Here is a 115,343-nt window from a genome sequence, read left to right as displayed (position 1 = left end):
GCTCGCCGCGCCGGCGGCGGGGTTCGCGCGAAGGTCGTCGTTGGCGTCGCCGGCGTCGATGACTGCGTTGACCGCCAGCAACGTCGCCACGACGATCGTCGCGAGCGCGACCGTTTTGCGGAGCGCGCCCCGCGCAGCCCTTTGCGCTCGCGAGTGACGCTCCGCCTCAGCAGATGGTGGACACGAGCCCGCCATTTCGCACATCGCGTCGCACCGCGCGGCGCGACGTGAGCGCCACGATTCTACGCAGGTTCTGATTCTCATCGCCGCGCTCATCGTCAGGCCCAATGCGCCGGCACCCACACGCGCCCGACCCAATGGCCCGGCACCCAGACCACAGCCCGCGGCGCGACATACACGGGACGCGGCGCGACGTAGACGGCCGGCGGCGGGGGCGGCGCCACGACCACCATCGGCGGCGGAACATAGGCCGGCGGAGGCGTCACCACGACGGTCTTCGGCGGCACGTACACGACCGGCGGCGGGACGACGACCGGCGGAGGCGGCGCCACGACCACCACCGGCTTCGGCGCAACGACCACGGTCGTACCGGTCGCCGTCGTGGTCCCGCCCGCGACCACCACGCCGCCTGTTACCACCGTACCGCTCGAGGTCACCGTGTGGCCTTGCGTGCCGGTCACGCTCGTCGAAGTCGTCACGACGCCGGGCGCGACCCGCGTCGCGGTGCCTGAGTGATAGACGTTGTTGTTGTCCGGACCCGTCACCGTGCCCGAGCGCGCGCAGGTCGACCCCGCGCAATTCGTCGACGCAGAATGATTGACCGTATTGCCGTTCGACCCGCTGATCGAGCCCGACGACGAATACTGGCCCGGCGCGGTGCGCGTCACGTCGCCGGACGTCGTCGCCGTTTTGCCGTCGGGACCGGTCAGCGTGCCGCTATGCGAGCAGGAGCCGCCCGCGCAACTGGTGTCGCCCGAGTGCTGCACCGAGTTGCCGTAGCGGCCCGTCGCGGTACCCGAGTTCGAGAACTGGCCGGGCGCCGTGCGCGTGACCGTGCCAGTGTTGCTTGCGACGCCGCCATAGGGGCCGGCCACGCTGCCCGCATGCGAGCAGCTACCGCCGCCGCACGAGCCGTAGTGCGCGCCGTTATAGACGCCGCGCGACGTGTACGCGGTGCCGTGACCCGACCACGCGAACGCCGATGCGCTGCCGAGCGCGAGCACGGCGGCGGCCGCGCCGAGCACCACCTTGCGCAGCGCGCCTCGCGCCATGCTGGCGCAGACCCTCTCGGAACCTGCGAATGAACGATTTTTCACGGTATGTCCTTGCTGGATTCGGGCCACTTGCGTCACTGCCGCGTGGCGACGAACGGACTATAGAAGGACACTCCGCGGAAATCATCACGGAACATATGTCGCGCTGTTTCACCGCGACGCGGGCCCGCCAGGCAAGGTTTTGCGGGCATTCGGCGGGAGCCGTGACATATTTCGACATAGTTTGCGAAACAGATGCGGCCGCCGGAATCGACTGCGGCCCCGCCGCTCACTGCCCGACCGGCGTCACCTGCACCGCGGCGGCCGACACGAACGCCGCATGCACGGTGTCGCCGACCTTCACGTCGCTCAAATCGACGTCGGGCGCGGCTTCGAAGGTCTGGGTCTGATACGCGCCGCGCAGCGTCACGAGGCGCTGCTTGCGATCGATCTTCAGCACGGTCGCGAGCACCTCGGTCTGCCGCGCCGACTCGTACCCGCCCGACGCCGGCGCATAGCTCCGCCGGTCGACCCGCTCGCGAATCCCCTTGCCCGCGCTGCTTGCCTTCTCGACCTTGGTGAGCAACGCATTCTTGTACAGCACGTCGACGCGATCGCCGATCTTCAGCTGATCGAAACCGGCAACCTGCTGGCTGACGAGCACGATCGCGACGTCGCCATGCGGACCCTTCAATGTCAGCGAACGGTTGCCCGCATCGATGGCGACGATCTCCGCCGTCATATGCACCGGCTGCGCCGCGCTGAGCATCGCTTGCGCGGTGCTCGCCATGTCGCCCTGCGCTCGCGCCGGCGGGGCCGCGGCCACCACCGCGATGACCAATGCTGCAGCTATCGTCGCTATTTTCATCCGCGTTCTCCTCCTGCAAGGTATCGATACGGCTTGACGGTCGGTCATGCGCGTCGAGCGCAATCGCTTCGTGCTACGCAGCATTCGTGCCCGGCGTCATGAACTCTGCGCCTACAGGACAACCACGGCCAACAGTATGACGCGAACGATTTGCCGACGTATGCATCGGCATGGCCGCCGAGCCATCAGAAACGCCATCTCGGCACCGTGCTATCCTATATACCCATAGGGGGTATATGTATGGCACATCTGAGCACACACAAAGACGGCTTATTGAAGCGCGTTCGTCGCATCGCGGGCCAGGTTCAGGCTATCGAGCGTTCACTGGAGTCGGACGCCGATTGCGAAAAAGTCCTGCACCTGGTGGCCGCGACCCGCGGCGCAATGAACGGCCTGCTCGACGAGATCGTCGAGGCGCACGCGCGCGAACATGTCGCGCATCCGGACCTGACGGCCAGCCAGCGCAAGAAGGGAGTTGATGCATTGATCGGCGCAATCCGCCGCTATTCGAAGTAAGTTTGTATGACTGACCAACTGATCCGCAAACACGAGCACTCGTTTCTCGGCAGCTCGCACGACGACAACGCGCGCCGGACCCACTTCGTCGTCGCGCTCACCGTTGTCATGATGATCGGCGAAATCGCGGCCGGTTACGTGACCGGCTCGATGGCGCTGCTCGCCGATGGCTTCCACATGGCGACGCATGCCGGCGCGCTCGGCATTGCCGCGCTCGCGTATGCGTTCGCGAGACGCAACTCGGCAAACCGCGCGTTCAGTTTCGGAACGGGAAAAGTGGGCGAGCTTGCCGGCTTCGCTTCGGCGCTGATTCTCGCGCTGGTGTCGCTTGGCATCGGCATCGAATCGGCGATCCGCCTCGTTCATCCCACCGGTGTCGCGTTCGGGCAGGCCGCGGTGATTGCGGCGATCGGGCTGGTCGTGAACATCGTCAGCGCGCTGCTGTTGTCGGGCGGCCATGCGCACCATGGGCATCACGATCATCACCATCATCACGACCATGCGCATGGGTCCGACAACAATCTGCGCTCGGCCTATGTGCACGTGCTCGCCGATGCGCTGACCTCGGTGCTGGCGATCGTGGCCATGCTGGCCGGCCGCTATCTCGGGTGGGTCTGGACGGACCCGCTGATGGGCATCGTCGGATCGATCGTCATCGCGCGCTGGGCATGGACGCTGATGCACGACACGGCCGGCGTGCTGCTCGACAGAACCGACGAGCACGTGGCCGGCGAAATCCGCGAAATCCTGGATTCGCACGGCGATGCCGAGATCGCCGACCTGCACGTCTGGCAGATCGGCCCGGAGGCGCGAGCGGCGATCGTCAGCGTGCGCACGCATGGCGGCGTTACGGCCGAGACGATTCGCGCGCGGCTCGCGCCGGTGCATGAGGTCATGCATCTGACCGTCGAAGCGGCGTCATAGCGCCTGCGCCCGGCGCAACAAGGCGCGATCAAAACAAAGGGCCGGCGTGTCTCGACGCCGGCCCTTCCGCTTTTTACTATTCAGCTTGCGCGGAGACCCGCCTAGCGCGGGGACCGAAGCTGGCGCTAAACCAGCTCACGCATCACACGCGCTCGATCGCGATCGCGATGCCTTGGCCGACGCCGATACACATCGTGCACAGCGCGAAGCGGCCCTGGGTGCGTTGCAGCTGATACGTCGCGGTCGTCACCAGACGCGCGCCGCTCATGCCGAGCGGGTGGCCGAGCGCAATCGCGCCGCCGTTCGGGTTCACGCGGGGATCGTCGTCGGCGACGCCGAGGGCGCGCAGCACCGCGATACCTTGCGAGGCGAACGCTTCGTTCAGTTCGATCACGTCGAACTGGTCGATCTTCATGCCCAGACGCGCGAGCAGCTTCTGCGTGGCGGGTGCCGGGCCGATGCCCATCACGCGCGGCTCGACGCCGGCGGTGGCCACACCGAGCACGCGGGCGCGCGGCGTGAGGCCGAAGCGCTTCGCGGTCTCTTCATTGGCAAGCAGCAACGCCGCCGCGCCGTCGTTCACGCCCGATGCATTACCGGCCGTAACCGTGCCGTCCGGACGCACGACGCCCTTCAGCTTCGCGAGCGTTTCGAGGCTCGTTTCGCGCGGATGCTCGTCCTGCATGACCGTGATCGGATCGCCCTTCTTCTGCGCGATCGTCACGCCGACGATCTCCTGCGCGAGCGTGCCGTCGCGTTGCGCGCGCGCCGCCTTCTGCTGGCTGCGCAGCGCGAATGCGTCCTGGTCGGCGCGGCTGATGTTGTAGTCGGTCGCGACGTTTTCGCCGGTTTCCGGCATCGAGTCGACGCCGTACAGCTTCTTCATCAGCGGATTCACGAAACGCCAGCCGATCGTCGTGTCGTAGACCTCGTTCTGACGCGAGAACGCGCTGGTCGCCTTGGGCATCACGAACGGCGCGCGGCTCATGCTTTCGACGCCACCGGCAATCATCAGCGCGGCCTCGCCCGACTTGATCGCGCGCGCGGCGATGCCGACCGCATCCATGCCCGAGCCGCACAGACGGTTGACCGTCGAGCCCGGCACGTCCTTCGGCAGACCCGCGAGCAGCAGCGACATGCGCGCGACGTTGCGGTTGTCGTCACCGGCCTGGTTGGCGCAGCCGTAGATGAGGTCGTCGATCGCGGTCCAGTCGACGTTCTTGTTGCGCTCCATCAGCGCCTTGAGCGGCACCGCGCCCAGGTCGTCGGCGCGCACCGACGACAGCGAACCCGCATAGCGGCCAATGGGGGTGCGAATCGCGTCGCACAGGAATGCTTCGGTCATGGGATGTCTCCAGTTGAGATGCTGCGTGCGCTGCGCCTCGGCCGGCTTCGCACCGATGAGGCCGGTTCGATGCGCCGAGGCATCGGCCCTGGGCGCCAACGGCCGCGGACGGCCAGCTGCAAAATGGCGGCGGCGTAGCGCGCCGACACGTCGAAGCAGCTTAGCGCAGGATCGTGAACGATGGGCTTGGGATTGACGACCGATACGGCTGCCGCCCCTTCTTCACCCTACCTCATGTTCTATATACGAACACAAGGTCATATATCGAACAAAACAGCCTCGATAATAGGCGGGGGCGCGAAAGCATGTCAAGCACGGCCGCAGCCGTGCCAAGCGACACCAGGGAATACGCGGAGAGGGCGATCTTCAGCGAACTTCGATTCCTTCATCGGCGATGTAGCCGCGAATCACGTCCGCGAAACTGCGCTCGGTCGCGAGCCCGAGCCGTTCGGCGCGCGACGTATCCCACGCGCCGGGCCAGCTCCCGACGATCTTCTCGATGCGCTCGTCGGGCTGCCGCACAATGCGGTTCGCGACCGCCTCGCCTGCGACCTCGCGCAGTGCCGCGATCATCTCGTCGACGCTGACCGACAAGCCAGGCAGGTTCAGCACGCGTTGCTTGCCAAGCGCGGCGCCATCGAGTTCGAGGCCGGCGATAAGACCCTCGATCGCCTTGCGCGGCGACAGCAACCACAGCCGCGTCGAACCGGCGACCGGACACACGGCCTCCTCGCCATTGAGCGGCTCGCGGACGATGCCGCTCGCGAACGACGACGCCGCCGCATTCGGCCGCCCCGGCCGCACGCTGATGGTCGGCAGCCGCAGCACGCGGCCGTCGACAAAACCGCGCCGCGAATAATCGTTGAGCAGCAGCTCCGCGATCGCCTTCTGCGCGCCGTACGACGACTGCGGATTGAGCGCGGTGTCGTCCTGCACGACCGCAGGCAGATCGCCACCGTAGACCGCGACCGAACTGGTGAACACGACGCGCGGTTGGTGCCCGCGCTGCCGGCAGATTTCGAGCAGCAGCCGCGACGCATCGAGATTGATGCGCATGCCGAGATCGAAGTCCGCCTCGGCCTGGCCGCTGACGATCGCAGCGAGGTGAAAGATCGCCGAGGTTCGATCGTCGATCACGCGTTCGAGTACGCTGCGCTCCGCGATATCGCCGACTTCGGTGCGCACGCGCGCATCGCCGAAATCGTGTGCGCGCACGACGTCGAGCAACACGAGCCCGGTAATCGCTTGCGATGCGCCGTGCGCATCTTTCAGCGCGCCGCGCGCGAGCAGCTCGCGCGCGAGACGCTGGCCGAGAAAACCGGCACCGCCGGTGATCAGTACTTTCATGGTTACGTGTGCGTCAGTGGTTGTCGGAAAGAGTCAACGCCCCGCATCGAGATAAGGCTTCAGCCAGCCAAGCCCCGCCGAGGTCCCCGCGCGCGGCCGGTATTCGCAGCCGATGTAGCCGTCGTAGCCGAGCGCATCGATCAGATCGAACAGGTACGGGTAGTTCAGCTCACCGATGTCGGGCTCGTGCCGCTCGGGCACACCCGCAACCTGGATGTGACCGATGCCGGCCATATCGCGTTTGAGCTTCATCGCGAGATCGCCCTCGACGATCTGGCAGTGATAGCAATCGAACTGCACCTTCAGGTTCGGCGCGCCGACTTCGGCGCAGATCGCTTGCGCGTCGTCCTGTCGATTGAGGAAATAGCCGGGCATGTCGCGCGTATTGATCGGCTCGATGACGACCGTGATCTGTTCGGCTTGCGCGGTCCGGGCGGCATAGGCGAGGTTGTTCAGGTACACGTCGCGTTGTGTTTTGCGCTGCGTTTCGCCCGCTTGATCGCCGGCGATCAACCCCGCCATCACATGCAGCTTGCGATTGCCGAGCACGCGCGCGTACTCGAGTGCCGTGTCGATGCTGCGGCGGAACTCGTCCTCACGGCCCGGCAACGACGCAAGGCCGCGCTCGCCGCCGCTCCAGTCGCCGGGTGGCGCATTGAACAGCGCCTGCGTGAGGCCATGCGCGTCGAGCCGCGCCTTCAGCTCGCCCGGGCGGAACTCGTAGGGAAACAGGAATTCGACCGCGTTGAAGCCGTCGCGCGCGGCGGCGGCGAAGCGATCGAGAAACGCGTGCTCGTTGTACATCATCGACAGATTGGCGGCGAAGCGAGGCATGGCGGCAGCTCCTTCAAGACAGTGCGATACGGTGCGCGGCGTTCATCGGCAATGCGCGCTGCTACCAGCGCGCGCCGAACGCGGCACGGAGTTCTTCGATCGCGGCGGCGTCGAGCGGCGCGGGCCGCGGATTCGTCATCAGCCACAGGCGCGCGGTCTCCTCGAGTTCTTCGAGCGCATACGACGCGTGCGCGACCGAGCGCTCCCACACTACCGGCCCCAGACGTTCGAGCAACACCGCGCGCACTCGATCGGCCAGCGCGGCGATCTGCGCGGCCACTCGGGGATCACCCGGGCGTTCGTAGCGAATCAGCGGTACGTGGCCCACTTTCATCACGTAGTACGGTGTGATCGGCGGCAGCACGTCCGCTTCGCTCCATACGCCCGCGAGCGTCAACGCGACCAGATGCGTCGAATGGGTATGGACGATGCCGCGCGCCTCGCCGTTGCGCGCATAGATACCGCGATGCAGCGCCAGCGTTTTCGACGGCTTGCCGCCCGACACCGCGTGGCCGTTTGCATCGACCTTCGCGATGTCGGCGGGATCGAGGCGGCCGAGGCACGCGTCGGTCGGGGTGATCAGCCAGCCGTCGTCGAGCCGCGCGCTGATGTTGCCGGCGCTGCCGACCGTATAGCCGCGCTGATACAGGCTCGCGCCGACCGCGCAGATTTCCTCGCGAACGCGCGCTTCGGCGCAGGTGTGAAGTGCCGGTGCGTCGCTCATTGCGCGGCTCCGTCGAGATGGCGCAGGGCCTTGTCGAAGAAGTCGGTGGTGCCGAAATTGCCGGATTTCAGCGCGAGTGCGAGCGGCTCGGCGCCGGTCGTCGCCGTGGCCGGCACGCCCGGATCGATCTGTGCGCCGATGCGCAGCATGCGCACGTCGAGCGCCTGCACGACGGCGCCCGAAGTCTCGCCGCCCGCGACGACGAACTTGCGCACTCCCCGTTCGCGCAGACCGCGCGCAATCGCCGCCAACGTCTTCTCGACCAGATGCCCGGCCTCGTTGACGCCGAGTTCGCGCTGCACGGCCTGCACTTCGTCGGGCGATGCGGTCGCATAGACCAGCACCGGTTCCGCGTGCACGAAGCGCTGTTGTGCGAACGCTAGCGCCTCGCCGACGACGTCCTCGCCGCGCGCCGCCGCGAGCGGATCGATGCGGAACGCGGGCCGTGTCGCGCACCAGGCGGCGACCTGCGCGTTGGTCGCCGTCGACGCACTGCCCGCGAGCACCGCCGACAAACCTTCTATACGCGGCAATTGCGCGGCATGGGTTTGCTCGCCGAGCAGACCCGCGCGCCGGAAGTTGGCGGGCAAACCAAGCGCGACGCCGGAGCCGCCGGTGATCAGCGCGAGATCCGCGCAGGCCGCGCCGAGCGTGTGCAGATCGGCGTCGGACACCGCATCGGCAATCGCGATGCGCACGCCGTCGGCGCGCAACGCGGCGAATGCGGCACGCACGGCCGCATCGCCTTGCGCGAGCTGGTCGTAACGCACGAGCCCGACCTTCGATTGCGTTTGCCGCCGCAGCACGCGCACGAGGTTCGCGTCGCGCATGGGCGTCAGCGGATGGTTTTCCATGCCCGACTCGTTGAGCAGCGCATCGCCGACGAACAGATGACCGCGAAAAATCGTGCGGCCGTTCTCGGGAAACGCGGGACACGCGATCGTGAACGACGCGCGCTCAGCGAACTCGGTGGACAGCGCATTCAGCAACGCATCGGTCACCGGGCCGATGTTGCCCGCATCGGTCGAATCGAAGGTCGAGCAGTACTTGAAGAAGAATTGCCGGCACCCTTGCGCGCGCAGCCAGGCGAGCGCGGCCAGCGATTGCGCGACCGCGTCGGCGGCCGGGATCGTGCGCGACTTCAGCGCGACGACGAGCGCGTCGGCGCCAAGCGCTGCGTTGGAGGTGGGCACGCCGATCGTCTGCACCGTGCGCATGCCCCCGCGCACGAGCATGTTGGCGAGATCGGTGGCGCCGGTGAAGTCGTCGGCGATGCAGCCGAGCAGCGCGGGTTTCGTTTGAGCCGTCATGACCTCTCCCTCGCCTATTGCTTCGTCGGCAATTCGATGCCTGGGAAAATCTTCACGACCGCCGAGTCGTCTTCGCCACCGTGGCCCGCCGTCGACGCCATCATGAACATCTGATGCGCTGCCGCCGACAGCGGCAGCGGAAACTTCGTGCGACGCGCGGTATCGAGCACGAGGCCGAGGTCCTTGACGAAAATATCGACCGCCGACAGCGGCGTGTAGTCGCCCGCGAGAATATGCGGCACGCGGTTCTCGAACATCCACGAATTGCCCGCGCTATGCGTGATCACGTCGTACAGCGCGTCCGGGTCGACACCTTCGCGCAGGCCGAGCGCCATTGCCTCGGCGGCCACCGCGATATGCACGCCGGCCAGCAGTTGGTTGATGATCTTCACTTTCGAGCCTGCGCCATGCGTGGCGCCAAGCCGATACACGTTGCCGGCGATCGCGGCGAGCACGTCTTCGCACGCGGCATAAGCGGCCGCGGGACCGGACGTCATCATCGTCATCTCGCCCGACGCCGCGCGCGCCGCGCCGCCCGACACCGGCGCATCGAGCATCTGCAGACCGGCCGCCTCGACGCGCTGGCCGAGATCGCTCGCGAACTCCGGCGCGACCGTGGCACTCGCGATCACGACGCCGCCCGGCTTCATGGCCGCGAGCGCGCCGTGCTCACCGAACAGCACGGCCTCGGTTTGCGCCGCATTCACGACCAGCGTGATCACGACCTCGCACTGCGCGCCGAGCTCCGCGGGCGTCGCACAGCCGATGCCCCCTTCATCGACGAACGCCTGCAGCGCGTCGCGCCGCAAATCGCACGCGTGGACCCTGAAGCCCGCGCGCAACAGCGAGCGCGCGACGCCGAGCCCCATGGCCCCCAAGCCAATGACACCGACATTTCTCGACATGCATGACCTCTATGGATGGATGCCGCATTCGTGGGTTCGCGCGCGTCGGAATCACCGCGCGCCTTCAGCGCGTCAGACGATGCCCGCCTCGGCAAGCCGCCGCGCCGCGTTGTACAGATGCGTCTGCGCGGCGTTGCGCGCCGCCATCGGATCGCCGGCGCGAATCGCCGCGGCGATCGCCGCGTGCTCCTCGCGCACCTGCCGCGAGAAGTCCTCGCGCAGCGCCTCGTTGCGGCGCGTGACGAGCGTGCCCGCTTCGAGGTACTGATTGAGGAACGTCAACGTCTTCAGGAAATACGGATTGCCCGTAGCCGCCGCGATCGCGCGATGAAACGCGACGTCTTCGGCGACGCCGTCTTCGCCATTGCCGACCGCGCGCTCGATGCGCGCGAGCGCGGCGTCGATCGCGGCCATCTCGGCATCGCTGCGGCGCATCGCGGCTTCCGACGCGACCTCCGCCTCGATCGCGCGACGCAGCGCGAGGATCTGCACGACCGAGCCCGGCTCCACGGCTTGCGCGTAGTCGATTCGCAGCGGGCGGATCGCGCCGTGCCCGGCGACGAACACGCCACTGCCCTGGCGCGGCTCGACCACCCCCTCGTTCTTCAGCCGCGACAGCGCCTCGCGAATCACCGTGCGGCTTACGCCGAACTGTTGCGCGAGCACGGCTTCGGTCGGCAGCCTGGCGCCGCGCGCAAAGGTGCCCTTGTCGATCTGCTTCAGCAGTTGCTGCGCGACGGTGTCGCTCAAAGCGCGCGCGGGAATCTTGTCGAACATGGCGGATCGGTTGGACCGGGTGTCTCGAACTAGTCAGGTTATCGGGTCATCATACAAATTTGGAGTGGGGAATCGCATCCACGCAAACCCTGGGGTTTTTGCACGAATCGGCGTTATTTGGCGAAATAGAAGGCTTAAGCTATCGTCTCGCCTTTGCGCCGCAACGCAAAACGCGTCGCTGTATCGAAACGAACGCGCGTCGCGCGTCCTTCGCGCGCACTCTTCCGAACCCACGATCAAGGTCCATGAGCAAAGCCCTGCCGCCGTCTTCCGTCGCGCCCGCCAACGCCGAACCGGCCCCGGAGAAACCGGGCGACTCGTACGTGCAGTCGTTCGCGCGCGGCCTCGCGGTCATCCGCGCGTTCGACGCGACGCGGCCTGAACAGACGCTCACCGACGTCGCCGCGGCGACTGGCCTCACGCGCGCCGGCGCGCGCCGGATCCTGCTGACGCTGCAAACACTCGGCTATGTGGAAGCCGAGGGACGCCTGTTTCGTCTGACGCCGAAGATTCTCGACCTCGGCTTCGCGTATCTGACCTCGATGCCGTTCTGGAATCTCGCCGAACCGGTGATGGAAAGCCTGTCGGCGCAGGTGCACGAAAGCTGCTCCGCGGCCGTGCTCGATCGCACCGAGATCGTCTACGTGCTGCGCGTGCCGACTCACAAGATCATGACGATCAACCTGTCGATCGGCAGCCGCCTGCCCGCGTACTGCACGTCAATGGGCCGCGTGCTGCTTGCCTCGCTCGACGACGAGACGCTCGACGCGACGCTGAACTCGACGCCGCTCTACGCGCACACGCCGCGCACCGTCACCGACAAGCAAGAGTTGAAGAAGCTGATCGAGCAGGTGCGTCGCCAGGGGTGGGCGATCGTCGATCAGGAGCTCGAAGGCGGCTTGATTTCGCTGTCCGCGCCGATTCGCAATCGCCAGGGCCGCGTGATCGCCGCGATGAACATCAGCGGCAACGCACAGCGCAATTCGGCCAAACAGATGGTGAAGGCGTTCCTGGAACCGCTGCAGCGAGCCGCGCAGACAGTCTCGGAGATGGTCGCGCGGCGCGGCTAATGAACGCTTCGTGGCTCTGGCCGCGCGGTGATGAGCAGCCGGGCGCGCACGCCTCGTGCGCGCCGCGTCGTTTGCATCAAGCGCTCACTGCGCGAGATAGCGCTCCACCAACCGTGCCCAGAACGCCGCGCCGATCGGCAGACTGCGGTCGTTGAAGTCGTAGTGCGGGTTGTGCACCATGCAGCCGTCCTCGCCGACGCCATTGCCGATGCGCAGGAACGTGCCCGGCCGCTTCTGCAGCATGAATGCGAAGTCCTCGCTACCCATCAGGATGTCGGTCTGCTCGACCACCTTGTCGTCGCCCACCAGTTCGCGCGCGACCTGCACCGCGAAATCCGTTTCGGCATCCGTATTGATGACGACCGGATAGCCTTCGATGTACTCGACGTGCGCTTTGCCGCCATAGCTCGCGGCCTGCGACTCGGCCAACTCAGTGATGCGCTTCTTCAGCAACGCGCGCACCTCGGGGCTGAACGAGCGCACGCTGAGTTCGAGCCGCGCGCTGCCGGAAATCACGTTGTTCGCGGTGCCCGCGTGCATCGAGCCGACCGTCACCACGGCGGGCTGCGACGGATCGACGTTGCGCGCGACGATCGTTTGTAGCGCCATCACGATGCTCGCGGCGACCACGACCGGATCGACGGTCAGATGCGGACGCGCCGCATGGCCGCCGACGCCTTCGATCGTGATGATCGCCTTGTCGCCCGCCGACATGAACGGTCCCTTGCGGAACAGCAACACGCCCGGCTCGGCTCCCGGATGGTTGTGCAGGCCGAACACGGCGTCGCACGGGAAGCGCTCGAACAGGCCGTCGTCGATCATCTTCAGCGCACCGCTGTCGATGCCGCTTTCCTCGGCCGGCTGGAAATACAAATGCACGGTGCCCGAGAAATTGCGCGTCGCCGCGAGACGTTGCGCGGCGCCGAGCAGGATCGTGGTGTGACCGTCGTGGCCGCACGCGTGCATCTTGCCGTGGGTGCCGCTCGCGTACGGCAGGCCGGTCTGTTCGATGATCGGCAACGCGTCCATGTCCGCGCGAATGCCGATGCTGCGCTTGCCGTCACGCTCTTTCAGCGTGCCGACCACGCCGGTCTTGCCGACCCCGCGCGTGACCTGCCAGCCCCACTGTTCGAGTTTTTCCGCGACGAGCGCCGCGGTCTGCACTTCCTCGTACGCGAGTTCCGGATGGTGGTGAATCTGATGGCGAATCTCGCGCAGGCTCGCGGCGGCGGGTTCCAGATCGGACACTTCGGTCAAACGCGGGGTCTCGTTCATAGTTTGTATCGCTCCAGTGAGTAGCCTCGCACTATAGCCACGCTGTTTTGTTCGAATAAGATGCTATTTTTTTCACCCTGATTAACAGCCCTTATATACGGGGTTACCCTTATGAAGCTGCAGCAGTTGCAGGCCTTCGTCGCCGCCGCGCATCACCGCAGTCTGCGCGCCGCCGCGCGTGAGCTTGGCGTCACGCAGCCGGCCGTCACGCATACGATTCGCGAGCTGGAAAGCGCGCTCAACGCCGAGCTGATGGTGCGCAGCGTGCGCGGCATCGAGCTGACCGCGTGCGGGCTCGCGCTGTTGCCGCGCGCCGAGCAGTTGCTCGGCGACATGCGCCGCACGGTCGAGGCCGTCGAGCAGGTCAAGGGCGAACTGGCCGGCAAGGTCAGCGTCGGCACGATGCCATCGCTCGCGCTGACGGTACTGCCGCATGCGGTGTCGAGCTTTCGCGAGCGGATGCCGCTCGTGAGTCTGCATCTGGAGGAAGTGACGGTGCCCGACGCGCTCGCGCGTCTGCGCAACGGCGCGCTCGATCTCGCGGCGATCCATCACGTTCTGGCATTGGATAACGATCTGGTGCAGGTGCCGCTGTACTCGACGCAGTTCGTCGTCACGATGCGCGCCGGCCATCCGCTCGCGAACGTCACGCGTCTGTCCGAGCTGCTCGACGCCGAGTGGATCGTCACGGTCGGTGCCGACCACTTCCCGCACAGCGTGATGATGGCGATGTTCAGCGCGCACGGCTTGCCGGTACCGAAGCGCTTGCTGCGCGCGCCGTCGTCGTTTGCAGTCACGCTCGGGCTCGTGTCGCAAACCGACGTGATCAGTTGCTTCACGCGGCCGCTTGCGCAGAGGGTCGCGCCGCTCGGCATTCGCGTCGCACAGATCGAAGACGCGCTGCCGAACTACGATCTGAGCATCATCTCGCGACGCGATCTGCTGCCGACGCCGGCCGTGCAGCAGTTCGTCGCATGTTTGCGGCAGGTGACGCGGGAGCGGATAGGAGCCGTGCAGTAAGGCCGCGTGCTTGCGCTACGCGCTCACCTGCTCCTTGAGCACCGTGATCAATGCGTGCCCCGCTTCTTCGAGCGCGCCGGAGTTGTCGATCGTCGTGCAGCGCACGCCGGCCGGCAACGCAAACGGCGCGCGCCGCGCGAGCCGCGCCGCGACCTGCTCCGACGATTCGCGCGCCCGCGCGCCGAGCCGTGCTTCGAGAATATGCGGCGCGGCGCTCACGTGCACCACTTCCGCGCGTGGGTAGCGCGCGAGCGCATGCTGCAGGTACTGCCGCGAGCCGTTGACGACCACCGTGCAGCCGCGCGCGAGCCACGCATCGAGTTCGATGCCGATGCCATAGCGCAGCGAATGGCTCGACCATTCGAGCGCGAACAGGCCAAGCACCGAGCGCGCGGCGAACTCCTCGACGCTTAGTGCAACATGCACCTCGCCGTTGCCGCTCGGCCGCGTGATGTAACGATGCGCGAATACGAGCGGCTCGCCGGCGAGCCGCATGCGCGCGAACTGCAGCAGCGAATCCTTGCCCGCGCCCGACGGCCCCATCACATAGATCAAACGCCCAGTCATTGGCTGCTCACCTCGTCTTGCTGCTTGTTCGTGCGATCGCCAGGTTGCGCGCCGTGGCGGAACGGCAGCGGCTGCCAGAGCACGAACGGCTCGCCCGGCGCCGGCTCGACGAACAGCGCGGCCTGATCCACAGCGAGCGGCCCGAGCGCGGGCGTGCGCTCCCGCCACCATGCGATCAGCGTCGCGCGCTCGTCGGCATCGGCGAGCGAACTGGACAACGTCATATGAAAACGGAACTCGTCGAACACGTACGGATAGCCCCATTGCAACAGCAACGCACGTTGGCGTTCACTGAGCGGCGCGGCGAGCCGTCGCTCGAGATCGGCCGCCGACGGCCGCGCGCACAGCCTGTCGAGCGACTGCAGCGCGTTCGACGCGAGTTCGCGAATGCGCGTCTCGCCATCTGCATCGGCCGGTCGCAACGCGACGAAGTCGCCCAGCGTGGCCGCTTCTACCGGCAACGTGAACGGCCGCTGCGCGAGCGCCCAGGCTCGCGCGGCCGCGAGCACGTCGGGCTGCGTGACGCCGGCGCCGAGCCGGAACGGAGCGACCAGCGTGCCATGCCAGCCATAGCGGCGCGGCGCGTCGGTCAATGCGGCGAGCGGGCGCGTCAGGCCTGGCGGCTGCGGCTGCGCGCGGCGCTCGCCGTTTTGCGCATCGCGGCCGAGCCATGTCGAGCCGGCCTGCCACCACGCCGATTCAACCGACGGCGCGTAGTACAGCGCAAAGCGCGCTCCGGCACTCCATGCGGGGCCGCTCACAGGTCATGCTCCACGAGCAGTTGCACGCGATCGGCCGCGAAATGCGTGAAGCCGTATTTGACCGGCGTGCCCTGCAGATCGACGTCGACGTTCTCGACCCACAGCACCGGCTGCTGACGATTGATGTTGAGCCGCCGCGCGACTTCCGGCTCGGGCAGCACGCTGCCGATGCGGCTCCACTTGCGCAGATAATCGTCCACGCCGAATTCGGCCAGCGCTTTCGTCGTGCCGCCGAGGCGTTGCACGACCTCCGGCAAATCCGGAAAACGCGCGGCCGGATACCAGCTGCGCGCGTATGTGAGCGGTACGCCGTCCGACTCGTTCAGCGATTCGATGCGATAGACCGCCGCGCCCGCGCGCAGACCCAACGCCTTCGCGACACTGGGCTCGGCCTTCACGCGCGCGGCCGACAGCATCGTGCCCGCGGGCGAGTGGTGTTGTTGACGCAGGTTTTCGGTGAAACGCGTACGGCGGCCGATCGAATAGTCGATCGCACCGGGCTGCACGAACGTGCCACGCCCCTGCTCGACGCTGACGAGGCCGAGCGCGGCGAGGCCGAGCATCGCGCGGCGCACCGTGTGACGGTTGACGTCGAAGCGCTTCGCCAACTCACCCTCGCTCGGCAGCCGCCCTTCTTCGCCGAACCCGCTTGCCGTGATCTCTGCGGCGAGAATCTGTTCGATCTGTCTCCAGACGGCCACGCCCGCGCCGCGTTCGAGCGTCGTGGCCGGCGCCGCGCTGTCGTTCGATGTCATGGTGCTGTCATTCCCTTCGGTTCAAATGATCGCCATGACGTGCATTGTAGTGCGCGGGCCGTGATGAAAATATGAACGTCCGCCGCGCACAACAGTCCAGACAAGTATGCTTATAAACGTCTAGACGTTTAGATGAATAGATGCTTCAATGCCCACTCGCTGGATCGACAGGAAATCCGATGAGCCCGAGTTCCGTTCCGCCCCGTCCATCTTCTTCGCCGTTGCCGGCCGTGTCTTCGGCGGCGCGGCGCGCCTGGATGGCCGTGCTGGCGCGCACGCCGCGCGCCGACCTCGAAGCCGCGCTGCAGCGCGCGCTGCAAGGCCGCCCCACCCCCGCCTACGACTGGCTGCGCCCCCCTGAAATCGGCCTCGCGATGGTGCGCGGGCGCATCGGCGGCAGCGGCGATCCGTTCAATCTCGGCGAAGCCACGGTTACGCGCGCCACGCTGCGTCTGCATGCCAGCGGCGACGCCGAAGCCACCGTCGGCGTCGCCTGTCATCTGGGACGCGACCGCCGTCGCGCCGAACTTGCCGCGCTCGCCGATGCCTTGCTGCAGATGCCCGAGCATCACGACAGCCTGCATCGTCGATTGATCGAGCCATTCGCCGCGCAACAGCAGGCCCGGGGCGCGCAACAGCAACAGGACGTCGCGGCGACGCGCGTCGAATTCTTCACGATGGTGCGAGGCGACTGATGGAACGTTCACCGATTGCGTTGTCCACGCTGACGCCGGGTTTCGCGGACCCGGTCCACGATACCCAGGCCGTGTTTCGCACGCTGCTCGACGCGTTGTCGCGGCCCGGCACGATCGGCGTGATCCGCGACGTGCTGCCCGAGTTGCGCAACACGCCGGTCGAACCCGCCGCGTTTGCCGCACTGCTGACGCTCTGCGACTACGCGACGCCGGTGTGGCTCGCGCAGCCTGATCCCGCGCTCGCGTCGGCGTTGCGTTTTCATACCGGCGCGCCGCTCGTCGATGCGCCCGGCAATGCCGCATTCGTGTATGTGCACGATGCCGACGCGTTGCCATCGCTCGAAAGCTTCGCGCCCGGCAGCGCCGAGTCACCGGAACAATCGGCCACGTTGCTGATCCGCGTCGACGCGCTGACGGGCGGCGCAGCGGTCACGCTGAGCGGCCCCGGCATTCTGGATGCCGAAACGATTTCGCCGGTCGGTCTTCCCGCGCGGTTCTGGCAAGAACGCGCAATGCTCGCGCCGCTGTTTCCGTGCGGCATCGACTGTTATCTGGTTTGCGGCCCGCGCGTGATCGGCCTGCCGCGCACAACCGAAGCGAAGGTGAACTGATGTACGTTGCCGTCAAAGGTGGAGAACGCGCGATCGAAGCGTCGTGGCGCCTGCTCGACAAAGCGCGCCGCGGCGATACGCGGATCGCCGAGCTGAGCGTCGCGCAGATTCGCGAGCAGTTGCGGCTCGCGGTCGCACGCGTGATGACCGAAGGCTCGGTCTACGACGAGGAGCTTGCGGCGCTCGCCATCAAGCAGGCGGCCGGCGATCTGGTCGAGGCGATTTTCCTGCTGCGCGCGTATCGCACCACGTTGCCGCGCTTCGGCTATACGCGCGCCATCGATACCGAAACGATGCAGGTCGAGCGGCGCATCTCGGCGACGTTCAAGGACCTGCCCGGCGGCCAGTTGCTCGGCGCGACCTATGACTACACGCAGCGTCTGCTCGATTTCGCGTTGCTCGCCGATGGTGATGACGCGCGGCAGGACGTGACGCGCTGCAACGCGCCCGTTCCGCAAGAACCGCCAGCGCCAGAATCGATGCCGCGAGTCGTGTCGCTGCTCGACAAGGAAGGCCTGATCGAACAGGAGCGCCCGACACCCGACGGCGCGGAACCCGGCGACCTGTCGCGTGAACCGCTCGCGTTTCCGGCGAGCCGCGCGACGCGTCTGCAAAATCTCGCGCGTGGCGACGAAGGCTTTCTGCTCGCGATGGGCTATGCGACGCAACGCGGCTACGCGCACTCGCATCCGTTCGCGGGCGAGATCCGCTTCGGCACGATCGCGGTCGAGATGGACCTCGACGAACTCGGCGAAGCGGTCGACATCGGCGATATCGACATCACCGAATGCCAGATGATCAACCAGTTCGCGGGCAGCGGCACGGTGCCGCCGACCTTCACGCAGGGCTACGGCCTCGCGTTCGGCCACTCGGAGCGCAAGGCGATGGCGATGGCGCTCGTCGATCGCGCGTTGCGTGCCGAAGAACTCGGCGAGACGCTCGCGTCACCGACGCAGGACATCGAATTCATGCTGTCGCATAGCGACAACGTCGAGGCGTCGGGCTTCGTGCAGCACCTGAAGCTGCCGCATTACGTCGACTTCCAGGCGGAGCTGGAACTGGTGCGGCGTTTGCGCGCGCAGCATCACAGCAACGATGAAACAAGCCGCGCCACCGACAAGGAGCAGGCAGCATGAACGCGCCCGACACCGCTGTTGCCAATACCTCATACGACACCGCCGCGCACGGCTACAACTTTGCGTATCTCGACGAGCAGACCAAGCGCATGCTGCGCCGCGCGCTGCTGAAGGCAGTCGCCGTGCCGGGCTACCAGGTGCCGTTCGCGTCGCGCGAAATGCCGCTGCCGTACGGCTGGGGCACCGGCGGCATCCAGGTGACGGCCGCGATCATCGGCAGGACGGACACGCTGAAGGTCATCGATCAGGGCTCCGACGAAACCACCAACGCCGTCAACATCCGCCGCTTCTTCGCGCGCACCACGGGGGTGGCGACCACGCGGCACACGAGCGAAGCGACGATCATCCAGACGCGGCACCGGATTCCCGAAACGCCGCTGACCGAGCGGCAGATCCTCGTCTATCAGGTGCCGATGCCCGAGCCGCTGTACCGGCTCGAGCCGCGCGTCGCCGAATGCAAGAAGCTGCATGCGCTCGCCGATTACGGGCTGATCAGCGTGAAACTGTACGAGGACATCGTGCATCACGGCAGCATCGCGACCACGTACGACTACCCGGTGGTCGTCAATCATCGCTATCTGAGCTCGCCGTCGCCGATCCCGAAGTTCGACAATCCGAAGATGCATATGAACGCCGCGCTGCAACTGTTCGGCGCGGGCCGCGAGCGCCGCATTCACGCGATTCCGCCTTATACGCCGGTGCGCAGCCTCGACTTCGACGATCATCCGTTCGAAGTGCAGAAGTGGCAGCACGCGTGTGCGCTGTGCGGATCGAAGGAAAGCTTTCTCGACGAGATGATCGTCGACGATGCGGGCACGCGCATGTTCGTGTGCTCGGACAGCGACTACTGTCACGGGCGGCGCGGCGATGGCGATAGCGACGGCGACGGCGCTATCGAAGCGCAAGCGCCGCTGCCCCACGCCACGCGCGAAGGAGAATCCGCATGACGCCGCTTCTGAGCGCACGCGCGCTCACCAAACAATATGGCGGCCGCAACGGTTGCCGCAACGTGAGTTTCGATCTGTATCCGGGCGAAGTGCTGTGCATCGTCGGTGAATCGGGTTCGGGCAAGACCACGCTGCTCAACACGCTGGCGCTGAAGACCGAGGCCGATAGCGGCTCGCTGCACTACACCGCGTCGCATGGCGACTCGCTCGATCTGCGCGCGCTGTCCGAGCCGCGCCGCCGTCTGCTGACGCGCACCGAGTGGGGCTTCGTGCAGCAGAATCCGCGCGATGGCCTGCGCAGCGGCGTATCGGCCGGCGCCAACATCGGCGAGCCGTTGATGGCGGTCGGCGCGCGCCACTACGGCGAGATTCGCCGCACAGCCACGCAATGGATGGAGCACGTCGAGCTCGACCCCACTCGCATCGACGAATTTCCCGCCGCGTTTTCGGGCGGTATGCAGCAACGTCTGCAGATCGCGCGCAATCTCGTCACCGGTCCGCGTCTGGTGTTCATGGACGAACCGACCGCCGGTCTCGACGTGTCCGTGCAGGCGCGTCTGCTCGATTTGCTGCGCACGCTGAGCTCGACGCTGCATCTGTCGGTGCTGATCGTCACGCACGATATCGGCGTCGCGCGTCTGCTCGCGCATCGGCTGATGGTGATGCAGGCGGGCGAAGTCGTCGAGGCGGGTCTGACCGATCAGGTGCTCGACGATCCGCAGCACCCGTATACGCAAACGCTGGTTTCCTCGGTTCTGCCGGTTTGAGGCTCACGATGCAATCCACTGAGGTAGTCACTGAGGTAGTCAATGAAGCAGGCAGCGATGCACGCCACGGCGAGCGCGCTTTCGCCGACAACGCGGCGCTGATGCTGCGCGCCATCGGCATCGGCAAGACTTTCACGCTGCACGGCCAGGGCGGTGTGCGGATCGACGCGCTCGCGAACGTGTCGCTCGAGGTCGAGCGCGGTGAATGTGTGGTGCTGGTCGGGCCGTCGGGTGCGGGCAAGAGCACGCTGCTGCGCTGTCTGTACGGCAACTATCTGGCGAGCAGCGGCTCGATTGCGATTCGCGACACCAGCGATCACGGCCGGCCCATTGCAATCACCCGTGCCGAACCGCGTGACGTGCTGCGGCTGCGCCGTCGCGTGGTCGGCTATGTGAGCCAGTTTTTGCGCGTGATCCCGCGCGTGCCGACGCTCGCGCTGGTCGCCGAGCCGCTGGTCTTGCACGGCGTCGCCGAACCCGAAGCCAGCGCGCGCGCCGCTGAATTGCTCGCGCGGCTGAACGTGCCCGAGCGTTTGTGGTCCCTCGCGCCCGCGACGTTTTCGGGCGGCGAGCAGCAACGCGTGAACATCGCGCGAGGTTTGATCGCCGAACATCCGCTGTTGCTGCTCGACGAACCGACCGCTTCGCTCGATGCGGAAAACCGCGACGTTGTGGCCGATCTGATCGTCGAGGCGCGCGAGCGCGGCGCGGCGATCGTTGGTATCTTTCACGACGAAGAGACCCGCAACAAGGTCGCGACGCGCCGCCTGGAACTGCGGCCGCCGCTGCGGCACTAAATTGACACCAGTCCCGACTGACTACGGAGCAAGTCGATGTTGATCAGCAACGCTCGCATCGTGACGCGAGACGAAGAATTCATTGGCACCGTGCGCGTGGAAGACGGCGTGATTCGCGACGTCGAACGCGGCGCAGGTTTGGCGCGCGACGCCGAAGACTGGGACGGCGATTATCTGCTGCCCGGTCTGATCGAACTGCATACGGACAACCTCGAGAAGCACCTCGTGCCGCGTCCCGGCGTCGAATGGAATACCGACGCGGCCTTCGTGATTCACGACGCGCAGGTCGCCGCAGCCGGCATCACGACGGTATTCGACGCGCTCGCCATCGGCTCGCGCTCGAGCGTGGGGCTGCGTAACCGCGATGTGCAAACGCAATGCGCCGATTCGCTGCTGCGGCTGTCCACGCGTCGACTACTGCGCGCCGAGCACTTTCTGCATCTGCGCTGCGAGATCGCGACCGCCGACGTGCTCGAGGTATTCGATTCGCTGTGCGCGCATCCGCTGCTGCGGCTCGCGTCGGTGATGGACCATACGCCGGGCCAGCGCCAATGGCACGACCGCGAGCAATGGCGCCGCTTCCAGGAGCGCAACGGCAAGATGAGCGACGAGCGTGTCGCGAGCACGCTCGCCGAACTCGCGGTCGAACAGGAGCGTTACGCGGACGAGCACCGCCGCGAGATCGTCGCGCGTTGCCGGCGGCTCGGCATTCCGGTTGCGAGCCACGACGACACGCTGATCGAGCACGTCGAACAGGCGAAGGCCGAGGGCATCGTGCTCGCCGAATTCCCGACCACGCGCATCGCCGCGCAAGCCGCGCGCGAGCATGGCATCGCGACGATCATGGGCGCGCCGAACATCGTGCGCGGTGGCTCGCATTCGGGCAACGTGTCGGCGCTGGAACTCGCGCGCGCGGACCTGCTCGACATTCTGTCGTCGGATTACGTGCCGTCGAGCTTGCTGACCGCGGTGTTCGATCTCGTCGAAAAAGCGGGCTGGTCGCTGCCGCGCGCGATGGCAACGGTCTCGGCCGAGCCGGCGCGCACCGCCGGTCTCACGGACCGCGGCGCGATCGAGCCGGGCCTGCTCGCGGACTTCGTGCGCGTGACGATGCTCGACAAGCTGCCGGTGCCGCGCGCGACTTATCGCGCAGGGGTGCGGATCGTTTGAGTGGGCTGGTTGAGCGCGCCTGCGTCTCAGGTCGACAACGGCACACGCTCCGGCTCATTCGCGGCGCGATCGCGGCGTGGCAATAGAAAACCCTCAGCGGCGCGGGTAAAACCGCGTCACGCGGTGGGCTCCGCCTCGCGCCCCTCGGTCGCATCGCGCGCGGCGTGCGCCTGGGCGAGCTGGGCCTGGGCAGCCCTCGCCTGCCCAGCCTGTTCGTCGAGCCGCATGGCGAGCAGATCCTGATAGCGCAGATACGCGCAACGGCCACCCGATTTCGCCGCATACATCGCGGCATCGGCGTTCAGCAGCAGTTCCTCGGCATTGCCGCTGTCGTGCGGGAACTCGCTGATGCCGATGCTCGCGCCGACCGTCATGCTATTGCCGTCGACGGTCAGCGTTTCGTTCAGCGCGTCCATGATGCGCTCGGCGATTTCTGGCGTGACCTCGGCCGCGCGCTGCCCTTCGATCAGCACGATGAATTCGTCGCCGCCCAGCCGCGCGACCACGTCCCCGGCATACAGCACGTCCTTCAGACGGCGTGCGACCGCGACCAGCACCTTGTCGCCGACCGAGTGACCGAACTGATCGTTGATCTGCTTGAAGCGGTCGAGGTCGACGAACAGCACGGCGAGGCCTTCGCGGCGGAAGCTTGCCTCCTCGATCGCGTTCTCGAGCTTCTGCATGAACAGCATGCGGTTCGGCAAGCCGGTCAGCACGTCGTGCGAGGCCAGATGCGCGAGCTCGCTCTGCTTGCTGTGCAGCGTATCCATCTGCGCGCGGATTTCGCAACGCAAACGCTCGAAGCAGCGCGCGAGCACGCCGATTTCGTCGGTGCGTTTGAGCGGCAAGGTGTGCATCGCGTGGTCGGCGAACAGGTGCGTCGCCGCATACGCGAGCAGATGCAGCGGCTTGGTCAGCGCTCGCGCGAACAGGATCGCCAGCAGTACCGACAATGCGCTGAACACCAGCACCATGCGAATGATCCGCGTGCCGAGCTGATTGGCGCCGGTCAGCACGTCCTCGAGCGGCTTCGCGAGACCGAGCACGATAAAGCGGTTGCCCTCGGAACCGCCGAACGGCCGCCGCACGAACGCGAGCACACGGCCGGCCGCCTCGCCGGGTCTCGCGAGACCGTTGATGAGCACCTCGCTTTGGCGTTGCTCGAACAGCTGCTTCGTGGCCGGGAAGCTGTCCTGCATCAGCACGCGACGGCCGCGGTCGAAACCGAAGGTTTTCGACGCGTCGGGATGGATCAGGAAGTCGCCCCACTCGTTCGCCAGATAGACCTGATAGTCGCTCGGCAGATCGCTCTGCAAACGCCGCAGCATGCCGGCCAGATCGACATCGATTACGACGACGCCGACCACCGTGCCGCGCGCATCCGCGATCGGCGTGCCGAGACGCAGCGTCGGCTTGCCTTCTGCCGCATGCGTGCCGGATTCGTGATTGACCGAAATCGGCGACGTGTAGATGCGGCCCGGCGAAAACGCGAGCGTTTCGAATACGTAGGGAAACTGAGCTTTTTCCTGCAAATCGTCACCCTCTACGCGCACGAGGCCGTCGCTGTCGCGATCGAAACGGATCAGTTCGAGACCGTGATGCTGCCGCGTGATCAGCCGCACCTGCAGATACTCCGGGTGGTGCAGCATGAAGCTCGAATACACCTGCGCGAGCCGCTCGCGGCCGAGGTTCGGGCCGATACCGTCGTCGGTCTGCGCGACGCTCACCGACGACGGCATCGTCGCGAGCACGAGCGCATCCGCTGCGACGTCGTCGATCGATACCGCGATGCGCTGGCCGAGCAGCTCCGTCGACGTCTGCAGGCTGTGCTCCGCTTCGTTGACCAGCATCGTGCGATTCGCGCGATACGCGTAATAGCCGGTCGCGCCCGACGCCAGCACGCCGATGCACGCGAGCAGCACGGATAGCTTGAAGGTCAGGCCGCGATGCAGCATCAGAAGCGCTCCGAACGGTCGCCCGACACGATGCGCGTCCACAGTTGCTCGCGGCGCTCGATATCTTCCACCGGACTGATCCAGACGATGTGCGCGTTGGCGCTGCCTTCGGCCGGCTCGGTCAGCGTGTTCGCGAGCCCCTGGCGCTGTGTCAGCAACGCGCTCACGCTCGGCTCGAGCATGTAGTTGATCCACTCGAGCGCGAGCGGCTGGTCGCTCGCCGCGCGCGTCATCGACCAGCAATCGAGCCACGCGAGCGCGCCTTCGTCCGGAATCACGTAGCCGACGTCGGCGCCCGCACTCCGCAGCAACTGCACCTGCTGCGTGCCGTAGTTGCCGAACATCAACGCGACCTTGTGCTGGATGAAGAACGCGGTCGCCTCCTCGGGCAGCGTGTAGTAGGTCAGCAGGTTGCGGCGCAGATCGACGAGCTTGTGCGCGATCGTGCGCATCTGCGCGGGGTCGAGTTGAAACGGATGCGGATAGCCGAGCGCAAGCGCGGTGAACGAGAAGTTGTGCTGCGCGCTATTGAAGTCGAGCACCTTGCCACGATAGCGCGGGTTCCACAGTTCGAGCATCGAATGCGGCGCAACCGGAATCTGCTTGCGATCGTAGATGAGTCCCATCGACGAATACGTGAACGGAATCGCGTATACCTTGCCCGCCGAGGTCAGGCCGTCGATCGAGCCGAGCGCCTGGAAACGTGGCAACTGCTTCTTCGTATTCGGCAGACTCGCGAGATCGAGCGGCGCGAGCAGATTCGCCTGCGTATAGCGGCGGATTTCGGCGGTGTTGGCGGCGAGTACGTCGAACGGCGGCGCGCCCTTGCTGTGCATCTGCGCCCACAGCGCCTCATCGGAATCGACGAGCGTGACCTCGACCTTCGCGCCGTAGCGCGCTTCGAACGCCTTCACGACGTCCGGGTCCGCATAGCCGGGCCATGCGAGAACGTGCAGCACTTTCTCTGCGGCCGCTGCGGGCGTCGCCGCGCCGAAACCCGCGCACAGCAATGCGCCTATCAGAACGCGCGACACGCGGGGTAAAACCCCGGAAAAAACGTCGCACGAAAATCCGGATGAGCCAATCGATGAAAATCCCGATGTAACGCTCGACAAAAAACCGTCAAAAAACCGGCGCTGCAATAATGCCGCGCGAGCCCGCACGCCGGCGCTCGCGATTCGTCGCTTGAAAGTCTGTTTACAACAGCCTGTTTGATCCGCCGTGAACAACATCGTGTGCATGCATAACACCGTTGAGCAGAAAGGCCATGTGAGCGAGCGCAAACGCGCGGAATTTGAATCTTGACGGCTGTCCGACGACCTGCGCCCGAGCGATCCCCGCCTCCGCGGGCGGCCGGCGTCCAACGCGGGGAGCATCGATGATAGCGCCAAAGCCTTTGTTTTTGCACCGGTTCGAAATGGCCGGGCAAAAATATCGGTGTTGGTAATAACGTGCAAGGCAATAGCCTCGAGGCCGTTCTTAATTAACGGCAAATTCAGCCGCGAGCTTTAACGATCCGTCCACGTTTCAAACTCGCGTTTCAAACCGGTTTTCGGCGAACTCGCGAGAAAACCGACGTAACTCCCAGTCGATTACGCTCGCCGGCCCCTCTATTACCGCTCGTGCATTGCATCCGCGTTACGCAAACCCTACCAACGGTGTACGATCCGGTCACACCGGCTGGGGCGCAAGCGTTGCTCTAGAGGGCCTCCTCCCGCGCCATCCGGTGTTTTACTAGCTTCCCAATATTTTTGAACTGATAAGCTTGGCGCGCGTTGCAGGCCACCCCGGCTTGCATCCTGACCAGAAGCCCGTTTGCGAGACGCGCCGGGCGTCCCAAGGCGGCACAACCGCCGAGGGCGTAATTGAACTACACCGAGGAGTAAAAACAGTGAAAAAACTGCTAGCGGCTTTGACGGTTGCTCTGCTTGCCACCGTCTCGATTGGCGCACACGCTAAAGATTGGTCGACGATCCGTTTCGGTGTTGATGCCAGCTATCCCCCGTTCGAGTCGAAAGGCGCGGACGGCAAGCTCGTTGGCTTCGATATCGACCTCGGCAACGAAATCTGCAAGCGCGTCGGTGCGAAGTGCGTGTGGGTGGAAAACGACTTCGACGGCATGATCCCGGCACTGAAGGCGAAGAAGTTCGACGGCGTGCTGTCGTCGATGTCGATGACGCCGCAACGCGCCGAACAGATCGCTTTCTCGTCGAAGCTGTTCAACACGCCGACGCGCCTCGTCGCGAAGCAGGGCTCGGGCATCCTGCCGACCGCTGAATCGCTGAAGGGCAAGACGGTGGGCGTCGAACAGGGCACCATCCAGGAAACCTACGCGAAGACCTACTGGGAACCGGCGGGCGCGAAAGTCGTGGCGTATCAGAACCAGGACCAGGTCTACGCCGACCTGATCTCGGGCCGTCTGGACGCAGCGCTGCAAGACGCGGTGCAGGCTGACCAGGGCTTCCTGAAGACGCCGCGCGGCAAGGGCTTCGCGTTCGTCGGCAAGGACCTCGACGATCCGAAGATCCTCGGCAATGGCGCCGGCATCGGCATGCGCAAGGAAGACACCGATCTGAAGGTGAAGGTCGACAAGGCGATCGCCGACATGATCAAGGACGGCACCTACAAGAAGATCGAGAAGAAGTACTTCGACTTCGACGTGTACGGCAGCTAAATCGCCCACGCGCGCCGTACGGCGCGCCGGCAGCTTGTCCGAAACGGGCTCCGCGACGCGGAGCCCGTTTTGTTTTTGCGGCTCCACATCTAGCCGCATCAAGCCACATCGTGTGGCATATCGGCTAAGATCGTGCGAGACGCGGCCCCCCGTGAGACAGGTTGCCGCGGTCCGCGCATGCGGACCACGCGCGCTGCCGGCGCGCATCTTTCCCCTTGCAATCAACCACCTAGCGCGGCTGCTCCGAACGGGCCGCGAAGCCAAAACCATGCAAACCCAGACCCATCCGCTGATTGCCCCGTCGCTTGGCACCGCCCGTGCACTGACGAGTTTCCACTACGGTCCCGGCGGCGGCCAGAAAATCTATATCCAGTCGTCCCTGCATGCGGACGAACTGCCCGGGATGCTGGTGTCGTGGTCGCTGCGCCGCAAGCTGGCCGCGCTCGAAGCCGCGGGCAAGCTGCGTGGCGAAGTCGTGGTCGTGCCGGTGCCGAATCCGATCGGCCTTAATCAGCATCTGCTCGGCCAGATGCTCGGCCGCTTCGAAACCGGCAGCGCGCAGAACTTCAACCGCAACTTCTATGACCTCGCGGAACTCGTGCAGCCGTTCATCGAATCGCGTCTGACCAGCGACATCGACGCGAACCGCGCCGCCATCCGCACGGCGATGCGCGAAGCGCTCGACGCGCAGCAGCCGACCACCGAACTCGGCTCGCAACGCCTCGCGCTGCAAAAGCTCTCGTACGACGCCGACGTCGTGCTCGATCTGCATTGCGACTGGGAAGCCGCGATGCACCTGTACACCAATCCGGACCTGTGGCCCGAAGTCGAGCCGCTCGCGCGCTACCTGGACGCGAAGGCGTCGCTGCTCGCGCTGAACTCGGTCGGCAATCCGTTCGACGAGATCCACAGCTTCTGCTGGTCGGATCTGCGCGGCCGTTTCGGCGAGCGCTTCCCGATCCCGAACGGCGGCATCTCGGTCACGATCGAGCTGCGCGGCCAGCGCGATGTGTCGTACGAACTCGCGGAAAAAGACGCGCAGGCGATCATCGAGTATCTGACCTTGCGCGGCGTGGTCGACGGCGAGCCGGCGCCGATGCCGCCGCTCGAATTCGCCGCGACGCCGCTCGCGGGCGCCGAGCCGCTCGTCGCGCCGATCAGCGGCGTGCTCGTCTATCGCTGCGAGGTCGGCACGTGGGTGGACGTGGGCCAGCAAATCGCGGACATCGTCGATCCGTTGACGGACCGCGTCGTCACGATCAAAAACACCGTGGCCGGCGTGCTGTACGCGCGGCATCTGGCGCGTTTCGCGACGGCCGGCCTCGAATTCGCGCGCATCGCCGGCCAGACGCCGTTCCGCAGCGGCTCGTTGCTGAGCAACTGACGCCAGAGCCGCTGCGACCGTCGCTGCTGTCGCGGCCGGCCATGTAACTGAATTTTCACGCATCAACTGAAATAACCGATCGCCCGCCGCCAGGCGGGCGATTCGCTGCCACGCGTCCAGCCTCACTCTAGGGTCGACCGACCCGCCCCGCCACCGATACACCTGCCTCCGGTGCACACGCAAAGTGTCGCGCCGACACGACACCGTGAAAAGAATTTTTCAGTGTCACATACCTTACTCTGCGTTCCCTTAAATTGCCGGCCATCGCACGACGTTGCCGCAGAGCAGCGCGTCGCGATCGCCAAAATTTGCTAACTCGGAGAAGTATTTTGAACAAGAAAATCCTGACCGCCGCTACGTTTGCCGTCTTCGCCTCCGCCGCTCACGCACAAAGCAGCGTCACGCTGTACGGCCTGATCGATGCCGGTATCAGCTACGTGAACAACTCGAAAACGGCCACCGGCCACAGCAGCCTGACCAAGTACGACGACGGCGTCGCGAACGGCAGCCGCTGGGGCCTGCGTGGCACGGAAGACCTCGGTAACGGCCTGAAGGCGCTGTTCGTGTTGGAAAACGGCTTCAACAGCGGGAACGGCACCGCCGGCCAGGGCGGCGCGATGTTCGGGCGCCAGGCGTACGTCGGCGTGTCGCAGAACAACGTCGGCTCGCTGACGTTCGGTCGCCAGTACTCGTTCTCGACCGACTACCTCGGCTCCAACTACGCGACCGGCGGCCAGACCGTCGCGGGCAACTACGCTTACCACATCAACGACGTCGACCAGCTCACGTCGAGCCGTATCAACAACTCGGTCAAGTTCAGCAGCGCGAACTTCTCCGGCCTGACCTTCGGCGCGATGTACGGCTTCTCGAACACGGCAGGCGGCTTTGCCGGCACGCCGGGTACGGGCACGTCCACTGCCCCGGTGGCAGGTTCGTCGCGCGCTTACAGCTTCGGCGCGAACTACGCGAACGGCCCGTTCGGTATCGGCGCGGCGTACACGGACATCCGTTATCCGGGCCAGGCATCGCCGGCCTTCTCGACTTCGCTGGCTAACGTCAGCTTCCCGACGATCGGCAACGGCCAGATCCAGGATCTGCGCACGGTCGGCGTTGGCGGCCGCTACGCATTCGGCCCGGCGACGCTGTGGGCCCTGTACACGAACACGCGCCTCGCACCGATCTCGGGTGGGTCGACCACGTTCGCCGCCTACGAAGCAGGCGCGAAGTACGCGGTCACGCCGGCTATCACGGCAGGCGCGGGCTACACGTACATGCACCTGAGCGGCACGAACGTCGGTCACTGGAACCAGGTGGACCTGAGCGGCGACTACGCGCTGTCGAAGCGCACGGACGTGTACGTGCTGGGCATCTATCAGATCGCGTCGGGCCGCAACGGCACGCAGGATCTGCAGGCACAGATCGGTTCGAGCACGAGCTACTTCAGCACGTCGGGCGTCGGCGCCGACAACCAGCTGGCGTTCCGTGTCGGTCTGCGTCACAAGTTCTAAGCGGACGGTTCGCGGTAGGGAACATCTGTGTTGATGGAAAGCGCCCTACGGGGCGCTTTTTCTTTTGCGGCGCGAAATCAGTCGAGCAACGCCGGATCGAACGCGAGGCCTTCGAGACTGCATGCGATATCGAATAGCTGGGTCAGCTCAATTCCGCTTTGCCGTTTCGGCAACGATATCTGCCAAATATTGTAATTGTCTATAAATATCGTCCACCCCAACATCGGGTCACACGCTTCGATCTCGCGCCCGCGCCGCTCACGCGACACTGCCGGCGCGCCTCCCAATGCCGCCAGAGGATTTCGTCATGAGCATGGACTCCGTCACCACCGCCGACGCGCTCGCGCGGCACACTTCGCGCTCGAGCGTATCGCGGCTGATTCTCGCGACCTCGATCGGCAACGCACTGGAGTTCTACGATCTGGTCGTGTACGGCTACTTCGCGGCCGTGCTGTCGCGCACGTTTTTTCCGGTGCACGACCGCACCGTATCGCTGCTGCTCACGCTCGGCACCTTCGCGCTGTCGTATCTCGCGCGACCGATCGGCGCGCTCGCGCTCGGCTCGTTCAGCGATCGCAAAGGCCGCAAGGCATCGTTGACGCTATCGATTGCGATGATGACGCTCGGCACCAGCATGATCGCGTTGATGCCGTCGTATGCGGCGATCGGCGTGCTCGCGCCGATCGGCGTATTCGCGTCGCGGCTGTTGCAGGGATTCTCGGCGGGCGGCGAGTTCGGCAGTTCGACCGCGTTTCTGATCGAACATGCGCCGGAGCGCAAAGGCTTCATGGCGAGCTGGCAGTTCTCGAGCCAGGGCGCGAGCACGGTGCTGGCGTCGCTGTTCGGCGCGGTGTTGACGAGCACGCTGACGACCACGCAACTCGAAGGCTGGGGCTGGCGCATTCCGTTCCTGTTCGGCATGCTGATCGGTCCGGTCGGACTCTACATTCGCCGCCGCATCGACGAAACGCCGGAGTTCGAGCGCGCGGAAAAATCCGCCGCGCCGGTGCGAGAACTGCTCGCGACGCAAAAGGAACGGGTGCTCGTGTCGATCGGCGTGCTCGTGCTGACCACCACGGCCAACTACATGCTGCTCTACATGCCGACCTACGCGGCGCGGCAGCTCGGACTCGCACCGTCGTCGGGCTTCATCGCGACGCTCGCGGCCGGTCTGATCATGATGATGCTCACGCCGCTCGTCGGTCATCTGTCCGACAAGGTAGGCCGCGTGCGCATCATGCTCGGCGCCGGCGTGCTGTTCTTCGCGACCGTGTATCCCGCCTTCGTGCTGATGAACGCGCGCCCGTCGCTCGGCTCGTTGCTTGCCGCGGTCACGTGGGTCGCGTTGCTGAAGGCGACCTACTTCGCGCCGATTCCGGCCTTGATGTCCGAGTTGTTCCCGACCCGCACGCGCACGACCGGCATGGCGTTCGGCTACAACATCGGCACCACCGTGTTCGGGGGCTTCACGCCGCTCGCCGTTGCCGCGCTGATCGCGGCGACCGGCAATAATCTCGCGCCCGGACTCTATCTGATGCTCGCGGCCGTGCTCAGCCTTTTCACCGTGATGTGGGCACGCGTGCGACTGCACGCACGCTGAGTCTCTGCCTCGCGGGCTTCGTTGAACCGACAGGAACTTATCCATGCAAGACCGTTTGCAGCAAGCCGTGCAGTTCGCGGTGAATCATGAATCGCTTTGGGACCGCCATGTGGGTGGCGCATGGGGTGTGCACGTCAACGACCCGCCGCCGTGGAACAGGCTGCTCGGTCCCGTGCATGATCGCGGGCCGGTGTCGGGCGCGATCGCCGTCGACGGCCGCGTGCTGACGAGCTGGGGCGAACCGGATCGCGCCGACCTGACCTTCAGTGTCGCGAAGATGTACCTCGCGCTGCTGGCCGGCGTCGCTCACGATCGCGGCCTGTTGCCCGAGCTCGACGAACCGGTGCGCGTGCGCGTACCCGACATCGGCTTCGACGACGAACACAACGCGCCGATCAGCTGGGCGCATCTACTGCAGCAAACGAGCGAATGGCGCGGCACGTACTTCGGTTTGTCGGATCAGGCGGATCACTACCGTGCGGTCAATTTCGCCGCGCCGCCCGATGGCAAAAAAGGCGATCTGCGTCCGCCGCAACGGCCGGGCACGTACTGGGAATACAACGACGTCCGCATCAACCAGTTTTCGCTCGCGCTGCTGCATCTGTTCCGTCAGCCGCTGCCCGAGGTGTTTCGCGAAGCGATCATGCGGCCTTCGGGCGCGAGCGAAAACTGGCAATGGGTCGGCTACGACAATGCGTGGGTCGAAATCGACGGGCGACGCATGCAGTCGGTGCCGGGCGGCACGCACTGGGGCGGCGGCATGTCGGTCAGCGCGAACGATCAGTTGAAGGTCGCACAGATGCTGCTCAACGACGGCGTAGCGAACGGCCAGCGCGTGCTGTCGTCCGAATGGATCGCGCGCATGCGCACGCCGTGCGCGATCGCGCCGTTCTATGGCTACCTCGTGTGGCTCAACACCGGGCGCAAGGTGTTCCCGAACGTGCCGGAGTCGAGCTATTTCGGTGTCGGCGCAGGCAGTTCGTTCACGTGGGTCGAACCGGAGCGGCGCATGACCGTGGTCGTGCGCTGGCTGAATCCGGCCGCGGCGAACGAGTTCTTCGGACTCGTGCTCGACGCGGTCGACAACCTCGGCCAATAGCCATTAGCGGCGCACCTTCCAAGGCAGCTGCGCCGCGAAAGCCAACGACAGGTCATAAAAAAATGCGGGCGATGCACGAATGCATCGCCCGCACGGTCATGGGCCGAGCCGTTGCCGTTGCAACGGCGCGTCAGTGCGAATGCCGCGGCACCGCGGAACCTCGACACCCCACGAGGAAGTCGAGGTCGCAACCCTCATCGGCCTGCAGCACGTGATCGATATACAGGCGCCGGTAGCCGCCACCTTCCGGCGGCTGGGGCGGCACATGCTGCGCGAGACGGCGCTCGAGTTCCGCGTCGCTGACATCGAGGTGCAGCGTGCCCGCGTCGCAATCGAGCTCGATCCAGTCGCCGTCCTGCACCGCGGCGAGCGGGCCGCCGGCCGCCGCTTCCGGCGTCACGTGCAGCACCACGGTGCCGTAGGCGGTGCCGCTCATGCGCGCATCGGAAATGCGCACCATGTCCTTCACGCCCTGCCTCAGCAGCTTCGGCGGCAGGCCCATGTTGCCGACTTCGGCCATGCCCGGATAACCCTTCGGCCCGCAGTTCTTCATCACCAGCACCGAATTCGCGTCGACGTCGAGTGTCTCGTCGACGATGCGCGCCTTGTAGTGCTCCAGGTTCTCGAACACAACCGCGCGTCCGCGATGCTTGAGCAACTCGGGTGTCGCCGCCGACGGCTTCAGCACCGCGCCGCGCGGCGCGAGATTGCCGCGCAGCACGCGGATGCCGCCATCGGCGACGAGCGGCTTGTCGAGCGGACGGATCACTTCGTCGTTGGTGTTGGGTGCATCCTTCACGTTGTCCCACAGCGACTTGCCGTTGACCGTCAACGCGTCCGGATGCGGCAGCAGGTTCGCTTCGCCGAGCCGGCGCAGCACGGCCGGCAGGCCGCCCGCGTAATAAAACTCTTCCATCAGGAAACGGCCCGACGGCATCAGGTCGACGATCGTCGGCGTGTCGCGGCCGATGCGCACCCAGTCGTCGAGATCAAGATCGATACCGATGCGCCCCGCGATCGCCTTCAGATGAATCACCGCGTTGGTCGAGCCGCCGATCGCCGCATTGACGCGAATCGCGTTGACGAACGCCTCGCGCGTGAGGATCTTCGACAGCTTCAGGTCTTCGAGCGCCATTTCGACGATCCGGATTCCCGACATATGCGCAAGCACGTAGCGGCGCGAGTCGACCGCGGGAATCGCCGCGTTGTGCGGCAGCGACGTGCCGAGCGCCTCGGCCATGCAGGCCATCGTCGACGCGGTGCCCATCGTGTTGCAGGTGCCCGCCGAGCGCGACATGCCCGCCTCGGCCGACAGGAACTGATGCAGATCGATCTCGCCGGCCTTCAGCGATTCGTGCAGCTGCCACACCGCGGTGCCAGAGCCGATGTTCTTGCCGTCGAGCTTGCCGTTCAGCATCGGGCCGCCGGTCACGACGATCGCCGGCACGTCGCAGCTCGCCGCGCCCATCAGCAGCGCGGGGGTCGTCTTGTCGCAGCCGGTCAGCAGCACGACCGCGTCGATCGGATTGCCGCGGATCGCCTCCTCGACATCCATCGCCGCGAGATTGCGCGTGAGCATCGCGGTCGGACGCAGATTCGATTCGCCGTTGGAAAACACCGGGAACTCGACCGGGAAGCCGCCCGCTTCATAGACGCCGCGCTTCACGTGCTCGGCAAGCTTGCGAAAGTGCGCGTTGCACGGCGTCAGCTCGGACCACGTGTTGCAGATACCGATCACGGGACGCCCGTCGAACTCATGATCGGGAATGCCCTGATTCTTCATCCAGCTTCGATACATGAAGCCGTTCTTGTCAGCCGTGCCGAACCACTCGGCCGAGCGCAATTTCCGCTTTTTTTCCGACATACTAGGTCCTTGATGCATGTGCCGGGACCCTCACCGGCCAATTTGACGGAAGCGGCCCGCCCGGCGCTACGGCGCAAGGTTGCCGCTCAGTGTCCAGGGATGGTGCAGTGTACGGAGCGAGTTGATATCTTTCCAATTATATTTTGGGTCCTATCGATATCAGTTCTGGTATCGATCCGCCGGGGGTGGCGGCGCAGCGGGGCTGGCGAGCAGACTGCGCCGGCCTCAGGCGTCGCCGGACGCCTGCTTACGGCGGGCTTTCGGTAGTGCGCCGCGCGTGTTCGTCTTCAGATGATTCTGGTTATAGTCGATCGCGGCGCAAATCAGCGCTTTCAGTGCGCGCTCGTCGACCTCGTCGCTTTCGAAGAAGTCGATAGCGCGCCGCGCGTTGCCTTCGAGGCCTGCGTTGAACAAGCCGTCCGGGTCGGCCAGGCCCGCCCCATGCGCGAAGGTGAGCTTGACCTTACCCTTGTGCGCGTTGGCGACCGCAATCATGCCGTCGCGCGACCAGACCGGACTACCCATCCACTTGAATTCCTCGACGATCGCCGGGTCCGCCGCGAGCACGCATTGACGGATGCGAGCGAAGGTCGCGCCGCGCCAGTCGGTGAGTCCTGCGATCAGTTCGTCGATACGTTCGGATGCGTTCATTGGAGTGAGGTCAAAACGGCAGGATGCCGTAACAATTGGCCATTGTAATCTCCGGTCGTGTTCGCGGTTGGCCCGCACGCGTATTGACTTCGATAAGCTCGCGGCCGGCCATTGCGCAGAAAAAGTCGCGTCGTCGCTCGCAATGTCCAAGCCGGGGCGCTTCTGGAACCACCTCGCTCCGCTACATTGCGGCGCGCCCCTCGCCAACGCCAAAACCCAGGACGATCTGCACGGCTTCGATGCGCGAACTCACGTTGAGCTTTTCGAAGATGTTCTTCAGATGCCATTTGACGGTCTCGGGCGCCAGTTTCAACGATCGCCCGATTTCCTTGTTGGAAAGTCCGAGCGCAACGCAGTTGAGGATCTCCAGCTCCCTGACACTCAGGATATCTGATGATGTTGTCATGACCCTGACAGACCTCGGGGGAACGGATTGGGAACCATCGCGTGCGTCGAACGCCGCGAGCAATCTGCCGGCATAGGCCATTTCCGCGGTCACGATGCTGCCCGATCCTCGGCAAAACCGTTGCAATAGTGCGCGCACGGGCTGCCCTTCATCGACGAAGCTGTTGACGATGCCGATCGCACCCCCAATGCTCAGCGCGCGGCCGAGTATAGCGAGCGCCCTGTCGGTTTCCCCGCATTGTTCAAGCGCACAGGCAAGCAGAAGCGAAACGAGCGCCTCGGAACCACGCCAGCCCATTGCGGCGACCGTATCGAGCGAGCGCTCGAGAAGCACGACAGCTTTGGCAGCGAGGCCTTCGGCCATCTGAACCCGGGCCTGCAGGATGCAATAGTTCGTCCAGCTCTCGATAGCCGATCCTTTCCGCCCTTCACATAGCGCTGGGACGCTCCCGCTCAGCTCGTCGGCGATTCGCTTCGCTTGCGCCAGGTTGCCGGCTTCGATCAGCAATCGCACCGCTTCGGCATCGCAGGTAAGCTTCAGACGCAACCATTGCCGGGTCAACGCGACCTGACGGCCGTCTTCGAGAACGGCCAGCGCCGAACCCGTCTCCCCGTCACGCCACAGCAGGCGTGCCGCGGCAAGTATGTGCCGCACCAGCGCACCCATCGGAGCGCTCTCCAATACTATGTTCGTGCGGCCGGCAACCATCTCCCGCGCTTTCGGCAGTTCATTGCACTCGTAGCAGATGTATGCAACACAACCGGCGATGCCCGCCACGCCAGCCGCCGAAGCCCCCAGAGCACGCTCGGCGCGCCGCAACGTCGCTTCGAACGTTCGTCTCGCCTCGGCCAGCTCGCCATGCATCAGCGCGGCGATACCATACATCGCGTCTCGCAGCAGGTCCGAGTGGTGCGGCTCGGGATTGGCTTCCGTGCGGTCTTTGACGAGGTCCCATATACGAAGGATCTGGTCGAATCTGCCCCGATAGATCAACCCGAAGAATTGCACTGTTTGCGAGTAATGCTTGACCCACGGTGCAACTGCCACACCGCACGCGTCCACCGCGCATCCCAGTTCAAGCGCACGCTCGCTGTCGTCACCGATACCGGCGACCAGTGCAGCAACCACGTTGACCTCGGCCAGCATCGCTTCGTCGATCACGCCACCATCCGCGTGATGCTTCCGGTTGAATTCGTCGACAATCGTGCCGATTTCCTTCGACGCTCGGATGATCTGAAGCGAGAACGCAAGCGCCCATGCTTTGGCAAGGCGCAAACGCAACCGTCCACGAACGGCATCGGGCGGAAGCTTGTTGATCCAACCGAGCAGCGCGTAGGGGTCGCCGCGCTCCAGCATGTCTATTGCGCAGTTCTCCGCCCACTGCGTCGCCAGTTCGAAATCGCCGGCGGCCAGAGCATGACGGACCGCCTCGGGCCACAGACGTTGCGCCGCAAACCATTGGCATGCGCGACGATGCAGCACCGGAATCTGTTGCGGCATCTGGCGCAGGAGACGCCGTCGCAGCGCATCGGATAGCACTGCGTGATAGCGAAACCAGTCTTGCCTTTCGTCCAGTGCTCGGATGAAGACGTTGTGCCGTTCAAGCCAGTCGAGCTTTTCTCCGCTTTCGCCGTCTTCATCCCCCATGATCGCATCGCATACACCGGGACTGAGCCGCTCGAGAATCGATGTGTGCAGCAGGAACGTCAGCATAGGCGGCGGCAAATGCGTGAGGACCGTATCGTTCAGGTAGCGGTCGATTCCTGAACCCGGGCCCGCCAGATTGTCGGCGAGCCTGGACGCGTCACGCATCTGACCTAACGCAAGCGAGGCCAGCTGGAGACCCGCGACCCATCCTTCGGTCGTTTCGTTCAACAGCTCGATGTGGCTTCGTTCGAGCCGCACAGTACCTGTCCGGTCAAAAAACGACTGTGCATCGTCGATCGAAAAGCGCAGATCCTCGGCGTCGATTCGCATCAGCTTCTCCGGCGTTCGAAGTTGCCCGAGCGTCAACGCGGGTTCGGCGCGCGCGCCAAGCATGACGTGCATGTTCTCAGGCGCATAGCGCAGCAGACGAGAGATCACCGCCAGCACCGGTTTCGCGGTCACACGATCGACGTCATCGAGTACGAGGAAAACGCAGCGGCCGCATCCGGCAATGCCATTCAACAGCACCGAAATAACTGTTCTGATCGGCGTCAGTGAATCGAGTTTCAGCAATTGCTGCGCTTGCCACGCGATGTCCTCCGCCACGCGGGACAGCGCCGCCACCAGATAGGCGACGAACAGTTGCGGGTCATCGTCTTCTCCGTCGAGGCTGAGCCACGCGACCGGGTGCTTTTCCTCCGACAGCGCTTCGCTCCATCCGGTCAGCAACGTGGTCTTGCCAAAGCCCGCCGGCGCCGTCACGACGACGACGCTGCCTGGTCGTCGCTCATCGAGCCTGTTGAGTAAAGCAAGCCGTTGCACGCAGCCGGACGGAATACGCGGCGCGATCATTTTGGTCTGGATCAATGACACGCTCCACTCGCGATCGGCACTGTTTGAAGATGCTTCCATGACTATTCCCCATCCCGCCGAACCGCCGCCCCAAAGGACGTCTCCATTGTCTGCACGGGGGACGTTTTATGTATACGTTGAATTGCTTTAGTACTAAACACGAATTGCTCGCTATCTTAATATCCAGGAACACCCAATCCGCGTAAATCGTAGAAACGATTCGCGAAGTTGCTACGGCGCGACATCGCGTCTGACGGCGAAGGTCACCGTGCCCACGTGCATGGAAAATTGACGACAGCACCGAAGTGCAAGCGACAGCCCTGTGGTGGCGCCAATCGCAACGGAAGCGGGCAACAGAAGTGGATCGGGAAATGAAAGCGGAGTAATCGCGAATGACGTCGACTTTTAAAAAGTTCACATCGCGCTATTGGCCTTCTGATACCTTCGGGCCTGCATCAAACGCCTCGCCACCTACTCATGATTCGACGACTGCACGCACGATATGACTGGACCATGAGCGCTCCATTCTCTAGAACCATTCCTTGCTAGCGTTGAAATCACTTGAGCAGTATCTGACGGTATGCATTGCTGATGCCGCATATCGTTTGGCACACGTATAAATTGAATGTCAGATATTGAAAAGTAGCTGATGCTGACGATAGTCTCCCATACGCGTATCGGAAGCGCTGTGCCATTAGCATGACCACGCCACTGCCCACCTGTGTCCGCATATGTGGGAGCAGTTATCCTCCGGGATTCTTCGTTGTGCGCAACGCGACGCGCTTTATACAGCAGTCCAGACACTTTGCTGGGAACCGCGACGCATTGAGCAGAATGCCGTCTTTGCTCTCACACTGAAGGAACCTTGCACGGACGTCGTGACGGCTGAGCCATCCGCATCTCGCCATTCGCAAGCGCGTCGGCGTGCATTCGCCGGACCTGCGTTTCTGATTGGTGGGGTCGCCGTCTGCGCGTGGATCGCGCTGGGTCATCCTCCGCTACGTGAATCCTGGTTTCAGGCTGATGTCGTCTCTGACCCGGCCAGGCAGCGAGCGGTGGCGCCCCGCAAACTCCTCAGCCAGTGCAAAGTCCCGCAGCCGCGCAGCACGGCGCTACCCGTGGCGATTGAAACGCATCGCATGCCTGCGCGGGTCAGCGCCGCACACATGGCTACCGTCGGATTCGATGGGCGGGCAAACCCGCCTCGAGGCCGCGCATCGGCCGCACGCGCGTGATCGCGCCGCGGATCGACACCGGTGGGCACTACCGTCGATGAGCGGCGCTAACCAGGATGCGTCGTTTGGACATTGGCCCGACGAACGACCCGCCACAGCGGTGACACGAGGATTGACAGCCGCCACCAACCCGGATTCAACCGACTGGATGAACCATATCGTGCAGCGCCGAATCACAGACGTAGCCGAACAGCTTTCCGGGTCCAGGTAGCGTTGCCAGGCCCGTGCTCTCAGAGCGTTCCGTCGCATAACGAGCTGATGGCGCGCGTCGCGCGCAGAGTCCGCGACAGCCCGCCGATGCAGGGCCGGCTTCAGACCAGACGCAAGGAAACGCGCCCTGCTCCGATCCGAAGTCCTGGCCGATGCTGCTCTAGCAGGCCGTTGGCAGGAGCCAGGGGTTGGGTTCAGCACGCTCTTCCGACGCCTCACAGACCAGCGTTTCGCTTGCCACGCTATGCACGACAACCTCGTCCAGACGGTATCCGTGCGTATAGACGGTGCTCAGGCGCACGCCGTTCTCCGAGTGCAAAGACAGCTTTCGCCGCAACCGATAAATATGGGTGTCGATCGTGCGGGACATACTATCGAGTTCGCGTCCCCAGGCAAGCTTCGCCAATAGGTCCCTGGAAACCACGCGCCCGATATTGGCGAAGAGAAACGCGGCGACGTCGAATTCCTTCGCCGTCAACTCTATTGTCTTGCCGTGAAGAGAGACGTTGCGGCGCTCCACATCGAAGACGTAGGGCCCCACGGCTATCAGGTTATCGACCTTTTCCTTGCGGTAGGTGCGACGCAATAAGGCGCTGACTCTGGCAACCAGTTCGATCGCGCGGAACGGTTTCACAACGTATTCGTCGGCGCCCGCATCGAGCGCACGCGCAACGTCGACCTCCAGCACTCTGCTCGTCAGGAACAGCACGGCGACATCCCGACCGATATTACCGCGTATCCAGTGCAGGACTTCTAGTCCGGTCATTCCGGGTAATTTCCAGTCGAGCACCACGAGATCGACTTGATTGATCTTAAGGAAGCGCACGGCATTTTCGCCAGAATCCGCCCGGCTTATTCTGTGCCCCGATTGCTGCAATGCTTTTTCAACAGCCGAAGCTTGCGCAAGATCGTCTTCCACCAACAGGATCTTCATGTGTCACCTCTTTCTTTCGAGCCGACAGACCTGCGGATCGAGCATCCAGCGGAACGAACCGGAGTGCGCGATCTGGACCACCCCATCGGGATGGCCGAGTCGAGTAGGCACGAACCCCCTCACGGGACAGACATCCGGCGATTGTTCAGGGTTGCGCCCCCAACAAACGCCGTCGTTCCGCATAAACTTTGTGAACTTCTGAAATTCAGGATAACCGGTGTGCATCGGCAACATAGCCCCCCATATGGGGGGCGGGAGATCTGTTCGGCGGGTTGCAGGCCATCCGTCTCCCCAACCATGTGAAGATCACAACCGAGGCCAACGTAGTGCTTTCGAAACGAGATCAAAATATCGGGCAGCGATGCACATCGGTCAGCGAAGCGGGCGAGTCATCAGTTCGTCAAGCAGCGCGGCGTAGGTTGCGACCAACTGCGCGTTGTTCGGCAAATATCGTTCGATTAATGCCCGTTGCCGCTCCCGATACGACGACGCCTGCGCATCGTGTGTGTCGATGGCCTCGATGACGCGTCGCGCGCCCTCGGTGGCGTCGTTATCGCGATAGTAGTAGCCAAGATCGTCACAGAGCGACGCGTTGTGTATCAGCGGGTAGCCTTGCCAGCACACTTCCAGGTAGAAGTAATTAAGCGGATTTTCCATCTGGTGCGAGACGACGATGTCCGTATTGCCGGCGAGGAATGCTGGTGTGTCGTAACGCCCGAGAAACACGGCCTTGTGTTCCTTTACGATATCCAACTGATTGAGCAACGTGATGAATTCGAGGCTTTCCGTCGCGATCGCCTCCGCATTGGTCACCTGCAGAATAGCGATGCTCTCGGGCCGCTCGCGATAAGCAAGCTCAGCGATCAACGCGGGATACAGGCAGAACTTCACGACGTTGATGTTCGGCTCCATCACGCTCAGACGCTTCGCGCCAGACCGCGGCTGGTATTCTCCGGCATGTTCGATGCCGGCGACGCGTTCATCGAGAAACATGGGACTCCATACGAACGGCACGACGCGTGCGGTCTGACGCCGCAATACCTCGAAGTAGGACTGGCTGATATGCGCAACCTGTGGAATGAGCCAGATGTCGTCGTAACGCTGATTGACGAACAGGTTTTCACCCCACAGCCGCCTGCGAAAAAGCACCGACTCCATCGCGTGAATGTATTCGAACCCGCAGCAATAGGAGACGAGGCGCGCGCCGCGCTGCTTCAGGTAATCGGTCTGCGCGCCGTCGATCTGCCCTCCGAGTTCGATCAGCACATCCACCGAGTCTTTCGCGGCTTCGAAGCCGACCGTCGGATAGCGGGCGAGATCCCACGGCAACGCCGGCGTAACCGGCACCGCCGTCGTATTGACCAGCACCACACCGGCCACCTGCGGGCAATGCCGCAACGCCTCGGCGAGGAATACTGCGTTCTGTTTGATGCCGTTGTTCCACAACGCCTCGCCCGTGTGATGCAGGCCGATCGTGATGCCGATGCGCAGTGCGCTCATTTCGCGCCGGCGCGCACGGCGCTCTCCGCGCCCTGGGCTTGGGCTTGGGTCAGACGCGGCGTATATCCGGTCAAGTGCCATTGCCCGTCGGCTCCCAACTGGAAGCTCAACAGTTCGAAAGCCGTGTGGCCATTGGCAAGTGTCGATGTGGAGTCCACGTTCGCATAAAGACCATCGGGCATTCCGGCGACGCCAATGGACTGGATGCGCGTGACCGACGACCAGCCACGCCGTGTCACCGCTCCAAGCGCGCGACGAGCGTCGCTCATTGTCTTGACGAACTGGTCCTGCGGAATTTTCCCCTTGATGAATGGCGCCGCATCCTGCCAGACCTCGGCGTACCTGTTCGAGTCGAACTGCTGAAAGATACGCTCGGCATCGTTCAGCAGCTCGTCGGCCGAGTTACCTTGTGCGGCTGCGGCCAGCGTGGCCGACATGGTCAGTGCGCAGACGGCCGCCAGCTTGAAGATCATGGTGACGTGTTTCAAATGATGCTCCCCGTGTATGAATATGTACTCGTATAAAGAAATAGCGATGTGGATAGTCCTCGCAAGCAGGGACGTGTTTCGGCCCGCTCACTCTCGTTCATAAAGCGCAGCCAACGCATCGCTGTATATCCGCACGTTGTCATCGTGCTCGGGATCGAGCCCGCGCAGGAATGCGTTCGCCGTGCGCCGGTAGGCGTCAACATACGTATCGTGCCCGGCGAACGCCCGCTGCAATGCCCGGCCACCCTCCTCGCAATCGAAGCCGTGATAGCGATATCCGCAATCACCAATCAGGTGCGAGTTATGAATCAGCGGATAGCCACCGTACAGCGCCTCGTAGTAGACATAGTTCTGCGCGTTTTCCCAGTGATGACTCACGACGACATCAACATGCTCCGAGACCACGCGACAAAATGGAAAGCGCCCTTCGAACGAACTCAGGCCATGCTTCACGATATCGAGGCTGCGGACGAAACCGTTGAAGCTCACGTGCTCTTTCATATGGAACGTGTTGTACGCCCACACTTTTTCGATCATGTCCGGATTCGCACGATGCGCCGCTTCGCAGGTCAGCAGCGGAATGAAGCTCGTCTTCACCATGCAGATGTTGGGCTCGAACAGACCGGCCCGCCAACGGCGACGTCCCGGCTGGTAGCCGAAGCTGAGCCCCTCCGGTAGACGCGCCGCTTCGCGCTCCAGCATGACGGGACTCCACAGATGCGGCATCACGCGCACTGGACAGCGGAACGTACTGGCGTAATACGGCACACAAGTGTTCTCGTACTCAGGCAGCGTCCAGACCTCGTGATACGGCGCGGCCGTGAATAACAATCCATGCGACTTGTCGAAGATCATGCGCTCGATATCGATCACATAATCATTGCCCACTCGCATCGACACGATCTTGCCGCCGCGCTCGCGAAATGCCACGACCCACTCGCGCGCAAGTTGCGCGCTCATTTCGATCATCACGTCGAGCGTCGCGGCCGCTTCGTCCATATCAATCAGCGGCACCGGCGAATCAGCCAGAAAATTTCGCGCGTCCTCGGGACTGCCGTCGCCTCCTCCCGCCACGAGATACGTGGCTTCGACTAGCGGCGAGCGCATCAGCAGCATCACCAGAAAAATGCAGTTCTGGTAGATGCCGTTTTCCCAGACCGACTGCTCGCCCTTGCGCACGAAGATCGACACGCCCACGCGTAAGTTTCGGGGGACCGAATGGGGATTGGGTTGGACACTCATGGGCGGCTCGCGGAATTGGCAAATTTCGTGTTACGGCACAGGTGCAGGAGCCGGGCCGCATAGGCGTCGAGATTGTGCTGGTTGAACGGATCGACTTCGGCGAACACGCGTTGCGAGCGGGCGCGGTAGTCGTCGATACCGCTTGCATGTGCAACGGCCGCGCGCTGCAATTGCGCGGCGCCATCGCGCGCGTCGAAGCCGTGGTAGTAGTAACCTGCTTCGCGCAGCCACGGCGAGTTGTGAATCAGCGGATAGTCGCCATAAAGCGCGTCGAGATAGCTGTAGTTCTGTTCGTTCTGCCATTGATGCGACACGATCGCATCGGCATGCTGCACCATGAAGCCGACAATGTCGTGCCGGCCATGAAACGTGGCTTTGTGCTGACGCACGAGGTCCAGCGAGTTGGCCAGATAAAGCATCGTAGGATGGTCTTTCATGTGCAACGTATTGAGCACGTGCATCGCTTCCACCGCGCCGGCATCCGCACGGTACGCCTCGTCGCACACCAGCATCGAAATGGTCGAGGCCTTCACGACCGAAATGTTCGGCTCGAAAATCGCCACGCGCAGGCCGCGTCGTGCGCTGGCGGCGAGAACATCGCCCGCGTTGCCGGTAGCATCGCGCGCGTCGAAACCGTAACGAAGGCCGAGTTCCTCGACCTCTCTCACACGTTGCCGAATGAACTGCGGATGCCAGATGAACGGCACCTCATGCAAGTCGCAGCGGTTCAGCAGGCGCATCATCGGCGCGTACGCTGCGTCTTTCGGCAAATACCAGATTTCGTCGCAACGCTCGGGCCGCGGCGAGTATGAGGGCTTTGAGAAGATCGCCGGCTCGACGAGATTGACATACGGCTGACCGCAGCAGTGAAACACCACTTTCTTGCCACGCGCACGTATTAGATCGAGCCATTCGATATCGAGTGCGCCTCCCATTTCGATGACCACGTCCACTTCGTCGGTGGCCTCGCGCACCCTCGTCAGCCTGAGATTGCGTGCGGCCAGATCGATTTGCGGCGGCATCGCATTTTGGTCGCCGACATCGATCAGCAGCACCGATTCCACAAAGGGCAAGCGCTGAAACAGTTCGGCAAGAAAGAAGACATTCTGGCCAAGGCCGTTCTCCCAGATGCTCTGCCCACTACGACTAATAACGGAAATTCCGATTCGCACGATTCAGTTCTCTACGCAATGTCATAAACCCTCGCTCGTCGCCAGGGTTTGCAGCTTGATTCGCCATACTGGCGAAAATGATTCGAGGCCACATCGCCTCGATGGATATTGGCATGCTCACGAAGCCACCGTGGGTTGTGCATACTGCTCCAACGCCACCGCGATCCGCCCTATGACCTCGGCCCAATCCCCGGGCGTCGCTTGCCGGTAGATACGCATTACGTGCGGATACCAAGGGGAATCGGTCCTGCCGTGCATCCAGCGCCAGTCCGTCCACGGCTTGTGCAGCAGGAGCCAACACGGCTTGCCGAGCGCCCCCGCGAGGTGTGCGACCGCGGTGTCGACGGAAATCACGAGATCCAGTTGGCTGACGAGGGCCGCCGTATCGGCGAGATCCGTCAGGTCTGGCGCGGCGCGCACCATCGGCAATTGCTTCGCCAGAGCCGCAGGTTCGTCTTCGCCTTGCCCTTTCTGCAGACTCACGAACGTTACGTCCGGCACCGACCAAAGCGGCGCGAGCGACAGCAGACCAGGTAAAGACCGGTCTGCGTCGTGACTATGTGAAGTCGAGCCCTTCCAGACGAGTCCAACCTTGATCCCGTGTGCGGGCAAGCAAGTACGCCAACGCCGTACCCGATCGGGCAGCGCGCGCAGATACGGCAGACGTGCGGGAATGTTTGCGGTCGTGGTGCCGACATGCAAAGGCAGGCTCATACTCAACGACCAGAAATCGTGCGGTCCGACTTCCTGCATATTGCAGACCGCTTCATCCACGCCTTCGAGCGTCTTCAGGAGTTCCTGCAACGGCTCGGGGCAAAACAAAGTAAGACGGCGCAGGCCTCGCGCCTTCAGGAGCGGCACGTATCGGGCAAACTGGATGGAGTCGCCGAGACCTTGCTCGTGACAGATCACGAGTGAGCGGCCGGCCAGCGGTTCGCCCCGCCACTGCGGATAGCCCGGATCGGGGAGTAAAACGGGAGTCGTCCGATGCATATCGTAGCGAGCCTCCGCATGCTGCCAGCCCTCCGCGTATCGCCCCTGAGCCAGCAGCAGGAGCGCCAGATTCCAGCGGGCATCCGCGAAATCAGGGCACTGCTGCAGCACGCTCCGGTATGTCGCCTCGGCGTCCGCGTAACGATGCTGCTCCCGCAGCGCCGTACCAAGATCGTTCTGCGCGTCGGCGTACGCCGGATCGATGTCGAGCGCGTTTCTGAAGGCCAGTTCGGCCTCGCCGAAACGGCCTGCTCGCAGAAGCAGTAAGCCGAGGTTGTAATGCGCGCGCAAGTAGCTGGGATCGTTGCCGATCGCGCGACGGTATGCGGTCTCGGCCTCGTTGGCGCGCCCCATGTCTTGAAGGAGGACGCCGAGGTTGTTCAGCGCGTCGTTCGACGCAGGGGCGAACGTCAATGCCTGACGAAGCGCGTGCTCCGCCTCGTCCCTGCGCCCCGTCGCCATGAACAGCAGACCGAGGTTGAAGTGGGCCGGTGCATGGTCGTGCTTCAGTTGGATCGCGCGGCGGCATGCTGCCTCTGCAGCCGCGTGCAGTCCCTGCTGGCGTAGCACATCACCCAGGTTGCCGAAGTAAACGGCAGTCGGCGCGATGCCAACTGCCTGCTGCATCAACGCCGCAGCCTCGGGCAACGCGCCTCGTCCGGCGTGAATCAAACCCAGCAAATGCAGCGCATCGGCGTGCCGGGGATCGTACTTGAGCACGCGGCGATAACCTGCTTCGGCTTCCTGAAGATGCCCGCATCGATGTGCCTCGAACGCCGGCAGAAAGATCGCTTCGCACGGCACCATCATGCGCTCGCCTTTTGAGTCAACTGGTGCGTTGCCGTCACGACTAGCGCCGCGAGATCACGCGCGACATGCGTCAGCACCGGTTCCCATTGGCCATAGACCTGTTGCCGGTACAGCCGGATTGACGGATACCACGGGCTATCGTTACGTTCGATCATCCAGGTCCAGTGCGGTCTGACGTCGAGCAAGACCCACGCGCGCACGCCTAAAGCGCCGGCCAGATGTGCGACCGACGTACACACGGTGATCACCAGATCCAGGCTGTGCAGCAAGGCCGCCGTGTCATCGAACGACCCCAGTTCGCCAGTTGGGTCGGACACACTCATCCCGGCCTCGCGCATCGCTTTCGTCTCACTGCCGGCGCCGATCTGCAGGCTGACAAAATCGACACCCCGCACGGCGCCGAGCGCGCTCGCAAGGACGCGCGGCTCGACTGAGCGCAACGGATTGCGCTGATGCGTGCGACCGCCGCTCCAGACCAGCCCGACCTTGAGTCGGCCCGTGTCCGACTCGTGCCGCGAACGCCAGGCACCGACCTTCGCGTGATCCGTCTTGAGATAGGACGTCCCGGCGAAAAGCTGGTCCGGCGTCACACCGAGCGCAAACGGCAGGCTCCCGAGCGGCAAGTGGTAATCGATCGCAGTCTCGGGAAGCGGCTGCTCGCTCGGGATGACCGCTTCCACCTCATCGCCAAGGCTGCGCTGCATGAGCGTCAGGAGGCTCGCATAGCAAATGAAGATGAGCTTGCCCCCCGCCTGTCTGACATTCCGGGCAACGAGCGGCAGGCACCGTGCGAATTGCAGAACATCGCCGTTGCCCTGTTCACTCCACACGGCAACGCTCTTGCCGGACAGAGATTGCCCTGTCCATCGCGGCATCGGTAAATTAGGCCAGTTGCCGTTCAATTCAGGGGAGCCGTCCCATCGCGCTTCATGGTTCAACCAGCCCGCCGCATAGTCGCCACGCAGCAATTGCAACATCGCGAGCGACCAGACGTAAGACATATTGGCCGGCTCAAGCTCTACCGCGCGTTGCGCAAAATGCAGCGCCATGTCCCATTGCTGCAATTCACTGAATACATTCGCGCAGCACTGCAGCGCAACGGGATAGTTAGGTGCGAGCGAACAGGCACGCTCTGCTGCCACCTGGGCTGCTGTCGGATCGCCCCGTTTCAGTAGCATCGTCGCGAGATTGGTCCAGGCCAACGCATTGCCGGGATCATCACGGAGAACATCCCTGAGCAGCGATTGCACCTCGTGGTAATTTTCCGTCGCAATGTACGCGGCCGCCATATTGTTGCGCAGCATTGGCAACGCGTGATCGAGCCGCATCGCACGCTCGTAAGCGTCGAGCGCCTGATCATGCCGCTTGCCGAGCTGGTACGCGAGGCCAAGCGAGAACCAGCCTGAAGCGCTCCCAGGCATGCGTTCGCAATACGTTGCCGCGACGCGTTGTGCCACATCGAACCGGCATAGACCGCACAGGAGATCGATCCAGTCCAGTACCCATTGCTCGCCTTCTGTACCTTTGCGGTACGCTCGCTCGAACCACCCATCGGCCACTTCGCGCTCGCCAAGATCTCGCGCGACATACGCAAGCTCTGTCACCACGCGGGTGTCGTCCAAAGCGCCCTGCAATGTACGATCCAGCAATGCACGGGCTTCCGTGTGGCGTCCTCGCAGACGCAAAAGCCGCCCAGCCGCCGCCACTATGCCCGGATCGCCGGGGCGCGAAGCACCGTGAGCCTCCAGCAAACGCCAGGCGCCAACGAGATCCCCCTCGGCCATCAATTCATCAATACGTTCGGAGTACGACGCCATCGCGCTGCTCATTGTGCACAATCCCTCCAAAACGGCCCGACTCCGGCGCTCCAGGCCCACGGGCGCAGAACGGTCCAACGTGATGCAAGCTCGCCTGCGCTCATCCAAAGCCTCGGCGCTGGAGTCTGCGCATTGTGCTCCTGTTCACGTGCCTCATGCTCCTCCTCATGCGAGGAGGAGACGTGATTGACTGCGTTGCGCGGTCTCCTCGACATCCCCCTACCTCAACTGCGCGATGATAGAAACCGCGGCGACAAGACCCAAAACGAGACCAGTCGCCCGACCCTGCCACGCCCCCGCGCGCGGCCGGGTTTCGGCGAAGAGCGTGCGTCGGGAGCGCTCACATACGCGCCATAGCCAGGGCAAGACAAACAGGATGACAGAAGCCAGCAGTAGAACCAGACATAGCTGCACAACCTCCGGCGTCAGGCCGCCTATGCCGTTCGCGAACCAGTCGAAATAGCCGACGACAGACATCGTCAAGCACGTCACCAGCCCTCCCGCCAGCAGATTGGCTATGAAACGATCGGTGTAATCCGTCACACTCATACGCGCTCCTTCACTCGCGCCATCCGCCTTACCATTGATAGCCAATGCCAGCTCCAACCACACTGCCCGATCCGCTGGTACTCGCGCCGCCCTTGATCTTCAGATTGTCGGTAAGGCGTGCCGAGAAGCCGATCGCGACCGCCGAGTAGCCCTTGTAGTTGCCCGAGCCGATCCCGACCGCCAAGGTTTTGCCCGGGTCGACGTCGGGAATCATCGTCAGAGCGGTTGCGCCCGCGATACCGGAGTACGCCTGCCGCGCCAGCGCGTTCACGCCCTGCTGAACGGAGTTCAACTGCGACATGTTGACCGCATCGGTCGGATTCACACCCGGCGCCACGTTCGTAAGGGTCCGCTCGCTGCCCGGCGAGCCGAACGACACCGAATTCGCCTCGTTGGCGATCGAGCCGGAGCCCACCGCCACGGAGTTCGGCGCGGCGGCCACCGCGTTCGAGCCAATCGCCGACGAATTGGAGCCCGTCGCCTGTGCACCCGAACCCACCGCAACGCTATGGGCCGAGCTCGCGGTCGAATTGCCGCCGACCGCCACCGATTCCGTCCCCGTAGCACTCGCCGCACTACCGGTCGAATTCACAGAGACATACTGCGAGGACGTGTTGGCGACTGTCGACTGCGAGGTCTGCGGAAGCTGGGCGCCGAGTGAACCGTTGCCGAGCGAGCTGATTTGCGTTTCGAGCGCAAACAACTGACTGCCGTTGATCGCATCGGTGCTGGTGGCGGAGATCGTGCCCGCGGCTACATTGGTGAGCGCGACCGCCGAGCTCGCACCGACGCCGCCGAGCGTCACGCTGTTATGCGTGGCGCTGTCGTACAACACGGCGTCGTTTGCGACTGAGGCCACCGCCTGCAACTGGCTCACGTTCACTGCATCGGTCGGCGCCGTACCGGCGGCGACGCCGGTCAGCTGACGCGCGCCCGCGGTGCCGGTGAAGTCGACGCTGGTGCCGCCCGTGCTGGCTCCCACCGTGATGACCCCGTTGCCCGGCGCGCCGCCTACCTGCTGCACGAGACCGATCGTGCCTGTGGCGATGCCCGTGGACAGCGCGCTGACGCCGCTCGTTGCCGTACTGACGCTGGTGGACAACAGTGCCACTGTGCTGTTGGTCGTGCTCAGGCCCGTCGACAGGGACGCCACGCCGCTCTGAACCGTGCTGAGGCCCGTCGAGGTCGACGTCGACAGCGAAGAGACACCCGTCGACAGTGAGGAGAGGCCCGTCGACGTGGAAGTCGACAGCGAGCTCATACCCGTGGACAGCGACGAGAAGCCCGTCGACGTGGAAGTCGACAGCGAACCCAGGCCCGTGGACAGTGAAGAGATGCCTGTCGAGGTCGACATCGACAACGACGAGATACCCGTCGACGTGGAAGTCGACAGCGAGCTCATACCCGTGGACAGCGACAAGATACCCGTCGATGCGGAGGTCGACAGCGAACTCATACCCGTGGACAGCGACGAGATACCCGTCGACGTGGAGGTCGACAGCGAGCTCATACCCGTGGACAGCGACGACATACCCGTCGAGGTCGACGTCGACAGTGACGAAATACCTGTCGACGTGGAGGTCGACAGCGAACCCAGGCCTGTGGACAGCGAATCCACACCGCTCTGCACCGTGCTGATCCCCGTCGAGGCTGACGTCGACAGCGAGCTCATACCCGTGGACAGTGAAGAAATGCCGGTCGAGGTCGACGTCGACAACGACGAGATACCCGTCGACGTGGAGGTTGACAGCGAACTCAGGCCCGTGGACAGCGAATTCACGCCGCTCTGCGCCGTGCTGATCCCCGTCGAGGCCGACGTCGACAGCGAGCTCATACCCGTGGACAGTGAAGAGATACCCGTCGATGCGGAGGTCGACAGCGAGCTCACGCCCGTGGACAGCGAATTCACGCCGCTCTGCGCCGTACTGATCCCCGTCGAGGTCGACGTCGACAGCGAAGAAATACCCGTCGACGCAGAGGTCGACAGCGAACTCAGCCCCGTCGACAGCGACGAAATACCCGTCGACGTGGAGGTCGACAGCGAGCTCATACCCGTGGACAGCGAATTCACGCCGCTCTGCGCCGTACTGATCCCCGTCGAGGTCGACGTCGACAGCGAAGAAATACCCGTCGACGCAGAGGTCGACAGCGAACTCAGCCCCGTGGATAGCGAACTCACACCCGTCGAGAGCGACGTGACTGTGCTGTTAGTCGCGCTCAGCCCCGTCGACAGCGACGAAATACCAGTCGACGTGGAGGTCGACAGCGAGCTCATACCCGTGGACAGCGAATTCACGCCGCTCTGTGCCGTGCTGATGCCCGTCGACGTGGAAGTCGACAACGAACCCAGACCCGTGGACAACGAACTCACACCCGTCGAGAGCGACGCGACCGTGCTATTGGTCGTGCTCAGGCCCGTCGACAGCGACGAGATACCCGTCGACGTGGAGGTCGACAGCGAACCCAGGCCTGTGGACAGCGAATCCACACCGCTCTGCACCGTGCTGATCCCCGTCGAGGTCGACGTCGACAGCGAACTCATACCCGTGGACAGCGAGTTCACGCCGCTCTGTGCCGTGCTGATGCCCGTCGACGTGGAAGTCGACAACGAACCCAGACCCGTGGACAACGAACTCACACCCGTCGAGAGCGACGCGACCGTGCTATTGGTCGTGCTCAGGCCTGTCGACAGCGACGAGATACCCGTCGATGCGGAGGTCGACAGCGAGCTCACGCCCGTGGACAGCGAATTCACGCCGCTCTGTGCCGTGCTGATCCCCGTCGAGGCCGACGTCGACAGCGACGAAATACCCGTCGACGTAGAAGTCGACAGCGAGCTCATACCCGTGGACAGCGAGTTCACGCCGCTCTGTGCCGTGCTGATGCCCGTCGACGTGGAAGTCGACAACGAACTCAGGCCCGTGGACAGCGAAGTCACGCCGCTCTGTGCCGTGCTGATCCCCGTCGATGCGGAGGTCGACAGCGACGAGATACCCGTCGACGTGGAGGTCGACAGCGAGCTCACGCCCGTGGACAGCGAAGTCACGCCGCTCTGTGCCGTGCTGATCCCCGTCGAGGCCGACGTCGACAGCGACGAAATACCCGTCGACGTGGAGGTCGACAGCGAGCTCACGCCCGTGGACAGCGAATTCACGCCGCTCTGTGCCGTGCTGATCCCCGTCGAGGTCGACGTCGACAACGACGAGATACCCGTCGACGCAGAGGTCGACAGCGAACTCAGCCCCGTGGACAGCGAACTCACACCCGTCGAGAGCGACGTGACTGTGCTGTTAGTCGCGCTCAGGCCCGTCGACAGCGACGAAATACCCGTCGACGTGGAGGTCGACAGCGAACCCAGACCCGTGGACAGCGAATCCACACCGCTCTGCACCGTGCTGATCCCCGTCGAGGCTGACGTCGACAGCGAGCTCATACCCGTGGACAGTGAAGAGATGCCTGTCGAGGTCGACGTCGACAGCGACGAAATACCCGTCGACGCAGAGGTCGACAGCGAACTCAGCCCCGTGGACAACGAACTCACACCCGTCGAGAGCGACGTGACTGTGCTGTTAGTCGCGCTCAGCCCCGTCGACAGCGACGAGAGGCCCGTCGACGTAGAAGTCGACAGCGAGCTCATACCCGTGGACAGTGAAGAGAGGCCTGTCGTTGTCGACGTCGACAACGACGAAATACCCGTCGACGTGGAGGTCGACAGCGAACTCACGCCCGTGGACAGCGAATTCACGCCGCTCTGCGCCGTGCTGATCCCCGTCGAGGCTGACGTCGACAGCGAAGAGACACCCGTCGACAGCGAAGAGACACCCGTCGACAGTGAGGAGAGCCCCGTCGACGTGGAAGTCGACAGAGAGCTCACGCCTGTGGACAGCGAATCGACACCGCTCTGCACCGTGCTGATGCCCGTCGAGGCCGATGTCGACAGCGAAGAAATCCCCGTCGACGCGGAGGTCGAAAGCGAACTTAGGCCCGTCGACAGCGACGAGATACCCGTTGACGTGGAAGTCGACAGCGAACTCAGCCCCGTAGACAGCGACGTGACCTTGCTATTGGTCGTGCTCAAACCTGTCGACAGCGACGAGATACCGGTCGACGTAGAAGTCGACAGCGAGCTCACGCCTGTAGACAGCGATGAAATACCCGTCGATGTCGAAGTCGACAAAGAGTCGACCGTACTTGCGACCGAATACAACTGGCTGCCGTTTACCGCGTCAGTGCTGCTAGGGCCAATCAGGCCAGCGGCCACATATTGTATGCGTCGCTCAGCCCCCACAGCCCCAACGCTTACGACACCAGCAGCCCCGTCGGCGCCTGCGAACGAGCCATAAGTCGTACCACCGATCTGCTGAGTGCTATACGCGGTGGTCCCAGCCGTGGCAGTCGATGAAGCAGCGGTCGTAGAGGCGTTATTGCCGAGCGCGACCGACCCCATGACACTCGCTGTCGCCTGATATCCAATGGCTGTGGCCTTTGTAGCCTCCGCGTTAGCCGTCACACCAATTGCGGTAGCATCAAGAGCCGAAGCTGTAGATTGCGTACCAATTGCGATGCCATAAGAGCCGGTGTTGGTAACAACGTTGGAAACCCCTATCGCTATACCGTCCACTGCACTGGCGGTGTTTCCATATCCGATCGCAGAAGCGGTGTTCCCACTGGCAATGTTTGCATATCCAATCGCTACGGCATAGTTGGAATTAGCAGTGCTTTGATATCCGATTGCCAGAGAAGCCCATCCAGTAGCCGTTGCAGACGTGCCAATAGCCTCTGAGTTAGTGCCAGCTAATGCAGAGCCGCCAATAGCCACCGCATTAACGGAGGCAAGAGCAGAAGTTCCAATTGCGACTGTATTGGTATTTGGACTAGCTGTACCCGCTCCACCGCCGGCATAGTACTGTGCATGAGCAACCGGCGCATGCGTGCCAACCACCACAGCCGCCAAGGTAACCGCCTGAACCACCTTCGACTTCTTCGGCTTGCCCCTAGCTGAGTCGTGTTCCGACACGGCAACCCACGCCCCCAGCGACTCGTTCCAAATCGATCGGTACGTCTTATTCATTTTTTATTCCCCACCTCGTCCACTCACCCGATCGCTCATGAATTCTTTGATCCGGCTTCAGCACGACCCAAACAGAAAAAACGAGATCCCGGCGACAATGCCGCCACTAGGAATTATTATCAAATTCCTTTCAACCCGATCTCATTCCCCAAATATCATCTTGGCCAGCATATCGATCGCCTAAACCCGCATTGCGAATATTTGTGACATGCCATGGTTTCTGTCGGTATTTACTCCAAATAGCACCCCGCTTCCCGCTCACCATCGTTCCCATGCAGGTTGCGAGCCCCGTCCACTCTGGAGAGGCTTTGCGCGATCCTGCGATTCCAGCCTTCCGAAAGGGATCACCAGGCAGACGCACGCGATAAGGGCTACGGTGAACGGCCCATCGGCAATCCGATAGCTTCAGGGAATTTGCGTACATAAGGTGAACGAAATAGAAATAGCCTGCGCCTTATGAAGGCACTTACATCACGCCCCGATCGCCGGAGTTTTTTCGGCAGCGCGCATATATAACAGTCCGAAAGTACTGAAGCCACGCCATTTCTTGAAGATTGCCCAATTCGATACACTTCGCGAAAAATATCGCCAGAGTTCACGAATATTCACAACGCGCCGCCACCAGACCATTAGAATCGGAGCGCAATGGTCGACCGTGAAATTCGATTGAATTCACAAAGCGATCCGAATTGCGTCCACCTTGTATTCCCGTGACAAGTCGATCGCCACTTGCCCGCGCGATACTGCCCAATGTCCCCCGGGGCACGACCAGCGTCAATTTTTCGCGAGTAGATGTCCAGCCGTTGTGCGATAGCCGCAGTGAACACGACACACATCAAGCCGCAAACGCCGCCAGGATTGTTTTATTTATCAATGGCGGGAACGCACTCAAAAAATCAGGCAGTTGACCGTCGCGCCGAGCCAGACCCCGCCTAGAACGCCAAACAAGCGCCCCACCAGCATCGCATGCACATCCTCATCCCGCATGAACACGCTACGTCGCAACCGAAGGACTGTCTTCAGCAACAATGGCCTCGGCAGAAGCAGGCATGCAAAGGCTGCAGTTTCCAGCGTCAGGACGGACGCAGGCCGAACCTCGGATCGAATGGGACATTCTCCAATGATCCACTCCTGCGGAGATCGCCCACCTGACGAGAGCCCCCAATGCAATTCCCCAAACAAACCTGTCAGTCAAATACGTCGAACGCACAATCCCCTCTTGATTTCCGTTGTTCACCCGCACAACCGCCGAGCCGCCCCATCAATTAGCGGGCGAATAGTAGAGGACACCACAGTGCAGCGCGTCACAGAGTGTGAACCGCAAGGCTGGTCGAAAGCAGCGCCGTCATTTCTCATCGCCGCTCCGATGTTTCAATAATTCACAACTCATATCGCTCAATTCGATACGATTCAATGGCCGGAACTAGCCACGCGACAATTGACACATTCGTCGATGGTCGGACGTTGATATGAACAACGATGAAAGTTGTGCGACTCCGCGACACCTCCATTCGAGCGCGCGCATTTTTCAAAGTTTGCACCAGCGTTTCGCCGACCTTTCAGGAGACAGTGTCGATCCATTTTGATGTGAGGCTTGCAACATACGCGCACTAGAGATTGCTATGGAACACGTTGCTGCAGACATTCTCCGCTCTTGCACGGTCGCAGACGCGGAGCGCGGCCTCGCCAGACGGGAGTTCTTTTTCCTCTATCAGCCTAAGCTGCGTATGCAGGAAGGCCGGCTGTGTGGTTTTGAATCACTGCTGCGATGGAGCCACCCGGCACGTGGCGTCCTGACGCCCGCTTCGTTTATCCATCTTGTGGAAGACTCTGCACTTACCCCGCGTTTCACGGATTTCGTTATCGAGGAAGCTGCTCAAACGCTAGCCGATTGGACCGTTCGCGGATACAACACGCTTTCGCTAGCCGTCAATCTTCCCGCCCGAGAAATTGGCCGGCCCGGGCTGGCAAGCAAGTTATCCGCCCTGCTTCGCACTCGTTCACTCAATGCGGCACGCTTACAGATCGAGCTCACCGAGGCCACCGATCCGGGTCCAATTGAAGCGCTCGCCTCCGCCGTTGAATCCATCAAAGAATCCGGCGTAAGTATCGCAATCGACGACTTCGGCTCGGGCTGCTGGTCACTTACCATTCTGCATCGGCTCGGGGTCGACACGCTCAAACTGGACCGCAAGTTCATGTGCGATATTCAGAAGCATGCCGATTCGAAAGTCGTGGTCGAGTCGCTCGTGCAACTCGGACAACGTCTCGGAAAACGTGTCGTCATAGAGGGGATCGAAACGGCAGCGCAGTTCGCATGGGCGAGCACAATCGATCAGATAGATTGTCAGGGTTACTACATCTCCGCACCGATCACAAACGAACAAATCGACGAATTCGTTGCGAGACATGGCGTCACTCATTAGTTCTCAGTCGCCCAGCGATCTGATTGCGCAGTCCTCGCTCCAGCTGCACGAGTCTGGTACAGGCCTGAGTAGTCGCTTTCAATTCAGCCTGTCCCCGAATCCAAATACGCTATCGGTTCCCAGCAAACCGGTCTGTCAAGCTCGTTGAATCTCGACGGCGGTCGGTCACAAACATCTGCTTTTCCCGCTCCGACAAAAACCCGCGAGTGCGTGACAATTATTCACAACATCACGCCCCGTTCCGGTTATGCTGAATTCATCGACTTTTCCGGTCGATCATGGGCAGGAGAGCTAATCCCCGAAGCTGCGCCTGCTCCTTGAAGCCCCGACTAATCCCCGATTGCCGGGGCTTCACCTTTTCTCTTCCCATACTCCCTATTCGCTATCTCTCTCTCTCGAACGCGCACTGATACCGTTCCGTGAAGTACGGCGGACTGATCGTTAACACCCAACGCCCGGTTCGCTTTGCTCTGACACGCACATATCGGAATGCATTGCCCGCCCCTTGATGAAGGCTGTAAGCAGATGGAAAAAAACTACAACGCCAACGCTGAAAGCAGATCAGACCTGAGCTGCTCAGAAGCGTCGATCGACTTGGGCGTTTTGGTCTATATCGACAACAGAAAGGAGACCGTCGAGGAGTTTCATTGGCTCTACAAGAGCATGATTTTCAGCAACTTGTTCCTGCGCTCCAGGATTATTGCTGTGTGCCATCCTGATGCGATCAATCTTCTGCCAGTAGATGAAAAGTTGACGATCATTCCGAGTACGCCATACCTCGAGCGGAATGCTGAATGGCAGGGATATGCTTACATCAATAGCGTTGGAAACTTCGTTGATCAAAGCGTTTTTGACGAGTGCAAAAAATACCGATTTATATTGAAAACGGACTGCGACACGTTCGTTACGCCAGCATTGCTTGACTTTTCTCCATCCGGACTATGCTTTGGTTTCGGCGCGTACGCCTATGAGGAAGAAGTCCGATGGAAATTGTCTCAATGTAGTCTACGGTGGGGATTCCCTCATTCGGGCCTGCATAATGTTGGGGCTTCGGTCCTGGGACCATCGGACCATGTGTGCAACTTCCTCACTGCGCAGTTGGACTATTGCAACAAATTAATCAAAGAGGAATTTTCCAACTTCGAAGGTGCATGGCCAGGCTGGTGTAAGAATGTTTTGACGATGTACGCTGGGGAGCTAGCGCTTCGCTGCACCTATCCGCAACAATGTTCGCTCGGGTTCCTTGACCACTTCCCTTCTGCAACGAGAAATATCGGCAGTGACGTTCTGCATATTCATGCGTGGCATACGAACCAATATTGGTCAAAACACGACTTTCGCGCAGGAAAATATTTTGACATCAGATCAGACCAGATAGATCGAAACACTTTGGGGGGCTACTGCCATTGGCTCGCTCAGTCTGCTATTGATAACGTTGTAAATGAAAGACTCACTCGTTAGACGGGAATCATTGTGACGACTGAGTCGTGGCCTTCAGCCAGTCCAATACGATCTTCTCGGCTTTTTCACTCCACTTAAGTTGAGCAGACGTGAACCATGTTCGTTGGTTAGCCTAAAGACAGGCGACCTGCAGGTGGTGGGCTAACGGAAAAGTTTCTAGTCCCACCTGGTATGCCATTAACCCCGTCGATCGCCATTCCAGAAGCGAGGTCATCTTTTCGAGACGCGCAAACTCCTCTTGCCCCCGTCTTGTGAGGATCGCTATGTCGATGGGTTCGGGAACTCTCGCGTTGACTCTGGGCGGAAAGCGCTGGACCTCGACCAGTTCGAGGTTGCGAAGGGTAATCAGTTTCTTCGGCTTCTTCCCCCATGGGATCTGGCGGTGACAAACTAGCCTAAGCAATTGGAGACTTTCTTCGTTGGACAACACCGCAATCTCCTAACGTGCGCAATGGGTCATCCCGCTTGTACTGCTCTACTTCTGTCGCCGACCGATTCCTTTCAGCGTCTTCACAGCGATTGCGTCAAACAGCTCACGCGCGCTGAAAAATTCCAACCGCCCTTCCTCGGCAAAAATCCTCAGTCGCCCACCACAGATCTGAATCACGCAGTCCTGACCCCAAGCTGCTCGAATCTGACCTAAAAGTGCTTGCTGTTCATCGTCGTAGTAATACAGCCATGCTCGATATGCCGGATCAGGTCCCGCTACCGCGAAAGATGAGGCAACGTCCGTATGCATAGGGATACTCCATCGAGTGAACCACCGAATGGCCGCCCTCGATCACTTCGCGACCATAATACGACGCCCACGAGTTCAACCAGCAACGACCTAATGGACAACCACCGACCTCGGAAATATCAGCGCGAGAATCAAATGGAGAAATCCCCACACGAACAGCAGTGACAGTGAAATCGTCCCGATGCCAAGCAATGCGATCCAGCGCTTGCGAAGACCCGACATGTCTTCAACTTCGTCGGTCCGCCGCACGAGTTTCTTTGCCTCAGGTAGCCCCGGTTGAGTAGTTACTTCGCTTCGCATATATCAGCTTTTCCCGAAGAAAGCGTTTGAACAGCTTTGTGTATGGCACAGTTTGTCGCCGACTAAACGATTAATGCAATGAGCGCGACCGAACCGCATCGGCTTGCGGACGCATGTACTCTACCGGCGCGGGGCAACCCGGTCTGTCAAGGTTTGTTAAAACTCGAAGGAGAGTTCGAGATGCGAATCGTAGAGAACTGGCAGAACGACCACGAAGGTGCCTGACGCACACTAGGACCAGCGCCCTTTTGGTCTCGTCCTGACAAGCACATACCGGAATGCATCGCCTGACATCAGTGCAACCAGACGCATGATCCTCACCCCTTGCACGCCCGTCACAATCGCAGATTTTGACGTGAGCCACGCCTCCATCGCATCGAGTTGCTGATGCAATTCCGATATTGTTTTCGTCTTTAACTCATTCATTACGCGTCGCTCCCGTCGCTGCTAACAATTTCCAGAATCGTATCCAGGTTCTGGCGTGAAAACCTGATCGAATTCGATCAAACGCCGTCTGGCCAGGGAAACGACATCTGTATTTGTTTTCAGGGCGCTGTTACAAGATCGACCACTATCGATGGATAGGCGGTCGACTCCTCCGCCGCCTGTGCCACGTGGAGAAAATTAGCATCGCTGGACGCCCTCCCTTTCCACACATGATCGTTGACTTTCCGGCCTACCAGATACAGCCGAAAATATGCCCCTAGAATGATCACGCCCATAGCAGTTATTACGAGACCGCCTTTCGCCATGCGTATCTTCTCCAACTGCACACTGGTGAGTCGAACCCCAACGCGTTTCTCGCCGTGGCCGGCCGCGAGCAAGAGCATGTCGTCATCCGCGGCAAGAGACCAATTCGGCGTCTCCGTGCCGAGGCGTAGATAGAGCAGATCCTCTGCAGACCATGCAACCATGCGAGGCACCTTCAGCAATCAAAAAATTTTGTAGTCGTGCGGAGCGGTTTCGCGATTGCGCCGGTCCTCGGCCAACACGCGACGCGCCTCGCGATGGACTGCCAGAATGCCGAACGACAACTCGTCAAGACCGGCAGCTCGCGCGGCCATCTTGAGTGAAGCGTAATCTTCGGGGTGAAGCGAAAGGGTCACTTGGACCTGATGCGGGGTTGCCATGGATAGCTCCAGTTTCGTTCGGTGCTCACAAGGTTCGGGTTAGAACACTCGCAACCGAATGTAACCGGACGCGTACGTGTGGGTTGCCAAGAATTGTGACATCGGCGGCCCTTGTGCGTCTGTCGGGTAGGGCTTGCGATTGATCCATTCCGCGAGGCTCCCGAGTCTGGCCGAACGTGCCTAACGCTCCCAGGTAAAACCCGTGCTTTCAGCCAACGCAATCTGTTAGCCAACCGAAGCTTGCGCCAGAACAAACTCGACACGGCGATTCGCAAAGCGACCGCCCGCCGTCGCATTGCTCGCGATCGGCGTCGCTGAGCCATAGCCGCGTGCCGTCAACAGGTCCGGCTTCACACCCGCCTCGATCAGAAAACCGCGCACCGCGTCCGCACGCTTTTGCGAGAGCAGCAGATTGGCCTGCTCATCGCCAACGTTGTCGGAATATGCCTTGATATCGAGTGCCACGGGATGGCCGTCGTCAGAACATGCCTTAAGCAGTTGTGCGGACTCGGCAAGGTTCTCTTTGGCGGATAAAGGGATATGTCCACTGGATGCAGCGAAGTCCACGACCTGCAAGTTCAGAACTGTTGCGACATCCGGACCTATGCACGCGTTGCCCGCATCGAGCAACTTCGCCATCGCGCTCAGGAACAGTTGCGTGGCGAGATCGACGGCTTTTCCCGCGCTGAACTGACCGATTTCCCAGGACGGACCGAACACATTCTGCAGGCGCTGCTTCCAGCCAAGCGATGCATTCGCCGCCGCCCCGCCTAGCTCGATGTGCTGCGAGTCTATTCCGACCTCGGCGCGCGGCAGGGCCATCAACGACAAGAGCTCATCGATGTGCGTCAGCCAGTCAGATGGGCGCAGGCTCGCGTCGACTTTCAGGTCGGCGGCGAAGCGTCCCGCGCCAAATCTTCGGTTCAACACATCGGTAAGCGTTTGCCGCTCCGCATCGCTACTCAGCGTACCCGTCAATGAAGGTACGCCAGCTTGATTGACGCTAAATGCGATCTTTCCACTTCTCGTCGAAGCGTTCGCCGCCGGATTTGAAGCGGCTTCGGATACAGCATCGGCCGCCGGGGCAGACGCTGCACCTCCCGACGCCGTCATCGGAGCCGCCGCGCATCCCTGCGGTACGGATGAAGCCGCGTCCGGTCGCGCTACGACGCCAGGGACGGCCGACGCGATCGAGGGCGCGACGACGCCACTGGTCAAAACATTCGACGACGCGGTCGGTTCAACACCCGCCCTCTGCCCGAAAAATTGGGCATAGGCGAAAACCCCAAGCAGTATGGCCGTCAACACGGCAAACAGCAGCCATATGCCTCTACGCGAAGACCTCGCTCCGGCGACCGGCGCCGCGACTTCGTGCGCCGCGGCGGGTGCGGAACGTCGAAGTACGTTTTCATCGTCAGCCATCGGTTGCATCATATTGGCCGCTACTGACTCGAGCCTGCCTGCAATCGATCGAGTGAAATTGCCAGCATTTTCAAATCCGATCGATTCGGCGACGCGATCGGTCAAAAGCCTCGATACGACAGGTAATTGACCGCCGAGCAACGCAGGCAGTCCGGCCAACGTTCCTTGCTCAAGCAGAATGTGATGTTTGAGCACGCCGAACATCACCGAACCGACCAACGCGGTCATGACATGAGCGGCCTGAGGCGGTATGCCGGCCTGACGCGAGATCGGATCACTCGCCAGCGCGATACGCGTGCCGGTAGAACGCACGAAGAGCGACTCTCCTATTGTTTCAAGGTCTTTGATACTCGATGAAGCACTACACAGCCGCAGGAATTGCTCTTCGATACGGGCATTCGCTTCTGGCGACATCACAGCGGAGAATACGGCCTTCGCCCCATCGGGCGTCACCGCAGCCGCCATCAGCGAAGCAATCAGCGCAGGGCTGGCGTGGGTCGGAATCCTGCCGAGTATTTCCGACGAAAGGCCGATTTGCTCCGCAAGACACTGCCGGATCGAATCGGAAAATACCGCATCAATTGAGTTGGCAAGATCGATGCTCTTCATTTCTGTTCTCGTGAAATTGCTGCGCTTGAGCGCCTGGGCAAGGCCAGGCGATGTTTTGAGCGTAAGGTAAGCACTTTTAGAGAGCCTGTGAAGCACGCTTTAACTCTTTTCTAATAACTGACGTAAATCCGCAAACTTTGACAGAAGTTCAGATTTTGGTCGCGAAGGACAGCAGTTGAGCGTTTCACCAAATCGCCTGCCCGTAAATCTCGTCGGACGGATTTACAAATTGTGGCAATTGCCAGGAATAAGCACAGCTACAGTTCACGAACTCACGCGCAGGAGACCAAACAGAGCGTCTCTTTTTGGGTGGCCGCGATTGCACACTGAAAGAGTGTGGACGCACGGTGGTTGGCCGCGTCAATTGCCCACGGCATCAACCGCGACGACGCAACGAAAAACCGACGTGAATTCGTGCAGATGAAGAAAAAGACCAATGAGGCTCAATACTCCATGAAGTTCGACATGACAAAGCAATTTGGAGCAGCGCTACTGGTTAGCGTGGTGCTCGCAGGATGTTCCGCCGCATCAGGCCCGACGTTCAGTGCATACTCGGTCAACCTGCCGAATAATGAAAAGGCGTTTCGGGTGGATTGCGATGGACTCATCTCGAGCCAGAACACCTGTTATTCGAAGGCTCGCGAAATCTGCGGCAAGAACCCCGTGCGTCCGATGCAGGAGATTGCACCGCTTGCGGCCCCTGGAAGTCATCGCGACGTGCGCACGCTGACATTCCAGTGCGGAGCGGCGCCTGTCGCGCAGACAGCTCCGGTCGCAGCCCCTTCACCGATGCCTGCTGCTCCCCCCGTCGCGCGGGTTGCCGCTCCAGCATGCGTGCCGCCTCAGAAGCTGTCGTTGAACGGCGATGCAACTTTCGAACTCAATAAGGCGACGCTCACGACCGAAGCTCGTCTTCGTCTTGACGCGCTGATCAAAACTGCGGCAGGTGCGAGGTTCGACACCGTCATGGTGAATGGCTATACCGACGCGACGGCATCCAGCTCCTACAATCAGAAATTATCGACGCAGCGCGCGCAAAGCGTCGCGCAGTATCTGCAGAGCCACGGATTGAAGGCGCAGCAATTCGTTGTCAACGGACACGGCAGTGCCAATCCCGTTTCGCCGAATTCGACGGCAGACGGACGCGCAAAAAACCGGCGCGTGGAGATCGTATTGAACTAATACATGAGGCAGACCTCGTCCAGTGCACACGAGATTCACTGGCGGCCTGTTGGCGCGGGCTCCGGCATCGAAAATGCAAAAAAGCCCTTGGATTGACACGTTTCTCCGATAATCATCACCAGCAACCAGGAGGTGACGATGAACGCGATCCACGAGCTCTACCCCTATCTGCGCGTGCGCAACGCCGCACGGGCTATCGAGTTCTACGCGCAGGCATTCGGCGGCGTCGAGCAATTTCGCCTGACCGAGCCAGGCGGCCGCATCGGTCATGCCGAAGTGAAGATCGGTCCCGCGACCGTGATGCTGTCCGATGAATATCCCGAGCACGACATGCTCGGACCGACCGGCGACAGCCGGCCGAGTGTGCTGCTGCATATCCACTGCGACGACGTCGACGAGCTGTTCGCACGAGCGGTTGCAGCGGGCGCAACCGTGGTCCGCCCGCTAACCGATCATTTTTATGGCGAGCGCTCGGCGACCGTGCGCGATCCGTTCGGCCACGAATGGATGCTCGGCGCGCAGATCGAAGCGCTCACGCCTGAAGAGATGCAGCGCCGTTACACGGCGCTGTTCGACAGCTAGTGGATTGTTATATTGGGCTCCTCGCGCTTAATCCCCCGATGCGTGAGCTCTTTTTACATCCCGCCGAACGGCTTTTCCACCGTGAGCTTGTTGGTCACCGAAGTCACCCCCGGAACACCCTTCGCGATCGCCGCGACCTGATTGATCTGGGAAACGTCGGTGACCGTGCCGCTCAGCGTCACCGCGCCGCCTTTTGCGATGACGCTTATATTGCCGGCGCTGATCTCCTTATGCTTGCCGATCGCGGCATACACCTGCCGACGCAGCGCGCGATTGGCTTGCCTCGAGCTGACGGGGGCGGCTGCGCTAGCTGACATCGCGGGTGCGCCCGAAGCTGCACTAGCCGTCTGGCCCGACTGCGACCATGCGTTGCTCGACGCGGCCAGAATCAATATGGCAATCGCCAACGCGCGTGCCTGAATGCTTTTCATCGAATACTCCAGTTGTTATAGGCGACGTAATCAGAAGTTATGGCGGATGCCGACCATGGCCGCCGTGGTGGACACGCCAGGCGCAACCGGGGCGCCATAGACGATGGTCTGATTCATGGTGCCCCTGTTGTTGACATAACCCACCTGCGCGTAAGCCTTGGTGCGCTGGGACAGGTTGTATTCCGCGCCCACGGCGAACTCGCCCGAATGGTTCGCCGAGTTGTTCTTGTCTTTCAGGTAGTAGTACCCGGACGTGATCTTGAAACGCGGATTGAACTGGTAGCCGAGGCCCCCCGAGATCATTTCGAAGTCCGCGGTGTTGGTATGGGCCGGGTTCTTGCCGGCGCCGTACGAGGCCGACACCGAAAATCCGGCGATCGTGTACATCGCACCGAAATAGTAGAAACGGTTGTTCGCAAGCCCGGTCGCGGGGATAGCGGGCGCCGCCGGGTAGGTGATCGGGTACGGGTTGGTATCGTGGCCGTTGTAATACAACGCGGACAGATTCAGACCGTAGTTCGAATACTTGAGCACGGCCGACTCGCGCGTACCGCCCTGGAACTGACCGGCGACGCCGCCCGGCGCGTACTCGAGCGCGAGCGACGCGCCATGGAATTTCGGCGAGTTGTAGACGAGCGCGTTGCTGTCGTACAGCGCGCCGATCGGCGCGTTCGTGCTCGTGCCAGGCCAGCCGGCCGCCTGATTGATGCCCAGCCACGCGGTCAGAACACTGCCGAAATACTGCGCGCCGCGGACGTCGGTTTCCGCCATTGCGTAGATCATCGGAATGATCTGCCGGCCGGCGTCGAAGGTACCGAACGGCCCTGATGCGCCGACCGTCGCGAACTGGTTGAAGATCGCCGTGACGCCCGGCGTGTCGGACAGACCGAACTTGCCGTTCGCGGTGTTGAACGCACCCTGCAGCTTGAAGTTGATCTTGTAGCCGCCGCCGATGTCTTCGCTTCCCTTCATACCCCAGAAGCTCGAATAGATACCGCCGTCCTTCAGCTGATAAATTTTGCCCGTGTTCGGCGCGTGCGGCAGAAAGGTAGCGGCCGATGTGCTCTGATACAGCAGCCCCGTATCGACTACGCCATAAAGCGTCACTGACGACTGCGCATGAGCCGCGGTGGCGAAAATGGCCAACACGACAGCGCTGCTTGACTTCAACTTCATTGTGTCTCCTTCGCGTACCGGCGGTGGCGCAAAAGCCGATGCTGCGGTCGCTTCAAATGGTTGGTGGTTTTGTGTGCGCCGGGCGTACCCGGTCGCGTTGTTGCGTGAATCGAACTGCGTTGCTGCGAAAGCCGTGCGTCAGGGCAGGTAGTAGTTGCCGAACTGATCGCGTAACTGGTTCTTCAGGACCTTGCCTGTTGCGCCGATAGGCACCGTGTCGACGAACACCACTGCATCGGGAGTCCACCAGCGCGCGACCCGGCCGTTGAAGAAGGACAGCAGTTCGTCGCTGGTCAGCTCGCTGCCCGGCTTTTTCACGACCAGCAGCAGCGGCCGTTCGTCCCACTTAGGATGCCGTGCGGCGATACACACTGCCGTCGAGACTTCCGGATGCAGATAAGCGACGTTTTCGATCGCCGCCGAACTGATCCATTCGCCGCCCGACTTGATCACGTCCTTGCTGCGATCGGTGATCTGCATGAAGCCGTGCCGGTCGATCGTCGCGATGTCGCCGGTCGGAAACCAGCCGTCGCACAATGGCGACTCGACGTCGGCGCCGAAGTACTGCTGCGTGACCCAGTGACCGCGCACCTGCAGATCGCCAGCGCTCTCGCCGCCCCACGGCAATTCATTACCGTGGGAGTCGACGATCCGCATGTCGATGCCGAACAGCGCGCGTCCCTGCTTCGCCTGAATCATGTACTGATCCTCCATCGGCAGCGACTGCTGATGCGCCTTGAAGCTGCAGACCGTGCCGATCGGGCTCAATTCGGTCATGCCCCACGCGTGCAGTACCTCCACCCGGTGGCGCTTCTGGAACGCCTCGGTCATCGCGGTCGGACACGGCGCGCCGCCGATCACCGTGCGTCGCATCGACGAGAAGGTCCCGCCCATCGCATCGACATGCGTGAGCAGTCCCTGCCACACCGTCGGCACGCCGGCCGACAGCGTCACGTGTTCCGTTTCGATCAGTTCATAGAGCGACTTGCCGTCGAGCGCCGGCCCCGGAAACACCAGCTTCGCGCCGACCATGCAGGCGATATAGGGCAGTCCCCACGCATTCACATGGAACATCGGCACGACCGGCAGGATCACGTCGCGCGCGGAACAGTTCAGCGAATCGGGCAGCGCCGCCGCGTAGGTGTGCAGCACGGTCGAACGATGGCTATACAGCACGCCCTTCGGATTGCCGGTGGTGCCCGACGTGTAGCACAGCGACGACGCGCTGTTTTCATCGAGCAGCGGCCATTCGAAAACGTCGTCGTGCAGCTCGAGCAGATCCTCGTAGCACATCAGCATGCCGCTCAGGTCGTTCGCTTGCGGCATGTGCGCGCGATCGGTCATCGCCACGAATACTTTCGGGCTCTTCACCCGGGGCGCGACGCTCTCGATCAGCGGCAGAAAGGTCAGGTCGAAGAACACGACACGATCTTCCGCATGCTCGATGATGTACGCGAGCTGGTCGACGTGCAGTCGCGGGTTCAGCGTATGCAGCACGGACCCGGAGCCCGACACCGCGAAATAGAGCTCCATGTGGCGATAGCCGTTCCACGCGAGCGTCGCGACGCGCTCGCCCCGGCCGACGCCGAGCGTCGACAGCGCGTTGGCCATACGGCGCGCGCGCTGCGCGAGGTGCCGATACGAATAACGATGGATGTCTCCTTCCACGCGTCGCGACACGATTTCCTGTTCGCCGTGATGGCGCTCCGCGTGCGTGAGCAGCGCGGAAACCAGCAGCGACTGCTGCATCATCAAGCCTTGCATCTTTCCGTCTCCTGATTGGTTGTGGCGTCTCGCGCCTGGCCTACCCGGCCTTACGTTGCCGCGCTGCCGGCTCGCGCTTGCGAGGGCGTCGCGTTCGGCGCGTCGAGACTCACCACCACCTTTGAATCCACTATGTCGACCGGGAAGGTCGTCACGCTCAATCCGCCTGTTCCCGCCATGCAGCCCGTGCGCACGTCGAAGCGCAGACCGTGCGCCGGACAGCGCAACATGCAGCCTTCCAGCTGGCCGCTCGACAGCGCGGCCCCGTTGTGCGGACATGTGTTGTCGATGGCGTGAAGCGAGCCTTCGATGTTGAACAGCACGATGCTGCGGCCGTCGATGAAGGCCAGCTTGCGCTGGCCCGGCGCGAGCTCGCCGGCAACACCCACCACGATCCGACGCGACATCCCAGACTCCTTCTGATCCGACGCGGGCCGCGTCACATCAGTACCAGGCGGCGAATCAACGTCTCCGCCATTGGCCATTCGCCAAAGCCCGAAGCAGGGTTGAGGTGCCCCACTTCGCCGAGATCGACGAGGCGGCTGCCCCAGTCCTGCGCCATCTCCTGCACCCGCTCGAACCGCGCGAGCGGATCGTTGCGGCTCGCGCCGACGATGCTCGGAAACGGCAGCGGCTTGCGCGGAATCGGCAGCCAGCCGTTCTGCTCGAGCGTATCCAGCTCCGGATAGCCCGCCGGCATCGGCGTCTCGAGGTCCGCGGGCGCCGCGAGCAGCGCAGCGTGAATCTCGCGCTTGTGCTGCGCCGCCCAATGCACGGTGATCATCACGCCAGCGCTATGCGCGACCAGAATGACCGGGCCGTCGATCCGCGCGAGCGTGGCATCGAGCGCCGCGACGCGTGCCGCGCAACTGAGCTTGTCGTGCTCGAGCGGCGGCACCGACAGCGCTTTCGGCAGCCGTTGCTGCAGCAGGGTTTGCCAATGCTCCGCGACGTGGTCACGCAGACCCGGAACCATCAGAATGGTCGGTTTCAATTCGTAATTCATGGGAAGCTACCTGCTAGTTCAGTACGGCTTGTCGCCGACGATGCCGGCGCGCTCCATCTTGCGGTGGCACGGCGGGTAGTCCATCACCGCATAGTGCTGCGTGCTGCGGTTGTCCCAGATCGCGATGCTGTTCTTCTGCCAGCGCCAGCGCACCTGGTACTCGGGGATGTACGCCTGGCTGATCAGATAGCGCAGCAGATCGCCCGCGCCCGGATTCGCGTCCTGCCCGAAGCGCACTCGCTCCGGCGTGTGAAAGTTCGTGAAATGGCTAGTGAAAGCGCTCACGAACAGCACCTTTTCCTCCGTTTCCGGATGCGTGCGCACGACCGGATGCTCCGCGTCCGGAAATTGCGCCTTCAGCGCGAGACGCTTTTCGATCGGCATCGCGGCACCGAAGCTCGCCTCGATGCTGTGGCGCGCGCGCAGGTCCGCGATCTGAGCCTTCACGTGCGCCGGCAGCTTCTCGTAGGCGAGGACCATGTTCGCCCACATCGTGTCGCCGCCGACGGGCGGACACTCGACGCAGCGCAGCACGGCACCGAACTGCGGCGCTTCGCGCCAGGTGGCGTCGGCATGCCACGCGTTTTCGTAACGGTCGTTGGGCTGATCGGGGGTCTTGTAGATACGCACGAGGCCCGGATTTTCCGGATCGCTGCCCGCGACCGGATGGTCTTCCAGTTCGCCGAAGCGGCGCGCGAACGCCACGTGTTCGGCACGCGTGATGTCCTGGTCGCGCAGGAACAGCACTCGGTGCTTCAGCAGCGCCGAGCGGATTTGGGCAAACAGGCCATCGTCGTAGACGGCGTGGGCGAGATTCACCCCTATCAGTTCGGCGCCGATCGAGCACGTCAGTTGTTCGACTCGCATGGCTAGCTCCTTAGATGACGAAGATCGACGAACCCGTCGTCTTGCGCGACTCCAGATCACGATGGGCTTGCGCCGCATCTTCGAGCGCATAGCGCTGATTCAGCTCGATCTTGATGCGTCCCGAGGCGATGAGCCCGAAGATTTCGTCGGCAAGCTCGTCCTTCTCGGCCGGGTCGGCGATGTAGTCAGCCAGCGCCGGGCGGGTCAGATAGAGCGAGCCTTTCATAGCCAGCAGTTGCGGATTGAACGGCGGGATCGGGCCGGAGGCCGTGCCGACGCAAACCAGCAGACCGCGGCGCTTCAGCGAATCGAGCGAGGCCTCGAAGGTGTCTTTGCCGACGCTGTCGAACACGACGTTCACGCCGACGCCATCGGTCAGTTCGCGCACGCGCTTGGCGACGTCTTCGTGGCTGTAGTTGATGACGTGGTCGCAGCCGTGCGCGCGAGCCACCTCGCCCTTGGCCTCGTTCGAAACCGTGCCGATCACGGTCAGACCCAGCAGCTTCGCCCATTGCGAAACGATCAGGCCGACACCGCCGGCGGCGGCATGCAGAAGGATCGTGTCGCCCGCCTTGAAGTCGTGAATGCGGCGCATCAGATACGCGCAGGTCAACCCGCGCATGGTCATGCCGGCAGCCGTTTCGCAGTCGATCGCATCGGGCAGCCGGATCAGCGGCGCGGCCGGAATCAGGCGTTCGGTGCTGTACGCGCCGAGCGTGTTGAGGAAGCCCGTGTAAGTCACACGATCGCCCACCGCGACGTTCGTGACGTCCGGGCCAACGGCCTCGACCACGCCCGCGGCCTCCACGCCCATCCCCGCGGGCAGCGGGACCGGATACAGGCCGCTGCGAAAGTAGGTGTCGGCGAAATTGAGGCCCACTGCCTGATGGCGCAGGCGAACCTGACCGGGACCGGGGTTGCCCACTTCGACGTCCTCGTAGCGCAGCACGTCGGGACCACCGGTTTCATGAAAGCGAACTGCCTTTGCCATGTTGACTCTCCAATTCTTTACTTGATCTGCACTTTGCAGAATTCGTTGCGCCAGCGGCGCAGTTACAGGTTCGGTGCTCCGCGCCGTCCGCGCGGCACCATGCGAGGTCAGCGTGCGGCCTGCTCGCGCAGCGTGTTCAGCCGATCCAGATCGCCCGAGTAGTTCCGTTTGCCGATCATGAATGCGGCGGCCGCGACGAGCGGTGCGAACGGCACCAGTTGCAACGCGCCCAGCAGTCCGATCCGATCGGCGATGATTCCTGTGAGAACAGCCGCCGGCGCGAGGCCCAGCAGGTTGTTCGCGAGCGTCAGGGTCGCAAACGCCGAGGCGTGAATCGTCGGCGGCGTGAGGTTGGCCACCATCGCACCCGACGGGCCGCTCGCACCGGCGCAGAAGAACATGCCGGCGCCGATCACGACCAGCTGCCATGGCCCCGCGGGCATCCGCAAGCCGATCGCGAGCAGAACGAAACAGGCGAGGCAGAAGGCGATTGCGGCGCTCCACTTGCGTTCCCGCATGTTCTTGCTGAGCCGGTCGGCGAGGTTTCCGCACACCACCATGCCCACCCCGGTCACCAGCACGAACACCGCCGCGCACATCGCAGCCTTGCCGGTGGCCATGCCGTAATAGCGATTCAGGAAGCTCGGCATCCATGCCCACACAGCGGCAGGAACCAGCAGATGGAGGCCGCTGCCCACATAGGCGCACACCACGGACTTCGTCGAAAACAACCCCTTCATCAGCGCGCGCAGGCTCATGCACATGCCGCGCGATTGCGCCTGCCTCGTCACGCTCGCCGGCTGCAGCGGCACAAGACGCTTTTCGGTGACGACGAGGCGGTAGATCACGACCAGCACGACCCCCATCGCCGCCATGGCGCCGAATGCCGAACGCCAGCCGAGGTGAGCCGCCACCGCGCCGCCGAGCGCCATGCCCAGCACCGAGCCGAACGCGCCGCCCGCCATGAAGGTGCCGGTCAGCGTGGAGCGCAGCCGGACCGGAAAGATGCTCAGAACAACTGCGATACCGACACTGCCATAGGCCGCTTCGCCGATTCCGACAAAGGCACGCGCCAGCAGCAACTGCCCATAGTTCGCCGAGATCGCGCAGCCCACCGTCGCGAGACTCCACATCGCCGCCATCAGCACGATGCTCTTCACGCGGCCCCAGCGGTCGGCCAGAACCGACAGCGGGAACGTGAGCACACCGACCATCAGCGCGACCACGCTGCTGAGCGAACCCAGCTGCGCGTCGGACAGATGCCATGCCGCCTTGAGCGGCGGAAACACGGCATTCAACACTTGCCGCGACATATAGTCGGAAAGCAGCAATCCGACCGTCAACGCAAACACTACCCACGCATAAGCGCGCACGTCCGTCTGAGCTGCCGAAACTTCGCCCGTCGTGGGGGCTGCATGCTGAACGAGCATATTTTGTCTCCTTCCACGCTGACTCCCTGGCGGCCGCCTTGCCCGCATGGGCCGACGACTGTTATGGATTCAGCTATCTGCTCCCCGCTATGCACCGGAAGCGTTAGCCATGAAGCCCGGCCTCGGCCAATGCGCCGGCCCGGGCTCCTGGTGATCACGCCGCGCGAAGCGGCAGGTTCCTGACACCGGCCTGGCGGTTCGGCGCCATGCCGTTGGCGACCAGCGTCTCTTCGACCGTCTCGTACTGCACACCAATACGATAGATCTCGCGCGCTTCTTTACCAGTGGCAATTTCGCGTCCCAGTTCGCGCGCGACGCGCACGCACTGCTCGATCTGCTGCACCGACGTGAAGCGCTTGCCGTGCTGATCGATGATCGTGTCCTCGATGCCGCAGCGCGGATGCAGGCCCATCGACATCGCCATCATGTTGAACGGCAGCACGTTCTTCAGCAGCGACTCGGCGGTGAGCGTGCAGCCATCCGGCGCGCGATGCACGAAGTTGAAGAAGTTGAATGGATTGGGGCCGTCGAAGCCGCCACCGATACCGATCCACGTCAGGTTCAGCGGGCCCTTGTAGACGCCCTTGCGCACGAGGCGCTCGAGCGTTTCGAGCGCGTGAATGCCGGTGAGCTGGAAGTGCGGCTGGATGCCCGAAGCCTGCAGGCGGCGCAGGTGTTCCTCGACCCATGCGGGGCCAGCCGGCACCGTCATTTCACTATAGGCGGCCATGAACCCGGGGTTGGAAAGCGAGGTGCCTGCCAGATACTCCGGATAGAGCAGCTCCATGATGTTCATCTGCGTGGTGTTGATCGCGACCGTCACCTGATCGGGCTTCGGATCGAGATCGGCCAGCATATGGCGCGTGTCGTCGGACAGCCACTTCGCGGCTTGTCCGTCGTCTTCCGGTGCAAACGAGATCGAGCCACCGACCTGAATGATCATGTCGGGCACTGCCGCGCGCACACCCGCGATCAGTTCATTGAACTTCGACAGGCGCTTCGAGCCCTTGCCGTCCAGTTCGCGCACGTGCAGGTGCAATACCGTGGCGCCGGCGTTGTAGCAATCGACGGCCTTCTGGATCTGCTGGTCCATCGTCACGGGGATGTCTTCCGGGAAGTCCGACGGCATCCATTCCGGGCCGTAAGGGGCGGTGGTGATGACTACCTTGTCCTGATTCTCAGGGTGCAACGAATCGTCGAGAAATTGCATTTGTTTGCCTCCATCCAGTTTTGAAGTGACGGTGTTCCGCTATCGCGAGGTCGCATGAAAATTTGCTGGAACACATCGAACGACATGTGCCCACAATACGGCAATCGCGCGCTACACTTTTATGATTGGACGCCATCCTTTTAGCGATTCGTGCCACTGCGCGTTAACACCAATAATTGCGCGAAGCATGTGTTTAATGACTAGAAAAAATACTCAGCGTGTGAATCGTCCGGAGAAACTACGATGGAAACGATGGTGACGTCGGTAGCCATGAGCGGTTATTTCGAAGTGACGCGACGGCTTGGACTGAATCCAGTCGAGCTCGCGAAACAGGCCGGCATCGATGCCGGCGCGCTCGCGAATCCGGACGATCGCGTATCGGCCACCGCCTGTTGCCGGCTGCTGGAAATGACGGCCGAAAAGGCGTCGTGCCCGACCCTCGCGCTGCAAATGGCGGAAACGCGGCAGACCTTCGGCAGCGGCGTGATCAATGTCCTGCTCGCGCACAAACGCACGCTGCGCGAAGTGTTGCTGGCCGCGGCCGAATACCGCCATCTGCTCAACGAAGCGCTGGCGGTGTACGTCGAGGACGCGGACAATACGGTCACCATTCGGGAGGAACTCGTCGTCGAACGGGGTACCCCGACAAGGCAGGCGATCGAACTGGCGCTCGGCGTCCTCGCGCGGCACTCCGGTGCTCTGCTCGGCAAATTCTGGAAACCGCGCGAGGTCCACTTCACGCATCCGGCGCCCAAAGACCTGACGTTTCATCGACGCTTCTTCGGCTGTCCGCTGGTGTTCGGCAGCGACTTCAACGGGTTCGTCTGCGCAAGCGCCGATCTCGACTACCCGAATCCACTGGCCGATCCTGAACTCGTGCGCTATGCGGAAAGCCTCGCCTCTCCGCTGAACGTGAGCGCCGCGGAATCGGCCGCGCTGGAAGTGCGCAAGGCGATCTACCTGCTGCTACCGCTCGAGCAGGCGAACGCGGAGCTGGTTGCACGTTATTTGCATCTGAGCGTGCGCACCATGCAACGGCAGTTGAATTCGGCCGGCACCAGCTTTTCGGATCAGGTCGAGGAAGTCCGCGGCGAACTCGCCGTGCGCTACATGAGCAATCCCACCTATCCGATCGGACGGGTCTCGGCGCTTCTCGGCTACGCGCAACAGGGATCGTTCACGAACTGGTTCGTGTCGCGCTTCCACATGACGCCGCGCGACTGGCGCGCGAGCCATGCGAAGTGACGGCCGGTGGCAGTGAAGACAAAAAAAACGGAGGGTGATGCACTGAGCATCACCCCCCGTTGTTGCCGCACCCGCTATCGCCATCCGGTCACTCGGCGCGAAGCTTCACATAGCGGCCCGGTGCGCTCTCGATTGCCTTGTACTTCCTATTGCCGAGCTTCGTGCGTGCCTCGACCTGCTCGCCGGAATGCTGCTTGACCCAGTCGATCCAGTGATTCCACCAGCTGCCGCGCTGCTGAACCGACGTTGCGAGCCACTCGTCGGCGTTCTCGTCGCAGGTATCGTTGGTTCGGTAGCTGCGCTTGTTCTTCGAGGCCGGATTGATCACACCCGCGATATGGCCGCTTGCCCCCAGCACGAACTCGGTTTGACCGCCCAGTAGTTGCGTCGACTGATAGGCGGACCGCCACGGCACGATGTGATCTTCCTCGGCCGCCATCAGATAGCTTGGAATATCGATGTTGCCGAGATCCACCGGCGTGTCGCAGAACTTCAGTTTGTTCGGCACGCGCAGACTGTTTTCGAGGTACATGTTGCGCAGATAGAAGCTGTACATCGGACCGGGCAGATTGGTCGTGTCCGCGTTCCAGTACAGCAGATCGAACGCGGCCGGGGTTTTGCCTTTCAGGTAATTGTTCACGACATACGGCCAGATCAGATCGTTGGCACGCAGCGACTGGAAGACGAAGCCGAGTTCGCGTCCGGGATAGAGCCCACCGCCACCGATCGCATGCTCGCGCATCGCCACGCCCTGCTCGTCGATGAACACGCCGAGATCGCCCGGGTCGGTGAAGTCGAGCAACGCCGTCAGCAGCGTCAGGCTGGCCACGGAGTCGTCGCCGTTGGCACGCATGACCGCCAGCGCCGACGACAGCATCGTGCCGCCCACGCACCAGCCCAATGCATTGACCTGGTCGGACCGGCTAATCGCACGCGCGACGCTGATCGCCTGCATCACGCCGTCCTCGAGGTAGGCGTCCCACGTGGTCTGCGCCATGTCCTGCTGCGGGTTGCGCCAGGACACGACGAACACCGTCAGGCCCTGCTCGCAGGCGAAGCGCACGAAGGAATTCTCCGGCTGCAAATCCAGGATGTAGAACTTGTTGATGCACGGAGGAACGATCACGAGCGGCCGCGCGGCGACCTTCGGTGTCAGCGGCTCGTACTGGATCAGCTGAAACAGATCGTTCTCATAGACCACCGCGCCACTGGACGTGGCAACGCTGCGGCCCACTTCGAACGCGCTTTGATCCGTAATCGAAATCGAGCCGCTGCCCAGATCGTCGAGCAGATGCGTAACGCCCGCGAGCAGGCTCGATCCGCCCGATTCCACCGCCGCCCGGATGACTTCGGGATTCGTCGCGACGAAATTCGCGGGGCTGGCGAAGTCGATGAACTGGCGCATGAAAAAGCGCAGCTTGTGCTTGCCCTTTTCGTCGAGCGCGCTCGCCTCGACGAACTCCGCGAGTGCCCGGGCATTGATCAGATAGCTCTGTTTAAGAAGGCTGTACCAGCCGTTGCTGGACCAGTCGTCGGCGTGAAAGCGCCGGTCTCCCTGCTCGGGCTCGGCGACCGCCTTCAACTCCGTGCGCCCGCCGATCAATCCGGCGACGGCGTCGCTCCACAGTTGCGCCTGCTGTTGCAGATAGTGGGCGCTCGTGTGGGTCACGGAGCCTCGCGCAAACGGCCCGTTGAAATCGAAGTCCGAGCCGTCGGTGTCGGGCACCGTCGTCGCGTATTCATCCTTGACCGGCGAAAAACGCCATAAATCGAAGCCGGCATTGACCCAGCCCGTGGAAAACTCGTGTGGCATGCTGAATGGCATTCTCATGGCGGGGCTCGCTATCATGCTTTGCCGACGGCGCAAGCCGCGTCCGCGACGACACGGTCGCGGCAGGTTGTCGGCATGACCACGGCGTCGCCTTCGATCACCACCTTGCCGCCGACCGTGCAAACGGTGGACAGCACCACGCGGCGCTTGTCGTGAATCAGTTCCTTGACGGTCACTTCGGCCTGCACGGTGTCGCCGGGTCGAACCGGCGCCTTGAAGCGCAGGTTCTGGCCGAGGTAGATCGTGCCCGGGCCCGGCAGCCGCCCCGCGATCGCCGCGGAGATGATGCTGGCGGTCAACATGCCGTGAGCGATGCGCCCCTTGAAGGGTGTGGTTTGCGCAAACTCCTCGTTGATGTGAACCGCGTTGATGTCTCCCGACGCGCCCGCGAAGAGCAGAATGTCCGCCTCCGTGATGGTCTTGGCGAACCGGGCACTCATGCCCGGTTGCAGGTCTTCGAAATCGTATCCGTTAAGCTCATTCATGATTATTCCGCTTGCTGGGCGCGTATTTGCCCTCTCTTCTGGCACGTACTGCGCGTTGTGCCGGACGCTAACCGCTGGATGCGGTTAGCCGAGCGCCTGCTCGAGTTCCGGCACGAGGGTGAACAGATCGCCAACCAAGCCGTAATCGGCCACGCTGAAGATCGGCGCTTCTTCGTCCTTGTTGATCGCGATGATGACCTTCGAGTCCTTCATGCCGGCCAGATGCTGGATCGCACCCGAGATGCCGACCGCGACGTACAGTTGCGGCGCGACGATCTTGCCGGTCTGGCCGACCTGATAGTCGTTCGGCACGAAGCCCGCGTCGACCGCCGCGCGCGATGCGCCGAGCGCCGCGCCGAGCTTGTCGGCCAGCGGTTCCAGCACCTTCGTGTAGTTCTCGCCATTGCCCAGACCACGGCCACCCGACACGATGATCTTCGCGCTCGTCAGTTCCGGACGATCGAGCTTCGTCACTTCGCGGCTCACGAACTGCGCGAGGCCTGCGTCGGCTGCCGCTTCGATCCTCTCGACCGCTGCGCTGCCGCCTTCGGCCGCGACGGCATCAAAACCGGTCGAGCGCACGGTGATGACCTTGATCGGATCAGCCGATTGCACGATCGCGATGGCGTTGCCCGCGTAGATAGGACGCTCGAACGTGTCGGCGCTATCCACTGCCGTGATGTCGCTGATCTGCGCGACGTCGAGCTTCGCGGCGATACGCGGCGCGACATTCTTGCCGTAGGCGGTAGCCGGCGCGAGGATATGCGTGTAGTGCTTCGCCGCATCTTGCACAAGCGTCAGGACCGTCGCTTCGACGTTTTCCGCGAGGCCTGCGGCCAGTTGCGGCGCATCGGCGAGCAGCACCTTGCTGACACCCGCGATCTTCGCGGCCGCATCGGCCGCGCCCTGCGCGTTATGTCCCGCGACCAGCACGTGAATATCACCGCCGATCTTCTGTGCCGCTGCGATCGTGTTCAGCGTCGCGGCCTTGATCGACGCATTGTCGTGTTCTGCAATTATCAGGTTCGTCATTTCTCGGGTCTCCTCACAGCACCTTTGCTTCGGTCTTCAGCTTCTCGACCAGCGTCTTCACGTCCGGCACCTTCACACCGGCCGAGCGCTTCGGCGGCTCGGCGACTTTCAGCGTCTTCAGACGCGGCGCGACATCGACGCCGAGGTCTTCGGGCTTGAGCGTTTCCAGCGGCTTTTTCTTCGCCTTCATGATGTTCGGCAGCGTTACGTAGCGCGGCTCGTTCAGGCGCAGATCGGTCGTGACCACGGCCGGCAGCGTCAGCGACAGCGTTTCCGCGCCGCCGTCCACTTCACGCGACACCGTCGCCTTGCCGTCCGCCACGACAAGCTTCGACGCGAACGTCGCCTGCGGCAGATTCGCGAGCGCGGCGAGCATCTGGCCGGTCTGATTGGAGTCGTCGTCGATGGCCTGCTTGCCGAGGATCACCAGTTGCGGCTGCTCCTTGTCGACGAGCGCCTTGAGCAGCTTCGCGACGGCGAGCGGCTGCAGGTCTTCGTTCGATTCGATCAGGATCGCGCGATCCGCGCCGATGGCGAGCGCGGTGCGCAGCGTTTCCTGCGCCTGCGCCACACCGGCCGACACGGCGATCACTTCGGTCGCGACGCCCGCTTCCTTCAGACGCACCGCTTCTTCAACCGCGATTTCGTCGAACGGGTTCATCGACATTTTCACGTTCGCGATATCGACGCCCGTACCGTCCGATTTCACGCGGACCTTCACGTTGTAGTCGACCACTCGCTTGACTGCTACAAGAACTCTCACGACACTCTCCTTCCCACACCGATAGGGCCGAGCCCTACCGCTTTGAATGACACATTACGTCCGTTGATCGATCAGAACTGGTCTTCGCGCAGCGCCAGCGCGCCTTCGCCATCGCGAGCGCCGCGAACCGCCGCTTCGAGCGCGATTGCACGAGGCAGCACCTGCGTCGCGAAGCTATGCGCGGTCGCGATCTTCGCGTCATGGAAGGACGGATCTTCGTCGCGCTTGTCGGCCGCCAGCACGAGCGACCGTGCGACTTGCCAACCCGCGAGCACGATACCCGCGAGCATCAGATAGGACACACTGCCGGCGAACACCGCATTCGGATCGCTTTTGACGTTCTCGACCACGTAGCGCACCGCGCTGTACAGCGCCTCGCGGCCGGCGGACAGATGACGATGCATCGCCTGAAAAGCCGCGCTCGAACCATACGAGGGGTGCGCTTGCACCGCGGCCAGGGTCGCGTCGATCTGCGCGAGCAGCATCCCGGCCACCTCGCCGTTGTCGCGCATGGTCTTGCGGCCGACGAGGTCGTTGGCCTGGATCGCCGTCGTGCCTTCGTAGATCGGCAGAATGCGCGCATCGCGGTAGTACTGCGCGGCGCCGGTTTCCTCGATGAAGCCCATGCCGCCGTGCACCTGCACGCCGAGACTCGTCACCTCCAGCGACATCTCCGTGCTCCAGCCCTTCACGATCGGCACGAGATATTCGTAGATCGCCTGATGATTCGCGCGCGTCGCGCCATCCGGATGACGATGCGCGAGATCGCAATGCGACGCCGACACATAGGCCAGAGCGCGTGCGCCTTCGGTCAGCGCGCGCATCGTCGAGAGCATGCGCCGCACGTCGGGATGCTGGATGATGGCGACCGACTGCTTCGCGGAGCCATCCACGGGACGGCTCTGCACGCGCTCCTTCGCATACGCGACGGCCTGCTGGTACGCGCGATCCGAGATCGCCACGCCCTGTACCCCCACGGCGAAGCGCGCGGCGTTCATCATGATGAACATGTACTCCAGACCGCGGTTCTCCTCGCCGACGAGCTGCCCGATCGCGCCGCCGTGATCGCCGAACTGCAGCACCGCGGTCGGGCTCGCCTTGATGCCGAGCTTGTGCTCGATCGACACGCAATGCACGTCGTTGCGCTCGCCGAGCGAGCCGTCTTGGTTGACGAGGATCTTCGGCACGACGAACAGTGAAATGCCTCTCACGCCTTCAGGCGCGCCCGGCGTGCGTGCGAGCACCAGATGCACGATGTTTTCCGTCATGTCGTGCTCGCCCCATGTGATGAAAATCTTCGTGCCGAAGATCCGGTACGAGCCGTCGCCCTGCGGCTCGGCGCGGGTGCGCACGAGCGAGAGGTCGGAGCCGGCTTGCGGCTCGGTCAGATTCATCGTGCCGGTCCAAACACCCGCGATCATCTTCGGCACGTAGCGCTGCTTCAGCTCCTCGCTACCTGCCGTCAGCAGCGCTTCGATCGCGCCGTCGGTCAGGAGCGGGCACAGCCCCAGCGACAGGTTGGCGGCGTTGAGCATTTCGATGCAGGGCGTCGACAGCAGCTTGGGCAGATCCTGACCGCCGTATTCAGACGGATGTTGCAAACCCTGCCAGCCGCCTTCGCTGAACTGGCGAAACGCGTCCTTGAAACCGGCCGTGGCGGTCACCACGCCGTCCTTCCAGGTGCTCGGGCTGCGGTCGCCGTCGACGTTCAGCGGCGCGAGCACGCCTTCGTGCAGCCGCGCGGCCTCTTCGAGCACCGCACGAGCGGTGTCGGCGGTTGCGTCCTCGCAGCCGGGCAAGCCCGCCAGTTGGTCGATTCCGGCCAGTTCCGTGAGTGCAAACAACATTTCTTTGAGAGGCGCGACGTAGCTCATTACCATTCTTCCGATCAGATAGTCCGTAGGGAAAGTCACCCGTCTGGCACCGATGCGGCCGGGGTAACGTATGGCTGAATCGTAGCGTCGGACAGGCCCTGCCCGGTTGTCCAAACCGGACGATCTATTGACATCTCTGGCCACGTCGGAGGGAGTAAGCGCCCCGTGGGAACTGCGTCGGCGGGTGTTGCCGACGCATCGATATGACGCGATCAGCCACCCCGGCGATAGGCCGCCGGGGTGCTGCCGGTCCAGTGACGGAACGCTCTGTGGAATGCGGTGGGGTCGCCGAAGCCGACGTCGCCCGCGATGATGGCGATGGGCTCGCGCGTGCCCGTCAGGCGCTGGATCGCGATGTCGCGGCGCAATTCGTCCTTGAGCATCTGGAACGCCGTGCCTTCGGCGGCAAGATGACGGCACAGCGTTCTGACCGAGCAGTGCAGGCCTTCCGCCGCCTCTTCGATGGACGGGACGTCGGGCAGCCGGGACGCGAGATGTTCCCGCACGCGATGACTGAACAACTGCTCGTTGAACGAAACGAAGATCCAGTCTTCCGGCGCGCGAGCGAGAAACCTGCGCAGGTTCGCCTTGCGCTGACGCACGGGCAGGTCGAAATAGCTGCTGCTGAACTGCATCGAGGTCTGATTGCAGTCGAACTTCGCCGGTCCGGGAAACAGATAAAGATACTCGAGCGCGTGAGCGGGACGGGGAAAGGCGAACTGCACCTGCAACAACGCAATCCGTTGACCGATCAGCCAGGACGCGATCCCATGCGCAAGCTTCAGCATCAGCTCCTGGCCCAGCATGCTGGGTTGCGCTCCCGTGCTTCCCGGACGCAGCGCCAGGCTCGCGACGAGGTCGCCGCGGCGCGACTCGAAGCGGAAGTCGTCCAGCACGAGATGGAAGAACTGGCCGAACCGGTGCATCGCGGATTCGAGATTCGGCGCATCCAGCAGGCTCAGGCAAAGAAACTTCAGCGCGCCGCTGCGCAGCGGGCGCGAGAAAACGCCGGGCATCTCATCGTCGAGTTCGATCGCGAGCGAGCGGTAGAGCGTGGAGAACTGTTCCTCGGTGACGCGCGCTCCAGGCTGGTCCAGAAGCGCGCGCGGAATGTTCGCGCCCGACAGATGCCGGTCGACGATATCCGGCCGCGTCCCGACGCTGCCGAGGAACCCGTTGACGAGCGAGATCGGTACGGTTGCGCCAGGAGCTTGCATGAGAAGGTTCCGCGAGGCGAAGACGCATCAGCATAGCGCCTCCCGCCGCATCGTGGCGAGGGTTCGGCGAATCGCTACGCGAGTGCCGCGTTCGGGGCCCGGTGGTTCCGGTAGCTTGCCGCCTATTGCGCCGATGCGTGCGAGCGCAGATATGGCACGTAGCCGTTCTGAATCTTCAGGATCTTCTCGGCGCACGCGTCATAGTCGTCGCCCTTCGCGCTGTCGGGCCCATACATGCCGCGGCACTGCGCGAACAGCGACAGCGTCGCGCCGCCCGTGCTCTTGTTCGCGCGGGTCGCTGAGAAAGCGGCTTTGCCCGAATCGTCGGGCACGTCGGTATCGATCGCGACCGCGTCCGCGCGGATCACGTGCGTGTCGGAATGCTGCTCGATATAGCGTTTCGTCGCCGCCCACGCGGCATCGCAATTCGCCGGTGTGCAGTCGATCACCGCGTCGCGTTGCGCGGCGCGGAGGTTCGGCTCGCTATGAAGGATCTCCTGCTGGGCGCGCTGCGCCTGCTTTTCCGGGGACGAGCAGGCGGCGAGTGCACATGCGACGAGTGCGAAGGCAGCGATCTTTTTCATGAGTAGACTTCGGAGGCCATGGTCGAGCGCGATTATAGCGGTGCGGGGAAAGCGATTGCGTATTCACGACTCACATGCTGGGTTGGTAAGTTCGGTTGGCGTCATTGCCCTTAGGTGTTCGCCACCAGCAACTCCTCCGCATTGCCCGGCGGTCGCAGCCCATCCGTCCGAGCCGCGAAGTAGCGCTGCGTCAGATCGGCCGCGGACACGTGCCGCGCGTCGTCAAAGCCCGCTTCGCGCGCCATGGTGATCATCTGCTGCGGCATGAAGAAGCTGATGAACGGTGTACCGCTCGCACGCGCGCCCTTCTCTGCCATTTCGAGTCCGGGGCGCACGTCCGGGTCCGCCATCTCCAGCGGCAACAGGAACGTCATCGCGAACGTCGAGCCGCGCGCCAGCCCGGCCACTTCGCGCAGCGTCGCCGCATTCGCCTCTTTCGTCAGATACATGCTGACGCCGGTCGACACGACGACGGCCGGCCTGCTTTCGTCGAAGCCTTCGGCGACGAGACGCTGCCGCCAGCTATCGCCCGCTTCGAAGTCGACCGGCACGAAACGCAGCCAGTCCGGCAGGCCGAAACCAAGCTCGCCGAGCCGCTGACGCTTCCACGTTTGCGGTCCCGGCGGGTCGACCTCGAACACGGTGAGCCGCGACGCAATGTCGGGCCGGCGTTGCGCGAAGCTGTCGAGACCGGCGCCCAGAATCACGTATTGATCCACACCGCGCCCGGTCTGCTCGACGACCAGATCCTCGATAAAGCGTGCGCGCGCGACGATCGACGCGCGAAACGGCCGCGTGAATCGCGGATCCATGTCGCCACGGCTGCGCCAGTCTTCGGCGGGTGCCAGCAACTGCAAGCCGACTTCGTCTTCGAGCACGTGCGGCGGCGCGTCGGCCTGCACGTGCAGCGCACGCCATAACGCGACGCGCGCGGCGGTGCTGTCGGGTGCGATGTGTCGTGGATCGCTCATGGTATTTGCCCGCTTGGGTTGATGTGCCGTTGCCACCGCTGCTCAATGGAACAACGGCAGCGCGAGAAACAGTTTGATGACGATCGCGTTGACGATGTCCATGAAAAACGCGCCCGTCAAGGGCACGATCAGGAACGCGATATGAGAATGGCCGAAGCGGTTCGTGATCGCCTGCATGTTCGCGATCGCGGTCGGCGTGGCGCCAAGTCCGAGGCCGCATTGCGCCGCGCACAAGACGACCGCGTCGTAGTTGCGGCCCATCGCGGGGAACGTGATGAATACCGCGTAGAGCGCCATCAGCAGCGTCTGTGCCGCGAGGATCGAGATGATCGGCACCGCGAGCGCGGCAAGCCCCCAGAGGTCGAGCCGCATCAGCGCCATCGAGAGAAAGAGCGCGAGCGCGACGTTGCCGACAAGCGCGACCGCGTGCTGGTCGATCCGCACACGCACGAGCGCGAGCACGTTGCTCAGGATCACGCCGATGAACAGCGTGCAGACGAACGTCGGCAATTCGAACGCGGTGTCCGCGATCCAGTCGGCAAACATTTCGCCGCCCGCGAGGCAGATCGAGATCAGCGCGAGCGTCGTGATGATCGCGGCGGGCGTGGTGGCCTGCTGCGCCTTCGGTTCTTCGAAGACCAGCGTTTCGTCCTTTAGCTGTTTGACGCGCAGCAACTCGTCGGCGCTGATCCGCCGCATCAGCAGCCGTGCGATCGGACCGCCGAGCACGCCGCCCATCACGAGGCCAAACGTCGCGCAGCCGATCGCGATCTCGGTCGCCGACTCCAGTCCGTGACGCTCGGTAAAGATCTGGCTCCACGCGGCGCCAGTACCGTGGCCGCCCGACAACGTGACCGAGCCGCCGAGAATCCCAAGCAGCGGATCGACGCCGAGGGCGAACGCGAGCAGCAAGCCGACCACGTTCTGCAGGATCAGCAGCCCGCAGACCAGCGCGAGAAAGCGGATCAACACCGGGCCGCCCGCCTTCAAACTCGATAGATGCGCATTCAGACCGATCGTCGAGAAGAACGCGAGCATCAGCGGCGCCTGCATCGTCGAATCGAACCTGACCTGCACGTGGGTGGTGAGGCGCGTGATCAGCACGCAGATCGCGACGATGAGCCCGCCTGCCACCGGCGCCGGAATCGAATAGGTCCTTAGCACGCCGATCCACTGCACGAGCTTTTCGCCGAGCAGCAGCACGAGCGACGTCGCAACCAGCGTGGCATATACGCCAATAGTCATGAATGGCCTCCGAGCGGGAGCGTGACAACGTTTTCTGTTTTCCCGGCGCGACGCCGCGGCGCATCGGAATGCGGCAAGGCTTTGTCGTCATCCGGAGCGCGCGCGAACCAGCGACATCTTAGCCAATCCGTCCAGGCAAAGTATGTTTTTCCTTGGGTTTTATCCGGCAAGGTCGGAGCCCATATTGGGTTTCTCAGTACACGGAGTGACCGACAGATTCTCGCACTGACGTGAATTCAAAGTAGCGGGAACAGGAGATGCGTAGCTCTGCAGGATAGCCCGACGAGCGCTGTCTGATTGCGTCGCAAGTATCGATCGGATGCCACCCAACCAGGAGATGTCATGAAACCAATTCTCTACCGCCGGCGGCGAGCAGTTCGCCGTCCGCCGCAAGTCAGTGTCAAACAGATGACCGCATTGCCGTGCGTGGACGTGGCAGTCCTGTCCACGCACGTCCACCCTGCTTCACCGCTTTGCTATTGCGGCAACGCATAGGCAATCACGTAGTCGCCGAGCTTCGTACCGAATGAGCCGTGACCGCCTGCCGCAATCACCACGAACTGACGTCCGTTGACCGAATAGCTCATCGGCGTTGCCTGCCCGCCGGCGGGCAGACGCGCCTGCCAGAGCTGCCTGCCGTTGTTCACGTCGAAGCCGCGAATGTAGTTGTCGGCCGTCGCGCCGATGAACGCCACGCCGCCCGCCGTGATGATCGGGCCGCCGAGCATCGGCATCCCCATCTTGAACGGCAACGGAAGCGGTGAGCTGTCCCGCACCGTTCCGATCCGCTTCTTCCATACGATCTGGTTGGTCTTCAGATCGATCGCCGAAATGAAGCCCCAGGCAGGTTGCTTGCAAGGAAGACCGACCGGCGACATGAACGCATTCAGTGTCACGCCGAACGGAACGCCGTATTGCGGCTGAATTCCGGTCTCCGTCCCCGAACCTTTCGCGCCCGGTACCGGCTGAATCGGATTGCCCGGGCCACGCGGAATCAGCCGCGAAACGAACGGCAGCGCAATCGGATTGGCGACCGCAATCTGGCGATCTGTGTCGACCGCCATGCCGCCCCACTCGAACATGCCGAGATTGCCCGGAAAGACCAGCGTTCCTTGCTCTGATGGAGGTGTGAAGGTGCCTTCATAGCGCAGCTTGTGGAACATGATCCGGCATACCAGCTGGTCGTACATCGTGGCGCCCCACATGTCGGCATCGGTGAGATCCTTCGATGGCCGGAAGGTCAGTCCGGAGAACGGCTGGGTAGGCGAAACATGGTCGCCGGGCGCCGCACCCTGCGGCACCGGACGCTCCGGCGCCGGCACCACCAGCACGCCCGTGCGCCGGTCGAGCACGAACAGGTTGCCGGTTTTGGCCGGCGCATACACGACAGGCACGGTATTGCCCTTGACGTCGGTAATGTCCGCGAGCGTGGGCTGCGATGGCAGGTCCATGTCCCACAGGTCGTGGTGGACCGTCTGATAGAACCACGCGAGCTTGCCCGTCGACGCGTGCAGCGCGAGCAGGCCGCTCGCGAAACGCTCCTGCTCCGCCGTCCGGTTGCCGCCCCAGATGTCCGGCGTGGTCACGCCCATCGGCAGATAGACGATGTCCAGCTTGGGATCGTATGCAGCGGGCGCCCACGAGTTCGGGGACGTGAGCGTGTAGTGACCGCCGGCGGGAGGATTCTGATTCGGGTCCTTCGCGCCCGGGTCGAACGCCCACAGCAGTTCGCCGGAACGCACATCGAAGCCGCGGATCACGCCCGACGGCTCGCGCGTCGAATAGTTGTCCTCGACCGCGCCCGCGACGACGATCACGTCGTTCGTGATGACCGGCGGCGAGGTCGGCTCATACATGCCGGGGGTCGTCACCGGCTGGTTGTGCTGGAGATCGAGATCGCCGCCGTTGGCAAAGGTTTTGCACAGCGCCCCTGTCTCCGCGTCGAGCGCATACAGGTGGCCATCGTTGACGGGCAGATAGATGCGGCGCATGCAGGCCCCGGCGGTCGCGGCAGTCGCAGCGGGCGCAGACGCTGGTTGCTGAGCGGGCGCCGCGGCCGACGCTGCCTGCTGCTCCGGCGCGGCGGCCGATGCGCCCGAGGGCTGATCAGCCGTCGGCACGGGACCGGCCGCGGAAAGATCGACATAAGCCACACCACGGCAGGTCACGTGCTGGAACGACGGATCGGCCTTCAGTTGCGGATCGAATTTCCATTTCAACTTGCCGGTCCGCGCATCCAACGCCCATAGGATCTGATGCGGCGAGCATAGAAACAAGGTCTCGCCGATCTTGATCGGCGTGACTTCGTCCGTAATCTCGACGGGGTCGTTGGGGCCTTTGCTATCCCCGGTCCGGAAGGTCCACGCGACCTGTAAGTCCTTGACGTTTGCAGGCGTGATTTGAGTCAGCGGGGAATAGCGGGTACCGGCCTGGGTGCGCGCGTAGGCCGGCCAGTCGGCGGCGCTATCACCGGTCTCTGCGGGGGCCGCCGATGCCGCACTGAAGCTCCCGTTGACCGTTTGCGGATCGTTGAAGTTCGCGTAGATGAGCACGCCCGCCCAGACAGCCAATGCAACGACGAGCGAACCAATGCCGAGCCCGCGTGCGCCCTCCATCCGCCAGCTCACGAGCAGCAGTAGCCACACGCCGAAAATGACCAGCACCCCGGAGCGCGGAGCCAATGCCCAGAAGTCCGTGCCGGACTCCCAGAGTGCCCAGACCGCCGTCGCAATCATCAGGAGCGCATAGAGAACGAGCGCAGCGGGCTTGCGCCGGTAAAGCAACCACGTCACTACTGCGAGCAGCAGGCCCGTGATCAGGTAGTACCACGACCCGCCTACGGCAATCAGCCATGCTCCGCCGATCACAAGGTAAAGCGAAGTGAGCGCGAGAAACACAAGTGTGATTGCACCGATGACGACTGACCAACCGGGCTGTCTCGACATGATGATCTTCCACCTTAATCAAGAACGACGTGCGCGCGCAGACCGCAAAAGATGGGCCTGGTCTGTCCTGTTGTTCGATGCAGGCGCGTGACTTCTCGCGCGTTATCGCGCGTGCAGCGATGAGATCGAACCTGCCGCGGACATGCAACCGATACCTCGCTATCTGACCTGTTGGCCCAGGTGGTCGAGAGCGTAGCGTCGGCAATGCTCAAGATATGCCGCTTCGTTGGCGACGGTCAATTGAATCATGCTGCGCCACAGCGATGATCGGTGAGCTTCCAGCCCGCTCGCTCCAACGCGATATGCACGGCCGGCACGGGACCGAGACCGAGACCGAACATGCCGGGCTCGACGGCGGCGATGCCGAAAGCCGCAAGACGCGCACTCGCTTCGATGCCCCTGGCGTCGGCATAACCGCGCTCGGCCACGACCATTGCCGCCGCACCGCTGTTCAGGCCGGGCGCATTGCCCGCCGTGATCGTGCCATCGGGACGGAACGCGGGACGCAGCTTTGCCAGCGTTTCCACGGTCGTTTCCGGACGCGGCTGCTCGTCGCGCGTGAACTGGATGCTGCCCTTGCGCCCTTCTATTTCGACGGCGACGAGTTCGGCATCGACTGCGCCGCGTTGCGCCAGGCGATCGCCATGGCCCTGAGGCGCGAGAAGATCGCCGTTTCGACCGCGCATCCGTTCGCCGCGTCGGCGCACGTACCGCACGCGATCCGGCTCGCGCTCGGCTCGGTCAGCTTGACGACGCTCGAGCAGTCGCTGCAAACGGTCGCGCGGGTCATTGCCGACCAGACCTACTGATCGAAGACTGCGCTGGGCCGCCCCCATCATCCCGGCGCGGCCCAGCGCGCATTGCGACGTATCGCCTGTGGCGGTTGTCCAAACGCTCGAGTGAACGCATCGCGCATGCGGCGCGGGTCGGAAAATCCGGTCTGCTGGGCGATCTGTTCGACCGTATGGCGGCTCCTTTCCAGCATGAGCCGCGCGGCTTCGAGACGCAGTCTCTCGACGGCCTTGGCGGGCGATTGCCCCGTCTCCGCCCGGAACGCGCGGCTGAACTGACGCGGGCTGAGCCGCGCCACTTCGGCCAGTTGTTCCACCAGCAGCGGTTGCGCGAGATTCTTCCGCGCGTACGTCAGCGCGGACTGAATGCGATCCGATTTCGCATCGAGTTCCAGCAACGCCGAATGCTGGGACTGACCACCGGCGCGTCGATGAGAAACGACGAGCGTTTGCGCGACCGATCTCGCAACCTCCACCCCCAGATCGGCCTCGACCAGCGCCAACGCGAGATCAATTCCCGCCGTCATGCCCGCCGACGTCCAGATCGAACCGTCGACCGCGTAAATCCGGTCTTCCTCCACACGGATGCGCGGAAAATGCTTCCGCAGCGCGGACGCATAGACCCAGTGCGTGGTGGCGCGCTTGCCGTCGAGAAGGCCCGCTTCGGCCAGCACGAAGGCGCCCGTGCAAATAGCGGCGACGCGCCGGGCCGTCGCCGCGCTGTGACGTGCGTAGGCGAGCAGCCCATGGGACGGCCGCGCCGCGCCCGGATCGCCGCCCGTGAAAAGGACCGTGTCGAACGTTCGCTCTTCGAAGGGTTCGGTCATCACCGTGGGACCACCGATCGGTCTGACCGGCGCGCCATGTTCCGACAGCGTGAGTACTTCGTAGAACGATTCACCGAATTTCCGATTGGCAAACGAAAACACCGGCTGCGCGGCGAGCGACATGGCGTGAAACCCATCGAACACGACGAACGCGACTGACGGCACGGCGATTCCTTTGAGTGGTGTCCTGAAACCGTAGTTTCTACGTCCTTTGCGATCTCGGCGGCCGCCCATATAAATGCGCTATGGATGCGCGGATTTGATTGAACGCGAATAAGCGGCCCTCGACGATCCTTCCGCACCAGCGGTCGACCGACTCTTTCAGTTCCCATTCTAGTCACCGTTTCCTTATCGCAGTTCTTCGAGGCCAACTACGCGGTGCTGATGAGCGGCCCGTCGGCGACCGCGGACATCGAGGGCGTACTGGTTCGCGGTGCGCAGGGTATCCGGTCGCTGACGGTCATACCGGTCGCGAGGCCGGGTACCGCGCGCCAGGGCAGGAGACCTCCATGAACGGTTTAGCCGCCAGCCGCGACGCGATGATACGGTTCCTGAGCCACGGACGGCATCGCCTGCCCTGTCCGAGGCCTTCAAGGCCGGCCTCATCTGTGACGCGCCCGCTGGGGATTGCTCAGACGCGGGCGTAAAAGAACGCAGCGCCGGGGGAGAGGCGCTGCCGTTCCGGGCATGACAGGGCGACGAACCGGAGGCGATTGCGCGTTGCGACCCATTGCGTTTCAGCTTCCAGCAATACCCTCAGGCGGGCTACTGCGATAGTCCGATCCGCTGCGGCTCCTGGGAGATGAAATCGGCGGCAATGCGGTTGTACGCGGCAGGCCGCACGTCATGGATATCGCCGGACTGAAGCAAGTCACCAACATAGACCTTGCCGTTGTATTCGACGTAGGTCACGCTGTTAGCACCCGGCGCGAGATAGCGGTAATGGCCACCATCCAGCTGTACAGAAGCCTCATCGATGCTCCGCGTCAATTTGCAGTGTGCGGTCCACTGCCAGCAGCCTCACTGGATCGGTCTTCTTCCACTGTGATTTCGGCACGAGCACGGACCATTCGGTGTTGGCCGTATCGAGGAAGAACGCCGCCACGCCTACGTAGTTCGCTGCGTCGCCGATCGGCTCCGAGATCTTCAGCGTCTGCCCCGGCCCCAGCGTCACGTCCCGGCTCCAGAGCGTCGCGGCCTTCAGCGCCTCGTTGCCCGCGAGCAGTTGCGCGTAGGTCGCTGTTACGAAAGGCTTGTCGTCCTTCAACTGGTAGATGCGCAGCACAACCGGAAGCGACGCGCCACGCACATCCTCGTTCAGTGCGCCGCGTGCCGTCACCACGAGGTTCATCTGTTTGACTTTCGTCTCGAACACCGCGCGTGTGACATCCACGGTGCCGTCCTTCACCGACTGCCAGGTCCCGCACGCCGAGACGGCCAGCGCGAGGCCCACGCCGAGCGCACCCCGCAAAATCCGGACACTCATCACAAAGGTGCTCCCTCGAAGTCGATGCGAGGATAGACGGTCTCCTTGCCACCGATGCTCAGTACCAGTTGCATGGAAACATGAAGGCTCGCGTAGCGCCCCAGAAAGTGATTGAGCACTTCGCCGAATAGCGCAGCATCGCCCGGCCCGTCGAACGCGGTCGGATCGAGTTCGACATATGCGCACGCAATACGTTGTACGTATGCCCGCTCCACCTTCTGCTTCTCGGAGAAACGTACGTCCCTGATCGCGTCGATACGACGCGAGACCCCGTCGTCTGGCGTCCAGTCGTAGAGTTCCAGCGTCTCACGCAGCGCCGGTGCGCCCTCCATATGGATCCGGTTCAGTTCGTTCGCGCCACCCGCCGTAAAGTGCCCCAATACGCGCCAGTCGTAGCCCCGGTAATAGCGCGGCGGATAGAGCGGCATGGACGGTGCCGTGAGGTTGCGCACCGATGCAATCCCGGTGAAGTCCGATACGGTTTCAGTGATCGTCGCCTCGGCCAGCGCCATGCGTGGGAGACGCCCGTTATTGGCGAGCGCGCGTACCGTCAGGTAGCGGTCCGGATCGGGACGGTCCTCGTCGTTCTCTGCGTGCCGGTACGTTCCGGCCCATAGCTGCCCCGCCAGCGTCACCCAGAGTTCCCGCCCAAGCGGACCGAAACGAGTCGACGTATGGAAGTAGCGCTCAGGCTTTTCGTGACGCAACGCCCAGCCACGATGCCGGAAACTCGTGAACGCCCGGTAGTCGTGCCGTGCGCTGTCCTCCGGCTCGGCGGCGATCACCGCGAGTACATCGTACGGCTCGACATGAGAGGCGATGCCAGGCTGTACGCGGATGCAGTGCTCCCTGTCGTGCCAGCCGACAGGTTCCAACGGCAACGCATCGACCTCAAACAGGTTGATGACAGGCGTGCAGAACAGGCGGAAATTCTCGCGGCTGACGGGATAGTCGCCAGGCATCCGGGCATCGAGTTCAATCTCGAAGGTCATCTGCGCTTCACCCGCCGGCAGCGCCGCAGCATCGAACCCGCACAGGTCGACGAAGTGAAACTTTTGCGGGAACACAAAATACTCCAGCATCGTCTGCTCGCGGTCCAGTTGCCCGTCGCGCTTCGCGTCTGTGACTGGCCATAGCCGCGTCGACGGGCCGAAGCCTGCCGCCTCGACATGCACCCCGTCCAGCGGCTGCAAGGCGCCGTCCCGTACTGACGGCAGACGCAGCCCGATTGACGCAACCTGCCGCGTCAGCGCCGCGTATAGCGTAGCCGCAGCGGGCCGGTCGCCATGCAGGTACAGGCGGATACGCGACAGGTCCATGCGCTCGCGCTGCTCCCCGAGCCAGAGACCAAACGTCAGGCGGATCACCGTACGCCCGTCGGCACGTACGGCAACGACCGCGTCCTCTACCGAGAGCGGTAACAGCTCGACGGGCTGCGTCGTCCGGTACACGCACTGCACCTTATCGGGACCGACGGGCGTTGAGCGTACGACGGCTCCGGCGGGAATCGGCACCGCAGTTGCGCCCGTTCGGTTCAGCGGCGAGCATTCGATGATCGACAGCGACGGGATCGCCCGCGCCATATGCTCGTAAAGGTTGTCGAGCATCCCTTCGGTCACTTCCGGCATGCCGTCGTCGAGCTTCATGCGTAGCCGCGCCGAGAGAAATGCAAAGGCTTCGTTCACCGCGCGCACAGCCCCCTCAGGTTCGCCGTAGAGCATCCCCATGCGACGCGCGGCGTCAGGCTGCGCCTGCGCAAACTCGCGGCCTGCCTCGCGCAGGTAGCGCATCTCTTCGTCGTAGTACCTGAGGAACGGATTCTCGTGCTCAGTCGGGTTTTTCTTCCAGGGTGCGGTCATGGTTGCAATTCAGGTGGCAGGGGAGGAAGCATCGGTACGGCACCAGCCTTGCCGACAACAAAAATCCTTTCGGGCATCTGGAAGCCGCGCAGCTTCAGCAGTTCGAGCGGACCGGCTCCAACCTGGGTTCGCAGCACGTAGCGCAACGGGTCGCCATTTGCGTCGTTCCACGTGAGCTGGTAGCGGGTACTGTCGAGCTGCTTCACATCGGCTTTTGCGAGCAGGCGCAGGAATGCCCAGTCGCCCGTCGAATCGAACGCCTGCCTCAGGCCCGCGTTGAGCGTCTGCCACGTCAGACCCGCGTGCCCGTTCAGGCCGTCGCCGGGCCAGGCGAGCGGCGTCCAGCTTTCCTGCTGGTTAAAGTAGACGATCTGCTTGCCGTCCACCGACAGTTCCGAGCGCGTCACGTCCGGCGTCGGCAACGCCATCATCTCGAAGCGCTCGTTGGCATCGCCCTTTATGTAGAGTTGCGCGCCGACCGTCGAGAGCTGGCGCAGGCCGGCAAGGAACTTCGGATCGAACTGGAGTGCCTGTGGTGCCAGTTCGTTCGGTGTCCAGTGATCGCCCTCGAGCTTGAGTACGCCCGCGAGTTGCGTCGAGATGAAACGGGCGACCAGGCCGGTGTCGGGACGCACGAAGCGGCCGAGTTCGGCGAAGGATGCATCGGCCTGCGTGTCAAAGAACGGATAGCGGCCGTTCATCGCCGCGTTGAATGGTGCAGCCACGCTTGCGCGCCATGCTTCGTCCAGGCTCGCCGCGGCGGGTTGCAGAATGGTCTGCCACGCCGCTTCGAGCGGCTGTGCGAACACCGCATTGCCAAAGCCTGCCCATGCGGAGCCGAGACTTGCGGCTGTCAGCGCCGCATCGTCACGCGCCTGAGACAGCTCCGAGAGCTTGCCCTGGAAGACCGCCTGCGCGAGCGAGCGCGCCATCGCCTGCGCGTCGGGACTGCCTGCGATCTGCTGAAGCTTCAGTCGCATCGTGGTGACCGCCGTCAGATAGCGCGACAGGCTGACGCCACTCAGCGCGACGTTCGTCGATGCACCGGCCTTGCCGTTTCCGCTGTCCGTCGCTGCAACGCCGCTCTCTCCCATCAATGCAAGCAGCGGGCCGAATGATTTGTCCAGCGGATTGACGGTCGGGCCATTCGCGTCGTCGTTGTTGCCAATCAGGCTTTGCGCCTTGCGCACCAGCGTGTCGGTCAGCGCCTGTGAGGGTCGTCCCGCCTGCGCCTGATACTGCACCGACTTCATCAGCGCGATCAGCGGTGAGGTCTGCGCATCGGCGAGACGGGTGAGCTGGTCGATCGAACCGTTCAGGTTCTTCGCTGGCTGCCACTGGAGGCTGTTGAGCATGGTCTGCCAGGCGGCGGTGTACTCCGCGAAGTAGCGCGCTGTCAGTCGCTGCTTCAGTTCTTCGGCCGCCCGCTTCTCGTCGATGGCGGCGCTGGTGCGGATCGTACCCTGTGCGAGGGTGTTACCGATGGTCTGCGATGGCTGCGCGCCGGTCAGCACCCAGTCGCCGCTGACGCGTCGCTCGCGCGCGGTCCGGTCGATCGCGTCCGCGATCATGCCGTCCCACGCGGCACGCGTGTAGATGCCAGGCACCGTCTGTGATGTGCCGAAAAGGCCCTGCGCGTCCGCGCCGTTGAGCAACGTCTGGAGTGATGCGTCAGCGTACTTGCCTTTGACCTCGTCGAGGATGCTCTGGTACACCGTGTCGTCGGCCGATGCGAGGCCCATCTGCGTCACCAGCATGTTGCGGGTCGTGCTCACGAGGCTCTGGTCGGGTGTGATGCGCCATTCGGGGTGCGCCTGCAGGTGATCGGCGTAAAACGCGGCGAGCCGGCGGCCGGTATCGTCGCGCTCACCTTCCGGCATGTCGACCGGGCGGCGCCACAACGCGACAAGCGAGCGGCGCAGAAATGCGGCGTCGGCGCGGGCGGGGTCTCCAAGCATCAGGTACGTTTTGAGCGCGTTGTAGGTGCTGCCGCGCGCCTCCTGCGACTGCAGCGCGTCGGCCCGCGCTTCGCCCGCAGCCTTCAGCAGGTCGGTGATGGTTTGCACGACCGGCGCCTGCAGATTGCGGGTCGCCGCGATACGGTATGGCGGCCACATCGCAGCGAGAAGGGCGTCGTTCGAAGAAACGCCCGCGCGTAGATACCAGGGCGCGCCATGCTGCCGACGGTACTCAAGCTTTTCCATCAGTTGCTGGAGCGCGAGCTGGGCGCGCCAGGCCTCGGCGGTTTGCGGTTTTGCATCGACAGCGGCCTGCGCTGTCTGACTGGCCTCACGCATCAACTGCCGGTTGCCGATGAAGGACACCGTCATCCATACGCACCACAGGATCGCCGCAGCCGTGACGAGCGTGGCGAGCGCGTTGGGCCAGTAGAAGCCGACGCGCCGGCCCCGGTAGTTGGGCGCCCCCGCCGCGATCTCGCGCCACACCGGCAGCAACGCGGCGGGCTGCACGCGCAGGACGGTTACTGCCGGCGGCGCGTCGGCGGGCTCGCCGGGCGTCCCGTCGCCGTTGGTAACCGGTACCGGTACGACGGTGGGCCCCGGAAAAACCGGCGCGAACATGACGCCCGCAAGCGGCGCGCGCAGCCAGTTCGATGCAGCCAGTCCCTGAAGGCCATCGACGATGCGCTCGCCATGGTCGCCGACGTACTTCGAGATCTCCATCAACCAGGTCATCCGAAGGTTGTTGCGGGTGCAAAGGTGTACGCCCGCGTCCGCAGACCGCTGCTCGACCTCGTTCAGCAGTTCCGGCAACCTGGCGGCGGCTTCCTGTGCCTGCCTGCGCGAATCGTTCGGCATGAAGGTGCCGACCGCGTCGAAGCGTTCCGACGGGCTACCCTTCGCCTCGACCGGGTGCAGGAACGTGACGGGCGCGGCCCAGCCGAGCGCAGTGGCGATGCCCGAAAGTGCACGGGGCAGTTCGGTATCCGTATCGTCCGCGCGGGCGACATGAACGACGCCATCAACCGGGTAGCGGCGGCGCAACTGCCGGATCTGGCCCAGCCACTTCGCCGCCTCGATCCCGTCCGGCGACACATGCACGAGGATGGTTTCGTCCACATGCATGACGCCCGCCTGCCTGAGACCGGGCGCGACCTGATCGACGCGTTCATCCGTACCGTTCACCAGCAGCCAGCGCAGGCGGTGCCGCCAGAACCAGCCGTGCGAGACGCGCAGTTCCTCGTACACGCGCTGCAGTCGCGCATCGCGCTTGAGCGGTTTTGCTGTCTTTGCGTGATCGCCGGTTTCAGAGCGGAACAGTCTGGCGGCCCCGCCGTATGCGCCTGTCGATACCGCGAACAGATGGGCGATCACGATGATGACCAGCACGATCGGGATGCCAATCAATAGCCGCGTGCGAGGCGCGCCATCCGCGATGCCAAGGCGGTCACTCCCGAACCAGACCAGCAGGAGTGCGGCGATGGCGAGGACGAGCGCTGCGAGGGGCATGCCCCAGATCGCTGCGCGGCTCGGAGCCGGTTTGCTGGCGGCGGCATCAGGCTCCGTGTACTGAAGGTTATTTTTGGGTATCGTCATGCGTGGATGCGTTTTCTTGATCTGCGGGTAAGACATGGAGGATGGCCGACTGCAAACCATCGACAATCAGTTGCGGTCCGCCTGCGGCACCGGATTCGATGGCAGCGACGATTGCCAGCAGGCCGTTGGCTGCGCCGGCGTCGCCAACAATACGATCCAGGCGGCACTGCGCGGCATCCTTCGAAGCGGCCTGAAAACCGGCAGCAGCCAGAGCCCGGTCGCCGTGCTCAACCGGGCGCGTGATCCATGCGCGCGTCACTGCTGCGGCTTTGACCTTGCCCCAGATCGCGGCATTCGCGAAGCCGTACTCCGCCTCACCGTCGATCCCCTGGACGGGCCGGTGCAGCGCCGCTTTCGGGCTGACCTCCGGGGGGAGCCTGAAGTAGCCGGGGCCGAAGAGCACTGCAGCGCATCCTTCGGCACAGCCTTCGTCGATGGCATCGTCGTACCACGCTGCCGCGACGGCGAGAAGCGGACGGCACTCGCGCGCATCGAGCCAGGCATCGGCCACCAGCAGCCCGTCAGATGCCGGGACAATCTGTACCTCGAGCGGCGGCAGCGCCGCCAGCCGCAACGCGTCGCGGACCTGAGCCACGCGCAGGCCCGCAATCTCCGGCCCGGCCAGCACGCGCACCTGCGGCCAGTACGCCTTTTCGTATCGGGTTAGTGCCTGGATACTTCCGGCCAGCGGCTCAAGCGCAGCACGGATCATGTGGACAGCGGGAGCGGGCTTCGTCAGTACGCCTGCGCCGCCCTCGCTTTCCTCTTCACCCGCTATGGGCAGCCCGGCCAGCAGCGGATCATGATCCTCGAAGCGGTTGCACAGGACCTTCCCCGAACCATGGCGTGCGCTCTGCATCTTCAGGAGCGACTGCTTGCCAGCGAGAACTTCGGCCAGGGATCTGCGCGCGAGCGGCAGGCAGTAGCCTGCCTCGAGTACGTGCAGCGGGCGCTGCGCGAACCGGATTTTCTCCGCCAGCCAGCGATCACGATGATGATTGCGCCAGTACGCGCGATACCACAACGCCTCGTAGCCCGCGCGGGCAAACCCAAGCAGGACCAGGAACAACCCGTTCGGCGCCCCCACCACCCAGCTCCAGAACTTGAGGCCGTTTGCAGACTCGCCCTTCGGCCACACAAGCAGCACGATCACGGGGCCGAACACGTTGCACACGAACCACGTCGCCGCCCATGGCCAGAAACGCATCCTGGGCGGATACGCGCTGGGGCGTCCGGCGGGAGAAAGATCGACCGGCATTACGCGATGTTGACGTTCTGCAGCGACGAGATCAGGCGGCAACCGCACGCGCAGCGGTAATGATGGAAGGCAACCTCCTTGCCGTCGCGGTCGGGGAACTTCGCGTAGCCTTCGTCGATGACAGTCGGACCGTGCTGCGCGCAGATCGCCTCGTCGCCCTTGCGGGCAAGCGGCCTGCCCATGAAGTTCATCCATGGCGAGCCGCCCGTCACTTCCCCGCCGTGTTCGAGTGTGTCGCCTTTGCGGATGGGAAATGTCATCGCGTCACCAACACATTCTGTTCCATTTTTCTAGCGCTTTAAGATCAAATAAAAATGCCGCTTGCATTGCGAATGCAGTAATTTTATTAGACAGCATCAACCACCATTTTTCATGCGAACACTTTGAACAACATCAATCACTCGATTGATAAGTTCGGTGGCTTTTATTTGCGATTCTTCCGTTTTGTCAACCGGAATAGCAATACCATATTTTCCGCCGGCGAAGACGTATCCGAAGGGGGTGCGTCTTATTACGTCAAGAATTATCAAATCACTTCCCGTTTGATCCGGAAAATGATACGGACGCTTCCATTCGCTGACAACTGTAATTCCATCAGAATTTTGTATGGTTCCATTAATGGTTTCCGACATGGACTTCTCCAACTCGCCTCCAGCATCACCCAAATTATAGACCCTCCTTTTCCAGCGACCTTGATATCCCTCGTAAAATCCGTTGTAATTAAGTACAGCCTTTTCTAAGCATTCGTCATAGTCGGGCTTTCCTTCGCAAAGATAACTCGGAGAAAGATAAGCTCCGCGCACAATCATGATATTCACAAATTCTCCATCCTGATGGGCGTCGGTTGACGACATAGGCATTAACACTTTAGACCTTAGCCCTACTATGCATTGATCGTGTACATCGTGATTCCCATAGGTTTCTGACAAGTTAGAAAAGTGACTCACACTAGAAAAGAGTACCCCATCATTTTTATTGTCAAATACAAATAATCTGCAATCGTTGTATGCCTCATTAATACCAAGATCGGCAAGCATAGGAGAAGCCTCGTCTGCCAGCACATTCGACCATGCTGCCAGAAAAAATGTCTGAAATACGATTGAAATAAGTGTTTTTGCGATTACCTTGGCCGTCATACATCACCTCGCTATATTATCAATTGTCGACAAATCTTACAGATTTCAAAATATTAACAATTTCGGGCAAGATACTACCCCGCGGGTTTTGTAGGCGCGTAACAGATCGGGAACCGCAAACCGCCGAATGATCGTGGAAAAGGCAATACGAGAAATAACGTTGGCGTGTAGCTTCATCACCATCGTTATCATCCTGCACCATATAAAATCCGCTCGCATTTACCGCCTTCAATGCATAGACTTTAGTCAAACTGTGCAAATTATCGCGATCCTCATCAGACTCGTAATAGACTGACCAACCCTCGTCTGCCGTTTTATCGGGAACTGCGCCAAATCGCATGGAAACTTGATCAACCGTGGAACCATCCAAAATTTGGCACTCAAACGGGACACCAAAATTTTCCATATCAGTTTTGTGTGGTGGAGTGTCTGTCCAATATCCCGCTTTCAGTGGCATCTTGCTTGAGAAATGCCCTTCATAAATATCTTCAATGCCGATATGACACCCGCCCCCCATATCGACATAAACTATTTCTTGACCGGCATGCGCCGAAAATCCCAGCGAGAAATAGATACATATCCCGAAGACAGCCCTCAAAGCAGCACTAGATTTGACCATCAACTTCTCCTCGGCTCGCGCCCTTCTGGAAATCCCAATGTCATTGCACCTTGCGCATCTGGGAAAAACATATCCCCCAAGACGGCTAGCGCTTGAGCGTAGCCTACGCATCTCGCGATATACCCATTGAATGGCCTCTCTGGATGCCCAACTGCCGCCGGGAGATTGACCGCCGCCGATGCATCTCTAAATGAGGCACAATGATAGTAAACTTTGCTAACTGGCGGATTACTCGAATTCTGTTGGTGGTGGACGGGTGGGCGTGTCGCCGCAACCCCTCGCCGTTCGAGGGCAATTTGCTTGTCGGCGTAAACACCCATGCCAGAAAAAATCCAATAGAATCCCGCGCTATCTGATGGCGCGATTACATCTTCATCCGAAGGAGGCATCGAGTTCGCAGAAACTTGCGCTCGCCACGCAATCATTTGCGCCGTTACACCGCTAACGGAATCAGACAGATAATGTGCAGCGTTAGATCGGCTGTTACTCGCGTTACGATAGCTCTCTTTTAGTCTAACTCGCGTCGCATCGGATATTTGGCTCTTTCGCCCCCTAAAGTCCCAATAGTGCATGTAGTTTTCCGGGCCAGTAAGTTGAAGAAAGCCCCGACCATCCCAAGGGTGATACCACTCACCGGCATTATTTTCATAGAGGGAACCAAACCATCCCGTTTCCTCCGCTGAGTTCCCAAAAAAAGTTGACGCTCGGGACGGTGTGCTCAAATTATATTTTCTTAATGCATAGTTAAGCGGTATAAGGCTGGTCTCTGCAAAATACCTCCGGCTCTGCGTATGGCTCACTGTCTCATAGTAAACAGCGTGATGTGTCCCCTCCCGAAGTACTTCTTTTGGAAGGAATTGTCTAAACTCGTCTGCCGAGAGCCACCCACACTTCCTGAAATGCCGGATAAGCGCCAACGGATGAAAAAACCAGAGTTTCTGCCCGACGAGCGGCGTCTTGTCCAGAAACTGGAACTTGCTCAGGAAATCGGTGAACTTGGCGTACCCATCGGGGTTGGTATCCTTCTGCTTGCCAAAGAAGCCGTACGGATCGTTCAGGTCCTTGTAGCGTTCGTCGTTGTTGGACGGATCCCACTCGCTGCGCGCCTTGAACACCATCCCACGGAGCTTTTCATCCACGCCGTCCGTGTTCTGCACGTAGCCGGCAAGCTGAAGGTTGACCTCATTGTTGTTGTTTGGGTCGGCTTCGAGCGGTTGCGCCGACGGCAGTGAATCCTGAATGCCGGTCAGCCCGCAAAGCGTGGCGTAATCACATCGCCCCGCATCGTTGAACGGCGTGTTGTCGCCATCGACCTTTTGCCACCCCGTAAAGAACGGGAAATCCGCGTCAGACAACTTCTTGATCGCGTCCGGCGCGATGTTGACATAGCCCAGCGTGCCGTTCCCGTCGAACGGCACTGCGATCCAGGTGGCACAAGCCGTCCCCGTCAGCGTCGGATGGTCCGAGAGAATGCGTCCAAACCGAAGCATTTCGTAGCCATCGCTCGGGCACGTCGGATAGAGCGCCATTGCACGCTCATACAGATCATATTCATAGCGCTTTGGATTGTGGCGGCTGTCGGTGCCGCTGTCATAGGGGTCTGCGACCGGGTCCGGCGTGAGCAGCGTCACGTTGCCACTATCGCCGTTATCGATCCACGCCCGCGTAAAGCGCTGCCCCTTGTTGAACCACGCCTCGACATAGAGCGTGTCGCCTGCGCCAAGCGAGCCGCCCTGCACCTTGGGAAACCACTTCTCATCCATGCCCGCCGGCTGGGGATAGAACTCCTGCGGGCCGGAAATGATGAAATAGCTGTGCCCCCAATAGTCGCCCGTGGTCGGCTGGGTTGGCTTTTTCACGCCGATCTGTACCTTGTCGAACCAGGTCGTGAAATCGCCGTCCGCCATGAAGACTTCGAAGTGCAGATGTGCCACGCCCTGATGCTGGCCGACATAGCCAAGCATGTCCTTGCGATACACCTTCTTCGTGCCGCCCGCCTGGACCACCCCATCCTTGCCCCCTGCCGTATCGAGTAGCCATCGGGGCAGCGCATTCGCCGAGCCGGTCTCTGGCGGATCGTTAGGCTGGGGGACGATGTGCTCCTGGTTGATCATGTCCAGCAGGTGCATGTAGAGCGAGTAATACGTGATCGTGCGTCCGTCGCCCGTGTCGGTCTTGTGCCGGAGCAGGACGAAACCGGCATTCGAATTCAGCTCCGGTTGCCCGGTCGTCGAATTGGTGGTGCCGTCCGAAATGCCGTTCTTGCAGACCCGGTACGCGACCACTTCCCCATCGGCGATCGCGCGGACAGGTTCCGTCTGCTCACCCGGGTTCAGATGGATGCCGCAATGAGAACGCCGGTCGAAGGTGACCGGCCAGACCCCGTGATGGCCGATCTCGAACGGGTCGACGAGGTCCATCATGGGGTCCGGTTTCGACGCGTCGCTGGCCGTCAGGCCCGACGCGGGAAGGAAGGGAGGGCTGATGATCATGGCTTCAGTGGGATGACGAATACGGGTCGGAAATCTTCAGGCTGCTTTTCGGCAGGGACGGTAACTGGGTCGGCACGTTGTCGGGGCCGACAAACGTAAACGAGGCGGCCTTGATGGTGTATGCGCCGGGGCAGTGGAACGTGATGTTGCCGCCCTCCATGACAACCGAGGCCCCTCCGCAGTTGAGCGTGATCTTCGACTTCGCCGACACCTGCACATCCGCACTTTCGCTGGCGACACGCAACTGCTTCTGCGCGAAAAGATCCATGCCGTCCGTGAGCGCTGCCATCAGGACCTTCCCCTTCGCCGCGATAAATTTCATCCCGAGCTTGTGTGCACACAGCGAAATCAGATCCCCCGCCGCCATGCGCAGGCGCCTAACGACGCTCACGTCCATGTCCTGGCCTGCCGTGACAATCGCGTTCTGCCCCGCCGAGTGCTGCATTGATTTCGGCGTCACGAACGCCATGCCGCCGGGGGCGCTCGCGAGCAGCCCTGCGTCGCGAAGCTGGTTCAGCCCGTCGAGCAGCGCCGACTGCGTGGCGCGGTCGGCCGGATCAGCACCGGCCTGCGTGGTCGCCGTTGCCAGATCCGTCACGCGCTGCAGGGCCGCCTTGAGCTGCGCGACAGCGGCGGGCATGTCCAGGTGCGGGGTATCCGGCCCGGCTGCCGCGTCCGCCGAGAGGAACAGGCCCTTCGCCGCGCGTGCCGTGCCCCACGATTTAGTGGTAGCCTCAAACCCCTCTCCGCGAGCGAGCTTCTTGCTGTTGAGCAGGTAGCCCTGGTTGAAGGCCGTCTGGCTGTACACGGTCGCGAGGCGCGCACTCTCCTTTCCTTGCAGATCGTTGAACACCACCTCCGCACCGAGCAGCGGGGAACGCCAGATGGCATAGCTAAACAGCGACTGGTCTCCGCGCACCACGTCCGGGTGGGCGTAGTCGTGCATGGCCCCCGCTATGTAGATGCGGTCCACGTCGCGATTTTCGGCGTCGAGCAGGACCTCGGTTCCCGGCAGCAGGGGCGAGTGGAAGCCGCCCTGGTAGGACGATGACGGACGCAGCAGGCGCAGCTTCAGCAGCTTGTTGTCGGTGTTGCCCGTGCCCTGCAGGAACTTCGGCAGCACGCTATAACGCCCGTGGTCGTCCATGTCGCCGTAGGGGGCGGAGTCGCTCGTCGTGACCACGCCCACAGCGGGACCAGGCAGAAAACGCCAGTCCCGCTCAAAGTCAAACCTGGGCCGGTAGGTCAGGTTCGCCGGCATCGCCTTGAAGCGCGTATAGGCCGGCTTGGTGCGGCTGCCCTTCATCTTGAACGAAGTGATCACGAAGCCGTATTCGGCGCTCGGCATCTTCGCATTGGTGAGCTTCATTACCACGCCCGCCGCGATGCCCTTGGCGTCGGTCCTGCCCGCCAGCGTCGCCTGACGCGCGATCTGCCCGTCGCGCCGCGTCTGCGCGAATGCTTCGCCCTGCGCTGGCGTCAGATGGCCTTCGACGCTGCGACTGATCTGCCCGAACGACGAGCGGTCATCCGTCTCGATGGAGACATTCGCCGTGGCGCGAAGGGGATCGTCCGGCGTGCAGTAGTTGCGCTCCCACAGTTCGATGGTGGCCGGCACCAGCGCGCGCTGCTCATGCACGGCCTGGGCCGCTTCGTGCCAGCTCGCATGCAGGCCCGAGGCATCCAGCAGCGGCACGTCGACCGAGCGGATATAGGCGCGCGGATTGTTGGCGAACACGATGGTGTCGAGCTTGCCATCCTTGCCGCGTCCCTGCTTGTAGAACCAGAAAACGCCGAGGCGGCGGCAATGGCGGGCGATGAAACTCCAGAGCGACTCCTCCAGCATCACCACCTGCTCCATCTTCTCCTGCAACCCTTCGATCTGGAATTCGACATCGAAGGCATCGAAATTCTTGCGGTCGACCAGCGCCTGGGTGATCAGCTCCTGCAAAGTCACATCTTTAAATGTGTCGCTTTTGATGATGCGTTTGCAGAGGGCCACAAAGCGCGGCTCGATGAGCAGCCGGTACGCGGACTCGTCGCGGCTCGTGCGGATGCGCTTCCAGCTCGTCACCACGCCGTTGAAGGTGGCGGCGTCGTGACTGACGGGCTGCACGTAGCTCACCGAGGGCACCGCCGCCTGCTCGTCGATCTGCAGGCCCGCGCGACGGCCCACATACTGCTTGCCGTCGATCTCCAGCCGTGGCGACGTAACCGTGACGTCGACGCGGTAGTCCTTGCAGAAGCCACCGCTGGCCTTGAAATCGAGCACGTCGAGGTCATGGGGCTGGGAGCCGATCCAGATCCTGAGGTGCTGGGTCAGGCGCGCGCTCGGATGGCTGAGCGCGGCGGTAAAGTTTTTCGTGACAGCATTCATCCACACATCCCTGTATGGTTAAAGAAACGAGGCACAGCTGTTGCGTCAGCAACCGTCAACCGAAAAAATCTAGGGCGGTACCCGCTGCCCGTCAATCACTCCACTCACCCTGTGCGAAATTGCCAACGATTTTGTGAATGATCGTTAAATCGGAATCCTTTGCTTTTTCGAGATGGAAATGCGTGATAAACGGGTGCAGCAACACCTAATGGCGAACGACGCATGCGAGTCGATCGCGCGCGGGAAACGGTCAGCCCTGCTGCTCGTGATAGCGCAGCGTGGTAGAGAGAAGCGTGGCGTCGCCGCGAGCGCGCACCTCCGGAAGTTCGGCGATGCGCTCAATCATGGCCAGCATCTCCTCGCGCGTTTCGTTCTGGTCGGGTCGGGTCGGGTCGGGTCGGGTCGGGTCGGGTCGGGTCGGGTCGGGAGGCACATGATTTATCTGATGGACGCGCGTGACAACATATGCAGACACAATATGCAAAACGAATAAACGTCTGCTTCTCGCCGTGCAATTGAAAAAGGCGGCATCAAGCCGCCTTCATTGGATTGCTGACAGAGCCAGTTAGTGCTTCGTCGTGGTCGTGCCAGGAGTCGCAAGTCTGTCCTGAACGCTTTGCGCCGCATCGGCCAGCAGGTCCGCCGCATCGCGGGGAGTAAGACGACGGTCCGGAATACCCTTCGCCTGCGCAAACGTCCCGAACACCTCTTCGGTATTTATGAAGGGGCGCTTTTCAACAGCCTGTGTAAGCGGCCCGCCCAAGGCACCTTGAAATGAAGGGATCGTGAAGGCGACGATTGTGTCCAGGTCAATGCCGAGTGGCTGCTCGCGGGATCTGTGCCGTGCAAATGACGTCAATGGAACTCGCTGTCATCGCTCAGCGAGCCACGCCGGGATATCCCGCTTTCCGTTGAGCACGCGCCATATCTCAACGTGATCCTTGCGCTCAATGTAGAAGATCAGATGCGGGTAGCGAGCAAGCGGCCACGCCCGCAGGCCCGGTATGTCCAGCTCATACCCGTAACGGGGAGATCCGATGTTGGAGCGGTTAGCGAGATGCGCGTATGCTTGCTCGATCTCCGCAATGAACGCGAGCGCTGCCTGTTCCGAGCCTTCGTCTACGAGGTGGTGGGTCAGCTCGTCTTCTACGTCTTGCTTGGCCAGTCGCGTTGGGATGACGGGCTTGGCCGTCATTTGCGCGAAGTACGCACTCGGGCGCGCAGCGATTCGAAGTAGGCGGCATCGGCCGGACCCACGAGGCTGCCGCAACCACTCTTTGACTCGCGCCGCCATATTTTAGTCAAAATCCCTCAACTGTTTTTTTAGTCATTGGAATCGCTCTCCCTTGCAACACGGGCCTGAGAGAGGATAGAAAAGTCCGTAACTTTAGGAATTTGAAGGAAGTCTGCTACGCTGCGCGCTTCACCACCCTCGCATTGAAACGATGGAAAGCCCTTTCAACGATCGCGGCGTGTCGGTCACGCGCAACGCCCTCTCATCCGCAGGTCAGGTCTTCCCGCTGCGCGATATCGTCGACGTGCAGGTCGTGACCGTGCAGAAGAACAAGGTCGTGCCGCTCGTGATCTCGGTGGCCGGGCTGCTCGGCGCAATCGTCGGGGGCGTGCTGCACTCGGCGTCGGGACTCGTATGCGGGGTGATGCTGATCGTGGTCGGTTGGCTTACCTGGGTGACCCAGGACATCACGCATCGGCTGATGGTCAAGACGGCCGACGGCGAGCGCGAAGCGCTGATGAGTACGGATCGCGAGTTCGTCGAACGCGTCGGCGAGGCAGTGCATCGGGCGAAGGCCGCGGCTGCCGCGCCGAAGGCTTGACGCGGGGCGACGATCGAACATGACGAAGCCGTGCGCGACGGATCAGCACCAGCCTCGCACGGCTTTCGATCTGCTTGCCCGCAAGCAACCGCAAGCAACGACTACGTTGCCGTCATCTCGTGCTCAGTCGAGACTGAGCGGACTCACGCGCCAGATATTGCGCGCATACTCGCCGATCGTTCGATCCGACGAGAACTGCCCCATCCCCGCGACGTTCTCGATCGCGCTTTCGGCCCACGCGTGCTTGTCGACGAAACGCGCATCCACTTCGTTCTGCGCCTTCGCGAACGCGTCGAAATCGGCGAGCACCATATAGTGATCGCCCCAGTCGACCAGCGTGTGAAAGATATCCGAGAAGCGCAGCGGATCGTCCGGCGAAAAGTAGCCCGTGCGAATCTGATCGAGCGCGGTGCGCAGTGCTTCGTTTTCCTCGTAAATCCGCCGCGGCCGATAGCCGCTTGCGCGCAGGTCGTCCACCTCGTCGGCGGAGTGACCGAAGATGAAGATGTTCTCGCGCCCCACCGCGTCGCAGATCTCGATGTTCGCGCCGTCCATCGTGCCGATCGTCAATGCGCCATTGAGCGCGAGCTTCATGTTGCCGGTGCCCGACGCCTCGGTGCCGGCCATCGAGATCTGCTCCGACAGATCGGCCGCCGGAATGATCAGCTCGGCCACGCTGACGCCGTAGTTCGGCACGAACACGACCTTCAGCCTGTCGCCGATCAGCGGATCATGATTGACCTTCTCGCTGACGTCGCCGATCAGCTTGATGATCGTCTTGGCCATCCGGTACGCGGACGCGGCTTTGCCCGCGAACAGCACGACGCGCGGCACCCAGTCGCGCTCCGGATTCGCGCGAATCTCGTTGTAGCGTACGATCACGTGCAGCAAGTTCAGCAACTGGCGCTTGTATTCGTGAATGCGCTTGACCTGCAGATCGAACAGCGCGTCCGGATCGAAGTGCAGCTTCGTGTGATGCGCGAGCCGGTGCACGAGCCGCAGCTTGCTCTGTCGTTTGGCCTCGCGGAACGCTTCGACGAACTCGTCGTCCTTGCGCAGATTACGCAGCTGCTCGAGCTCGAACAGATTGCTGCGCCAGTGTGTGCCGATGCGCGCGTCGATCAGCGACGACAGCGACGGACTCGCCTGCGCGAGCCAGCGGCGCGGCGTGATGCCGTTGGTCACGTTGGTGAAGCGGTCCGGATAGATGCGCGCGAAGTCGGCGAAGATGTCGCGCGTCATCAGCTGCGAATGCAGCTTCGACACGCCGTTCACCTTGTGACTCGCGACGATCGCCAGATACGCCATGCGCACGCGCCGCTGCCCATATTCATCGACGAGCGAAATGCGGCGGATCATCTCGGCGTCGTGGCCCGAGTGCTCGCTGACGTGCTTCAGAAACTGTGCGTTGATTTCGAAGATGATCTCGAGATGCCGCGGCAGCAGGCGTGACAACATTTCGACATCCCATGTCTCGAGCGCCTCGGGCATCAGCGTGTGATTCGTGTACGAGAAGATCTGCGTCAAGTGTTTCCACGCCTTGTCCCACGGCACATGATGCTCGTCGACGAGCAGGCGCATCAGCTCGGGAATCGCGAGCACCGGGTGCGTGTCGTTCAGATGCACCGCGACCTTCTCCGAGAAGCGTCCGAACGTGCTGTGCGTGCGCTGATAGCGGCGGATCAGATCCTGCATCGTCGCCGACACGAAGAAGTACTCCTGGCGCAGCCGCAACTCGCGGCCCGCCGGCGTCGAATCGTCCGGATAGAGCAGCCGCGACACGTTCTCCGACATGTTCTTGGTGTCGACCGCGTTGCGGTAGTCGCCACGATTGAATGCGCCGAGGTCGAGTTCCTCGGTCGCGCGCGCGGACCACAGGCGCAGCGTGTTGGTCGCGTCGGTCGCGTAGCCGGGGATCACGGTGTCGTAGGCGGTCGCGTTCACATGCTCGGTGTCGATCCATTCGGTCTTGTCGCCGCGCTGCACGGTGCGGCCGCCGAAGTGCACCATGTACTTGATTTCGGGTCGCGGAAATTCCCATGGGTTGCCGGCGCGCAGCCAATAGTCGGGCGCCTCGACCTGCTCGCCGTTGACGATTTCCTGACGGAACATGCCGTACTGGTAACGGATGCCATAGCCGAAGCCCGGAATGCCGAGCGTCGCCATCGAGTCGAGAAAGCACGCCGCGAGCCGGCCGAGGCCGCCGTTGCCGAGCGCTGCGTCGGGTTCGAGATCGATCAGCGCGTCCATGTCGACGCCGAGGCTCGCGAGCGCCTCCTTCATCTGATCGTGAATGCCGAGCGCGAGTAGCGCGTTGGTAAAGGTCCTTCCGATCAGAAACTCCATCGACAGGTAGTAGACCCGCTTCACGTCCTGCTCGTATTGCAGGCGCGTGGTCTTCATCCAGCGTGCGACGAGCCGGTCGCGCACGGCCAGCGCGGCCGCGTGCAGCCAGTCGTGCGGGTGAGCGGTGACGGCGTCCTTGCCGACGCCGTACATCATGCGATTCGAAATTGAGCGCCGTAGCGCGTCGACGGTACTGTTGAGCTGGTCGAATTCCAGATCGACGGCTGTCATCGAAGCCTCCGGGAAGGTCGACATGGCAAACGCGAACCGCACGAGAGACGGACGGGAGGCGCGTGCCTGTCGGAGCGGTTTAAAAAAATAGAGTAGGACATTTTAGGGATCGCGCACACTGGCGCGCGTGCGGACGGTAATGCATACGGCGTGCCCGGCGAGCTCGCCCGCTGCCGCGCGACCGAGCCGCGGCGGGCGCCCGGGCGCGGTGCAAAACCGCGTGGCAGCGGCACTCGGGGTGGGCATCGGCGCGCGTGAGTCGGGTGACGAAAGCGGGGTTGGGAAGGCATACGCCCGAAGCATCTGCGAGCCGCGCATCGATTATTTTTCCGATGCGTGACGAGCGGATGAAGCTCCGAATAGCCTGATTTTGTGATCGAATTGGGCGGCCCGTTCTGCCGGGCGGTTCTGTCGTATGCGTGTTGGATTTGACACGGGGCGTGTACCGATTTGGAGATGGCGGGCGGGATTGGCGGTTAGTTGCGTTTCATTGAGATCAAAGCGCCTCGTCTTCAAGCCGCCTTCCGGTCCCTGCCCGCCTCCCTGCACGATCGTGCCGTCTCTGCAACAATCGCGACGTTGCGCCGCACAAGCCGCCACGCCGATCCGCCGTGGACCGACCGCGCGCGCCTCACCCACGACGAAACCGCCGCCCGAGCGCGTCGCCTCTCCGGAAGCGACCGACAGCGGCATGCCCAACCCCGCGAGCCACGCCTTGTCCGATAAGCTCAGCCCCGCCGTCGGCGTCCCCACGCCGACTCTCCCCGCCGACGGCCCGATGTCGGCCGCCAACCGCCGCGCGATGGCCGCGATCATGCTCGCCGTCGCGCTCGCCACGCTCGATACCGCGATCGCCAACACCGCGCTGCCCGCGATCGCCGGCGACCTGCACGCGGCGCCGGCCGCCTCGGTCTGGATCATCAACGCATATCAGCTCGCGATGGTCGCGACGCTGCTGCCGCTCGCCGCGCTCGGCGATATCGTCGGACATCGGCGCATCTACATCGGCGGCATCGCGCTGTTCACGCTCAGCTCGCTCGGCTGCGCGATGGCGCCGACGCTGCCGCTGCTCGCCGCCGCGCGCATCGTGCAGGGCTTGGGCGCCAGCGCGATCATGAGCGTCAACACCGCGCTGATCCGCTATCTGTACCCGCCGCATCGGCTCGGTCGCGGGCTTGGCACCAATGCGCTGATCGTCGGCGTGTCGTTCGCGGTCGGGCCGACGGTGGCGTCGTTGATTCTGTCGGTCGCGACGTGGCCGTGGCTGTTCGCGGTCAACGTGCCGCTCGGTGTACTCGCGCTGAGTTTCGCGATGCCGGCGCTGCCGCATACCGCGCAGAGCCGGCACCCGCTCGATCCGGTGGCGGCGCTGCTCAACGTGGTCACGTTCGCCGCGCTGATCTTCGCGCTCGGCGAGGCGGCGCAACGCGCGTCGCTGCAGATCGTGCTCAGCGCCGCGGCGCTCGCCGGCGTGTTCGGGCTGCTGCTGATCCGCCGCGAGGCGGGCCACCCCGCGCCCATGCTGCCTGTCGATCTGTTCAAGCGGCCGGTGTTCGCGCTGTCGGCGGTGACGGCCGTGTGCTCGTTCGCCGCGCAGGGCCTCGCGTTCGTGTCGCTGCCGTTCTATTTCGAGGACGTGCTGCTGCGCAGCCAGGTCGAAACCGGCTTCCTGATGACGCCGTGGCCCGTCGTGGTCGCGCTCGCCGCGCCGCTCGCGGGCGGCCTGTCGGACCGCTACCCGCCGGGGCTGCTCGGCGCGATCGGGCTCGCGGTGCTGTCGGCGGGGATGGCCTCGCTGGCGATGCTGCCCGCCCATCCGCGCGTGCTCGACATCGGCATCCGTATGGCGATCTGCGGCGCGGGTTTCGGCTTTTTCCAGTCGCCGAACCTGAAGGCGCTGATGGCGAGCGCGCCGCCGGAGCGCAGCGGCGGCGCGAGCGGCATCGTGGCGACCGCGCGGCTGCTCGGACAGGCGACCGGCGCGGCGCTGGTCGCGCTGTGCTTCGGCATTGCCGGCCGCCAGCATGGGCCGACGCTCGCGCTCGGCCTCGGCGCGTTCTTCGCCGGCGCGGCGAGCCTGGCGAGCGGCTTGCGGCTGCTCGCGCCGTCGCATCGCGCGGGCGTGCAGGCGAAGGCGGCGGTCAAGTGAGATATGCACCGGACGGCGCGTGAGGCGGGGATGAAGCCTGAATGAAGCGCGTCTCGAACGAGCGCGCGCGAGTTGGAGCCAGTGCGGGAAGACGAGGCGGCAACCGCGCGAGCCGCCTCGCTTGCGACCCATGCGGCGCGATCAACGTGCCGCGAAATACGCCTTCACCGCGGCAACGAACGTGTCGATATCGTCGCGCGACACATCCATGTGCGTGACGAAGCGCGACGCATACAGCATCTGCGTGAGGATGCCGCGCTCCTTGAGCCACGCCTCGAGCGGCGCGCAATGCTGCTGCGGAAACTGCGCGAACACCATGTTCGTCGCGACCGACTGCACCTTCACCTGCTCGATCGTCTCCAGCCCCGCCGCCAGATGCGCGGCGTTCGCGTGGTCGTCGGCGAGCCGCTCGACGTTGTGATCGAGCGCGTACAGGCACGCCGCCGCGAGCACGCCAGCCTGGCGCATGCCGCCGCCGAGCACCTTGCGCCAGCGATGCGCGACGTCGATCAGCGCGCGGCTGCCGACCAGCACCGAGCCGACCGGCGCGCCCAGTCCCTTCGAAAAACAGATCGACACCGAATCGAACGGCTCGGCCAGCGCCGCGACCGGCTTGCCCGCCGCGACCGCCGCGTTGAACACGCGCGCGCCGTCGAGGTGGGTCGCGAGGCCGCGCTCGCGCGCGAGCCGCGTCGCATCGGCGACGTACTGCGCCGGCAGCACCTTGCCGCCGATCGTGTTTTCCAGCGCGAGCAACCGCGTGCGCGCGAAGTGATCGTCGATCGGCTTGATCGCGGCGGCGATCTTGTCGAGCGGGATCGAGCCGTCGGCGGCGTTTTCGAGCGGTTGGGGCTGGATGCTGCCGAGCACGGCCGCGCCGCCGCCCTCGTATTTGTAGGTGTGCGCGAGCTGGCCGACGATGTATTCGTCGCCGCGCGCGCAGTGCGCCATCAACGCGGCGAGGTTGCTTTGCGTGCCGCTCGGGAAGAACAGCCCCGCTTCCTTGCCGGTGCGCTCGGCCAGCGTGGCCTGCAGACGCAGGACGGTGGGGTCGTCGCCCCAGACGTCGTCGCCGACTTCGGCCGCCGACATCGCCGCGAGCATCGGCGGAGTCGGACGGGTAACGGTATCGCTGCGCAAATCGATCATTGTGTGTCCCTGTGCGTCCATGAATGACAGCCTACGGCAACCGGCCGCCCGTGCATTCCGGAAGGAACGCGCGCGCCGGCAAACGAGCCATACAGTGTATTCAATTCAGACGACGCTGAAAATCGGCGCATCCCCGAGAAGCGCGCCGATCCGGCTGCGATGAGCCAACAGTCGCGACGGGGACGCTCAGCCGCCAGGCTTCGGCAACCACTGGAGCGGATCGACCGGCTGGCCGTTCTCGCGCACTTCGAACTGGATCGACGCGACGCCGCGGCTATCGACACCGACCTCGCCGATCGTCTGCCCTTGCGCCACCGCATCGCCTTCCTTGACGAGTAGCTGGCTGTTCTGGCCGTACGCGGTGATCAGCGAATCGTTGTGCTTGATGATGATGAGTGGGCCGTAGGCTTCGATGCCGGTGCCCGCGTACACCACGCGGCCGGTCGCCGCGGCCTTGACCGGATCACCGGGTTGGCCGCCGATCACGATGCCGTTGGATTTGCCCGGCGCGAACGCGCGCAGGATCGGTCCGCGCAATGGCCATTGCAGCACGCCCTGCTGTGGCACGGCGGCAGGGGCCGGCGCACCGGGTACGGCGCCCGGCGGCACGTTCGCCGTCGCGCCCGGCGCGGCTGGCGCACCCGGCGCCACCGCGACCGGCGGCGTGACCACGCTGCCCGAGGCCATCGGCGGTGAAACGCGCAGCACCTGGCCGGGCGCGACCGCCGCGTTGACCGGCAAGCCGTTCCAGGCCGCGATTTCCTGCGGCCTTCGTCCATAGGCCGAAGCGATGCCGGACAGCGTATCGCCCGGATTGACGCGATAGTAGCCGGCGGGCACCGGGACGGTCGCGAGGCTGGTCGTGCTCGACGGCGCGTTGCTGTAAAACGGCGTGCTTTCCCACGGCATCGTCGTGCAGCCGGCGATCGCCACGCCGAGCGCCGCCGCCATCAGCAGGCGGATCGCCGTCGGTTGCCATTGTTGTGTCATCTGCTTTTCCTCGACCTGTGTCTCAATCCGATTCAATCGACGCCGCAGCAATTGCCGTGCCGTCACGCTTGCACACGGTCGCGGTTGTCCGCTGCCGCCTGGATATCGTGCGCGACCGCCACACACGCGCCGTCAAACTGCCGTGTTCTTCAGACGCTGCCCTGCTTTTCGACGACGAGCACGCGTGCCGCGCCCAGCGGATGCGCGACATGCTCGGTGCCAACCGACGCATGGAACACGTCGCCGGTTTCGAGCACTGTCGTGCGTTCGACGCCGTCTTCGCGATAGCGCATTTCGACGCGGCCGTCGAGCACGGCGAATACCTCCTCGCCGTCGTTCACGTGCCACTTGTACGGCTGGTCGGTCCAATGCAGACGCGTGGTGACGCCGTTCATGTTCGCGATGTCGAGCGCGCCCCAGGCACGCGACGCGGTGAAGCTTCTGCTGCGGATGATCTTCATGGTCGATGAGCAATTGGCAAGCGCGCAAGCCCGGCGGGCGGCGCCGTGCGCCCACGGCGTCGGCGCTCGCGCGGCTGGCCCTATTATAGGTCGCGTGGCCCGCGCGTCTGGGCGAGCAAGCCGCCACGGTCGTTCCGTCCGATCATTGCAGGCGATCGACCATCGCCTATACTCAGTCAAGCCGCGCCGAGCAGCTCACGACAACGTTGGGATTCTGGGAGGAATCGAGGATGAACAAAGCCACCTTTCTGGCCGTGCAACTCAACGTCGACGATGTGGCGGCGTCTGCCGGCCTCGTCGAACTGCTGAACACGCATCTGATCTTCGCCGCCGAAGTTGCCGAGGCCGCCGATGCGCTCGTGCAACTGGCGAGCATCGCGGGACTGTCGAGCGGGGTCGAGGCGAGCGTCGAGCTGCCGGCGGTGGCGCTCGAACGGCTGCGCGAGGCGCTCGACAACCTGAGCGACTACGACGAATCGTGGCTGCTCGCGCTGGAGCCGAGCCGCGCGCTGTTCGATGACATCGGCCGGCGGCAGCGAACGCTGCATTGACGGGAACGTCGCAGCACGGCGCCGTAAACGACAAAACGCCATCCGATCGAACCGGATGGCGTTTTTTCTTGCCCGCCGCGTTCGCGCTATTCCACGAAGCGGCGTCTACAGCGCACTACAACTACCCACTACATCTGCGGACTGCTACTGCGATTAGTTGCCGAAGTACACCGAGTCACGGTTGGCCTTCGCCGGGATGACAGCGTGGCCAGCTTGCGACGTGCCGGCGGCCGGAGCGCCGTAGCCGCTGGTGTCTGCGGGGTTGGCCGCGATGGCCGTGCCGCGTTGCGCATCGACGCGTGCTTGCGCTGCCTGGATGTCGGCCGGGTAGTTCACGTCGCTGGCGCTCGGGTTGTAGCCGGCCTTTTCGAGTTGAATCAGTTCAGCGCGAACCTGAGCACGGGTCACCGGCTGACTCGCTTGAGCGAACGACGCGACCGGAACAAAGAGGGCGGCGGCGATAGCAACTGCGGAAATCAGGGTCTTCATGATTAACCTCCAAAGGACTTGTTGTGGTGCGCTTCGGGTTTCTGCTTATCCCTCAGCGATTGAAAACAAGTTTAGAGGTGTCTCGATCTAGGGTAAACCCTTAAACCAGTGAAACTCTATTGCTGCCGTCGCAATAATCATTTGGGCATTCTTTAAGTCCGCTTTTAACCCGCAAGACATTTGGTAATAATGCGGCGTTTCCTTGTTGATCCACACGGAGCAACGGCCCGGCGCGCCCTGTCACCATGGCGCGCCGGGCCGTTTTTTCAACCGCTCAGCTCCACTGCGCGTGGAAGCTGCCCGGCTTGTCGATGCGTTCGAACGTATGCGCGCCGAAGAAGTCGCGCTGCGCTTGCACGAGGTTCGCGGGCAGACGCTCCGAGCGGTAGGCGTCGAAATACGCGATCGCCGACGCGAATGCCGGCACCGGCACACCCGCGTTGACCGCGGCCACCACGACTTCGCGCAGCGCCGCCTGGTAGTTCTTCGCGATGTCGCGGAAGTACGGGTCGAGCAGCAGGTTCGCGAGCGCCTTGTCCTTCGAATAGGCGTCGGTGATCTTCTGCAGGAAGCGCGCGCGGATGATGCAGCCCGCGCGGAAAATCTTCGCGATCGTTCCGTAGTCGAGATCCCAGTTGTACTCTTCCGACGCGGCGCGCAACTGCGCGAAGCCCTGCGCGTACGAGATCACCTTGCTGAAGTACAACGCGCGACGCACCGATTCGATGAACGCGTCCTTCGCGCCTTCGAGCGGCCTCGCCTGCGGACCTTCCAGCAGCTTGCTCGCGGCCACGCGCTGCGTCTTCAGCGACGACAGCACGCGCGCGAACACCGCCTCGGTGATCAGCGGCAACGGCGCGCCGAGGTCGAGCGCGTTCTGGCTGGTCCACTTGCCGGTGCCCTTCTGCGCGGCACGGTCGAGAATCACGTCGACGAGGTCCTTGCCGGTTTCGTCGTCCTTCTTGCCGAAGATCTTCGACGTGATTTCGATCAGATAGCTGTCGAGCTCACTCTGGTTCCACTCGGTGTAGACCTTGCCGAGTTCCTCGTTCGACAATCCGACGACCTGCTTCAACACCGCGTAGCTTTCGGCGATCAGCTGCATGTCGCCGTACTCGATGCCGTTGTGCACCATCTTCACGAAGTGGCCCGCGCCGTCCGGTCCCATGTACGCGACGCAGGGCTCGCCGTCCGGCGCCTTCGCGGCGATCTCGGTGAGGATCGGCGCAACGAGGTCGTACGCGTCGCGCGGGCCGCCCGGCATGATCGACGGGCCTTTCAGCGCGCCCTCCTCGCCGCCCGACACGCCGGTGCCGATGAAATGCAGACCCGCCTTCGCGAGTTCCTGGTTGCGGCGGATCGTGTCGGTGAAAGGCGTGTTGCCGCCGTCGATCAGGATGTCGCCTTTTTCGAGCAGCGGCTTGAGCGAGGCAATGGTCGCGTCGGTCGGCTCGCCGGCCTTGACCATCATCAGAATGCGGCGCGGCTTTTCGAGCGAGTCGACGAACTCTTCCAGCGTGAAAGCCGGCACCAGTTTGCGGTCCGGAAATTCGGCGATGAGTTCGTCGGTTTTCGCGCGGCTACGGTTGTAGACCGACACCGCGTGGCCGCGGCTCTCGATGTTGAGCGCCAGATTGCGGCCCATGACCGCCAGCCCCACCACGCCGATTGCCTGTTTGCCCATTTGAATTCTCCAGAGTCCAAAAAAATGTCGTGGCGCCGCGCCATGAGAACGGCGGCGCGGCGTCGAGGGTGAAAGGATAAAAGAAATGCGCGCTTGCCGCTTGGGAGGGGGCAAGCACGCCAGTTGCTCGTGCTCCTGCCGT

95 protein-coding genes and 3 pseudogenes (1 of these 98 cut by a window edge) are annotated in these 115,343 nt (G+C 63.0%); 26 read left to right on the top strand and 72 right to left on the bottom strand.

Annotation, left to right across the window (positions count from 1 at the left end; genetic code table 11):
* The 3 genes from HDG34_RS13390 to HDG34_RS13380 all read right to left on the bottom strand — a co-directional run.
* A protein-coding gene (locus HDG34_RS13390) for a hypothetical protein (RefSeq protein WP_260321151.1) crosses the window boundary here: on the bottom strand, positions 1–90 show its start. 162 nt of this gene lie to the left of the window's left edge; only the first 90 of its 252 coding nucleotides appear in the window; its start codon is at positions 88–90; its stop codon lies beyond the left edge, outside the window.
* Positions 91–278: 188 nt separating this feature from the next.
* The gene (locus HDG34_RS13385; protein WP_184060786.1) at positions 279–1,232 is read right to left on the bottom strand and encodes a hypothetical protein; all 954 of its coding nucleotides are present in this window, start codon (positions 1,230–1,232) and stop codon (positions 279–281) included.
* Positions 1,233–1,503: 271 nt separating this feature from the next.
* Positions 1,504–2,082: a hypothetical protein gene (locus tag HDG34_RS13380; protein ID WP_184060677.1), complete on the bottom strand. Its 579-nt coding sequence runs from the start codon at positions 2,080–2,082 to the stop codon at positions 1,504–1,506.
* Positions 2,083–2,322: 240 nt separating this feature from the next.
* On the opposite strand from HDG34_RS13380, the gene HDG34_RS13375 reads away from it, so the two are divergent.
* Both HDG34_RS13375 and dmeF read left to right on the top strand, forming a co-directional pair.
* Positions 2,323–2,598 carry a metal/formaldehyde-sensitive transcriptional repressor gene (locus tag HDG34_RS13375; RefSeq protein ID WP_026226594.1) on the top strand — a complete coding sequence of 92 codons (276 nt, stop codon included), beginning with the start codon at positions 2,323–2,325 and terminating at the stop codon, positions 2,596–2,598.
* Positions 2,599–2,604: 6 nt separating this feature from the next.
* Entirely contained in the window at positions 2,605–3,522 is a 918-nt protein-coding gene (gene dmeF, locus HDG34_RS13370; RefSeq protein WP_184060675.1) for a CDF family Co(II)/Ni(II) efflux transporter DmeF, read from the top strand.
* A gap of 142 nt (positions 3,523–3,664) precedes the next feature.
* Here dmeF and pcaF read toward each other — a convergent pair whose 3' ends face one another.
* The 7 genes from pcaF to HDG34_RS13335 form a co-directional block, all read right to left on the bottom strand.
* Positions 3,665–4,867 carry a 3-oxoadipyl-CoA thiolase gene (gene pcaF / locus HDG34_RS13365; RefSeq protein ID WP_184060673.1) on the bottom strand — a complete coding sequence of 401 codons (1,203 nt, stop codon included), beginning with the start codon at positions 4,865–4,867 and terminating at the stop codon, positions 3,665–3,667.
* Positions 4,868–5,233: 366 nt separating this feature from the next.
* A complete protein-coding gene (gene denD / locus HDG34_RS13360; protein WP_184060671.1) occupies positions 5,234–6,214 on the bottom strand; it encodes a D-erythronate dehydrogenase in 981 nt (326 codons plus the stop codon).
* Between the two features lie 33 nt (positions 6,215–6,247).
* Complete coding sequence (gene otnI, locus HDG34_RS13355; protein ID WP_184060669.1) at positions 6,248–7,048, bottom strand: 2-oxo-tetronate isomerase; 801 nt, start codon at positions 7,046–7,048, stop codon at positions 6,248–6,250.
* Positions 7,049–7,109: 61 nt separating this feature from the next.
* Positions 7,110–7,772, bottom strand: coding sequence for an aldolase (locus HDG34_RS13350; protein ID WP_184060667.1), 663 nt, complete (start codon positions 7,770–7,772; stop codon positions 7,110–7,112).
* The gene (gene otnK, locus HDG34_RS13345) at positions 7,769–9,082 is read right to left on the bottom strand and encodes a 3-oxo-tetronate kinase (protein ID WP_184060666.1); all 1,314 of its coding nucleotides are present in this window, start codon (positions 9,080–9,082) and stop codon (positions 7,769–7,771) included. The genes HDG34_RS13350 and otnK overlap by 4 nt, the downstream gene beginning before the upstream one ends.
* Before the next feature lie 14 nt (positions 9,083–9,096).
* Positions 9,097–9,987 (bottom strand): L-threonate dehydrogenase, encoded by an 891-nt coding sequence (ltnD, locus tag HDG34_RS13340; protein WP_184060664.1) that lies wholly within the window; start codon positions 9,985–9,987, stop codon positions 9,097–9,099.
* Positions 9,988–10,059: 72 nt separating this feature from the next.
* Positions 10,060–10,764 carry a FadR/GntR family transcriptional regulator gene (locus HDG34_RS13335; RefSeq protein WP_184060662.1) on the bottom strand — a complete coding sequence of 235 codons (705 nt, stop codon included), beginning with the start codon at positions 10,762–10,764 and terminating at the stop codon, positions 10,060–10,062.
* Between the two features lie 245 nt (positions 10,765–11,009).
* Here HDG34_RS13335 and HDG34_RS13330 point away from each other — a divergent pair, with 245 nt between their 5' ends.
* On the top strand, positions 11,010–11,834 hold the full coding sequence (locus HDG34_RS13330) for an IclR family transcriptional regulator (RefSeq protein ID WP_018424811.1): 825 nt from the start codon (positions 11,010–11,012) through the stop codon (positions 11,832–11,834).
* An 84-nt stretch (positions 11,835–11,918) separates the two neighbouring features.
* Here HDG34_RS13330 and HDG34_RS13325 read toward each other — a convergent pair whose 3' ends face one another.
* Positions 11,919–13,109 (bottom strand): M20 aminoacylase family protein, encoded by a 1,191-nt coding sequence (locus tag HDG34_RS13325; RefSeq protein ID WP_184060660.1) that lies wholly within the window; start codon positions 13,107–13,109, stop codon positions 11,919–11,921.
* Positions 13,110–13,220: 111 nt separating this feature from the next.
* On the opposite strand from HDG34_RS13325, the gene HDG34_RS13320 reads away from it, so the two are divergent.
* Positions 13,221–14,129: a LysR family transcriptional regulator gene (locus tag HDG34_RS13320; RefSeq protein WP_184060659.1), complete on the top strand. Its 909-nt coding sequence runs from the start codon at positions 13,221–13,223 to the stop codon at positions 14,127–14,129.
* Positions 14,130–14,144: 15 nt separating this feature from the next.
* Here HDG34_RS13320 and phnN read toward each other — a convergent pair whose 3' ends face one another.
* The 3 genes from phnN to phnF are packed head-to-tail and all read right to left on the bottom strand — an operon-like array spanning position 14,145 to position 16,212.
* Positions 14,145–14,696: a phosphonate metabolism protein/1,5-bisphosphokinase (PRPP-forming) PhnN gene (phnN, locus tag HDG34_RS13315; protein WP_090809526.1), complete on the bottom strand. Its 552-nt coding sequence runs from the start codon at positions 14,694–14,696 to the stop codon at positions 14,145–14,147.
* Positions 14,693–15,457, bottom strand: a complete 765-nt coding sequence (locus tag HDG34_RS13310; protein ID WP_184060657.1) for a DUF1045 domain-containing protein — start codon at positions 15,455–15,457, stop codon at positions 14,693–14,695. Before HDG34_RS13310 ends, phnN begins: the two co-directional genes overlap by 4 nt.
* On the bottom strand, positions 15,454–16,212 hold the full coding sequence (gene phnF, locus HDG34_RS13305) for a phosphonate metabolism transcriptional regulator PhnF (protein WP_090809521.1): 759 nt from the start codon (positions 16,210–16,212) through the stop codon (positions 15,454–15,456). Before phnF ends, HDG34_RS13310 begins: the two co-directional genes overlap by 4 nt.
* Positions 16,213–16,391: 179 nt before the next feature.
* On the opposite strand from phnF, the gene phnG reads away from it, so the two are divergent.
* From phnG to HDG34_RS13270, 7 genes are read left to right on the top strand one after another with little or no spacing between them, the layout of a single operon-like run.
* Positions 16,392–16,907, top strand: coding sequence for a phosphonate C-P lyase system protein PhnG (phnG, locus tag HDG34_RS13300; RefSeq protein WP_090809519.1), 516 nt, complete (start codon positions 16,392–16,394; stop codon positions 16,905–16,907).
* Positions 16,907–17,518 carry a phosphonate C-P lyase system protein PhnH gene (gene phnH / locus HDG34_RS13295; protein WP_184060655.1) on the top strand — a complete coding sequence of 204 codons (612 nt, stop codon included), beginning with the start codon at positions 16,907–16,909 and terminating at the stop codon, positions 17,516–17,518. The genes phnG and phnH overlap by 1 nt, the downstream gene beginning before the upstream one ends.
* Positions 17,518–18,654, top strand: a complete 1,137-nt coding sequence (locus HDG34_RS13290) for a carbon-phosphorus lyase complex subunit PhnI (RefSeq protein ID WP_184060653.1) — start codon at positions 17,518–17,520, stop codon at positions 18,652–18,654. The genes phnH and HDG34_RS13290 overlap by 1 nt, the downstream gene beginning before the upstream one ends.
* Positions 18,651–19,601 (top strand): alpha-D-ribose 1-methylphosphonate 5-phosphate C-P-lyase PhnJ, encoded by a 951-nt coding sequence (locus HDG34_RS13285; protein WP_184060651.1) that lies wholly within the window; start codon positions 18,651–18,653, stop codon positions 19,599–19,601. Before HDG34_RS13290 ends, HDG34_RS13285 begins: the two co-directional genes overlap by 4 nt.
* The gene (gene phnK / locus HDG34_RS13280; RefSeq protein ID WP_090809511.1) at positions 19,598–20,368 is read left to right on the top strand and encodes a phosphonate C-P lyase system protein PhnK; all 771 of its coding nucleotides are present in this window, start codon (positions 19,598–19,600) and stop codon (positions 20,366–20,368) included. The genes HDG34_RS13285 and phnK overlap by 4 nt, the downstream gene beginning before the upstream one ends.
* A gap of 8 nt (positions 20,369–20,376) precedes the next feature.
* On the top strand, positions 20,377–21,165 hold the full coding sequence (gene phnL, locus HDG34_RS13275) for a phosphonate C-P lyase system protein PhnL (protein ID WP_184060649.1): 789 nt from the start codon (positions 20,377–20,379) through the stop codon (positions 21,163–21,165).
* Between the two features lie 36 nt (positions 21,166–21,201).
* Positions 21,202–22,335 (top strand): alpha-D-ribose 1-methylphosphonate 5-triphosphate diphosphatase, encoded by a 1,134-nt coding sequence (locus HDG34_RS13270; protein WP_184060646.1) that lies wholly within the window; start codon positions 21,202–21,204, stop codon positions 22,333–22,335.
* A gap of 116 nt (positions 22,336–22,451) precedes the next feature.
* Here HDG34_RS13270 and HDG34_RS13265 read toward each other — a convergent pair whose 3' ends face one another.
* Both HDG34_RS13265 and HDG34_RS13260 read right to left on the bottom strand, forming a co-directional pair.
* On the bottom strand, positions 22,452–24,290 hold the full coding sequence (locus tag HDG34_RS13265) for a diguanylate cyclase domain-containing protein (RefSeq protein WP_184060644.1): 1,839 nt from the start codon (positions 24,288–24,290) through the stop codon (positions 22,452–22,454).
* Complete coding sequence (locus HDG34_RS13260) at positions 24,290–25,531, bottom strand: extracellular solute-binding protein (protein ID WP_260321150.1); 1,242 nt, start codon at positions 25,529–25,531, stop codon at positions 24,290–24,292. The genes HDG34_RS13265 and HDG34_RS13260 overlap by 1 nt, the downstream gene beginning before the upstream one ends.
* Positions 25,532–26,181: 650 nt before the next feature.
* On the opposite strand from HDG34_RS13260, the gene HDG34_RS13255 reads away from it, so the two are divergent.
* From HDG34_RS13255 to HDG34_RS13235, 5 genes are all read left to right on the top strand, one after another.
* Positions 26,182–26,964 (top strand): ABC transporter substrate-binding protein, encoded by a 783-nt coding sequence (locus HDG34_RS13255; RefSeq protein ID WP_184039263.1) that lies wholly within the window; start codon positions 26,182–26,184, stop codon positions 26,962–26,964.
* A 268-nt stretch (positions 26,965–27,232) separates the two neighbouring features.
* Positions 27,233–28,348, top strand: coding sequence for a succinylglutamate desuccinylase/aspartoacylase family protein (locus HDG34_RS13250; protein WP_184060642.1), 1,116 nt, complete (start codon positions 27,233–27,235; stop codon positions 28,346–28,348).
* Positions 28,349–28,677: 329 nt separating this feature from the next.
* On the top strand, positions 28,678–29,856 hold the full coding sequence (locus HDG34_RS13245; RefSeq protein ID WP_184060640.1) for a porin: 1,179 nt from the start codon (positions 28,678–28,680) through the stop codon (positions 29,854–29,856).
* Positions 29,857–30,163: 307 nt separating this feature from the next.
* Complete coding sequence (locus HDG34_RS13240; RefSeq protein WP_184060638.1) at positions 30,164–31,456, top strand: MFS transporter; 1,293 nt, start codon at positions 30,164–30,166, stop codon at positions 31,454–31,456.
* 43 nt (positions 31,457–31,499) lie between these two features.
* Positions 31,500–32,555, top strand: coding sequence for a serine hydrolase (locus HDG34_RS13235; RefSeq protein ID WP_184060636.1), 1,056 nt, complete (start codon positions 31,500–31,502; stop codon positions 32,553–32,555).
* A 130-nt stretch (positions 32,556–32,685) separates the two neighbouring features.
* Here HDG34_RS13235 and HDG34_RS13230 read toward each other — a convergent pair whose 3' ends face one another.
* From HDG34_RS13230 to HDG34_RS13220, 3 genes are all read right to left on the bottom strand, one after another.
* Positions 32,686–34,419 carry an IlvD/Edd family dehydratase gene (locus tag HDG34_RS13230; RefSeq protein ID WP_090809494.1) on the bottom strand — a complete coding sequence of 578 codons (1,734 nt, stop codon included), beginning with the start codon at positions 34,417–34,419 and terminating at the stop codon, positions 32,686–32,688.
* Between the two features lie 225 nt (positions 34,420–34,644).
* Positions 34,645–35,070 (bottom strand): DUF1801 domain-containing protein, encoded by a 426-nt coding sequence (locus HDG34_RS13225; protein WP_184008000.1) that lies wholly within the window; start codon positions 35,068–35,070, stop codon positions 34,645–34,647.
* A gap of 181 nt (positions 35,071–35,251) precedes the next feature.
* Positions 35,252–37,696 carry a LuxR C-terminal-related transcriptional regulator gene (locus HDG34_RS13220; protein WP_260321149.1) on the bottom strand — a complete coding sequence of 815 codons (2,445 nt, stop codon included), beginning with the start codon at positions 37,694–37,696 and terminating at the stop codon, positions 35,252–35,254.
* On the opposite strand from HDG34_RS13220, the gene HDG34_RS39120 reads away from it, so the two are divergent.
* Positions 37,697–37,930 carry a hypothetical protein gene (locus tag HDG34_RS39120; RefSeq protein ID WP_260321148.1) on the top strand — a complete coding sequence of 78 codons (234 nt, stop codon included), beginning with the start codon at positions 37,697–37,699 and terminating at the stop codon, positions 37,928–37,930.
* A gap of 1,650 nt (positions 37,931–39,580) precedes the next feature.
* Here HDG34_RS39120 and HDG34_RS13215 read toward each other — a convergent pair.
* From HDG34_RS13215 to HDG34_RS39110, 10 genes and pseudogenes are all read right to left on the bottom strand, one after another.
* Positions 39,581–40,354: a response regulator transcription factor gene (locus tag HDG34_RS13215; protein WP_184060632.1), complete on the bottom strand. Its 774-nt coding sequence runs from the start codon at positions 40,352–40,354 to the stop codon at positions 39,581–39,583.
* A 372-nt stretch (positions 40,355–40,726) separates the two neighbouring features.
* Positions 40,727–41,854, bottom strand: coding sequence for a DUF2827 domain-containing protein (locus HDG34_RS13210; RefSeq protein ID WP_184060630.1), 1,128 nt, complete (start codon positions 41,852–41,854; stop codon positions 40,727–40,729).
* Positions 41,851–42,342: a DUF4019 domain-containing protein gene (locus tag HDG34_RS13205; RefSeq protein ID WP_260321147.1), complete on the bottom strand. Its 492-nt coding sequence runs from the start codon at positions 42,340–42,342 to the stop codon at positions 41,851–41,853. The genes HDG34_RS13210 and HDG34_RS13205 overlap by 4 nt, the downstream gene beginning before the upstream one ends.
* A gap of 87 nt (positions 42,343–42,429) precedes the next feature.
* The gene (locus tag HDG34_RS13200; RefSeq protein ID WP_184060626.1) at positions 42,430–43,584 is read right to left on the bottom strand and encodes a DUF2827 domain-containing protein; all 1,155 of its coding nucleotides are present in this window, start codon (positions 43,582–43,584) and stop codon (positions 42,430–42,432) included.
* Positions 43,581–44,756, bottom strand: coding sequence for a DUF2827 domain-containing protein (locus tag HDG34_RS13195; protein ID WP_184060624.1), 1,176 nt, complete (start codon positions 44,754–44,756; stop codon positions 43,581–43,583). Before HDG34_RS13195 ends, HDG34_RS13200 begins: the two co-directional genes overlap by 4 nt.
* Before the next feature lie 117 nt (positions 44,757–44,873).
* Positions 44,874–46,559, bottom strand: a complete 1,686-nt coding sequence (locus tag HDG34_RS13190) for a tetratricopeptide repeat protein (protein WP_184060622.1) — start codon at positions 46,557–46,559, stop codon at positions 44,874–44,876.
* A complete protein-coding gene (locus HDG34_RS13185; protein ID WP_260321146.1) occupies positions 46,556–48,388 on the bottom strand; it encodes a tetratricopeptide repeat protein in 1,833 nt (610 codons plus the stop codon). Before HDG34_RS13185 ends, HDG34_RS13190 begins: the two co-directional genes overlap by 4 nt.
* 207 nt (positions 48,389–48,595) lie before the next feature.
* Positions 48,596–48,925, bottom strand: coding sequence for a hypothetical protein (locus HDG34_RS13180; protein ID WP_184060620.1), 330 nt, complete (start codon positions 48,923–48,925; stop codon positions 48,596–48,598).
* Between the two features lie 28 nt (positions 48,926–48,953).
* Complete coding sequence (locus tag HDG34_RS39115; protein WP_311734910.1) at positions 48,954–50,078, bottom strand: YadA-like family protein; 1,125 nt, start codon at positions 50,076–50,078, stop codon at positions 48,954–48,956.
* A gap of 3,045 nt (positions 50,079–53,123) precedes the next feature.
* A pseudogene (locus HDG34_RS39110) lies at positions 53,124–53,996 on the bottom strand (ESPR-type extended signal peptide-containing protein); the annotation flags it as partial.
* A gap of 1,622 nt (positions 53,997–55,618) precedes the next feature.
* On the opposite strand from HDG34_RS39110, the gene HDG34_RS13170 reads away from it, so the two are divergent.
* Positions 55,619–56,422 carry an EAL domain-containing protein gene (locus HDG34_RS13170; protein ID WP_184060618.1) on the top strand — a complete coding sequence of 268 codons (804 nt, stop codon included), beginning with the start codon at positions 55,619–55,621 and terminating at the stop codon, positions 56,420–56,422.
* A gap of 525 nt (positions 56,423–56,947) precedes the next feature.
* Positions 56,948–57,883 carry a hypothetical protein gene (locus HDG34_RS13165; protein ID WP_260321145.1) on the top strand — a complete coding sequence of 312 codons (936 nt, stop codon included), beginning with the start codon at positions 56,948–56,950 and terminating at the stop codon, positions 57,881–57,883.
* A 475-nt stretch (positions 57,884–58,358) separates the two neighbouring features.
* Here HDG34_RS13165 and HDG34_RS13160 read toward each other — a convergent pair whose 3' ends face one another.
* From HDG34_RS13160 to HDG34_RS13145, 4 genes are all read right to left on the bottom strand, one after another.
* Complete coding sequence (locus HDG34_RS13160) at positions 58,359–58,622, bottom strand: hypothetical protein (RefSeq protein WP_184060616.1); 264 nt, start codon at positions 58,620–58,622, stop codon at positions 58,359–58,361.
* 845 nt (positions 58,623–59,467) lie between these two features.
* Positions 59,468–59,836 carry a hypothetical protein gene (locus HDG34_RS13155; protein ID WP_184060614.1) on the bottom strand — a complete coding sequence of 123 codons (369 nt, stop codon included), beginning with the start codon at positions 59,834–59,836 and terminating at the stop codon, positions 59,468–59,470.
* Positions 59,837–59,854: 18 nt separating this feature from the next.
* Entirely contained in the window at positions 59,855–60,052 is a 198-nt protein-coding gene (locus HDG34_RS13150; RefSeq protein WP_184060612.1) for a hypothetical protein, read from the bottom strand.
* 225 nt (positions 60,053–60,277) lie between these two features.
* A complete protein-coding gene (locus HDG34_RS13145; RefSeq protein ID WP_184060610.1) occupies positions 60,278–62,083 on the bottom strand; it encodes an OmpA family protein in 1,806 nt (601 codons plus the stop codon).
* A 351-nt stretch (positions 62,084–62,434) separates the two neighbouring features.
* Between HDG34_RS13145 and HDG34_RS13140 the strand changes: the two genes are divergently transcribed.
* Positions 62,435–63,265 carry an OmpA family protein gene (locus tag HDG34_RS13140; protein WP_260321144.1) on the top strand — a complete coding sequence of 277 codons (831 nt, stop codon included), beginning with the start codon at positions 62,435–62,437 and terminating at the stop codon, positions 63,263–63,265.
* Between the two features lie 138 nt (positions 63,266–63,403).
* Positions 63,404–63,847: a glyoxalase/bleomycin resistance/extradiol dioxygenase family protein gene (locus tag HDG34_RS13135; protein WP_184060608.1), complete on the top strand. Its 444-nt coding sequence runs from the start codon at positions 63,404–63,406 to the stop codon at positions 63,845–63,847.
* A 53-nt stretch (positions 63,848–63,900) separates the two neighbouring features.
* Here HDG34_RS13135 and HDG34_RS13130 read toward each other — a convergent pair whose 3' ends face one another.
* The 9 genes from HDG34_RS13130 to HDG34_RS13090 form a co-directional block, all read right to left on the bottom strand.
* Positions 63,901–64,278, bottom strand: a complete 378-nt coding sequence (locus HDG34_RS13130) for a BON domain-containing protein (RefSeq protein WP_184060606.1) — start codon at positions 64,276–64,278, stop codon at positions 63,901–63,903.
* Positions 64,279–64,308: 30 nt separating this feature from the next.
* A complete protein-coding gene (locus HDG34_RS13125) occupies positions 64,309–65,454 on the bottom strand; it encodes a porin (RefSeq protein ID WP_184060604.1) in 1,146 nt (381 codons plus the stop codon).
* Positions 65,455–65,592: 138 nt separating this feature from the next.
* A complete protein-coding gene (locus tag HDG34_RS13120; RefSeq protein WP_184060602.1) occupies positions 65,593–67,218 on the bottom strand; it encodes a 3-(methylthio)propionyl-CoA ligase in 1,626 nt (541 codons plus the stop codon).
* Between the two features lie 50 nt (positions 67,219–67,268).
* On the bottom strand, positions 67,269–67,625 hold the full coding sequence (locus HDG34_RS13115; RefSeq protein WP_184060600.1) for a Rieske 2Fe-2S domain-containing protein: 357 nt from the start codon (positions 67,623–67,625) through the stop codon (positions 67,269–67,271).
* Between the two features lie 32 nt (positions 67,626–67,657).
* Positions 67,658–68,224: an alpha/beta hydrolase gene (locus HDG34_RS13110; RefSeq protein WP_184060598.1), complete on the bottom strand. Its 567-nt coding sequence runs from the start codon at positions 68,222–68,224 to the stop codon at positions 67,658–67,660.
* An 18-nt stretch (positions 68,225–68,242) separates the two neighbouring features.
* Positions 68,243–69,091, bottom strand: a complete 849-nt coding sequence (locus tag HDG34_RS13105; RefSeq protein ID WP_184060596.1) for a TauD/TfdA family dioxygenase — start codon at positions 69,089–69,091, stop codon at positions 68,243–68,245.
* A gap of 10 nt (positions 69,092–69,101) precedes the next feature.
* The gene (locus tag HDG34_RS13100; RefSeq protein ID WP_184060595.1) at positions 69,102–70,082 is read right to left on the bottom strand and encodes a quinone oxidoreductase; all 981 of its coding nucleotides are present in this window, start codon (positions 70,080–70,082) and stop codon (positions 69,102–69,104) included.
* Positions 70,083–70,189: 107 nt separating this feature from the next.
* On the bottom strand, positions 70,190–71,512 hold the full coding sequence (locus tag HDG34_RS13095) for an MFS transporter (RefSeq protein WP_090809457.1): 1,323 nt from the start codon (positions 71,510–71,512) through the stop codon (positions 70,190–70,192).
* A gap of 154 nt (positions 71,513–71,666) precedes the next feature.
* Positions 71,667–72,722, bottom strand: coding sequence for a 3-keto-5-aminohexanoate cleavage protein (locus HDG34_RS13090; protein ID WP_184060593.1), 1,056 nt, complete (start codon positions 72,720–72,722; stop codon positions 71,667–71,669).
* A 243-nt stretch (positions 72,723–72,965) separates the two neighbouring features.
* Here HDG34_RS13090 and HDG34_RS13085 point away from each other — a divergent pair, with 243 nt between their 5' ends.
* Complete coding sequence (locus HDG34_RS13085) at positions 72,966–73,967, top strand: AraC family transcriptional regulator (RefSeq protein WP_090809453.1); 1,002 nt, start codon at positions 72,966–72,968, stop codon at positions 73,965–73,967.
* Positions 73,968–74,055: 88 nt separating this feature from the next.
* Here HDG34_RS13085 and phaC read toward each other — a convergent pair whose 3' ends face one another.
* From phaC to HDG34_RS13030, 11 genes and pseudogenes are all read right to left on the bottom strand, one after another.
* Positions 74,056–75,798 carry a class I poly(R)-hydroxyalkanoic acid synthase gene (gene phaC, locus HDG34_RS13080; RefSeq protein ID WP_184060591.1) on the bottom strand — a complete coding sequence of 581 codons (1,743 nt, stop codon included), beginning with the start codon at positions 75,796–75,798 and terminating at the stop codon, positions 74,056–74,058.
* A 14-nt stretch (positions 75,799–75,812) separates the two neighbouring features.
* A complete protein-coding gene (locus tag HDG34_RS13075; protein ID WP_184060589.1) occupies positions 75,813–76,283 on the bottom strand; it encodes a MaoC family dehydratase in 471 nt (156 codons plus the stop codon).
* Between the two features lie 84 nt (positions 76,284–76,367).
* Positions 76,368–77,315 (bottom strand): electron transfer flavoprotein subunit alpha/FixB family protein, encoded by a 948-nt coding sequence (locus tag HDG34_RS13070; RefSeq protein ID WP_184060587.1) that lies wholly within the window; start codon positions 77,313–77,315, stop codon positions 76,368–76,370.
* Positions 77,316–77,328: 13 nt separating this feature from the next.
* Positions 77,329–78,078, bottom strand: coding sequence for an electron transfer flavoprotein subunit beta/FixA family protein (locus HDG34_RS13065; RefSeq protein WP_184060585.1), 750 nt, complete (start codon positions 78,076–78,078; stop codon positions 77,329–77,331).
* Positions 78,079–78,149: 71 nt separating this feature from the next.
* Positions 78,150–79,952 (bottom strand): acyl-CoA dehydrogenase, encoded by a 1,803-nt coding sequence (locus tag HDG34_RS13060; RefSeq protein WP_184060583.1) that lies wholly within the window; start codon positions 79,950–79,952, stop codon positions 78,150–78,152.
* A gap of 212 nt (positions 79,953–80,164) precedes the next feature.
* Complete coding sequence (locus tag HDG34_RS13055; protein WP_184060581.1) at positions 80,165–81,169, bottom strand: AraC family transcriptional regulator; 1,005 nt, start codon at positions 81,167–81,169, stop codon at positions 80,165–80,167.
* A 122-nt stretch (positions 81,170–81,291) separates the two neighbouring features.
* A complete protein-coding gene (locus HDG34_RS13050; RefSeq protein WP_184060580.1) occupies positions 81,292–81,753 on the bottom strand; it encodes a hypothetical protein in 462 nt (153 codons plus the stop codon).
* Positions 81,754–81,863: 110 nt separating this feature from the next.
* Positions 81,864–82,724 (bottom strand): class I SAM-dependent methyltransferase, encoded by an 861-nt coding sequence (locus tag HDG34_RS13045; protein WP_184060578.1) that lies wholly within the window; start codon positions 82,722–82,724, stop codon positions 81,864–81,866.
* 42 nt (positions 82,725–82,766) lie between these two features.
* Positions 82,767–83,969 (bottom strand): sodium/glutamate symporter, encoded by a 1,203-nt coding sequence (gene gltS / locus HDG34_RS13040; RefSeq protein ID WP_184060576.1) that lies wholly within the window; start codon positions 83,967–83,969, stop codon positions 82,767–82,769.
* Between the two features lie 476 nt (positions 83,970–84,445).
* Entirely contained in the window at positions 84,446–86,914 is a 2,469-nt protein-coding gene (locus HDG34_RS13035; protein ID WP_184060574.1) for a glucose/quinate/shikimate family membrane-bound PQQ-dependent dehydrogenase, read from the bottom strand.
* 266 nt (positions 86,915–87,180) lie between these two features.
* Positions 87,181–87,540, bottom strand: a pseudogene (locus HDG34_RS13030) (acetyl-CoA C-acyltransferase); the annotation flags it as partial.
* Positions 87,541–87,549: 9 nt separating this feature from the next.
* On the opposite strand from HDG34_RS13030, the pseudogene HDG34_RS13025 reads away from it, so the two are divergent.
* A pseudogene (locus HDG34_RS13025) lies at positions 87,550–87,723 on the top strand (PLP-dependent aminotransferase family protein); the annotation flags it as partial.
* Between the two features lie 26 nt (positions 87,724–87,749).
* Here HDG34_RS13025 and HDG34_RS13020 read toward each other — a convergent pair.
* The 13 genes from HDG34_RS13020 to HDG34_RS12960 form a co-directional block, all read right to left on the bottom strand.
* Complete coding sequence (locus HDG34_RS13020; protein WP_184060572.1) at positions 87,750–88,697, bottom strand: GlxA family transcriptional regulator; 948 nt, start codon at positions 88,695–88,697, stop codon at positions 87,750–87,752.
* Positions 88,698–89,297: 600 nt separating this feature from the next.
* A complete protein-coding gene (locus HDG34_RS13015) occupies positions 89,298–89,444 on the bottom strand; it encodes a hypothetical protein (protein ID WP_184060570.1) in 147 nt (48 codons plus the stop codon).
* Positions 89,445–89,502: 58 nt separating this feature from the next.
* Positions 89,503–90,018 carry a type VI secretion system lipoprotein TssJ gene (tssJ, locus tag HDG34_RS13010; RefSeq protein WP_184060567.1) on the bottom strand — a complete coding sequence of 172 codons (516 nt, stop codon included), beginning with the start codon at positions 90,016–90,018 and terminating at the stop codon, positions 89,503–89,505.
* On the bottom strand, positions 90,018–91,877 hold the full coding sequence (gene tssF, locus HDG34_RS13005; RefSeq protein ID WP_184060565.1) for a type VI secretion system baseplate subunit TssF: 1,860 nt from the start codon (positions 91,875–91,877) through the stop codon (positions 90,018–90,020). The genes tssJ and tssF overlap by 1 nt, the downstream gene beginning before the upstream one ends.
* Entirely contained in the window at positions 91,874–95,434 is a 3,561-nt protein-coding gene (locus tag HDG34_RS13000; protein ID WP_184060563.1) for an ImcF-related family protein, read from the bottom strand. Before HDG34_RS13000 ends, tssF begins: the two co-directional genes overlap by 4 nt.
* On the bottom strand, positions 95,415–96,692 hold the full coding sequence (locus HDG34_RS12995; RefSeq protein WP_184060561.1) for a hypothetical protein: 1,278 nt from the start codon (positions 96,690–96,692) through the stop codon (positions 95,415–95,417). The genes HDG34_RS13000 and HDG34_RS12995 overlap by 20 nt, the downstream gene beginning before the upstream one ends.
* Positions 96,692–96,952, bottom strand: a complete 261-nt coding sequence (locus HDG34_RS12990) for a PAAR domain-containing protein (RefSeq protein WP_184060559.1) — start codon at positions 96,950–96,952, stop codon at positions 96,692–96,694. Before HDG34_RS12990 ends, HDG34_RS12995 begins: the two co-directional genes overlap by 1 nt.
* A 96-nt stretch (positions 96,953–97,048) precedes the next feature.
* Entirely contained in the window at positions 97,049–97,828 is a 780-nt protein-coding gene (locus HDG34_RS12985; RefSeq protein ID WP_184060557.1) for a hypothetical protein, read from the bottom strand.
* Between the two features lie 19 nt (positions 97,829–97,847).
* Positions 97,848–98,447 carry a hypothetical protein gene (locus HDG34_RS12980; RefSeq protein ID WP_184060555.1) on the bottom strand — a complete coding sequence of 200 codons (600 nt, stop codon included), beginning with the start codon at positions 98,445–98,447 and terminating at the stop codon, positions 97,848–97,850.
* Positions 98,447–100,939, bottom strand: coding sequence for a M23 family metallopeptidase (locus HDG34_RS12975; RefSeq protein WP_260321143.1), 2,493 nt, complete (start codon positions 100,937–100,939; stop codon positions 98,447–98,449). Before HDG34_RS12975 ends, HDG34_RS12980 begins: the two co-directional genes overlap by 1 nt.
* Positions 100,940–100,943: 4 nt before the next feature.
* Entirely contained in the window at positions 100,944–103,316 is a 2,373-nt protein-coding gene (locus HDG34_RS12970) for a type VI secretion system tip protein VgrG (protein WP_184060553.1), read from the bottom strand.
* Positions 103,317–103,881: 565 nt separating this feature from the next.
* Positions 103,882–104,175: a hypothetical protein gene (locus tag HDG34_RS12965; protein WP_184060551.1), complete on the bottom strand. Its 294-nt coding sequence runs from the start codon at positions 104,173–104,175 to the stop codon at positions 103,882–103,884.
* A 12-nt stretch (positions 104,176–104,187) separates the two neighbouring features.
* Entirely contained in the window at positions 104,188–104,511 is a 324-nt protein-coding gene (locus tag HDG34_RS12960; RefSeq protein ID WP_184060549.1) for a type II toxin-antitoxin system RelE/ParE family toxin, read from the bottom strand.
* A gap of 250 nt (positions 104,512–104,761) precedes the next feature.
* Here HDG34_RS12960 and HDG34_RS12955 point away from each other — a divergent pair, with 250 nt between their 5' ends.
* A complete protein-coding gene (locus HDG34_RS12955) occupies positions 104,762–105,151 on the top strand; it encodes a DUF6232 family protein (protein WP_184053618.1) in 390 nt (129 codons plus the stop codon).
* Positions 105,152–105,274: 123 nt separating this feature from the next.
* Here the strand turns inward: HDG34_RS12955 and HDG34_RS12950 are convergent, their stop codons facing one another.
* A complete protein-coding gene (locus tag HDG34_RS12950) occupies positions 105,275–107,728 on the bottom strand; it encodes a glycogen/starch/alpha-glucan phosphorylase (protein ID WP_184060547.1) in 2,454 nt (817 codons plus the stop codon).
* A 778-nt stretch (positions 107,729–108,506) separates the two neighbouring features.
* On the opposite strand from HDG34_RS12950, the gene HDG34_RS12945 reads away from it, so the two are divergent.
* Positions 108,507–109,877, top strand: coding sequence for an MFS transporter (locus HDG34_RS12945; RefSeq protein ID WP_184060774.1), 1,371 nt, complete (start codon positions 108,507–108,509; stop codon positions 109,875–109,877).
* 141 nt (positions 109,878–110,018) lie between these two features.
* Here HDG34_RS12945 and ltaE read toward each other — a convergent pair whose 3' ends face one another.
* From ltaE to HDG34_RS12930, 3 genes are all read right to left on the bottom strand, one after another.
* Complete coding sequence (gene ltaE / locus HDG34_RS12940; protein ID WP_184060545.1) at positions 110,019–111,026, bottom strand: low-specificity L-threonine aldolase; 1,008 nt, start codon at positions 111,024–111,026, stop codon at positions 110,019–110,021.
* Positions 111,027–111,212: 186 nt separating this feature from the next.
* Complete coding sequence (locus HDG34_RS12935; protein WP_184037114.1) at positions 111,213–112,016, bottom strand: peptidoglycan DD-metalloendopeptidase family protein; 804 nt, start codon at positions 112,014–112,016, stop codon at positions 111,213–111,215.
* Between the two features lie 149 nt (positions 112,017–112,165).
* Positions 112,166–112,477 carry a cupin domain-containing protein gene (locus HDG34_RS12930; protein ID WP_184037116.1) on the bottom strand — a complete coding sequence of 104 codons (312 nt, stop codon included), beginning with the start codon at positions 112,475–112,477 and terminating at the stop codon, positions 112,166–112,168.
* 230 nt (positions 112,478–112,707) lie between these two features.
* Between HDG34_RS12930 and HDG34_RS12925 the strand changes: the two genes are divergently transcribed.
* Positions 112,708–113,028 carry a hypothetical protein gene (locus HDG34_RS12925; RefSeq protein WP_184060543.1) on the top strand — a complete coding sequence of 107 codons (321 nt, stop codon included), beginning with the start codon at positions 112,708–112,710 and terminating at the stop codon, positions 113,026–113,028.
* Positions 113,029–113,181: 153 nt separating this feature from the next.
* Here the strand turns inward: HDG34_RS12925 and HDG34_RS12920 are convergent, their stop codons facing one another.
* Positions 113,182–113,517 carry a DUF4148 domain-containing protein gene (locus tag HDG34_RS12920; protein WP_184060541.1) on the bottom strand — a complete coding sequence of 112 codons (336 nt, stop codon included), beginning with the start codon at positions 113,515–113,517 and terminating at the stop codon, positions 113,182–113,184.
* Between the two features lie 274 nt (positions 113,518–113,791).
* A complete protein-coding gene (gene gndA / locus HDG34_RS12915) occupies positions 113,792–115,201 on the bottom strand; it encodes an NADP-dependent phosphogluconate dehydrogenase (RefSeq protein ID WP_184060539.1) in 1,410 nt (469 codons plus the stop codon).
* Positions 115,202–115,343 lie beyond the last annotated feature (142 nt).

It is taken from the genome of Paraburkholderia sp. HC6.4b (assembly GCF_014200875.1).
Classification (GTDB): domain Bacteria; phylum Pseudomonadota; class Gammaproteobacteria; order Burkholderiales; family Burkholderiaceae; genus Paraburkholderia; species Paraburkholderia tuberum.
This window is presented reverse-complemented; position numbering and strand designations above follow the sequence as displayed.

Excerpts from the sequence above, each read along its gene's own strand:
- HDG34_RS13150 (WP_184060612.1), bottom strand. The coding sequence starts at position 60,052 with ATGGCAACCCCGCATCAGGTCCAAGTGACCCTTTCGCTTCACCCCGAA.
- HDG34_RS13210 (WP_184060630.1), bottom strand. The coding sequence starts at position 41,854 with ATGAGCGCACTGCGCATCGGCATCACGATCGGCCTGCATCACACGGGC.
- HDG34_RS13115 (WP_184060600.1), bottom strand. The coding sequence starts at position 67,625 with ATGTCGCGTCGGATCGTGGTGGGTGTTGCCGGCGAGCTCGCGCCGGGC.
- HDG34_RS12975 (WP_260321143.1), bottom strand. The coding sequence starts at position 100,939 with ATGATCATCAGCCCTCCCTTCCTTCCCGCGTCGGGCCTGACGGCCAGC.
- phaC (WP_184060591.1), bottom strand. The coding sequence starts at position 75,798 with ATGAGAATGCCATTCAGCATGCCACACGAGTTTTCCACGGGCTGGGTC.
- HDG34_RS13105 (WP_184060596.1), bottom strand. The coding sequence starts at position 69,091 with ATGCGAGTCGAACAACTGACGTGCTCGATCGGCGCCGAACTGATAGGG.
- phnK (WP_090809511.1), top strand. The coding sequence starts at position 19,598 with ATGACGCCGCTTCTGAGCGCACGCGCGCTCACCAAACAATATGGCGGC.
- HDG34_RS13225 (WP_184008000.1), bottom strand. The coding sequence starts at position 35,070 with ATGAACGCATCCGAACGTATCGACGAACTGATCGCAGGACTCACCGAC.
- phnH (WP_184060655.1), top strand. The coding sequence starts at position 16,907 with ATGGAACGTTCACCGATTGCGTTGTCCACGCTGACGCCGGGTTTCGCG.
- HDG34_RS13085 (WP_090809453.1), top strand. The coding sequence starts at position 72,966 with ATGGAAACGATGGTGACGTCGGTAGCCATGAGCGGTTATTTCGAAGTG.
- otnK (WP_184060666.1), bottom strand. The coding sequence starts at position 9,082 with ATGACGGCTCAAACGAAACCCGCGCTGCTCGGCTGCATCGCCGACGAC.
- HDG34_RS13165 (WP_260321145.1), top strand. The coding sequence starts at position 56,948 with ATGGAAAAAAACTACAACGCCAACGCTGAAAGCAGATCAGACCTGAGC.
- dmeF (WP_184060675.1), top strand. The coding sequence starts at position 2,605 with ATGACTGACCAACTGATCCGCAAACACGAGCACTCGTTTCTCGGCAGC.
- HDG34_RS13270 (WP_184060646.1), top strand. The coding sequence starts at position 21,202 with ATGTTGATCAGCAACGCTCGCATCGTGACGCGAGACGAAGAATTCATT.
- HDG34_RS12990 (WP_184060559.1), bottom strand. The coding sequence starts at position 96,952 with ATGACATTTCCCATCCGCAAAGGCGACACACTCGAACACGGCGGGGAA.
- HDG34_RS12955 (WP_184053618.1), top strand. The coding sequence starts at position 104,762 with ATGGAAAGCCCTTTCAACGATCGCGGCGTGTCGGTCACGCGCAACGCC.
- HDG34_RS13320 (WP_184060659.1), top strand. The coding sequence starts at position 13,221 with ATGAAGCTGCAGCAGTTGCAGGCCTTCGTCGCCGCCGCGCATCACCGC.
- HDG34_RS13060 (WP_184060583.1), bottom strand. The coding sequence starts at position 79,952 with ATGAGCTACGTCGCGCCTCTCAAAGAAATGTTGTTTGCACTCACGGAA.
- HDG34_RS13380 (WP_184060677.1), bottom strand. The coding sequence starts at position 2,082 with ATGAAAATAGCGACGATAGCTGCAGCATTGGTCATCGCGGTGGTGGCC.
- HDG34_RS13125 (WP_184060604.1), bottom strand. The coding sequence starts at position 65,454 with ATGAAGTTGAAGTCAAGCAGCGCTGTCGTGTTGGCCATTTTCGCCACC.
- phnF (WP_090809521.1), bottom strand. The coding sequence starts at position 16,212 with ATGACATCGAACGACAGCGCGGCGCCGGCCACGACGCTCGAACGCGGC.
- HDG34_RS13200 (WP_184060626.1), bottom strand. The coding sequence starts at position 43,584 with ATGAGTGTCCAACCCAATCCCCATTCGGTCCCCCGAAACTTACGCGTG.
- HDG34_RS12935 (WP_184037114.1), bottom strand. The coding sequence starts at position 112,016 with ATGACACAACAATGGCAACCGACGGCGATCCGCCTGCTGATGGCGGCG.
- HDG34_RS13075 (WP_184060589.1), bottom strand. The coding sequence starts at position 76,283 with ATGAATGAGCTTAACGGATACGATTTCGAAGACCTGCAACCGGGCATG.
- HDG34_RS12950 (WP_184060547.1), bottom strand. The coding sequence starts at position 107,728 with ATGACAGCCGTCGATCTGGAATTCGACCAGCTCAACAGTACCGTCGAC.
- denD (WP_184060671.1), bottom strand. The coding sequence starts at position 6,214 with ATGAAAGTACTGATCACCGGCGGTGCCGGTTTTCTCGGCCAGCGTCTC.
- HDG34_RS13145 (WP_184060610.1), bottom strand. The coding sequence starts at position 62,083 with ATGAAGAGCATCGATCTTGCCAACTCAATTGATGCGGTATTTTCCGAT.
- phnG (WP_090809519.1), top strand. The coding sequence starts at position 16,392 with ATGAGCCCGAGTTCCGTTCCGCCCCGTCCATCTTCTTCGCCGTTGCCG.
- HDG34_RS13120 (WP_184060602.1), bottom strand. The coding sequence starts at position 67,218 with ATGCAAGGCTTGATGATGCAGCAGTCGCTGCTGGTTTCCGCGCTGCTC.
- otnI (WP_184060669.1), bottom strand. The coding sequence starts at position 7,048 with ATGCCTCGCTTCGCCGCCAATCTGTCGATGATGTACAACGAGCACGCG.
- HDG34_RS12925 (WP_184060543.1), top strand. The coding sequence starts at position 112,708 with ATGAACAAAGCCACCTTTCTGGCCGTGCAACTCAACGTCGACGATGTG.
- tssJ (WP_184060567.1), bottom strand. The coding sequence starts at position 90,018 with ATGAGTGTCCGGATTTTGCGGGGTGCGCTCGGCGTGGGCCTCGCGCTG.
- HDG34_RS13235 (WP_184060636.1), top strand. The coding sequence starts at position 31,500 with ATGCAAGACCGTTTGCAGCAAGCCGTGCAGTTCGCGGTGAATCATGAA.
- HDG34_RS12960 (WP_184060549.1), bottom strand. The coding sequence starts at position 104,511 with ATGACGGCCAAGCCCGTCATCCCAACGCGACTGGCCAAGCAAGACGTA.
- HDG34_RS13240 (WP_184060638.1), top strand. The coding sequence starts at position 30,164 with ATGAGCATGGACTCCGTCACCACCGCCGACGCGCTCGCGCGGCACACT.
- HDG34_RS13055 (WP_184060581.1), bottom strand. The coding sequence starts at position 81,169 with ATGCAAGCTCCTGGCGCAACCGTACCGATCTCGCTCGTCAACGGGTTC.
- ltnD (WP_184060664.1), bottom strand. The coding sequence starts at position 9,987 with ATGTCGAGAAATGTCGGTGTCATTGGCTTGGGGGCCATGGGGCTCGGC.
- HDG34_RS12985 (WP_184060557.1), bottom strand. The coding sequence starts at position 97,828 with ATGACGGCCAAGGTAATCGCAAAAACACTTATTTCAATCGTATTTCAG.
- HDG34_RS13385 (WP_184060786.1), bottom strand. The coding sequence starts at position 1,232 with ATGGCGCGAGGCGCGCTGCGCAAGGTGGTGCTCGGCGCGGCCGCCGCC.
- ltaE (WP_184060545.1), bottom strand. The coding sequence starts at position 111,026 with ATGATCGATTTGCGCAGCGATACCGTTACCCGTCCGACTCCGCCGATG.
- HDG34_RS13045 (WP_184060578.1), bottom strand. The coding sequence starts at position 82,724 with ATGAGCGATCCACGACACATCGCACCCGACAGCACCGCCGCGCGCGTC.
- HDG34_RS13290 (WP_184060653.1), top strand. The coding sequence starts at position 17,518 with ATGTACGTTGCCGTCAAAGGTGGAGAACGCGCGATCGAAGCGTCGTGG.
- HDG34_RS13250 (WP_184060642.1), top strand. The coding sequence starts at position 27,233 with ATGCAAACCCAGACCCATCCGCTGATTGCCCCGTCGCTTGGCACCGCC.
- HDG34_RS13265 (WP_184060644.1), bottom strand. The coding sequence starts at position 24,290 with ATGCTGCATCGCGGCCTGACCTTCAAGCTATCCGTGCTGCTCGCGTGC.
- HDG34_RS12970 (WP_184060553.1), bottom strand. The coding sequence starts at position 103,316 with ATGAATGCTGTCACGAAAAACTTTACCGCCGCGCTCAGCCATCCGAGC.
- HDG34_RS12995 (WP_184060561.1), bottom strand. The coding sequence starts at position 96,692 with ATGCCGGTCGATCTTTCTCCCGCCGGACGCCCCAGCGCGTATCCGCCC.
- HDG34_RS13100 (WP_184060595.1), bottom strand. The coding sequence starts at position 70,082 with ATGGCAAAGGCAGTTCGCTTTCATGAAACCGGTGGTCCCGACGTGCTG.
- gltS (WP_184060576.1), bottom strand. The coding sequence starts at position 83,969 with ATGACTATTGGCGTATATGCCACGCTGGTTGCGACGTCGCTCGTGCTG.
- HDG34_RS13130 (WP_184060606.1), bottom strand. The coding sequence starts at position 64,278 with ATGAAAAGCATTCAGGCACGCGCGTTGGCGATTGCCATATTGATTCTG.
- HDG34_RS13230 (WP_090809494.1), bottom strand. The coding sequence starts at position 34,419 with ATGTCGGAAAAAAAGCGGAAATTGCGCTCGGCCGAGTGGTTCGGCACG.
- HDG34_RS12920 (WP_184060541.1), bottom strand. The coding sequence starts at position 113,517 with ATGAAGACCCTGATTTCCGCAGTTGCTATCGCCGCCGCCCTCTTTGTT.
- HDG34_RS13090 (WP_184060593.1), bottom strand. The coding sequence starts at position 72,722 with ATGCAATTTCTCGACGATTCGTTGCACCCTGAGAATCAGGACAAGGTA.
- HDG34_RS13170 (WP_184060618.1), top strand. The coding sequence starts at position 55,619 with ATGGAACACGTTGCTGCAGACATTCTCCGCTCTTGCACGGTCGCAGAC.
- HDG34_RS13110 (WP_184060598.1), bottom strand. The coding sequence starts at position 68,224 with ATGAATTACGAATTGAAACCGACCATTCTGATGGTTCCGGGTCTGCGT.
- HDG34_RS13285 (WP_184060651.1), top strand. The coding sequence starts at position 18,651 with ATGAACGCGCCCGACACCGCTGTTGCCAATACCTCATACGACACCGCC.
- HDG34_RS13050 (WP_184060580.1), bottom strand. The coding sequence starts at position 81,753 with ATGAAAAAGATCGCTGCCTTCGCACTCGTCGCATGTGCACTCGCCGCC.
- phnN (WP_090809526.1), bottom strand. The coding sequence starts at position 14,696 with ATGACTGGGCGTTTGATCTATGTGATGGGGCCGTCGGGCGCGGGCAAG.
- HDG34_RS13000 (WP_184060563.1), bottom strand. The coding sequence starts at position 95,434 with ATGACGATACCCAAAAATAACCTTCAGTACACGGAGCCTGATGCCGCC.
- HDG34_RS13160 (WP_184060616.1), bottom strand. The coding sequence starts at position 58,622 with ATGCATACGGACGTTGCCTCATCTTTCGCGGTAGCGGGACCTGATCCG.
- tssF (WP_184060565.1), bottom strand. The coding sequence starts at position 91,877 with ATGACCGCACCCTGGAAGAAAAACCCGACTGAGCACGAGAATCCGTTC.
- HDG34_RS13070 (WP_184060587.1), bottom strand. The coding sequence starts at position 77,315 with ATGACGAACCTGATAATTGCAGAACACGACAATGCGTCGATCAAGGCC.
- pcaF (WP_184060673.1), bottom strand. The coding sequence starts at position 4,867 with ATGACCGAAGCATTCCTGTGCGACGCGATTCGCACCCCCATTGGCCGC.
- HDG34_RS13190 (WP_184060622.1), bottom strand. The coding sequence starts at position 46,559 with ATGATGGTGCCGTGCGAAGCGATCTTTCTGCCGGCGTTCGAGGCACAT.
- HDG34_RS13180 (WP_184060620.1), bottom strand. The coding sequence starts at position 48,925 with ATGAGTGTGACGGATTACACCGATCGTTTCATAGCCAATCTGCTGGCG.
- HDG34_RS12930 (WP_184037116.1), bottom strand. The coding sequence starts at position 112,477 with ATGAAGATCATCCGCAGCAGAAGCTTCACCGCGTCGCGTGCCTGGGGC.
- HDG34_RS13035 (WP_184060574.1), bottom strand. The coding sequence starts at position 86,914 with ATGTCGAGACAGCCCGGTTGGTCAGTCGTCATCGGTGCAATCACACTT.
- HDG34_RS13260 (WP_260321150.1), bottom strand. The coding sequence starts at position 25,531 with ATGCACACGATGTTGTTCACGGCGGATCAAACAGGCTGTTGTAAACAG.
- HDG34_RS12980 (WP_184060555.1), bottom strand. The coding sequence starts at position 98,447 with ATGGTCAAATCTAGTGCTGCTTTGAGGGCTGTCTTCGGGATATGTATC.
- HDG34_RS13095 (WP_090809457.1), bottom strand. The coding sequence starts at position 71,512 with ATGCTCGTTCAGCATGCAGCCCCCACGACGGGCGAAGTTTCGGCAGCT.
- HDG34_RS13135 (WP_184060608.1), top strand. The coding sequence starts at position 63,404 with ATGAACGCGATCCACGAGCTCTACCCCTATCTGCGCGTGCGCAACGCC.
- HDG34_RS13215 (WP_184060632.1), bottom strand. The coding sequence starts at position 40,354 with ATGAAGATCCTGTTGGTGGAAGACGATCTTGCGCAAGCTTCGGCTGTT.
- HDG34_RS13375 (WP_026226594.1), top strand. The coding sequence starts at position 2,323 with ATGGCACATCTGAGCACACACAAAGACGGCTTATTGAAGCGCGTTCGT.
- HDG34_RS13335 (WP_184060662.1), bottom strand. The coding sequence starts at position 10,764 with ATGTTCGACAAGATTCCCGCGCGCGCTTTGAGCGACACCGTCGCGCAG.
- HDG34_RS13330 (WP_018424811.1), top strand. The coding sequence starts at position 11,010 with ATGAGCAAAGCCCTGCCGCCGTCTTCCGTCGCGCCCGCCAACGCCGAA.
- HDG34_RS13325 (WP_184060660.1), bottom strand. The coding sequence starts at position 13,109 with ATGAACGAGACCCCGCGTTTGACCGAAGTGTCCGATCTGGAACCCGCC.
- phnL (WP_184060649.1), top strand. The coding sequence starts at position 20,377 with ATGCAATCCACTGAGGTAGTCACTGAGGTAGTCAATGAAGCAGGCAGC.
- HDG34_RS13155 (WP_184060614.1), bottom strand. The coding sequence starts at position 59,836 with ATGGTTGCATGGTCTGCAGAGGATCTGCTCTATCTACGCCTCGGCACG.
- HDG34_RS12945 (WP_184060774.1), top strand. The coding sequence starts at position 108,507 with ATGTCGGCCGCCAACCGCCGCGCGATGGCCGCGATCATGCTCGCCGTC.
- gndA (WP_184060539.1), bottom strand. The coding sequence starts at position 115,201 with ATGGGCAAACAGGCAATCGGCGTGGTGGGGCTGGCGGTCATGGGCCGC.
- HDG34_RS13350 (WP_184060667.1), bottom strand. The coding sequence starts at position 7,772 with ATGAGCGACGCACCGGCACTTCACACCTGCGCCGAAGCGCGCGTTCGC.
- HDG34_RS13185 (WP_260321146.1), bottom strand. The coding sequence starts at position 48,388 with ATGAGCAGCGCGATGGCGTCGTACTCCGAACGTATTGATGAATTGATG.